Consider the following 113,019-nt stretch of genomic DNA (forward strand, 5'->3'; position numbering starts at 1 on the left):
TGCGCATGGACAACCAGGGCGCTTCGCACCTGGTGGCGCAGCGCACCGGTGCGCCCGAGGTGTCCCCGGATGGCAGCCGCGTGGCGTACGCGAAGCTGCCGGATGGATACCGCGAGGGCGGCGTGGTGGGGAGCTCGGAGCTGTACGTGCTCAACGCGAACTCGGGCAAGTCGGTCCGGGTGACGCAGGGCTTCGATGACAGCGAGCCCGTGTGGACGCCGGATGGGCGCAACGTGCTGTTCCAGTCCACGCGGCGCTCGGGCGTGCCCGCGCTGTGGCGCGTGAAGGAGAACGGCAAGGACCTGAAGCAGCTGACGAACGTGGGCACCTCGCAGCTCAGCTCGGCCTACATCCCCAACCCCGCGCTGGGCGGCACCGTGGAGTGGGATGCGGACCGGCGCATCATCGTCTACACGACGACCAGCCTGCGGCCGGGCGAGGACGGCGAGGTGCGCGTCATCACCTTCGACAAGAACTACGACGTCGCCACGGCCTACAGCCTGGGCACGGGCTTCGGGCCGGTCTGGACGGAGCGCGGCACCGTCATCTTCTCGCGCAACGAGGGTGGCCGGGTCGTCAGCGTCGAAGTGCGCGTGAAGTAAGTCGCCACCCGCAGTCGGGCCCGCGCGGATGCACCGGAGCGCGGGCCTTTGTCTTTCTTCAGCCCTCTTCCTCGACGCCGCGACGCAGGCCCAGCATGCGCCGCAGCTCGCGCGCGGACTGACGGCTCACCTCCACCGCGTGGCCTCGCAGCGTGCGCGCCAGGTAGCCACCTGTGTCCAGCGGCTCCAGTCGCGCCACGTGCGTGAGGTTGAGCAGCGCGCGGCGGTGGACGCGGTGGAAGTGCTCGGACGGCAGCTTCTCCACCAGCTCGTTGAGGGTGAAGTCGGTGAGGAAGTCTCCCTGCGTGGTGAACACGGTCACCAGCTCGTCCTCCAGCGACGCGTGGGAGATGGCTTCTGGATCCACCAGGACGATGCCCTGCCGTGTGGGAATGGGCAGCCGGCCCAGGCCGCGGACGGGCGTGCCAGGGGGCTTCGGTGTGTTGCTGGCCGTGCCCGTGGATGAGGTGGCCGGACCGCGTGCGCGTGCGCGCTCCAGGGCCTTCTGAAGGCGCGCGGGCTCCACGGGCTTGAGCACGTAGTCCACCGCGCCATGTTCGAAGGCCTGCACGGCGTGCTCGGCGTGGGCGGTGCAGAGGATGACGCGTGGGCCGCCTTCCGGCAGCAGGGCCAGGGCATCCAGGCCGCTGAGGCCGGGCATGTGGATGTCCAGCAGCACCACGTCCACGCCGCCCGCGCGCACGGCGGAAAGGACGCCATCCGCGTCCGAGGCCTCGCCGCAGACCTCCGTGTCCGGGAGCGCCGCGAGCAGCCGCGTCAGGCGCTTTCGGGCGAGCAGTTCGTCATCGGCGATGAGGACGCGAAGCGGGGTGCTCAGGTGAGGACTCCAGGTTGGGGGCCCGCGCGGGGCAGGGTGACGGTGACACGGGTGCGCACTTCGCCGCTGTCGAGCACGAGGCGCGCGGCGCCGCCGTAGGCCAGGGCGAGGCGGCGCTCCACGGTGGGCAGGCCAGCGCTGCCCTCGCGAGGCCCTCGCGAGGGGCCCGGGTTCTCGATGGCGACCTCCACCTCGTGTCCCCTCGTGGTGACGTTCAGGGACAGCGGGCCGCGGTGGCCCGCGGCGGGGCCATGCTTCACCGCGTTCTCCGCCAGGGGGAGCAGCACGAGCGGCGGGACGGGAATCTCATCCATGCCGGCGGGGACGTTCAGCGTCAGCTGGAAGAGGTTCGGGTCGCGGAGCAGGTGCAGGTCGAAGAGCGTGCGGATGAGCTCCAGCTCCTGGGCCAGGGGCCAGGTGGCGCTGCGCACACCCGCGAGCACGGAGCGGAGCATGGTGGACAGCCGCAGCACGGCGGTCTCCGCGACGGCGCCGTCCTCACGGCACCACTCCGCGATGGCGTTGAGCGTGTTGAAGAGGAAGTGCGGGTCCAGGTGGCTGCGCAGCGCGAGGAGTTGGGCCTGCTCGGCCTCCAGCGCGAAGCGGGCGGCGCGGGCACGCTCGCGGGTGAGGCTCACCTCGAAGCCGATGTCGCGGCCCAGGCCCCAGCCTCCCACGAGGAAGAGCGCGCCACACACCGCGAGGTTGGTGGGCTGCGTGAGGAAGGTGGGCCCCATGCCCAGGAGCTTCGGCAGCACGAAGCCGGAGGTGAGCACCACGCCGCTGCCCACGGTGGCATAGAGCAGGAGCCGGATGCCGCCGTGGCTGAGGTCCAGTCCCTCCGGAAAGAGGACGCGGTAGGAGACGGGGGCCACCGCGATGAAGAGCAGGCACATCAGGAGGCTCAGCCCGAACGCGGCCCAGACGGGGGCGTGGCTGAAGCGCACCTGCGCGGTTATCAGCGCGGCGGAGATGACGAGGATGGGCAGCAGCCGTCGGGGCTCCACGAGGGCCCGCAGGGTGGCACGGACGATGGAGCCTTCCGATGTTTCCAGCATGCGCCAACGGGAGCCTACACCGCCGGCCGCGTCACCGCGCCGGGCGCTCCTCCAACTCCGTCTCGAAGGCGTCCAGCAGCATGCTGCCGGCGAGGACGACGGGGAAGAGGAGGATGGCGGCGACGACGAGGACGGGGGAGGGGAGGGCGAACATGGCGGGGGGCTCCTGACTCCGGGAAGCATGCACTGCCAGTCTGACGCGTCTTCCTGGTTTACGCTGACGCCTCCGGCCCGAGCGGTCGCTCCCTGACAACGAGCGGTCGCAGTCGCTATTTCCGAACGGTTCCCTCGTCCGCCAGGACAGCCGCGAGCCGCGCCGCGTTACGGATGCAGTCGTTGAGGCCAATGCCCTTGTAGGCGTTGCCCGCCAGGTGCAGCCCGGGCCAGCGCTGAAGCGCCGCGTCGATGCCCGCCATCCGCGCCAGATGCCCCACGTTGTACTGGGGGATGCCCCGCTGCCAGCGGAAGACCTCCGTGAAGGTGGGCCGGGCCGTCACGCCCGTCAGGGCCTGCAACTCCTCGAGCGCCAGCGCCGCGAGCTCCGCTTCATCCCGCTTCACCAGGTCCGGCTGCCGCGCGCCGCCCACCATGCAGGTGTAGAGCACGCGGCCGCCCTCGACTCGGAAGGGGAAGGTGGTGGACGCGTGGATGGCGCCCAGGAGCCGCCGCTTCTCCTCGAAGGGCACCAGGAAGCCGAAGCCATCCGGTGCCGGAAGCGCGCCCGCGTCGAAGCCCAGGTGCACCACCGCGATGGGCGCGTACTCGATTCGGGACACCTGCTCCGCCAGCGCGTCATCCAGGGGGCGCAGCAGCTGCGCGGCGACAAACGCGGGAACCGCCAGCACCACGTGGTTCGCGGTCAGCTCCGCGCGGCGTCCGTGCTCCTCGACGGCGAGCTTCCATCCGCCATCCACGCGTGTCAGGCCTTCCACCCTCGCGCTCACGTGCGCCGCGTCCCCTAGCGAGGTGGCCAGCGCGTCGATGAGCACCTGGAGGCCGCCGTCGAACGTGCTCAGCGCGCCCGTCAGCTTCGGCGCGTCCCGCGCGGGCAGCGCCTTGCGCTGGGCCTTCTGCGCGCGGATGGCGCCCAGGATGAGGCTGCGGTGCTCGCGCTCCAGCTTCACCAGCATCGGGAAGGTGGCCTCGACGCTGAGTTGCTCCACGTCACCGGCGTAGATGCCCGTCTGCACCGCGTCCAGCAGCACCCGCGTCGCCGCGCGGCCCAGGTGGCGGCGGCCGAACGCGGCCAGCGATTCGTCCGTGCCTTCCGGTGCTCGGCCGGAGAACAGCTCGCCGGCGACCCGCAGCCGCGCGGCCAGCGGAAGAATGTCCGAAGCCAGAAACGCCGGCGGCGAAGCCGGCACCGACCGGAGTCTGCCTCGCGTGTAGACATAGCGACGCTTCGCCGAAGGGTCGGCGACCCGGATTCGACCTTCCAGGTTCAGCGCCGCCGCGAGTTCTCGCGTCGCGGGCTCGCGGTCCAGGAAGCTGTTGGGGCCTTGCTCCACCAGGTAGCCAGCACGCGCATGCGTGCCCACCGCGCCTCCAAGACGTGCGGATGTCTCCAGGAGCACGGCAGCCGTACCGCGCGAACGCAAACCGTGCGCGATGGCCAGCCCGGAAATCCCACCTCCCACGACGGCGACATTCATCTGATGTGTCCTCTGCATGTGGTGCATGCGGTTACCAGCGTGCACTCCCAGGTTGTCAACGCACGTGTTTTGCCAGCGGAAGGCATTCAGCGCGTTAATGCCATGCATGCGCTACGTCATCACCGGAGCGAGCAGGGGGATTGGTTTCGAATTCGTCCAGCAGCTCCTGCTGCGGGGCGATACCGTCGAGGCCGGGGTCCGGTCGCCAGAGGGAGCACGGCGGCTGGAGCCGTTGAAACACAAGGCGGGCAACCGCCTGCGCATCCATGAGCTGGACGTGGGAGACGACGCCAGCGTGCGCGCGTTCGCCACCAACGTGTGCACCAGCCCCGTGGACGTGCTCATCAACAACGCCGGTGTCTCCGGCTTGTGGTGCGCGTTGGGTGACGTGGACTACGCGGACATGGCGCGCACGTTCACCATCAACGCCCTGGGGCCGCTGCGTGTCACCAACGCGATGCTGCCGGGCTTGCGGCAAGGCGCCTTGCGGCGAGTGGCGCACGTCACCTCGCGGATGGGCTCGCTGGCGTCGAACACCGACGGCGGCGCCTATGCGTACCGCATGTCGAAGGCCGCGCTGAACATGGCGGTGCGCTCCATGTCCACGGACCTGCGCCCGGAGGGCTTCGTCACCGTGCTGCTCCACCCCGGTTGGGTGCAGACGGACATGGGCGGCCCGGACGCCACGCTGCCGGCGCCAGATTCGGTGCGCGGCATGCTGCGGGTCATCGACGGGCTGAGCCCGGAGCACAGCGGCCGGTTCTTCGACTACCAGGGGACCGAAGTGCCCTGGTAGCCGTGCGCTCAGGGGTAGAGCATCTGCGTGCGCCAGCCGCCGTCCTCGCGCAGGTAGACGTGCCTGTCATGGAGCCGGCTCTCCTGGGCGTGCCAGAACTCGATACGGTCCGGCACCACGCGGAAGCCGGACCAGTGCGGCGGGCGTGGCACGGGCTGGCCGGCGTACTGCTGCTCCACCGCCGCCACGCGGGCCTCCAACTCCTCGCGAGTCGCCAGCGGCCGGCTCTGCAGGCTGGCCCACGCGCCCACCTGACTGCCACGGGCGCGGCTCTGGAAGTAGGCGTCCGCCTCCGCGTCCGTGACGCGCTCCACGCGGCCTTCCACGCGCACCTGTTCATTCAAGGGCTGCCAGTAGAAGCAGAGCGCCGCGTAGGGATGCGCGCGGGCCTCGCGGCCCTTCCGGCTTTCGTGGTTCGTGTAGAACACGAAGCCGCGCGCATCGAAGTCCTTGAGCAGGACGACGCGCGCGCTGGGGCGCCCGTCATCTCCCACGGTGGCGACCACCATGGCGTTGGGGTCCACCGCGATGGCCTGCTTCGCTCGCTCGAAGAGCTCCGCGAAGCGCTGGATGGGGTCTGGAGGAATCGTCACGCGGTGCAACATAAGGGGGGCGGGACAGGTGTGCACCTTCGCGGTTGACTCATCCGGCACACACGTCAATGTGCGCACATGAATGTCCTCTTCATCTCCTCGGAGGTGGCCCCGTTCTCCAAGACGGGGGGCCTGGGGGACGTGGCCGGGGCCCTCCCCGCCGCGCTTGCCTCGCTGGGCCATGACGTCAAGGTCATCACCCCGCGCTACCGCGACCTGCGAGGCGCGGAGCGGCTGGAGCCCACGGGCCAGTCCCTGCTGCTGCGCTTCCCCTTCGGCGAGCTGTCGGGCCCCATCCTCTCCGCCCGCGTGTCGGAGCGGCTGGAGGTGCTCTTCCTGGAGAACGAGTTCCTCTTCGGCAACCGCCACGGCCTCTACGGGGACGCGGGGGGCGCCTTCGCCGACAACCACCGGCGCTTCGCCTATCTCAGCGTGGGCGCGCTCCAGGCGGCGCAGCGGCTGCGCTTCATCCCGGACATCATCCACGCCAACGACTGGCAGGCGGGGCTGGTGCCGGTGGCGCTGCGGCGCGGCTTCCAGACGGGGCCGCTGGCGCACGCGAAGAGCGTCTTCACCATCCACAACCTGGCCTACCAGGGGCAGTTCCCCAAGGACGTGATGGGGGACCTGGCGCTGCCCTGGGACTTGTTCACCGCCCATGACGGGCTGGAGTTCCACGACACGGTGAACTTCATGAAGGCGGGGCTCGTCTTCTCCGACGCGCTCACCACCGTGTCCCCCACCTACGCGCGGGAAATCCAGACGCCGGAGCAGGGCCACGGGCTGGACGGCCTGCTGCGGCACCGCGCGCACCGGCTCCACGGCATCCTCAACGGCGTGGACACGCACGAGTGGAACCCGGAGGACGACGCCTTCCTCCCGGCCCGCTACGGACTGAAGGACCTGTCCGGCAAGGCCGTGTGCAAGCGCGAGCTGCTGGCCCGCTTCGGACTGGAGGACGGCCCCGCGCCGGTGTTCGGCTTCGTCAGCCGGCTGGCGTGGCAGAAGGGCATGGACTTGCTGCTGGAGGCCCTGCCGGCCGCGCTCCACGCGGACATCCGCGTCGTCGGCGTGGGCAGTGGCGAAGGCCCCCTGGAGGAGGGGCTGCTCGCGTTGCAGGCCCGTTACCCGAAGCAGGTGGGCGTGCACATCGGCTTCGACCCGGGGCTCTCCCACCTGGTGGAGGCGGGGGCGGACTTCTTCCTCATGCCCAGCCGCTACGAGCCGTGCGGCCTGAACCAGATGTATTCGCTGCGCTACGGCACGGTGCCCATCGTCCGGGCCACCGGCGGGTTGGTGGACACGGTGGAGGGGGGGCTGGACGGAAACGGCATCCTCTTCGAGGCCTTCCACAAGTCCGCCCTGCTGGCGGCCATCCGCCGCGCCCTGGCCCTCTATGCGGACCCGCCGCGCCTGGACGAGTTCCGGCGCCGGGGCATGGAGAAGGACTTCTCCTGGGGGGCGTCCGGCCGCCGATACGAGGCGCTCTTCCACGACCTGGTGGCGGAATAGTGGGTGCGGACGGAAATTCGCAGTAATGTTGTGCCGTGGCGGATGCTCCGGACCTGGGTGGTTACGAGGTGGTCGGCCGGTTGGCGGTGGGCGGCATGGCGGAGGTGTACCAGGCGCGAGCCCGGGTCACCACGCAGCGCTCACCGGGTGAACCGGACGAGATTGTCATCAAACGGCTGCACCCGTCGTTTCGCAGCGACACCGCCTACGTCAAAGCCTTCGTCGACGAGGCGAAGCTGACGGTCCGCCTGCGCCATCCGAACATCGTCCGCACCTACCGCCTGTTCAAGGCGGGGCCGGACTACCTGATGGTGCAGGAGCTCGTGAGTGGCCGGACGCTGGGCTACATGCAGGAGCTGCTGGTGAAGGCCGGCGCGGCCATGCCGCCCGAGTCCGCCTGCTACATCGCCTGGTGCTTGCTCAAGGCGCTGGATTACATCCACCGGGCGAAGGTGGGGGAGAACGGCGCCACCATCGTCCACCGCGACGTGAATCCGGCCAACCTGTTGCTGGGCATCAACGGCGACGTGAAGCTCACCGACTTCGGCGTGGCGGAGGTGGAGGGGATGATGCGGGGCGACTCCGGCGCGCTGCGCGGCACGCTGCCCTACATGAGCCCGGAGCAGGTGCTGGGCCTGCCGGTGGACGCGCGCACGGACCTGTACGCGGTGGGCATCATCCTCTGGGAGCTGTGGTCCGGCCGCCGCCTCTTCGCCGGGGAGCACGAGGCGGAGCTGATGCACAAGGTGCGCGACGCACGCGTGCCGCTGCTGACGTCCTCCCCGGAGCTGCCGGACTACGCGGTGCAGGTGGCGCGCAAGGCGCTGTTCGCGGACCGGGCGCGGCGCTTCCAGACGGCGGCGGAGTTCATCAAGGCGCTGGAGTCCCTGTCCCGGCGCGCGGGCTGGCCGCTGACGGTGGAGGCGCTCCAGCCGCTGCTGGGGGGCTGAGATGCGCTCGCGCCGCGCCGTCATCCTGGGACTGCTGGGAGGCGGGCTCGCCGTGTCCGGGTGTCTGGGCTCGGTGCCCTTCCGGCCGCGGGCCTATGAAGACGCTGTGCGCGTGGTGGGCTTCCAGGTGGACTTCCGGCAGGACGGCACCGGCGTCCTGGACCTGGACCTGGCGGTGACGAACCCCGCTTCGGACGCGGCCACGCTGGCCGCGGTGGACTTCACGCTGCGGGTGGACGGGCGCCGCGTGGCGGTGGGCACGCAGCAGGTGGCGGCGCCCCTGGCGGCGGATGGGAGCGCCCCGCTGCGCGTGCTCTTCCCGCTGGCCAGCGCGCGCGCCACGGGCGGGCCGGAGCCCGTGCCCCGGCGGGTGCAGGTGGAGGGCGGGGTGGTGCTGCGCTTCGGCGGCACCGAGCGGCGCGCGCCCTTCAGGTCCGAGCGCGTGCTGCCGCTGGCCTGGGTGCCGCCGCTGGACGGGGACTGAGGCCGCCGCCGCTCACGCGTGGGGTAGGCGCCACCCATGCGGTGTCATTGTAGTTGTGCGTTGCCGGCGGCCAGTGTGACGTGCCAGCGTGCTGGCCATGTCGCTTTTCCGACAATGTATGTTTCCCATCTCCTTGGCGTTGCTGGGTTCCACCAGCGTGCTGGCCGCGGAGAAGTCGCCCCCTCCTGAGCCGCCGGCTCCCTCGCGCAAGGTCGACCCAACGAAGGCGCAGACGGAGGCATGGCTGCGCGAGCACATCGAGGCGTGGAACGACTCGGAGGTGCACGTCACGGTGAAGGACTGCCGCATCATGGTGCTGGACAAGCCCCGTGAGCGGACGGAGATCGTCGACCTGCGCGGCTTGCTGCTGCCCATCGAGGTCATCCGGCTCAACGGCGGAAACGATGCGACGCTCCGGCTTCGAGTGAAGGAGAAGCACACCGGGACGTACTCCATGTTCCGCAAGTGCAGCGCGGAGAACCGCTACTGCGCGGAGCCCACCGGCAAGTTCCAGAGCCTGCCCTATGTCGACCTCTCCGTGACGTCGGTGCGGGACTTCGTCCCCGGACGGCAGACGGACGTCGACAAGAGCCTGCGGCTGGAGCGGGCGCTCGAACACTACTCGCGGCTTTGTGGGGCGATGGAAGATGCGCGCAACCGGCTCTTCTAGGTTCGGGGCAGCGGGGCTGGCGGCGTTGCTCTTCTCTCAGACGGGTTGCAGCACGACGTCCGAGTACGTGCGCGGCGAGCGCCTGCGAGAGGCGTCCCTGGGAGAGACTCACCGCGACACGCTGGAGAGCGTCGTGGATGCGTCCTACGTGGGCCGCGTCGCGGTGAAGCGCACCACCTGCACCGAGATTTCCACCGAGTTCAGCAAGAAGCGCATCGACACGACGACCAGCCCGCCCATGGGCTCGTTGCTCGGCGGGCTCGCGATGCTCGGAGGTGGCGGCGTCTTGATGGCGATGTCCGACGGCTCGTCCGATGACGACGTCGACATCACCATGACGCTCGGCGTGGTGCTGGCGCTTGCCTCCATCTACCCGTTGGTGACGGCGCTCACCGACGAGGACGTCAGCCAGGAGGAGGTCGTCACCGGCGAGGTCGAGCAGGAGCGCTCCCAACGCTGTGATGAGCGGACCTTCGCGCTCAAGGGCCCGTTGCATTGGAGCGTCTCCCTGGGCGCCGCGCGGCGCACCGGGCGCACCGGAGAGGACGGCGCCGTGTCGCTGGGGCAGCCGCTCAACGAGCTGGTGGAGCAGGCCATCACCGACGAGGCCAGCGTCCGTCGGCTCGTCGCCGGGCGGGGCATCGGCTTCAGGCTGGAGTTCGAGCGCGCCCCGGCGGCGGACTTCCGGCTCGATTCCAAGGCGCTTCCGGATTCCTACTTCCGGCGCTTCGCGGACCGCTATGGGCAGCAGCTCGGAGGCAGCGAGCGCGCCCGCTTCGAGAACTGCGAGCTGATTGGCAAGTCCGCGCGAGAGACGCTGGAGTGCTACTGGTCCCAGTAGCGCGCGGGCGCCGGCCCCGGAGTGGGGCCGGTGTCGCTCCTGGCCTCAGCTCTTCGCGGAGGCCTGCTCCTCGCGGCCGTGCTCGCGCGCCAGCCCGTCGCGGGACTCCGTGACCTTGCCGTCCTTGGTGAGGCCAGACTTCACGCGCGACATCCGCACGCGGTCGATGCGGGGGCCTTCCTTGGACGCCACGACGAACTGCCAGCCGCTGTAGGCGAAGCGCTCGCCCACGTCGGGCAGGTGGCCCGCCATGGAGGAGAGGAAGCCGCCCAGCGTGTCGAAGTCGCCTTCGGGCAGGGGGAAGCCGAACGTCTGCGTGAAGGCGTCCACCTCCAGCGCGGCGTCCACCAGGAAGCTGCCGTCAGCCAGCTTCTCCACCTGCTTCTCCTCCACCTCGAACTCGTCGCCGATGTCGCCGACGATTTCGCGGAGGATGTCCTCCAGCGTCACCACACCCATGAAGCCGCCGTACTCGTCGACGACGATGGCCATGTGGATCTTCTGCTTCTGCATGTCCCGGAGCAGGTCGCCAATGGGCTTCATCCACGGCACGAAGTGCGCCGGGCGGATGATGTCCTGCAGGACGATGAGCTCGGGGTGCTGGAGCAGGGGGATGATGTCGCGCGCGTGCAGCACGCCGATGACGTGGTCCACGTCGTCCCGGTACACGGGGATGCGGGAGTGGTTCTCCTCCGCCAGCAGGCGCAGCAACTCGTCTGGGGTGATGGTGATGTCCACCGTCACCACTTCCGTGCGCGGCACCATGACGTCGCGGCAGCGCTTGTCGGACAGCTCGAAGATGGAGCGGATGAGCTGCGGGGCGCTCTTGTCGACCTCGTTCTTCGCGGCCTGGGCGGCCAGCAGCTTCTCCAACTCCTCCAGCGGCGGGGGCGGCGGCTCGAAGCGCAGCGTGCGGCCGAAGGTGCGCGCCATCAGGTTGAGCACCACCATGGCCACGCGCATGGGCGGGTAGAGCACCGTCACCAGCAGCGAGGTGAAGCCCGACAGCCGCAGGGCCCAGCGCTCCGGGCTGCCGTTGGCCAGCCCCCGCATGGTGACTTCCATGAGCGTGGCCAGCACGCCCACCAGCAGCGCGCCCGCGGCGACGGTGGCCACCGGCAGCCACGCGGATTCGCCGTAGCGGCTGAAGTCCAGCATGCGCGGCGGGACGAAGGCGCCAATGGCCGCGGCCTGGAAGCCGCTGAGCACCATGCCCAGGCGCAGCGCCGTGGCCACGGGCTCGCGGTCCGTCTTGTGGCGGAGGACCCGGCGCGTCGCCCGGCCCGGCTGCGTGTTCGCCAGTTCCTGTGCTCGCAGGTCGGACACGCCGTAGAGCGCGGACTCCGAAGCGGCGACAAGGGCCCTGACGAAACTCAGCGCCAGGCAGGCGACCCAGAGGGTCCAGGTAGGCATAGAGCCCTGTTCTTATCCCGTGCTAAGGGTCCACACCACTGCGCTGGAGCCCTGATGTCCGCTCGCATGTACGCCGTTGGAGCACTCCTGGCCCTTCTCGTCCCGACGCTCGCGCGCGCGTGGCCGGTGGACCTGGTCGTCCCCCTGGAGCCCGGGAAGGAACGCTTCCACAAGCTCGACACCGTGGACTGGGTCCAGGTGGCGGACGCCTCCGTGGCGGACGCGGAGCTGCTGCCCGGGAGCAATGAACTGTTGCTCACCGGTCAGAAGGCGGGCCGGACGCTGCTCCTGCTGTACGCGGGGGGCCGCTTCGCCGTGTGGCGCCTCACGGTGGGCGCTCCGCCGCCGGAGGACCCCGCGCCCCGGCTGGCCGCGGCCCGCAAGGCCTGTCCGGACCTGAATGCGACGAGCGGCGCGGAGCGCTCCCTCAGTGCTTCGGTGAAGGACTCCGCGTGCAGGCTGGCGCTGCTGGAGCTGCTGAAGACGGACGCCTTCGTGGCCCGGGAGCTGGAGCTGACCTTCGAGTTACCCGTCCTCCAGGAGCAGCTCACTTCACTGGGGGAGGGGCTCAAGCCGCTGGGGCTGGAGGCCCGTTACAGCGGCGCGGGCGTGGTGGTGTCGGGCGCGGGCTCGCCGGAGGTGCACCGCAAGGCGCTGTGGGAGTTGTTCCACCGCTCCGTGGGCCGGGTGCCGCTGGACGACCAGATTCAGGAAGTGAAGCCGCCCGAGCCCACCGACGCCGGTGCGCCGGACGCAGCCACGCCCGCGGTGGAGGCGGAGCGTGAGATTCCGGTGGAGGTGCTGCCGCCGCCGAAGAAGTCACGCAAGCGCTGAGGGCTTCGGCTTGGCGTGTCGCGGGCTTGCGGTATGACGGGAGGCTCCCTCATTCGCCCGCGTGCCTCAGTCGGCCGCGGCCGCTTCTTCGTGGAGGAGCCCGATGCGTTTGGCAGTCCGGTTGACCGCGCAGGCGTGGGTGTCGAGCCTGGCGCTGCTGATGCCCCTGGTGGCGTCCGCGCAGTTCGATGACGTGGACACCTTTCCGGCCGCCGAGCCCGAGCGCGGCTGTCCGAAGCGCCCGGACGTGGTGCCCTTCACGGCGCGCAACCTGGTGGGACTGACGGGCTCGGGCTGGCTGGCGCACCAGGCCATCGTCCCGGAGTCGAAGGACCGCTTCTTCACGGAGACCGAGCGCGACCGCTCCGGCGTGAAGCTGGTGCCGGAGGACGTGGACGTCCGGAAGCTGGGCGCGCCGGACCCGTCCGTGCCCTTGTGGGTGTTCGGCAAGGCGGATTCGGCGGCCTGCCGCGCGGTGCCCGTGGTGTGGTGGGCGGTGCGGATGGGGACGGACGCGGACCGCAAGACGTACCTCATGTCCGAGCTGAAGGTGGACTGCGACGTGCTGCCCCCGGGCCGGCTGTCGGGCACGCCGGTGGCGCTGCGCCAGAAGGACGCGCCCACCGGCTGCAAGCTGCGCCGCGCCGACGACAACTCCACCAGCGAGGAGGGCCGGGGGCTGCCCCTGGAGCTGTCGGACGTGATTCCCGAGCGCGCGTCCTGCGAGGCCCCGGAGTGCCAGCGCAAGTGGGAGATTTTCAGCAGCCGGTGGGATGACGGCAGCGCCGTGTTCGACATCGCGGTGTCGTGGATGAAGCGCGATGGGAAGAAGGACCCCTGCGAGTGGGCCACGGAGGACCACACCGCGCTGCTGCTCCGGCCGGCCGGGGCGCTGGCGCCGCTTCCGATGCGCTCAGGCGGGGCCTTCTTCGGCGCGCTCTACGACAGCACCGGACTGCGCACAGTCCTCAGCCGCACCTTGGGCGTGCTCAACGTCCATGACGCCGCGAAGCCCAAGGTGGCGCCGAAGGCGGTGCGCTACGGCAGCCCCACGGAGGAGGAGCTGGCGCACGGGAAGCGTACGTTGTCGCCGTGCAAGAAGTAGGGCGTCGGGGTTGAGTCCCCGGAGCGAACTGCGAGATGATTCCCCTTGCTGTGCTCTGGGACAGGGGGGAGTCATGGCCAATACGGTCGGCGTCAACAAGATGTCCGTGGTGACCAAGGACTCCAACGGCGTCTCCGTGGCGTTTCCAGATGTCTGCAAGACGCCCAGCCCGGCGGGCCCCATCCCCCTGCCGTACCCGAACGTGGCGCGCTCCGCCGATACCGCGCAGGGCAGCAAGACGGTGGCGGTGGAGGGGAGCCCCTTGTGCGTGAAGGACTCCAACTTCAGCACCAGCACGGGGGATGAGGCCGGAACGGCGGGGGGTGGCGTCGTCTCTGGCAAAACCAAGGGCAAGGCCGAGTTCGTCAACTTCTCCTTCGACGTCCAGGTCGAGGGGAAGAACGTGGCGAGGGCCCTCGACTTGATGCTGCACAACGACAAGAACACGCCTCCGTTCCCGCTGATGCAGCCACCGGTGATGGCGGCCGGCCAGGGCTCGGGCAGGTGCAACTGCCTGGTCTGCGAAAAAGAGATGTAGCGCGAGGGGGCGGATTCCCATGGCCTCACACGAACAGGACGCCGGGCGCCCGCCTTCTGGGGAGGAGGAGCCCATCCTGGGAAACCTCATCGGCCGGCTCGTTGGACGGGGGCGAATGGGCACGGTGCAGGTGGACTTCGAGGGCAACCACCATGGGCCGCTGGAGGCCCGGCTCGCGGTCGCGGTGGATGAGGCCACGCTGCTTCGGGCGATAGAGGCGCGGCAGGAGGCGGTGCTCTGTTTCGAGCGGGGCACACCGACGTGCCCCATTGTGCTCGGTCTGCTCCAGCCGCGCAGTGAGACGCCCCTCCTGGATGCCATGCTCGAAGCGCCTGATGTCGAGCGCCAGGATGGAGAGGTCGCCATCGTCGCCAACGGCCAGCGAGTCCCCATCGAGGGGCTTCTGGACGGCGCCACCGAGGAGCTCGAGCTTCGCTGCGGCAGGTCCAGCCTGGTCCTGCGGCGCAATGGTCAGATTCTGCTTCGGGGTGAGCACGTGCTCGTCGACGCGGGCCAGGTGCTGCGCCTTCGTGGCGGCAAGACGCAGATCAACTAGGCAGGGGGCATGACGTGATGAACCCGTTGCCCCGGCACCTCGCGCTCCCCATCTCCTGGGAGATGCTGGCGTCACACCTCGACGAGGCGGGATTCCTGTGGCGGCAGTGGAAGCGTGCCCTCGTGGCGCCGGACCATGTCCTCGATGACGTAGCAGGGGTGGAGGCGCGACTCCTCGCCCATGTGGATGCGCTCGTGCTCGCTGGGCGCAAGGCCGCGACGAGGCTGCTCGTCCCCGCCCTGGCCGAAGCGGATGAGCCGGGGAGGGTGGAGTGCGCCGCGCTCGGGCTGCTGCTTCAGGAGGAAGCCCTGGAGGCGGCTGTGCGGAGTGTCTTCGAGGTGCTCCAGGCGGAGGAGGAGGGCCCGCGCGCGGGCATCCAGGCCGCGCTCCTCTGTGCCGGCGGACGGGGGCTGGAGTCATGGCTGCGGCCCATGGTCGACGCATCGCCTCCGCCTGGAGGACTCGCGACACTGCTGGAGATTTTGGGGGCGTGGCGAGTGGACCCTGGGCCGGCGCTGGAGGCGTCGCTCACGCATGAGGCCGCCCAGGTGCGGGCCGCCGCGTTTCGCTGCCTGCGCTCCTGGCCGGTCCGGTTGTCCGAATCCACGCTGGAGTTGGGACTGCGCTCATCCTCCGCCGAGGTTTCTGGCGCTGCTCTGGAGGCAGGGCTGTTGGCGGGAAGTCGACTGGCGTGGTGGGAATGCCGCCGTCAGGTCTTGGAGGGCGGGCCGCACCGCCAGATGGCCCTGCGAGCGCTGGCCGTGGCGGGCGGGCCGGACGCCCAGAAGTTGCTGCTGGCGGGGCTGGGAGACGCTGCCCGAGGGACGGAGACCTTGAGGGTGGTCGGCCTGGTGGGGACGGTCGAGGCTGCTCGGGCCTGCCTGGAGGCGATGCGCGAGCCGTCATGGGCGCCCCTGGCGGCGGAGTCGTTCTCGCTGGTGACAGGCATGGAGGTCCCCGCGGTGGCTCCGGGCGTGGAGTCGGGCGACGAGGAGGCGGCCGTGGAGTTCGCGCCGGAAGCAGACCTCCCGCTGCCGGATGTGCCCCGTGTGGAGGCGTGGTGGGCCGAGCACGCCCCCCGGTTCAAGCCGACGGTGCGCTACGTGCGGGGACTGCCTTTGGGACCGGTGTCGTTGCTCGACGCGTTACGAGAAGGGTCGATGTATCGCCGCCGGTCGCTCTGGTGGGCTGTGGCCCTGCGGACCCGGGGCGCACTGGGGTTGGGCGTGGGCGCTTGGACACGGACCCAGCGCGCGGAAGAGGACGCCGCGAGGCGCCTGCCGCCAGCGCGTTTTGCCCAGTCGCTGGAGGGGAGCTTGGGCGCGTGGGGTGGGGCATGAAGGTGTTCGTCGAGGCCCTGGGGATGGCCTCATGCCTGGGGCCGGTGATTCCCGCGTGCGCTGCGTTCCGGGCCAATCTGCTGCGCCCCTCGCCGTCTCCCGACGTGGACGTCGCCCACCCCGGTGATGAGGCACCTCGGCCCGTGACAATCTGTGCGCTCCCGGTGGCGACGTTCGGTTTCTCGGGCGTCGGCCGACTGGTGGTGCTGGCGTGCGAGGTGCTCAAGGATGTGGGCACTCGCGTGGACCTGCGGGGCCTCGGGCCGGAGACCGGCGTCTATCTGGCGCTGCCGGACCCGTGGGAGCGAGGCCTGGACCTGGGCGAGCCGGATGCCACGGAGGCGCTGCGAGTGGAGGCGCTGGGTCGCCGTGTGTTGGAGGCGAGCCTGCGGAACATGGGCCTGGAATGGCCCGGGCCCAGATGCTTCTTTGGCGGAGGGCACGTGGCCTTCGCGAGGGCGCTGCATGCGGCCCAGGCAGCGCTGCGGAACGGCGGGCTTCGCTCGTGCCTGGTGATGGGGGTGGACTGCCTGGTCGAAGAGCCGACGCTCCATGCGCTGGCGGATGGACGACGGTTGAAGACGCCGGAGCAGCCTGTGGGCTTGACGCCCGGTGAAGCGGGCGCGGCCTTGTTGCTGACCACCGAGAGGCCAGCGCAACGTTCGATGGGCGAGCCCCAGGTGGTGTTGCATGCGGTGCGGCTCGGAGAAGAGCCGCACCCAAGGGGCTCTGACAGACCATCGGATGGACGGGCGCTGGCGGCATGTGCCGAGGCGGTGCTCGCAGGCGCGGGGGCCCTTCGTGCCCGGCCGCTCCTGGTGAGCGACCACAACGGAGAAGAGGGCAGGGCGCGGGAGTGGGGGATGGTGTTGCTGCACCTGCGGGAGTTGGACGCCTCGCTGGGGGGACTTCAGGCCTGGTATCCCTCCATCGGCTTCGGGGACGTGGGGGCCGCGATGGGCGCGGTCAGCGCTTGTGTCGCGGTCAGAGGACTGCAACGCGGCAATACGCCTTCCTCCGTGAGCCTTGTCTTCGCCAGCGCGGACGATTCCGGCCGAGGCGCCGTCTTGATAGGAACCACTGCTGCGCATCCGTCCAGAGGAGCTCTGCCATGACAACCGGTGACACCCGGCACAATCCCAATACGGAAATGGCGCGCAGGCTCAATGGCATCTTCAAGCGCAGCCTGGATCGGAAGGACGCCGCCCGGTCCGCGGCCAAGGAGGAGGCGAAGAAGAGCAAGCCGAAGAAGAAGGCAGAGCCCGCTCCTGACGGACATCTGGACCCCAACGCGCCGCTGACTGGGGTGCTGGCCAAGGGCGATAACTATGCCCGCCGAGGCTACACCTACCTCAAGGCCCAGGACGGCCGGGGGGTGTACCGCAACTTTGACCATGCGCACCTGCGCGAAGTCCGGGACATGGTGAAGGAGCGGGCAGAGTTTCCAGGGGGGCCGAAGGAGAACTTCAACCCTACGTACACCCAGCAGTATCCGTACGCCTGGGAAGCTCACCACATGCTGCCGGGCTCGGCCTTCTATTACATGATGAAGGACGGCAAGCCGGCCTTCACGTACAAGCAGATTCGGCTGTTGCTGCTGTCCGAGTACAACATCAACCACGGGCACAACATCATCAATCTCCCCGCCGAGGACTGGGCTGTCCCGGTCCATGCTCTCATCTGCCATCCGAGCGACCACGAGTCCTACACGATGCGGGTCATGGATGAGATGCGGAAGGTGTCCAACGATTTGCAGAAGCTGATTGATAGTGGGAAGCCGCACGGCAACTTGCCAGAACTCATCTTTGAAGAGCTCAAAAAGCTGGAGAATCGGTTCTGGACATTTATCGTCAAACTCAGCGGAAAGCTCGTTGAAGCAAAAGTCGCTGGTGTCCGATATGTCGGCCCTGGTTCAGAGCACGTTAGGTACGCCAATAAAGATGGTGGAACGCGCTATGAGTGGGGCAGCCTTTGGTAGGAGCAAGCATGGCTAATTATTGGGTGTTACGGGCGGAGTCTGCAGATGGGGCCATCATTGATGCTTTGCCCAAGGACAGTCCGACCAATTGGAAGTTCAGTACGGGCGAGCCTCTAGCGCGGAGTTTCCCTGCTGGGGGAAAGGTGTCGTTCTCGGACCACTTCCCGGACCGGCGTAAACTCTATGATTTTGTGCGAAATACCATTGGTGTCATACTCGTGTCGTCGCGAGTGAGACATGTGTTGGAGAGCTTGAAGGTCGAAAATGCAGAGTTTCTTCCCGTTACTATGTGTGATCACCAGTGGGGTCCGGTGGCTGATGGTTATGGCATCCTGAATGTCCTGGGCTCCCAAGATGCGATCGATATGGAAAAATCGACCTACGACGTCAGTGCTCTCTCTCGGGAAATTAGTCATGTCAGTAACCTGGTGCTGACAGCAGGAAAAATTGATCCGCAGGCCGACATCTTCCGAGCCCGCAACATGATGGAGCTCATCCTCATCTCGGACCGGGCCAAGAATGCCTTCGAACAGGCTGGCTTGACGGGCTTCCGAGCTCATCCTGCCGAAGGCTTCGACGACATGTTCGCTTGAGTGTTCTCTGTGATAGACTATTGGGTTCTCAAAGCCGAGTCGGCGGATGGTGCAATCATTGATGCACTGCCCGAGGGTAGCCCTACCAACTGGAAGTTCAGTCGGGGGGAGCCGCTCGCGCGACAGTTTTCAACCGGAGGGAAGGTGTCGTTTTCGGACCACTTCCCGGACCGACGCAAGCTCTACGACTTCGTGCGAAACACCGTGGGTGTCTTGCTGGTGTCGTCACGCGTGAGGCTGGTGCTGGAGGAGTTGCAAGTCGATAACGCGGAGTTCCTTCCAGTTGCCATGTGTGATCACCGGTGGAGCCCGGTCGCCGAGGGATATGGAATCCTCAATGTTTTGGGCTCTCAGGACGTTATCGACTTGGAAAGGTCAGATTGTGACATTGACCCAATAACGAAGAAGGAAGTGACTCGGGTTGGTAATCTTGTTTTGACTCAAGGAAAGATAGACCCGAAAGCCGATATCTTCCGCGCCCGGAACATGATGGAGCTCATCCTGATTTCGGACCGGACCAAGCAGGCCTTCGAGCAGGCGGGGCTGACGGGCTTCAGGGCCCATCCCGCCGAAGGCTTCGACGACATGTTCGCCTGAACCTGGAGGAGGCTGCGTGGCAAAGCTTGCGGCTCTGCGGGAGGACTCCGGGCGGGCCATTCTCCAGTTGATGCGTCAGGTCGAACCCACAGCGAGCCGGGACGTCCTCGTGCGGACCGTGGATGAGCTCTGTGTCCACTTCCACGTCGTGGCCGTGGCCACCCTGCTCGTGGATGGCGACCCGCAGGGCTTCTTCCTGAACCTGTGCCGCGCCGCCGAGAACTGGAGGCGATTGCTCACGCATTGCCGCCTCAAGCAGTGGGCGCTCCCTGCTTCGCGACACATGGATCCTCTGTTCGGTGCCATCGCGGCGGGGCACTGGAGTCTGGCGCGACAGGTCGCGGAGCTCTCCGAGACGCGGTGGCTTCCGGACGAGGAGTACCGCTCCGAGCATGCACGCGCCCAGCTCTTCCATGCGATGGTCTCGCCCGGTACCAGGGACGTCGTCATCCCGAGGGTGGAGGCGATGGAGGGACTGGGGCTCGAGACAGAGACGGACCGAGCCGCCTGTGCCCGAGCCCTGCTCGATGGTGACGCAGAGGCCTTTTCCGAGGCGTTCAAGCACGCGGTGCTCGTGCATGGAGAGGACATCGAGAAGCGCGCGAAGCTCTTCACGACCCCCGTGACGCGCTTCGCGCCGAAGCGAGCCATTTGGCTGGAGGGGCTCGCCCTGCTCAGGCTCTCCGAGCGCGCGGACATCGCGCGCTACGACGAGCACTTCCGGTACTGCCCTCCGCTGGCCCGCACGCCCATGACGTCTCAGTACGCCGGGGACTGGGTCGTTTCGCTCGGTCCTTGAGCGCCGCGGTGCGTCCCCGCCCGCGGCGCCACCCGAGTGGAGCGGCTACAGTTCCCGCGACTGCTCCACCTTGCGCTGCTGGTCGCGGACGGCCAGCTCCTTGGACAGGTAGGGCTTCAGCCTGAGGCTCGTGTACGTGAGCGTCAGGCTGCGCGCCCCGGGCTCCTGGCTTCCGCTGAGCAGCAGCCCAGTCTCCTTGTCATCCCACGTCCCCTGCAACAGGTATTCGTGGGCCGCGAGCGCTGCATTCGTTCTCGCGTTGGCCTCCATCTGCCGGCCGAAGTTGTCCACGGCGGGGCCACTGGGCTGCACGCCCGAGCGCCACGCGTGGTAGTTCGCGGAGGCCTCGGAGAGGTTGTTGGCCATCTGCGCCAACGCCAGGCGGTCCTCCGCGTCGCGCGCCGAGTCCTCCAGGGATGCGGGCTTGCCGTACTTCATGGTGAGCAGCTCCGCCACCGAGTTGAAGTTGTCGCGGACGGCGCCCGGCGCGTGGAAGTGGAGGGTGACTTCGGCCAGCTGCCCCTGGGCGAACACGTAGTAGGCGTCCGCGCGGCGGCCCGCCACGACGTCGGCGACGTGCACGTCCCCCCATTCATTGATGACCCGGGCGTGGAAGGGGAGCGCGGACATGGCCTCGTCCTTCGTCATCCCCCAGCGGGTGTCTTGGAAGCCTGAGCTGCTGCGGTACTGCTCCCGTGCGCCCTGCTCGCGCTCGACGTCCGCCAGCCGGATGGCGTCGCGGCGTTCGAGCAGTGCCTGGTGCTTCGCGGACGTGCCGCAGGCGGTGGTGGCGAGACACAGCGGCAGCAACAGGGCGGAACTCCATCGCATGGGCGGCTCCTCTGGCGGTGGCGTGGGACCGTGACGGCCCGCCGCTTCCAATATTCAAAGGGGTCCGCGCCATTTCGAAAGCCCCAGCCGCTCAGGGCCCCGCCGCCGCGCCTTCCGTCCACGTCCCGCGCCGGGTGGGCTCCTTCATCGCTCGGGCGAGCGCCGAGAGGAAGCGCCTACGGGGCCAGTTCTCCGCGCCGAAGCGGGCCAGGTGTTCAGTCTCCACCTGGCAGTCGATGAGCTGGAAGCCCCAGCCCTGGAAGCGCTCCGCCGCGGTGACGAAGGCCACCTTCGAGGCGTCCGGGGCCAGCGCGAACATGCTCTCTCCAAAGAAGGCCGCGCCCAGGGACACCCCGTACAGGCCGCCCTTCAGCTCGCCCTCCGCCCACGCCTCCACCGAGTGCGCGAAGCCCGCCTCGTGGAGCGTGACGTAGGCCTCCATCATCTCCTCGGTAATCCAGGTGCCCGTCTGTCCGGGCCGAGGCACCCGGCTGCATTCGGTGATGACGCGCCGGAAGGCGGTGTCGTAGCGCACCTCGTAGACGCCGCGCGCCATCGTCTTGCGCAGCGAGCGGCCCACGTGGAGCTTGTCCGGCGACAGCACGAAGCGCGGGTCCGGCGAGTGCCAGAGGATGGGGTCTCCCTCGCTGTACCAGGGGAAGATGCCGCGGGCGTAGGCGGCCAGCAGTCGCTCCGGACGCAAGTCACCGCCGACGGCGACGACGCCGCTCTTGTCGGCGCGCTCTGGGGGCGGGAAGAGCTCCGGGTGCTCGTCACTCAACAGGTAGATGGGCACGGCATGCCACTCTACCGGGAGACGTTCAGCTTCACCTCGCCCGTGAGCGAATAGGGCACGCGCAGCAGCGGGCCCGTCACCTCCCCCGTCACCCCGTAGGGCAGCAGCCCCTTGGAGATGAGCGCCTTCACCTCCGGGCCCCAGGTGTCCTTCGTCACCGTCAGCTCCACCGGGTACACGCCCGTGGCGGACGCGTCCACGGTGTCCGCCTGCGCCAGCGTGCCGCTGTCCAGCGTCTTGCCGGCCACCGACGCCGTCCACGTCAGGCCCTCCAGCCGCAGCGGGAAGGGGTTGGGGTTGCGCACGCCCAGGCGGAGGTTGAGCTGGACCTCCTCGGCCGAATAGCGCGCCCCGTCCAACTCCTCCACCACCACCGTGGGCAGCCGGGGCATCCGCGCCGTGCGGCTGGCGGCGAAGGGAATCGTCTGCTCCTGGCCTCCCGAGCGCACGACGAGGGTGCCGCGCAGGGCGAGCAGCAGCGTGCCTTCCTGGGCGCTCAGCCGCGCCAGGTCGTCCGCGTTCTTCACGTAGGGCGCGCGCTCCTCGAAGGAGAGGTCCATGGGCTCGCCGGGCGTCAGCGCCACGTCCAGCTTCGCGGTGCCCGTCTTCACCACCTGGCCGTCGGCGACGAGCTCGTAGTCGGCGCGCTCCACCACCCCCTCCCCGGGGCTGGTCACCTGGGCCTCGAAGCGCAGGGTGGCGTCGGTGAGGCCCTGGGACGCGACGACGGTCCGCTGGGCGGTGAGGACGGCGGGACTGGAGGGCCGGGTGGGGGCGGAAGCACACCCCGCACAGAGGGAGAGCACCACGGCCAGTCGGAACATGGGCGATGGCAAGCGCATGACGCTAGACAATGTGGCCACCCCCAGGAGCCCTCTCAAGGGCTTTTCCGCTAGACTGTCCACCAGCCGTGGCCCGACGCCGCCCCAACTTCAACAAGACGCTCCGCTCCCTCATCCGGGACATCGCGGCGAAGATGCCGGAGTTCGGGCATGTGAAGGCGGGCCGCATCCTCGTGGTGGCCGGTGAGGCCCGCCGTGCCTCCCGGGGCACCGTGAAGCCCCTGTGCTTCCGGGGTGGGAAGAGCACGGACCGCACCGGACGCCGCAAGCCTATCATCCGCATCCGGGGCAAGCGGATGCTGTACTGCGTCACCCTCCGGCCGCTCTTCTTCCGGGGGTCCACCGCGCAGGCCCGCGTGGAGACGGTGATTCACGAGCTCTTCCACCTGTCGCGCCGCTTCGACGGGACGCTGCACTCCGGCCGGCGCCATGCCGTGCTGGGGCGCAACTTCTCCCGCAAGCTCAAGCCGCTGGTGCGCCGCTACCTCAAGCTGTGCCCCCCGGAGTTGCTGGCCGCCATGGCCCACTCCGGCGAGGTGAGCATCCTCCAGTGGCTGGAGCGGCCCGGTCCCGCCTACCACCCCGGCAGTCCGCGCCGGGTGCGGAAGGTCTACACCGAGGACCAGCTCTACTCCGGTGTCGCGCGCATGGTGACGCCCAAGGTGCGTTTGTCTCGCGACACCTCCGCGCGCTCGAAAGTTCACTGAGCGGCGCGCTCCCGCACACCCTGATTCGCACAGGGGCGGTTTTTCCGCCAATCGTTTGACTTTGAAAATCAGTATCAATATCGTCGCCACCGTTTCGAGCCAGGAGCGGTGATGCGCGACGGTTGCCACGGTGAAGGCGGGGCGGAGGAGCTGCGCTGCATGTGCGGCAGCCTGCTGGCGCGGTTGGTGCCGGAGGGCGTGGAGCTCAAGTGTCGCCGCTGCCACCGGACGCAGGTGGTGCCCCTGGAGCGAACGCCGCCGGGAGGCCGTGGTGGTGGTGCGCAGGTGAGCGGCTCAGGCCGCTGACGTGTGCGTCGTTCCCGGGCCACGCAGGCCCGGTGCAGTGAGGTCTTTTCCTGAGGCCCGAGGCCCTTGAGCCCAGCGCCCTACAGGGCCTTCCGCGAAAGGCCCCCGGCCTTGCGCCGGAGGACGCAGCATGGCGTGGCGTGGGTGTTTGCTCTTCGTGGCCTGTTCCATGCCGTGGACGGCGTGGGGCGGTGGCAGTGAAGCGCCTGCCACGGAGGTGGCTTCCAGCGAGGCTTCCACCGCGGAGGCTCCGCCCGATGCACAGGTGGCCCAGGCCGATGCGCGGCCGGAGCCCGCGTCCGACGGGGAGGAGCTGCCGGAAGCGCGCACGGTGGTGACGGCGTCGCGTTCGCCGGAGCGGCTCGAGGATTCGGCGGTGGCCACGGAGGTCATCACCCGCTCGGACATCCTGGCCAGCGGGGCGCGGGACGCGTCGGAGTTGCTCGCCGCGCACCCTGGGCTCCAGGTGGTCCAGACGTTCGCGGGCGCCACGGTGCAGCTGCAGGGCCTGTCGCCGGAGTACGTCCTGGTGCTGGTGGACGGTGAGCGCGTGGCCGGCCGGGTGGCCGGAAGCGTGGACCTGTCCCGCCTGTCCACCGAGGACATCGAACAGGTGGAAATCGTGAAGGGCCCCTCGTCGGTCCTCTACGGCAGCGACGCGGTGGCGGGCGTGGTGAACCTCATCACCCGCCGTGCCCGCCGTCCGCTGGGCGCCGAGCTGCGCGCCTCCTACGGCTCCATGCAGCGGCTGGAGCTGGATGCCACCGGCGAGGCGAAGGGGGAGAACTGGGGGCTGCGTCTGAGCGGCGGTCTGGCGCGGCGGGACGCGTACCTCCTGGACCCGACGAGCATCGGCACCACGGGCAGCAGCCTGGATGGCATCGACGCGTCCGCGGGCGGTGACTTGCGCGTCAGTGAGGGCACGGCGCTGCAGGCCAACGCCACCTATGCGCGGCGGGTGCAGCGCGGCGTGGACGTGGGCGTGACGGGCGCCATCTTCGACCGCGCCAGCCGGGATGACTCGCTCTCCGTGCGCCTGTCTCCCCGGTGGACGCTGTCCAACAACGCCTCGCTGCGCGTGGATGGCGCCTATGCGTGGTTCAACCGGCGCTACCTGAGGGACCAGCGCCGCTCCAACGCGCTGGACACCATCGAGGACACGCGCGAGCAGCAGGGCCGGCTGGGCGCGCAGCTCGACGCGAAGGTGGGAGACGCCCACGCCTTCGTGGCGGGCGCGGAGCTGCTCGGAGAATGGCTGCAAGCGGACCGGTTGGGCGAGGACGGCACCGGCCAGCGCGCCCGCGCGTCCATCTACGTGCAGGACAACTGGACCCTGGTGCCGCGCTTGAAGCTGACGCTGGTGCCGGGTGCGCGCGTGGACACGGACACGCAGTTCGGCACGGCGGTGACGCCCCGGCTGGCGGCGCGCATGGACCCGACGTCCTGGCTCACGCTGCGCGGCAGCTACGGCTGGGCGTTCCGGGCGCCGGGCTTCCAGGAGATGCTGCTCGACTTCGAAAACCCCAGCGTGGGCTACCGGGTGCACGGCAATCCGGACCTGCGTCCGGAGCGCTCGCGCAGCTTCAACCTGTCGGTGGAGGTGAAGCCCGCGGAGTCCTCGCTCCTGTGGGTGAGCGCCTTCCAGCACAACCTTCAGGACATGATTGGCGTCTCCACGGAGATGGTCGGTCCGCAGCAGATCTTCACCTACGTGAACATCGCACGGGCGCGCGTGCGCGGCGGCGAGCTGGGCGCGCGTCAGCAGCTGCCTGGCCGCATCTCCGCGGAGCTGGGCTACACGCTCACCGACGGCCGTTCGGAGGAGACGGGGCTGGCGCTGGAAGGGCAGGCGCGCCAGCGCCTCACCGCGCAGGCCACCTGGCGTCACCGGACGTCGGGCCTGGAGGCCTGGGTGCGCGGCGCGCTCGTGGGGCCGCGTCCCTTCTACCCGGACACGGACGGTGACGGCGTCGCCAACCCGTACGACGCGAAGACCTACGTCACCGTGGATGCCCGGCTGGGCTGGCGCATGCGCGAGGAGCTCCAGTTCTTCGTGCTGGGCACCAACCTCGCGAACGCGGGCAGCCCCACCGACCTCCCCATTCCCCCTCGCGCCATCCAGGCCGGCATCTCCGCCCGGCTCTGACGCCTCCTTCCACCTCTCATTCTCTCAAGGAGTCCTCATGTCCCGCTTCTCTCCCCGCTCATCCTTCCTGGGCCGCGCCGCCGCCGCCCTGCTGCTGGCCGGTTCCCTGTCCGCGTGTGGCGATGACCTCGAGCTGCCACCAGAGAACCCGCCGACGGATGGCTCCCACGTGAAGCACGTGGCCAACGATGACGGCTCGTACACCACCACCGTGAACGCGATGAGCAGCGCAGACTGGATTGGCCTGGACCTGGACAAGGGCGCGCAGGTGAGCGCCTCCGAGGACACTGTCTGGGACCTGGCCTTCAACCGCTTCAACGTCCGCACCCGGGGCGGCGTGAGTGGTACCGGCAACGTGGCGGTGGCGGTGCTCCTCGAGACGGACTTCGCGGCGGTGACGCAGGCGCCGGCGGACGGCTACGTCGCGGATTCCGAGGACGGCCCAGACCGGGGCGAGGACCCGGACAGCGCCTTCCAGCAGGGCGACGGGTGGTACGCCTATGACATGACGACGCACGCCCTCACGGCGCGTCGCAATGTGTACGTCGTCCGCTCCGACGCTGGTGACTACTTCAAGGTCGCCATGCAGTCCTATTACGACGATGCGGGCACGCCGGGGATGTTGTCGTTCCGCTGGGCGAAGGTGCCTGGCCCCGCCTCCAGCGGCAGCGCCGTGACGCAGCCGTCCTCCTACTGAGCATCCTTCCGCTTCCAGGTGTCCAACATGAATCAGACCGCGAACTCTGATGTCGTCTCCGAGCCCACCCGTTTGCGCCAGCGCTGGCAGACCCTCCGCGAGGAGCAGCCTCGCACCCGTATCCGTGACGCCGCCGAGCAATTGGGTGTGAGTGAAGCGCAGTTGCTCGCCACGGGACTTGGCGAGAGCGTCGTCCGGCTGGACCTCCGGCTGGATGCGCTCCTGCCTCGTTTCGAGTCGCTGGGGCGGGTGATGTCGCTCACGCGCAACGCGCATGCCGTGCACGAGAAGCGTGGCACCTGGCGCAACATCGAGCTGCACGGCAAGCAGGGGCTGGTGCTGGACGAGGAGATCGACCTGCGCCTGTTCTTCACGCGCTGGAGCTTCGGCTTCGCCATCCGCGAGCCGCACGGCGATGGCATCCGCCGCAGCCTCCAGTTCTTCGACGCGTCGGGGACGGCCGTCCACAAAATCTACGTGGAGGAGGCCGGGCGCGAGGAGACGTTCGACACCCTGGTGAAGGAATTCACCCACGCGGACCAGTCGCCGGTGCTCAGCATCGTCCCGGCCACGCCCGCGGCGGCGCCCAAGCCCGACAGTGAGATTGACGCGGAGGGGCTGCGCTCCGGCTGGCGCGCGCTCCAGGACACGCATGAGTTCTTCATGTTGCTCAACCGCTTCAGCGTGGCGCGTACCCAGGCGCTCCGCCTGGCCGAGCCGGAGCTGACCACCCCGGTGGCGACGTCCTCGCTGACGTGGGTGCTGGAGAAGGCGGCCGCGACGGAGCTGCCCATCATGATTTTCGTGGGCAACCCTGGCTGCATCCAGATTCACACCGGCCCGGTGAAGAACGTAAAGCCGATGGGCCCGTGGATGAACGTGTTGGACGCGGGCTTCAACCTCCACGTCCGCGCGGACCACGTCCACTCGGCGTGGGTCGTGCGCAAGCCCACGCGGGACGGCGTCGTCACGTCCGTGGAGCTGTTCAACGAGGCGGGGGACAACATCGCGCTCATCTTCGGCAAGCGGAAGCCGGGGCAGCCCGAGTCGCCCGAGTGGCGGGCGCTGGCCGAGGAACTGGCCAAGGCGCTGCCCGCGAGCGAGGTGGCGCGATGAGCCGCGCGTCCGGACTGTCACTGGTCTTCATGGCGGTGGCCTCGCTCGCGCACGCGGCGGCGCCGGTGCCCGCGAAGCCACAGGCGGCGGCGGCCGCGGCCAAGGCACCGGTCAACGCGGCGAAGCTGGTCACCGTCGGCCCCGCCATCACCGAAACCGTCTTCGCGCTGGGCGCGGGCGGGCAGGTGGTGGGCGTGGACGACACCAGCCTGGCGCTGGAGGTCGCCCGGAAGTCGCCGAAGGTGGGCTACCAGCGGGCGCTGTCGTCGGAGGCCATCGTCGCCCTGGGCACGTCGCAGCTGTTGGCGTCCGAGGAGGCGGGCCCCCCGGGCGTGCTCGAGCAACTGAAGACCGTGGGCGTGGACGTGGTGGTGCTGCCGAACAAGCACACCGTCGACGCCACGCGCGAGCGCATCCGGACGCTCGCGCAGCGCCTGGGCAAGGCGGAGCAGGGTGAGGCCCTGGTCAAGCAACTGGACGCGGACCTGCGCAAGGCGCAGGAGCGCACGGCGGCGCGCAAGGACGCGAAGCCGCCGCGGGTCCTCGCGCTGTACGCGCGCGGGGCCAACGTCCTCATGGTGGCGGGCGCCGGGACGGCGGCGGGCGAGCTCGTCACGCTGTCGGGCGGCGTGAATGCCATCGCCGGCTATGCGGGCCACAAGCCGCTGACGGCGGAGGCGGTGGTCGAAGCGGCGCCGGACTTCATCCTCATGCCGGCCAGCTCCCTGGAGCCGGTGGGCGGTGAGGAGGGCCTGTCGCGCACGCCCGGCCTGTCGCAGGTGCGCGGCTGGCGCCTCATCACCGTGGACGACGTCCACTTCATGGGGCTGGGGCCCCACCTGGGCAAGGCCGTGAGCCGCTTGCAGGATGGGTACGCGGCCCCGGCTCGGGGCCGCAAATGAGTGCGTCGGGGATTGCGCCCGTCTCCGCCACCTACCGCACCCAGGAGCCCATCCAGCCAGCCGCCCCGCGTCCGTGGCTGCTGCTGACGGCACTGCTGCTGGGCGTGGTGCTCCTGTCGCTCGCCGTGGGCGCGGTGCCGGTGCCTCTGCTGGCACTGGCGGGCAGTCTGTTGGACCTGGTGGGCCTGGATATCGGCCACAAGTTGGAGTCCGTGCAGCAGGCGGTGCTGCTGTCCATCCGCCTGCCGCGCGTGACGCTCGGCATCATGGTGGGCGCGGTGTTGGCCACCTGTGGTGCCGCGCTTCAGGCGTTGTTCCGCAATCCGTTGGTGGAGCCCGGCCTGCTGGGCACCTCCAGCGGCGCGGCGCTGGGGGCGGTGGCGGCCATCGTCATGGACGTGGCCCTCAGCGCCCACCTGGGCTCGCTGCGGATGCTCGCGGTGCCGGGCGCGGCCTTCCTGGGCGCGCTAGGCGCCACGTTGCTCGCGCATCGGCTGGGTGGGGGCGGCGGTCGCACGGAGACGGCGCGCATCCTCCTGGCGGGCGTTGCCGTCAGCGCGGGGGCGGGCGCGGGCATCGGTCTGCTCACGCAGATGGCCACCGACGCGCAGCTCCGCTCCATCACCTTCTGGACCTGGGGCAGCCTGGGCGGTGCGTCCTGGGACGTGGTGGGGGCAGCCACGCTGCCGTTGCTCATCGCCCTGGGCCTGCTGCTGCGTGAGGCGCGCACCCTCAACCTCCTGCTGCTGGGGGAGCGCGAGGCGTGGCACCTGGGCGTGGATGTCGAGCGCCTCAAGCGCCGGCTCATCCTCGCCGCGGCCCTGGGTGTGGGGGCGGCGGTGTCCGTCACCGGGGTCATCGCCTTCGTGGGCTTGCTGGTGCCCGCGCTGTTGCGGCTGGCGCTGGGGCCGGACCACCGGCGGCTGCTCAGCGCGTCCGCCTTGCTGGGGGCCTCGCTGCTGGTGGGCGCGGACCTGCTGGCTCGCACGGCGGCCATTCCCGCCGAGCTGCCCGTGGGCGCGCTCACGTCCGTGCTGGGCGTTCCTGTCTTCATCGGGCTGCTGTCACGCAAGGGGGCCGCATGAGTCTGGAGGTTCGTGGCATCGAGGTGTGGCGTGGCCGGGGACGGACGCTGGGGCCCATGGACCTGGCCCTGCAGCCCGGCGAGGTGCTGGCCGTCGTGGGGCCCAACGGCGCGGGCAAGTCCACGCTGCTGTCCGCCATGTCGGGCGAGCTGCGGTGCTCGACGGGCGAGGTGCTCCTGGACGGCATTCCCTTGTCGCGTTGGAAGCCGCGGGAGCGGGCCGTGCGGCTGGGCGTGCTTCCCCAGGAGTCGTCGCTGGGCTTCGGCTTCACTGCGCTGGAGGTGGCGCTGCTGGGGCGGAGTCCGCATGCGAGCCGCGCTGAAGGCAGCGCGGACCTGGCGGCGGCGGTGGCGGCGCTCGATGCCACCGACACGCGGCATCTGGCTTCGCGCTCGTATCTCACGCTGTCTGGGGGTGAGCGGCAGCGTGTGCAGTTGTCGCGGGTGCTGGCTCAGCTCTCCGAGCCGCTGGCCTCCGGACACCGCTACCTGCTGCTGGATGAGCCGACGGCGAGCCTGGACCTGGCCCACCAGCACCTCGTGCTGGAGGCGGCGGCACGCTTCGCCCAGGAGGGTGGCGCGGTGCTGGCGGTGCTGCATGACCTCAATCTGGCCGCGCGGTATGCGCACCGGATGGCCGTGCTCGCCGAGGGCCGGGTGGTTGAACTGGGCGCACCGGCGCAGGTGCTCTCCCAGGAACTGGTGGCCCGCGTCTTCGGCCTGCGCGTGCAGGTCGTCGAATGGCCGGGCTCGCCCGGTCCGCTGGTCATCCCGGAGGGCCGCGCGCCGCTGCCTCCCTGAGCACGGACGGAGCCGTGCCCGCTGGATTCAGCTCCTCGCGGGAAAGGCCCTTGGCGCCCGGTGCCCCTCCACACCGCGCGTGATGGCCCAGGGCCTTTCCCGTGGGGGCGCCGTTCCGCCACGCTGGCGGCAGACGGGCAGGGGAGCCGTGGCCTGCCCGGTGCTCCCACGCCGCACGATGGGCGTGCTGTCGTGCCTCTTCACCCCGTCTCCGTTCGGCGGGCGCGGAGGTGCCACGCATTGCGTTTCGAAGCGGCGGTGGTGTGCCTGGGCATCCTCGTGCTGGCGTGCGGGCCGGAGCAGGACGGGCCGCCGTGTGATGCCGCCTGCGCGCCGGAGGACACGGTGTGCCGCGCCCGCGCGTGTGCCTCCGCTTTTCCGGACGAAGCCCTGCGTGCCGCGGCGGATTGTGTCTCCATGCCGGAGGGTGGCCGGTGTCTGGGGACTCGCATCGTGGAGCGGTGCGTGGAGGGCGTGCGCATCCAGGAGGATTGCAGTGCCACCGAGGCCTGCGTGCTGGAGGGCGGAGCCCACTGCTCCGCGGGCGCGGCGTGCCTGGGCGGTGGCTCGCGGTGCTCGGCGGACGGTGTGTGGCAGGCCTGCGTCCAGGGACAGTGGCGGACGCGCGAGTGCGCGGCGGGCTGCGTGGAGACGGAGGGACGTGGCTTCGGGGGTGGAGCGCATCCGCGGCAAGACTCGCAAGCGCCTCGCGCCGCCCGCTCCTGGGCATGCGCATACCACCGGTCCGGGAGCTGGGCTCACGGCGAGGCTTCCCTCGCCCCTGCGCGTGGGCTGGACGGTGGTGGCGTCCTCGTCTGGGCATGTGCGGCTTGTTGCCGAAGTGGAGCGGCGCGCGGGCTTCGAGGTACCCGTTGAGGTGCGGCTCTCGCTTCCAGCCGGCGCCACGCTGACGGAGGGCGCCGTCACCTTCACCGTTCCCGCTGGAGTGGGGAGGGCGTGCTCTCCGTGACGTACGGCGTGGCCTTCGAGACGGGCACGCCGCCCATGGAAGACCTCGTGCTGGTGGCGCATGCGGTGGGCGCGTCCTTGGGCGTGCACGCGGAGGCGCGCCATCGATTCGGTCGGGCGCTCGTGATGGATCGCCAGCCTGTGCCCACGGGACCTGAATTGCCCGCCGTGTTCATGACGGGGGACGGCACGCCTTCTGGCACCACGGACGAGGAGCCCTGACCGCAAGGGGGGGCTGGTTCGAGGCTGGCAGGTCGCTGTTCGGAAATGTCGGGGGGGTGTCCGCTCAAAAGTCCCGACATTTCCGAACAGCGAGCTCGCGAACGGCCTCCAAGGGGGCGCTGCGCCCGCGCGGCGATTGGAGTAGTCACGGACGTGGGTCGTCGTCGAGGAGCCGCATTGGAGACTGCTGCGCTGGTGCTGGTGTTGTCGTCCGCGTTCCTGCACGCGGCTTGGAACGCGCTGCTCAAGCGTCATCCCAATCCGGAAGTGGGCGTGGTGAGCGTCATCTCCGTGGTCATCCTGGCCAGTGGCATCTGGGCGCTGGGGATGCGTGGCCCCGCGTTCTCCAGCACGGAGGGGCTCGTTTGGGCGCTGTGGGCGGGCGTGTGTGAGAGCGTTTACCTCGCGGGGCTCGCGCGGTCGCTGCGTCAGGCGCCACTCGGGCTCGCGTACACGGTGTCGCGTGGTGGCGCGATGCTGCTCGTCTGGCCCGTGTCCGTGGTGTGGCTGGGGGAGGCGGTGTCCCCGTGGACGGTGTCGGGCGTGGCGATGCTCTGCGTTGGGCTCGCGGTGATGAACCTGTCCCGTCCCTCGGGGTCCACGGGGACGGGCGTGACATGGGCGGCCCTGTCGGCGGTGGGAATCGCGGGCTACCACTTGAGCTACAAGATGGCGCTGGGGACGGGCGCGCAGCCTCCTGCGTTGTTCGCCACCGGCCTGCTCGTCGCGCTGCCCGTGCTCATCCTGGAGCGGGGTCGCCAGCAGGGGTGGGCTGCCTTCCGCCGGGAGGCTTTGCTCGCACCGGGGCTTGTCTTGACGGCGGGGCTCATCTCCGCGCTGTCGTTCGGCCTGTTGCTGACAGCGCTGGCGGGGGGCGGGGCAGGAGCGGTGCTGACGCTTCGAAACACCTCCATCGCCTTCGCGCTGGTGCTCGCGGCGCTCCAGGGGGAGCGCCTGGGCCGACGGCAACTGTCGGGCGCCGCGCTCGTCGCCGTGGGCGCGTTGTTGCTCGGCGTGCCAGCGTAGGCGGCGGGTTCACCATGGGACTGCACGGGCGCGATGCCCATACGCTCGCCCGCACGCTCCGCTGGAGCCCGCGCTCGGTCAGTTCATTTCGCGCGCGAGCATCGCGGTGAGACGTCTCGCGAGCGGACTACGGCGTGGGTGCGGACGCCGTCAGCCGCTTCAGTGCGTCCTTCGCATCCGAGTGGTCCGGCTGCAACTGCACGGCCATCTTGTAGGCGTCCCTTGCCTCATCGAGGCGCTTCGTCGCCTCCAGCAACTGCCCGAGTGCGTTGTGCGGCTCGGCGAAGTTCGGGTCCGCCTGCACGGCGTTGCGGAAGGACTTCTCCGCGCCCTTCGTGTTGCCCTGCTTGTACAGCGTGTGGCCCATGTACAGCAGGCCCAGCGAGTGGCGCGGGTCCACCGACAGCACGGACGTCAGAACCTTCTTCGCCTTCGCGCCGTCGCCGCCACGCAGGTAGATGAAGCCCAGCTCCGCGCGAGCCTCCAACTGCGCCGGGTCCTTCGCCACCACCGCCTCGAGCTCCGACACGGCCAGTTCCGGCCGCCCACGCCGCGAGTGGACGATGCCCAGCCGCGCCAGCGCCGCGGTGTCGGCCTCTTCGCCGTCCTTGGGCTTGAGCAGCCCCTCCGCCGCCACATAGTCGCCCATGGCCAGCAGCAGGTCCGCGAGCGCCAGCTTCGCGGCGCGATTGGCGGGGTCCTCGTCCAGGAGGGCCTTGTAGAGCGGCTGTGCCTTCGCGCCCACCCGCTTCTGCGCGTACACATCCGCGAGCGCCAGCCGGTTCTCCGGCGTGGGAGAGAGCTTCACACCCGCTTCGTACTCGGCGATGGCGCCATCCAAGTCACCCTTGGCGCGCAGGGCCTCGCCATAGGCGGCGCGGGCGCTCGCATCCTTCGGGAAGGCGTCCACGGCCGTCTTCAGGGTGGCCACCGCTTCGTCCGCCTTGCCCAGGCTGAGCCACGCGCGAGCAAGTCCCTGGTACGCCTCCGTCGTCTTCTTCCCGTCCTCGGCGCTCTTCTCGATGGCCTTCTTGAAGGCCTCCACGGCCTGCTTCTTCTTGCCCTGCGTCAGGTACAGGTGGCCCAGTTGCGTGTACGGCCCGCTGGACCGCTGCGGCTCCAGCACCACGGCCTTTTCGAAGGCCTTCAAGGCCCGGACGTTGTCACCGAGCTGGTAGTACGCCAGCCCCAGGTTGAAGTGCGCCTCGGCGAACTTCGGGTCCGCGGCGATGGCCTTGAGGAAGGCGTCGGTGGCCTTGCGCGGGTCGCCCTTCTCGTTGAACGCCACGCCCATGTTGTTGTGCGCGCTGGCGTGCTTGGGGTCGGCGGCGAGCGTGCGCTGGTACTCGGCGATGGCGCCGTCCAGGTCGTTCTCCCGCATGAGGAGCACGCCGAGGTTGTAGTGCGCCTCGGTGTCACCCAGCTTCTGCCGGGTGGCCTCGCGCAGCGTCTCCTTGGCCTCGCCGTTGAGGCCCTTCTCCGCCAGGGCCTTGCCCAGATTCACGCGGGCCACGTTGAGCTTCGCGTCCAGCTTCAGCGCCTCACGGTAGGCCTCGATGGCGTCGTCCGTGCGGCTGGCGCGCTGCAGGGCCTCGCCCAGGTTGAAGCGCAGCTCCGCGTCCTGGGGGGCCAGCTCCACCGCCACCGCGTACTGGCTGATGGCCACGTCGCGCTCGTCCAGTACGCGCGCCAGCAGGCCGCGCTCGGCCCGGAGGGTGGACTCCTCGGGGAAGGCGGCGATGGCCGTGTCCAGCACCGTGCGCGCCTGCTCCGGCTCACCGGACAGCCGCAGCGCGCGGGCCAGGGCCAGCTTCGGCGGAATGAGGTCCGGCTCCTGGGCCACCAGCTTCTTCAGGGGCGCCACGGCCTTCCTCGGCGTGTTGAGCGCGAGGAAGGCGGTGCCCAGGCGGTACAGGGCGTCCGCGTCGTCAGGGGACTCGGCCAACCGCGCGCTCTCCACGGCGGCGGTGCGCTCGAGCGTGGCCGTGTCGGGCTCGGCGGCCTGCGCGGTGAGGAGCTGGAGCACCAGGAAGCTGGCAGTCTTCATTATAGGTTCTCCACGTAGGGACTCGCGCGCGCGTCGAAGGTCTTCTTCGCGAGCGCCGCCTTCTTCGCCTCCCACGCCTCCCGCGCCGTCTTCTCTTCCTTCTCGTCTCCAGCGAGCTCGGCGCGTTCTTCCTTCACCTCCGCCTTGCACTCGGAGACCTGCTCCTCGAATTCCTTCTGGTCCAGCCGCTCGCTGCCCTCGACCTTCGCCTTTCGGGCGGCCTGCAGGCGGGCCAGCTCGAACTCGGCGAAGGCGCAGCGCAGCGCCAGCCGCTCCACGTCCCGCAGGCCCACGCTGAGCCGCTGCCGGGCGCGCAGGTACTCCACGCGGGCCTCGGCCTCGGCGATGGCCAGCTTCGCCACCTCGCGGGACACCTCGTCCGACGCGCGGTCCACTTCATCCTCCGCGGCTTCCTTGCGGGAGCGGGCGCGGCGGATGTTGTCGCGGGCGCGGCCAATCTCGTTGTCGGCCTCGTCCACCTTGTCGATGGCGAGCGCGAGGTTGTTCTCCGCCTCCAGCAGCTCGATGCGCGCCTCGTACGGGAGCTTCTTCTCCAGCGAGTCGGGCACGCGCATGTTGTAGCTGGCGCCGCACGCGGAGAGCAGGGGGAGGGTGAGCAGGACAAAGCGCTTCATGGAACCGTCGCCTCGAAGCTTCCGAAGATGGTGCGCCCGGAATAGGTGTGGGTGCCGTTGACGAACGTGACGTGGAACTCGCCGGAGATGCGCTGGCCCTGCTGACTGGGAAGGGCCTTCACCTTCAGCCCACCCACCCGCAGCTCCGGGAAGGTCCGCGCCGGCTCATCCAGCACGTTGCGGCCAATGGCGCCGCGCTGGGCACCGTTGGCCAGGACTTCCGCCAGGTTGACGTCCAGCGAGCCGGTGTAGCCCTCCGGGAGCATGTCCTGCACCCGGGCGCTGACCTTCAGCACCGTGTTGGTGCCCGTGCCCTGCTGGGTGACGAAGTTCACCGCCAGCTCACCTTCGGCCAGCTGCGCCTCCGCGCGGTCGTAGCGCAGGTCGAGCAGCGAGGTCACGCTGCCCTCCAGCCTCCCGCCCTCGTCGCCACAGGCGCAGAGGGCGGCGGTGAGCAGGACGCCGAGCCACGATGCACGCGCGGGCCTCACTTGCATGCCTTCCACCCGCCATCCACGTCGTTGCCGCCCAGCGAGGCCACGTCCTTGAGCACGGCCAGCTCGCGGCGGGCGCCGTCGACGTCACCGAAGCGGCAGCGCAGCGCGGCCAGGTTGAGGCGCGCCTTGCCGAAGGTGGGGTCGGAGTCCATGGCGCGGCCGTATGCCTCGCGCGCGCCCATGGCGTCACCCATGTGGAGCAGCGCCAGACCCAGCGCGGAGTGCGCCGAGGCCCGCGTGTCCTGCAGCTCCGTGACGCGGCCCAGGGTGAGCTGCGCCATGCCGTACTGGCGCGCGTCCAGGTAGGCCAGACCCAGCGCCTCCAGCGCCTCCGCGTTGAGCGTGCGCTCGGCCTTCTTGCGCAGCTCCTCCAGGGACGCCGGCTGCGTGGGCGTGCCCGGCTGCGGCACCGGCAGCGCCGCCGTCTCCGTGCGAGCGCGGCAGCCCACCACCGCGGCGCTGAAGACCTCCAGGGACTCGGCGCGGGACAAGCAGGCCTTGAACGCTTCGTCGGAGCGCGCCTTCAGCGGCGTCACCTGCTCCTTCACCGCGGCCCGGAACTGCTGCGCCTCCGCGGCGGACAGGCCGGCGGGAACGGCCGTGCCTTCCACCACGTCCGCGATGTGGCCGTACGCGAGCGCCAGCTTCCACAGCGAGGCCACCGCCCACTCGGCGTAGCCCAGCGACGCGGCCTGCGTGTAGATGCCCTCCATGCTCTGGAGCGCGGCGACCTTCTCCTCCACCTGGTCCGCGGGAAGGTCCCTGTAGCCGCGGTAGAGGATTTCGCCCAGGTACCACAGGCCCTTCGCCGCCTCCTCGGTGCCGCCGTTGGGGCCCTGCACCGCGGTGGTGAGGGTGGCGATGAGCGCGTCGGCGGGCGCGGTGGGCGCCGTGGTGGCCTGCACCTCGGCCAGCACCGCCGCGGCGGCGGCGCTGTGGCGGTCCATCTTCAGCGCGGTCTCGGCCGCCGTCTTCGCGCGGGCGTAGTCCTTCTGCTTCAGCCGCGTCTCCGCCAGCATCACCAGGACTTCCGCCTTGCGCGCGCCGGCGATGTCGGCGGCGGCCTCCAAGTCACGCGCCGCCTCCTTGTGCTCGCCCAGCGCCATGCGCAGCCGCGCGCCGGCCAGCCAGCCGTCCACGGCGGCGAAGTCGCCACCCAGCTTCTGTCCCACCTGTTCGAACCAGCCCGCCGCCTCGCCGAACGCCGCGGCCTCCGCCGCGTGCCGGCCCAGCGTCAGCAGTACGTCCGACAGGTACTGGCTCTTCGGGTAGTCCTGCACCAGCTTCGTGCCCAGCTCGCGCTGGGCCTGCATGTCACGCTTCTCGCGCGCCGCGGTGAACGCGCCGTAGAGCGCCTTCTCGCCGATGTCGGAGTTCTTGTTCTCGTCGGCGACCTTCACCAGACCCTGGATGACGTCGCCCGTCTCCTGGGCGCTCTGCAGGGCCAGCTCATCCAGCGCCTCGGCGCGGCTCTGGGTGAGAATCTTCTGCACGTCCGCGCGGAAGCTGGCCGGCAGCGGCGCGCCCAGCAGCTTCTTGCCCGTCTCATCCAGGCCCTTGAAGTCGTTGAGCTGCCGCAGGCTGTCCAGCGCCAGGTTGCCCGCGATGGGGGCTTCCTTGTGCTGCGGGTGGCTCAGCGCGAAGGCGGTGAACAGCTCCGCGGCCTTCGGGTACTCGCCGTCCTCGTAGTAGGCGCGGGCGATGTTGAACTTCACCACCAGGGCATTCTCACTGCGGGGGTAGCGCGACACGAAGTCGGCGCCCAGCAGCTTCATGGCCTGACGCGCGTCCGCCACCTCGAAGGCGTTGCGCGTCTGCGCCTCCTCCGGCTTGAGCGTGGAGAAGTGCGCCAGCAGCGCGGCGTTGAGGGCTTCCTCCTCACCCTTCGCGTCCTTGGCCTTCACATGGTAGCGGGCCAGCTCCTCGAACTGGCGCGCGGCCTCGGGGTACGCGTTGGCGGAGTACAGCGCGTCCGCGCGGTTCTTCATCATCGTGCGCACGTGCTGCTCGGGCCGGAAGAGGCCCAGGTAGGCCTGATAGGCCTCCGCCGCGCTCACGTAGAGCGCCTTGTCGTTCTTCTTCTGCGCCTCCACGTGGAGGAGGGTGGAGAGGTCGCGCGCCATCTCCTCCAACTCCACCAGGTGCTTCTTGCGCTCGGCCTCCGCCAGCTCGGGGTCCGTCTTGCTCTGCACCGCGGCGCGCACGAGGATTCTCAGGTCCTCGGCGTCCGGCAGCACCTTGCCCTTGGAGGCCTTGATGGCGTCGTAGAGCTTCTGGCCGCGCTCCAGGTCCAGCTCCGGGTCGTGCTGAATCTCCATCAGCTTGCGCAGCGCGGGGATGGCCCACTCGTACTGCTGCTTGATGAAGTAGCGGTTGCCCAGCTTGTCCAGCGCGAGCGCGTAGGTGGCGCGGCTGTCGCTGAGCTTCTCGAAGTAGTTGAGCGCGCCCTTGGGCGGCTTGGCCTCGGTGTAGCTGTAGACGAGGTCCAGCAGGGCCTCGCGCTTGACGTTGAGCGCCTTCTTCACGTCCACGCCGGGCAGCGGCGCGCTGGCGGCTGCGGCCTCGAAGAAGGTGACGGCCTCCGCGTGCTTGGCCTGATTCACGCGAATCCAGCCCATCTTGTAGCGGGCCAGGTCGTGCACCGGTGAGGGCGGGGCCTCCAGGATGGCCTGGTAGTGCTTCTCCGCCTCACCCAGGTCGGCCTTGTCGAAGAAGTGGTCGCCCAGAATCTGCTCCGCCTCCAGGCGCAGCGGACTGCCGGGGAACTTGCGCGTCAGGTCGCCGAGCGTCTTGAGCATCTCGTCGAACTGGCCCAGCTCGCGCTGTTCGTGCGCCAGGTAGAACGTCACCTGGTCGCCGTCCTTGAAGTCCGGGTACTCGCGCAGCAGCCGGTAGTACATCTGCACGGCCTTCTGCTTCAGCAGCCGCGTCTCCGGGGACACGATGGCGCCGCTGGCCCCCTCCGGCCGGGACTCGGCCTGGAGGTAGTACACGTAGCGGCTCTTCTCCACGTAGAGCTCGGCCAGCCGGAACTGGAGGTCCGGCAGGTAGGGCGCGTTTCGGCTCTTGGAGATGAGGCGCTCCGTCTCGCCGATGGCGCGGTCCACCTTGAAGATGTCGCGCTTGAGCTTGGCGATGAGCTCGTCGCGCTCCTTGGCCTTGGAGACAATCGGGTTGATGCCCGGGCCGGGACGTCCAGCGCCACCCGGGGCGGCCGCGAGCATCGCGGCGGCAATCAGGCCCGTCAGGTGGCCGGTCATGGCGTCTCCTCGATGCAGCGGCTGTCGATGCGGACCCGGTAGGAGCGCAGCTCGTCGTTCCAGTACTCGCCGTCGAAACGGTAGGCCGTTTGCGTGGGCGACAGAATCTGCTCGTCCTCCGGCGCGACTATCCGCGCGCCCTTCTTCACGCGCTCGTACAGCTTCAGGCCCACTTCGTACTCCATCAGGCGCACCTGCTCGGCGGCCCGCAGCAGCGTGTCCGCTTCCTGGCGGACGGCCTCGGCCAGCCGCGCGTCATGGACGCGGACCGCCTCGGCGCGGGACAAGTCATAGAGCTTCGTCAGGTGCGAGAAGAGCCGGTCGCCGAAGCTGCCGGCGTAGCGGCCCAGCCGCTCGCCCTCCAGCTCCAACGTCTCCAGGAAGCGCGCGGCGCGCTGGGTGCTTCCGTGGGCGTTGGCGGCGCGGCGCAGGCGCACGTCCTGGGTGAGGTCCTCGCGGCTGCGCACCGCCTCCAGCGAGTCCGCGAAGCGCCGCGTCAGCTCCTTGGCGGCGCGCTTGGCCGGCAGGTAGTGGCACAAGTCACGGTAGATGAGCGCGCGCAGCAGGTACTTGTCCGGCAGGAACTCGTCGCGGAAGGACGGCGCGTCCAGCGTGGTGAGGATGCCCAGCGACGCGCGCAGCTCGCCCAGCTTGTAGCGGGTCCACGCCTCCTCCAGGTAGAGGCTGGCGCGGCCCGGGTCCAGCTCGGGCAGCTTCACGCGGTCATACGCCTCCAACGCGCCCTGGAAGTCCTTGCGCTCGTAGCGCAGGCGCGCCACCGCCAGCGCCGCCTCGTTGCGCGCCTCGCGGGTGAGTTTCTCGTCCTCGGACAGCGCCAGGAAGTCGGAGATGATTTCGTCCGACGGCTCCTTCACCTGCTTCAGGCGGGTGACGAGCAGCGCGAACTTCGCGCGGCTGGCCTCGGCGCTCGTCTCCGACAGCTTGGCGAAGTGGGTGTTGGCCCAGCGCTCGTTGCCCACGCGCAGGTCCACCAGGCCCTGCTGGTAGTGCGCATAGGCGCCCGTGTCTTCCGGGAGGAAGCCCAGGTCCAGCGCGCCGAACACCTGCTCGTCAATCATCACCTCGTCGTGCGGCCGGTCCGTCAGCGCCTTGAGCGTGTCCAGGGCGCGGGGCAGCACGTTGGGGTTGGAGCGCTCGCGCGCGATGCGGGCCAGGTACGAGGCCCCCGCGTGCGTCAGCCCCAGGTCGATGAGGCTGCGCGCGAGGAAGTACTGGCCCCAGGCGTAGTTCTCGTCCGTCTTGGGCGCGGCCTGAAGCCAGGCGTGGAGCGGACCGGCGGCGTCGCGCGGCTTGCCGTCGAAGTAGTCCTTGAGCGCCTTGTCGAAGACGGCCGGGTCCACCTTCTGCGGCGCGGGCGGCGGGGCTTCCGCGGCCGCCGCGGGGGCGTTCGCGGCGGGCTTGGCGGCGTCGGGCGCATCGGCCTTGGCGTCGGCGGGGGCCGGAGCCTTTCCTCCCGCCGGAGGCGTGCCCTGCGCGGGAGCGGGGGACGTGGGCTGCGCGGCGGCCGGAGACTGCGCGGCGGCGGGCGCTGGAGACACGAGGAGCGCGGCGCTGGTGAGCGCGGCGATGAGCGAGCGGGAGGTCATTCCGTGGCGCCGAAGTTGAACGCGGTTCCGAACTGGATGAGGGGCACCTGGATGACGCGCGTGGCGCCCGTGAAGACGGTGTTGTTCGTCACGTCCAGGCGCAGCGACAGCGTCTTGCCGGTGAAGAGGCGCAGGCCGAGCCCCACGTTGACGGCGGGCCGGAAGCCGCCGTCGCGGTCGAGCTTCACCACCGTGCCGCCGCCCAGCAGGAAGGCCTCGATGTGCAGCACTGACTCATTGAGGAAGGCCATCTTCCCGTAGAGCGGGCTCCAGATGAGGTCCGAGCCCACCATCCACTGGACCTGGTCCTGGAAGGCCGCGGCGTTGGGGGACGTGTTGAAGTCGCGCTCGAGCTGGCGGCGCAGGCTCGTCTGGAGGTTGTAGCTGTACGTGCCGCGCCCGACCTGCCACGCGAAGGTGTCAGTGAAGTGGTACGTGTACCCGACGGTGCCCACCAGGCCCTTGTAGTAGGCGTTGGCCGGCAGCACGCCGACGCCGAGCAGCAGCTCGTGGTGCATCCGGAATCGCCGCTCCTGGATGGCGGACACTGCGCCGGGATTCTCCAGCGCCTCGGCCTGCGCGCGGACGAGTCCGGGCGTCAGCAGCAAGAGGATGAGCAGGGCGTATCGCACGGTGGGGGCTTCCTGGGGGAGGACGGGAACGGACGCGCGGACTGAGGCCACGTCAGTAGCCGACCGAGTTGAAGAGGAACGGGTAGGTGATGATGACGACGCCACCCTTGGGGGAGGGGAACGTCCACGACTTCAGCTTGGAGAGGATGCAGGACTCGACGGAGGCATTACGCAGCGTGGAGGACTTCGTCTTGGCGGCCACCACGCGGCCGTTCGTGCCGATGGTCCACTCCAGCACCACCTTGCCCGCAAGACCCGGGTCCTTGAGCAGCGCGCGCTCATAGCAACCGTGCACCTCGTGCAGGTTGCTGTTGATGACGCGCGCCACCGCCTCACGGTCCACCGTGCCCTGCGTGGAGGCGATGCTGCGGGCCGTGGCGCGGGTGACGGTGCCGCCCACCTTGCCCTTGCCCACGCCGCCCGCGCCCAGCGCGCCGATGCCGCCGCCGCCCTTGCCGCGCAAGAGCTCCGCGCCCAGCGTGGCGCCGCCGCCCTTGCCGCCGCCGCCCAACCCGAAGGTGCCCAGGCCGGCGTTGGCGATGGGCGCCTTCCCGATGAGGCCGGACAGCTTGTAGTTGGAGTTCTTCACGTTCTTGCTGCCGGGGCCACTGCCGAGCTTGTCCACGGCGGCGAGCAAATCGTTGGTGGCGGGCCCCGCGGCGGACAGCTTGGCCAGCGCCTTGAGCGCCTTGTTCTGCGGCGGCGCGGCGGCGGCCACCGCCTGCTCGGGCTGCTTCGGTGGCGGCGGCGTCTTTTCCACCGGCTTGGGCGGCGCCTTCTCCGCCACCTTCTCCTTGGTGGGCTTCTTCGCCTGCTCCTTGATGGCCTCCAGCTTCTTCTTGGCCTCTTCCTTCTTCTTCGGCTCGGGCGCGATGAGACGCAGCGCCACGGGCGGCAGGCTCTTCTGCTGGAAGTCCGCCACTTCTTGCCGGTGCGGCTTCATGACCAGGAACGCGGCCATGGCGGAGGCGAAGAGGCCCAGGCACGTCAGCGTCAGCCAGGGCAGGCCCTTGAGCGGGTTGACGAAGACGCGCGCGGGCTTGGGCGCGGCGTAGGCCACCAGGGACATCTGCCCCTGCGTCAGGCGCGCGGCGGTGCCCTCGCGCAGCGTGAGGAAGCGGCGGCTGCCGTCGGACTCCAGGGCCGCGCCGGTGACAGGGGTGAAGCGGCCGTCACCGCTGCTCTTCTCCACGTCGGTGCCCGGCGGCACGAAGAGGCGGAAGGCGTTGTTGAGCGGCTCGGCCAGCGTGAAGGGCGCGCCCTCCGGCAGCGTGAAGCCCCACAGGGGCATGGCCCCCTCGAGGTCCAGCGAGGCCTGCACCGGCTTCTTCTTGTCCGGCGCGAAGCGGCGCGCGTCGCGGCGGACGGCGCCCCAGTACAGCTCCAGGTAGAGCTGCGCGGTGCCCTTGCCGGGCGCGATGCGCGGCGCATGCGTGGGCCGCGTCAGCGTGCGCTGCTCCTCCAGCAGCGGCCCCGTGGGCTTCGGGAGCGGGTCGAGGGCGAGGTCCGCCATCAGCTCGTCCGCGAACTGCATGCCCGGGTTGGCCACGGGGGCCGGCTCTGGCGCGGCCCTGCGGCGGACCGAGGGCACCGTGCTCGCCGGTACGCCCGCGGGAGCCTGCTGCGCTCCAGGCACGGGGATGAGGGCGGGCTGTGCCTGCGGGAGGCCATGTGCGTGGTCGCCAGCGGCGCGGACGGCGGCCTGCTGCGCCACGGGGGGAACCACGGCCACCGCGGGCACGGGTTGCGCCGGCGTGGGGAAGGCCACCTGCGTCGCCACGTGGACGGGAGGAACCGCGGCCACCTGCTGTGGCACGCGCGCGGCGGGCATGGTGGCGGACAGCGGCGGGACGCCCGTGGCCGGACGGAGCTGCCGCGCGGGCGCGGCGGAGGGCGGAGGGGCCGCGGGCGCGGCGGCCTGCGGCGGCGCGGCGAACGGCGTGGGCGCCTGGGCCGCGCCGAGCAGCGCAGCGACCTCGGGCGGCGGCTGCGGCTTGGCCTCTTGCGGCTTCTGCGACAGCACGCGCGTCTTCAGGATGAAGGGGCCACAGAGGACCTCATCCACCGGCCGGATTTCACAAGCGGAGACGCGGTGGCCGTTGACGAAGAGCCCCGTGCTGGAGCCCGCGTCCTGCACCGCCGCGCGGCCGTTCTGGAAGTAGAGCAGGGCGTGCCGCGGCTCCACGGACGGGTCATCCAGGCGCAGGTCGGAGGATGGATCCGAGCCGAGCGCATAGGTGCCCGGGACGAACACCTCGGTGCCCACGAGGAGACCGTCGCGGAGGATGACGACTTGCAGGACGCTGGGCTGGCCGCTCAACGGTGACGCTCCATTCAAGGGCTGGGGGGCGGTGCTGCCCTAGGGGTCGTACACCGTGGAGAGCGTTTCGGAGCGGAAGCTCTCCCGCTCGCGGATCATCGACCGCGTCTTCAGTTCCTTGCGGTCATAGAGGTACACGGCTCCGGACTTGTTCGTCTGTCCCTGGATGAGCCGGTCATCGAAGTCGATGCGCGCCGGGCCTCGCTGCGGCAGCGCGCTGGAGGCGCCCGTGGCCGCATCGCCCGTCACGGGGTCCACTACGGCGGAGCCCTTGGTCTCGATTTTCGGCGGCGTCTTGGAGGCCGCCTTCTTGGCGGGCTTGGACTTCGCCTGGCGCGAGGTACGGCCACGGTTCTGGGCCCAGGCTTCGGCCGGAGCCGCCAGCGTACCGACGCCGAGGAGCTGGGCGACAGCCATGCAGAGGAGGAAGCGTCGCATCATCAACAGGTTAAGCGATGCGTGTACCGAGCTGTCAACGCACACTCCGGCGCGCGCATGTGACGCTGTGCGCGCCCAGGTGTAGAGGGCACTCCACCCCATGTGGGGCGCGTCCACCACGGTGAGGCGGGATGTTGCCGGGACGCTGGAAAGATGGCGTGCGGTGCTGCGTTTCGAGCTCGCCGGGCTGATGGGTAACCGAGACATGAATTCATCCCCGCACGGCGGGGGATGGGGGATGCTCCCGCGCGGATGCTACGGGCGCGGATGAGCAGGAACCGCAGGCGTGCGGTGCTGGCGGTGCTGAGCGTGACGATGGTCGCCACGGGCGTGGTGGTGCATCGGCTCCGTGAAACAGCCGCACCCGCTCCGGTATCCGCCGCCGCGCGTCCTGTCTTGTCGTCCGTGGGGCCTCGGCTCACGAGCAATGAGACATCTCAGCCGCTCTCCATCCAGGGGGAACGGCTGGTGCCGGGGCTGTCGCTGGCGCTGGGCCCTCCGCTGTCGCTGCGCCTGCCGTTGACGGTGGTGGATGACACGCACGCCTATGCGCGGCTGCCCGCGGGGCTCCGTCTGCCGGAGGATGCGCCGCAAGCGGTGGTGGAGGCGCGGCTCGTCGGGGCGGACGGCACCGAGTCGGAGGGCTCGGGGCGGCTCACGGTGGTGAATGACGCGGCCTTCACCGACCTGACGGTGATGGTGCCCGCGCCGGATGGACGGACGCTCTTCATCGCTTCGCCGCCCACCGACACGGTGTTCGCGCTGGAGGTCGACACCGGGCGCGTGTCGCGGCTGGCCACGGGAGACGGTCCCTCCGCGCTGGCGGCCTGGACGGATTCGGACGGCCGGCCCTGGCTGGGCGTAACGCACCGGTATCAGCCGGAGCTGTGGCTGTACGCGCTGGACGCGCTGGACGCCGCGCCTCGGGTGCTGCCCGCGCCGCTGGGGGCCGAAGGGCTGACCGTGGATGGCCGGGCCGGCGTGGCCTTCGTGGCCGAGCGTGTGCGGGACCAGGTGCAGGCGCTGTCACTGGCGGACGGGCGCGTGCGGTGGTCGGCGCCGGTGGACCCCAACCCCCGGGCGCTGGCGCGGTGGAAGGACCTGCTGGCGGTGGGCAGCCTCCAGACGGGGCAGTTGGAGTTGCTGCGGCAGGAGGATGGGGCGCTCGTCGCCGCGGTGGCGCCGGGCCCAGGGGTGTCCATTGTCGGGGGCAACACCGAGCGCTTCCGCGAGCAGGTGATGGGCGGCAAGGCGCCGCGCTTCCTGGTGGCGAGCGAGCGGCTGGGGCACGTCTTCATGTCGAGCCTGGGGCCGAACGTGGGGCCCAATCCCCAGCGCATGGAGGTGAGCGCGAACAGCGGTGTGTCGGTGGTGGAGCCCTCGCGGGGCACCTACGTGCGGCACCGGGGCTTCGGCGCGGGCGGCACGGAGGGGTTGGCGCTGGACGACGGCGCGGGACTTCTCTACGCGGCGGACGTGGGACTGGGGCTCGTGCGGGTGCTGGATGCGCGAGCGCTGGTGTCGGGGGACGCGCCCGCCCGGCGCGCGGTGCTCCAGGAGGTGACGGTGGCGCCGCCTGAAGGCACGCCGCGCATCCGTCCGCCGGAGGACTTCGGGGTCCGGGGCAGGGCGGGCGAGGCGCTCCATTCGGGCCCCAGCGCGCTGGCGCTGTCACCTGACGCGCGCACGCTGTATGTGCTGAACCGCTTCACCCGGACGGTGGCGGTGGTGGACGTGCGCGAGGCGAAGGCGGGCAAGGCGCGGGTGGTGCGTCAGCTTCCGGTGGAGACATCTCGCGCGCAGGCCAAGCGCCGGCTGGGGCAGGTCCTCTACTACGCGGACCTGGGGCGCACGGGCATCACCTGTGACGGCTGCCACATCGAGGGCCATACGGGAGGCATCTTCTACGAGAAGACGCAGCCCAACCGCATCTACCGCTCCACGACGCTGCGAGGCAGCCGCGACACGCCGCCGTACTTCACTCCCGCCAGCCACATCAGCCTCGTGGACACGGTGCGCTTCGTGGGCGCGCGCAACCGCTTCCGCAACCCGGACCCGTCGCCGTCGGAGGTGGAGGCGCTGGCCCTCTTCAACGCGCTCATCGTCACCCCGCCCAACCCCCATCGCGGCGAGGATGGTGCCCCGCTGGAGACGGTGGCGTTGCCGGACGGAAGGGTGGGGCGGCCGGCGCGAGGCCGCGCGCTGTTCGAGGGCAAGGGCGCCTGTGCGACGTGTCACCCGGCGCCGCTCTATACGTTGGATCAGGACCTGGCCACGCGGGGCCGGTACCTCGAGGTCGGCACGCCGGTGGCGCTGCCGCTGAGACTGGAGCAACAGGACCTGGTGCCCGGCGCGGCGACGCCTTCCCTGGTAGGGGCGTGGGACGTGTGGCCCCTGCTGACGAGCGCCACCGCCGGTTACGGGGTGAAGGACAACCGGCTCGTGGTGGAGACGCGCTTCGCGCTGCGCGCGCTGCTGGAGACGTCCGGGCCCCAGCATGGCGATGCCCGCGCGCTCACGCCGGAAGAGCGCGATGACCTGTTGGCGTTCCTGCTCACGCTGTAGGCCGTCACCTGGCTGCCCATACCCGGAGGACACCGGGATTCACGGCGCCTCTGGGTGTCTCCGCGCCGTTCCACGGGGGGCCGAATTGTCGGTCCGTGCTGTGCCACTTGAGCGGTGCTTACAGGCTTCGTGTCACCAGCGCTTGCGTTGTCACCGGGGCCTAAGGTGTAGAATCGGACTGATGCGCGCCCTCACGCGGTCCGTCTGGCTCATTCCCGTGCTGTTGCTGTCGTGTTCCGACGCGGGCCTCTACGCGCTCAATGGCCGGGCCCTGGCGGGAAGGACCGCGCCAGCTTCGCCGGTACCGTCTGCGTTCCGCTCGCGGGCGGCGAGGCCTTTCCCACGAAGGTGATTTTCGCGCTCCAGGGCGGCGAAGGCGTCGAGCGCGAGGTGGTGGGTTACGCCACCGAGGCGCTGTCCACGCTCTCCAGCCGCTTCTCCGGCCCCTTCGTCCAGTTTGGCCTCGTCGCGTACCACACGGTGGCGACGGGCCTGCTGGGCAGCTTCTCGGATGCGTCCGACTTCCAGGCCGCGTTGCCGCGCTACGCCACCTACCAGGAGTCCGGCCCGGTGAGCGTCCGCGCCGCCCTGCGGCTGGCCAAGACGCTGCTGTCGGGCGACATGCAGACATCCTGCCGCGGCGAGGTCGCCCGCACGCGCTACGTCATCGTCGTCGTGGTGCGCAGCCAGGACACCAGCTGCGCCAACCCGGCCTTCAACGTGGGGCTCGACTCGCGTTGCAGCGCGCTGGGCAACACGTCGGCGTGCAGTCAGTGTGAGCTCACCGCCGTCACCGGCGAAATCAAGGCGCTGGCCTCGCAGTTCAGCGCGGGCGAAGTGGTGGTGCAGCCCATCTACGTGCGCGGCGAGACGCCAGACCCCATCACCCGCCAGCACGTGGCCGCCATCGCCAACGCCGGCGGCACCGAGCCGCTGGAGACGGACGCGGCGGGCCTGTCGGGCACCCTCACCAACATCCAGTACGCCGCGCGGACCAACACCCTCAAGCTCAAGCGCTTCTTCGCCTACAACCGCAACGTGGTGGTGCGCGCCGGGCAGGTGCTCGTCGACAGCGACGGGGACGGCCTTCCCGACGAGGATGAGGTGCTGATGGGCACCGACCCCCTGCGCCAGGACACGGACCAGGACGGGTTGATGGACGGTGTCGAGGTTCGCATGGGCCTGGACCCGCTCCAGCCCGACGTCATCAACGGCTGCAGCGTGTCCCTGGACGAGGACGGCGACCGGCTCAACACCTGCGAGGAGCGCGTGCTGGGCACCAACGCCTGCATCGGCGACACGGATGGGGATGCGCTTCCAGACCTGGTGGAGGCGTTGGCGATGACGAACCCGCTCATCCCCGAGGACCTGCTCGACACGGACCGCGACGGCATCACCAACGTGGCGGAGGTGGAGGCGCACGGAGACCCGCTCAGCGCCGACCTCGACTTCCACCGCGAGCGCGGCTACGGCTACGAGCTGGTGGAGACCACGCCCACCGTGGATGGCCGCAGCTGCTACCAGGTCCGCGTGGAGAACGTCACCGTCGTCCCCACCCGCGAGCGGCCACACCCCTTCATTCCGGGCGAAGTCATCAAGGCGGGCACCAACGAGGTGTACCTCTACCTCCAGGCCGGCCGGGACAATGATCCACGGGGCGCGGGCATCGGCTCGCTCCTCATCCAGGAAATCCAATACAGCGAAGAGGGGGGCCGCCTGCCGGCGGGCATCATCCCCCTGGAGCCCGACACCTTCATCCCGGGGACCTGAAGCCCTCCCTTGGATGTGGGGTCTACCCCTCGCCTCCACTGGGGAGTCCCCCCCACATCTTCTGTTCGACGCGTCCCTGCTTGTGCCCAACCCGCTGACATTCCAGGGCTTCCTCCAAGTGTCTGGTACGGATCGTTCCTTGCTAGGCGTCCGGTGTTGAAAGGAGTCACCATGACACGCGCTCGTTTCGCTTCAGCCCTCACGCTGGGGGCCTTCCTCGTCCTAGGCCCCACGGGGGCGCTGGCACAGTCCAACAACAACCCCGACAACCCGGAGTGCCTGGGCGACCGGTGCGGCATGCCGCTGGAGGTCGGCGGTGGCTGTGGTTGCGGCGCGGGCGGCAGCATCTGGGTGAACTACACGGACGACGGCGACACGCTGTCGTACACGGACGACGCGGACGGCGACGGCCGCGCGGATGACCGCGACAATTGTCCCTTCGTCTCCAACCGCGACCAGGCGGACGACGACGGTGACGGCGTGGGCAACGCCTGCGACAACTGCCCACGCTCTCCAACTTCCAGCAGCGCGACGCGGACGGCGACGGCATCGGCGACGACTGCGACCCGGACCAGGACAACGACGGCCGTCCCAACGCGGAGGACAACTGCCCGCTGGTGCCCAACCCGAACCAAGAGGACCTGGACAAGGACGGCCAGGGTGACGTCTGCGATCTGGACGACGATAACGATAGCTGGCTCGACGGCGAAGACAACTGCCCCCGATTCGCCAATGTCGATCAGACGGTGATGCCCGAAGACATCACCGTGTGCCGCGTGGACGCGGACGGCGACAACATCTCCGACAGCAGCGACAACTGCCCCGGCGTGCCCAACCCCGACCAGCGTGACACGGACGGTGACGGTGTCGGCGACGCGTGCGACCCCGACATCGACGGCGACAGCGTGCTCAACACGCAGGACAACTGCCCCGCCGTCGAAAACCGCGACCAGCGCGACGACGACCGTGACGGCATTGGCGACGCGTGCGACACGCGCTACTGCCTGGTGACGAACCCCGAGCGCCCCGACGACTGCCTGGACCCGAAGTCGCCGTTCACCGTCAGCGCCGGTGGCCTGTTCCGCACGGACAAGGCCGGCATCACCATCCGCCCGCCGCTGTTCGCCAACCGCAACGGCGCGGCCATGGAGTACGAGTGGGTGGTGGTGAAGCGTCCCTCGGGTTCCACCGCCGTGGTGGAGCGTCCTCAGGGCGCGGTGACGCTCAGCCGCGACTGGCAGTACATGTACGTCGACGGCAGCGTGCCCACCTTCGTTCCGGACAAGAAGGGCGAGTACCAGCTCCAGCTGACCGCGCGCCTGGCCTTCTCCGACCGCGTGTTCCCCGACCAGCGCGTGTCCGCCTCCACCCTCACGGTGCTCGTGGGGGATGACTCGGAGGAGGGCAACAACTGCAGCTCGGTGCCCGCGGGCTTCAGCGCCACCGCCCTGGGCGCCGCGCTGCTCAGCGTGCTGATGCGCCGCCGCCGTCCCCAGCAGTAACCTCGCAGCCCCCCCCACCAGGAGGTCCCTTCCGCATGCGCCGCTTCGTTCGTACCTCGCTGCTCGCGGCGGGCCTCCTGGCTTCGGGCCTGTGGTCCTGTTCGGACGCCATGCTCGAATCGAGGGTGGATGCGCTCTCCAACCTCGATGACCGGCTGACGCTCCAGGGGCGGGTGTGCACGCGCCCGCCCAGCCCCTCCGGCTTCCCGGTGAAGGTGGTGGTGGTCATCGACGAGTCGGGCAGCATGTGCGTCTCCGACCCGCCGGGCTCGCAGCTCGACAACGGCTTCTGCCAGCGCCGGGAGATTCTGGACATCATCCCGGAGGGCGTCACCGAGCCCGCGCGCGTGCGCGCCCTCAAGCGGCTGGTGCAGCAGTTCCGGGAAGTGAATGCGCAGGGCGGCAACGTGCAGGTGTCCGTCGCCCCCTTTGAAACGAACGTGCGCAACGTCTGGCCGCCCACCACGACGGGGGACCGCTTCGCCCGGCCGGACAACAACATCGACAGCTACATCGAGGGCCTGCAGAGCCAGCTGGGCAAGGGCACCGACTACCAGGGCGCCCTGTCCTACGCCTACAGCCTCATCTCCAGCGACATCAACGCGGTGGCGCAGTCCAACCCGGAGCTGCTGCCGCGCACGCGCTACGTCGTCGTCTTCCTGACCGACGGCACGCCGTATCCGCGCTGCTCGGCCACCGACAACCTCAGCGTCTACGCCGACCCGGACAACCCGGACCTGACGTGGGCGGACTCGCTGAGAGACTTCTGCAACCTCACCAACACCACGGACCAGATTGATGGGTTCGAGGTGGGGACGGACCGCAACCAGAACTACCAGCTGTTCAGCTATGTGCGGCGGCTGATGGAGTTGAAGGACCAGTACAACGTGGGCGATTTGCGCATGCACACGGTGCTGCTCTTCAACCAGGAAGCGGTGCGGGCGTGTGGCCCCATCTGCCAGGACATCTACGGCGTGTACCCGGGCGTGGAGCCGGCGCGCTATCCGGAGGCCGCGAAGAAGATCGCCGCGTGGCTGCTGCGGCGCTTCGCGGACATCGGTAACGGCGTGTACCAGGAGTTCAACGACACGGGCGAAATCTCCAACCTGGGCCTGGGCGCGCTGGACTACTCGTCGTTCGCCTCGCGCAACGTGATGAAGACGCTGATGGTGGAGTCGCTCAGCTCCGCGCCGGGTGACACCGGCCGCGTGCTGGACAGCGATGGGGACGGGGTGCCGGACTCCATCGACAACAGCTTCACGCTGAAGACCAACACCTTCGTGGCGGACAGCGACGGCGACTGCCTGGATGACGGCTTCGAATACCGCCGCGAGGACCAGGGCTTCCGCGCCGCCAATGATTTGGACGCGCGCGGGTGCAACCCGGCCTCGCCGCTCACGCCCAATTGCGTCTGCCGCGACACGGACGGTGACGGCCTGTCCCAGTTCGCCGAGGACTACCTGCGCACGCGCACCGGCATCGTGGACAGCGACGGAGACGGCGTGCCGGACGGCCTGGAGGCGCGCTGGGGGCTCAACCCGCTGGAGAACAGCGTGTCGGGCCTGGACACGGACGGTGACGGCATCCCGGACGCCCAGGAGCTGCGCGCGGGAAGTAATCCCACGCGCCGCGACAAGGCCTTCCACGAGCGCTTCGGCTACCAGTACGAGACGCGCATCGCGGAGGTCCGTCCCGACGGCAGCCTCTGCTACGACTTCACCGTGTCCAACCTGCAGCTCGTCACGCCGCCGGACCGCGCGGGCGTGAAGCAGGGCTACAACCTCTTCAAGGTGTGGTTCGCCGAGGCACCGGAGAGTGGCGTGAGCACGGACTACGGCGTGTGGCGCACCGCCTGCGCCTGGGCGCAGTATGCGCCGCCCAGCGTGCGGGTCCCGGTGGGGCCCGAGCTGACCTTCGAGGATGCTGACTTCCGCCGGCCCGACACCTTGAGCAACCCGTGGAACAACCAGAACGACTGCGTCGGAATCCCGCCCTCGGGGAGCGCCAATCCGTGAGCCGCGTTGTCCGAGTCCTGGCGGGCGTCCTGGTGGCCGTGGCGATGGTGATGGCGTGTACGGATTCCTATCTGTACGACCCTCGCCGTGACACAGAAGTGCCGGTGGACCGGGCGGTGACGTTGGAAGGCCGCTTCTGCACCGTGGGCAGCAACGAGGTGGTGCGGCCCATCAAGCTGGTGGTCGCCATGGACGCCTCGCAGTCCATGCGGGTGAGCGACCCGGACGGCGCGCGCGCCACCGCCCTGGTGGAGCTCATCCAGAACCTGCCCAGGGACCCGGAGGTGCACCTGGCGGTGATGCTCTTCGCGGGCAGCACCACGGCCTTCCTCACGCAGCAGCCGGGCAACCCGCCTCAGGACGGCTTCGTCCAGGTGTCCTCCATGGATGACGCCACGTTGCGGCGCCTGTCCGAGCAGCTGCTCACCTTCCGCAACCCCGACACCTCGCCGAACCGGGACTCGACGGACTTCGTCAAGCCGCTGTCGGACATCTACTCGCTCATCAACACGGACATCGCGCGCAGCCGGCTGGACCCGGGCGGTGCGCAGGCGCTGGCGCAGGCGCGCTACTCCGTCATCTTCCTGTCGGACGGCAAGCCCACCAACGACCAGGACGACGAGCTGCTCCGGGGTGACGCGGTGGTGCGCATTCGCCAGCTGCGGGATTTGGTGGAGGACGTGCGCGTCAACACCGTGCACGTCTTCAACCCCACGCAGCCGGTGTCCTCGGTGTGTGACCTGTCTGGTGACGGGGGCTGCCCGCTGCTCATCATCAACCAGAACGCGGACCGGTTGGAGCAGATGGCCTCGCTGGGCGGCGGCAACTTCCGCGACTTCCGCAACAACGAGCCCATCAACTTCCTGGACTTCACCTTCGGCCAGGTGCGCCGCGCCTTCATCGTGAAGGAGATGGTGGCCTTCAACTTCTCCGCGCCGCCAGGGAGCCCGGTGGGTGAGGCGGACTCGGACGGTGATGGCCTGACGGACGCGCGCGAGCTGGAGCTGGGCACGGACCCGCACAAGGTGGACACGGACGGGGACGGCTTCAGCGACGGCGTGGAGGTGTACTTCCGCGACCGCGGCGTGGACTTCAACCCCACGCAGGAGGCCCTGCCCGACGGCGGCGGGCTGGACCGCGGCTGCCCGCCGGCGCTGCGCGGCGTGGACTCGGATTGCGACGGCCTGCTGGACTGCGACGAGCAGTTCGTGGGCACCAACGCGACGCTGGCGGACAGTGACCGGGACGGCGTGCCGGACGGCATGGAGTGGCTGGGCGGCACGCAGGGCGCCAGCAACGACTTGGACGAGGACCCGGACAACGACGGGCTGACGAACCGGATGGAGCTGCGGATGCACACCCGGCCGCTGGCGGTGGACACCGCGGACCTGTCGGTGAATGGCTACCGCTACGCCTTCGAGGCGGACGGCCCGCCGGACAACCTGGGCCGCCAGTGCTACCGCTTCCGCGTGGAGAACGTCCTGCTGGCCCCCACGATGGCGTCCGCGGACGACGCGGGCGTGGTGCAGCGCGGGGCGGGCTTCAACGACATCGCGATGTCCGTGGCCATGGTGCCCGGAGACGACCCCACCGCCCGGACGCTTGTCCGCACCTTCCGCGTGAATGACGTGCGCTACCCGGTGGGCGGCATCAAGTCGCCCGCCGACGGCGTCATCCGCGTGGAACCCGAGCAGTTCGTCGACGGCTGCCCCGGCCGCCCCGACGACGTGCCCCCGACGCCTTGAGAACCGACGCCATGCCCACCTCTGTCCGTCTGTTGCCGCTCGTGTTGCTCGTCCTCGTCGCCTGTTCGTCTGGAGGAGGCGAGACACCAGACGCGGGGACTCCCGTGGTGGAGGACCTGTGCAATTCGCGCGAGGAGGCGCTGACGCGGCCCGAGTGCGAACTCAAGCCGGGCGAGCCGCTGGAGCGCTTCCTGGCGCTGGACAGCGAGCCGCGCGCCGGTGACCAGGACTGGTACCGCATCGTCCTGCCGCCCGGCACCAACGCCCGCACGCTGCTGAACGTCAACGGGACGTACCTGGCGTCCAGCACCGCGGTGAATCTGTCCGTCACCATCCTGGGGCCGCTGCCGGACGGGAAGGAGGGCTCGCTGGCGAAGAAGGAGGACAAGCACGCCCAGGGCGCGCCCCGTCCGGTGGACATCGTGTTGCCGCTGCGTGACGGGATGGAGAACCAGACGCTGCTGGTGCTGGTGCAGGACGCGCCAGACGTGCCGTCCCGGCCCAACTTCGACGCGCGCAACAAGTACCGGTTGACGGTGCGCATCGACCAGAACCCGGACGAGCAGGAGCCCAACGACACGCACGAGACGGCCACGCCGCTGGTGCTGACGCAGTCCGGGGAGATGCTGATGGGCGCCTCCACCGGCTATCTGGCCACCGACAACGACGTGGACCACTACGCCTTCGACCTGGCGGCGGGGAAGGTCGCCTACGTGCACATCAGCGCGCCCGACCTGGACTTCGTGCCCAACTGGCGCTGTCCTACGAGCTGTGGCGCCCGGACTTCACGGAGAAGGAAGACGAAGGCGTGGTGCTGCCCCAGGTGCGCGGCGGCGAGCTGGCCACCGCGCGCAAAATCAAAGTGGAGCACGCGGGGCGGTGGACGCTGGTGGTGAAGGGCTACCGCGGCACCAATGACCGGGACACGGCCCAGGGAGACCTCGCGCAGCCCTACGAGGTGGAGGTTCGCGTGCTGGAGGAGGAGGACGCGCAGGACCGCACAACTACGGGCAATGACCGCGCGCAGGAGGCCACCGCGCGCAACCTCGTCAGCGCCACGCCCGGCGGCGCCGGCTCGTCTGTCTCCTTCACCGGCCGCCTGGGCTACATCCCCGACCGGGATTGGTACTCGGTGCGGCTGCCGGCCTTCAGCACCCCCACGTTGTTGCGCTACCGGCTGGTGCCGCTGGATACGGGTGGCCGCTTCCCCGCGCTGCCGGTGACTGCCTCGCGCGTGGTGCACGTGTTCACCCTGGTCGAGGGCCCGCTGGGCGAGTCGCGGGAGAACTGCGCCACCAACGCCGCCGTCTGCCCGCGCGACTTCTCGGAGAATCCCGACGCCCGGGGCCTGGTGGATCGCTTCTGCCGGCGCACGGATTTGCCCGCGCCCATGTGTCTGCACTCGTCTCGCGAGGAGGCCGTGGGCAACTCGCGCTTCACCGCCCTGAGCAACTTCCGGGGTGTCATCCCGGTTCCGGCGCATGACGCCGCGCTGATGTACTACTTCCTGGTGCAGGACAACGGCTCGTGGGTCGACGACAAGGACTACCGCCTGGAGGTGAGCTGGGACGCGGAGGACGCGGACGAGCTGTCTCGCTACGTCAATGGCGCGGAGGCGCCGGTGGCGCGGACGCTCGCGTCCACCACGGCCTTCCCGTCGCCGCCCGACACGGCGGAGTTCTCCGTCACGGGCCAGTTGTCGCACGGCCACGGCCGGCTGCGCGGCGGAATGGACCGCGTCAACGGGCTCGGGGTGCGTGGCCCGCTGGACTACGACGCCGTGCCTTCCGACGTGGACTCGTACGTGTTCGACCTGCCGTCGGTGCCTCCGCCGGAGGACCGGACGTGGCTGCTCCAGTGGGAGGTGGCGAAGCTGGCCGACGGTGGCACGCCGCACGGCCTGGCGCTGGACCTCACCTTCTGTGACGGCGATGCGACGGACGCCGGTGTTGGCACGTGCACGCCGGTGCGCACGGGCAACCGGGGGCCGCTGACGCTGGGCTACCGCTCGGACGCGCTGCGCGCCTGGCACACGCCGTCCAATGCGGGCACCAGCAGCCTGCAGCCGCTCTACCAGTTGGAGGACCGTCCCAACTCCACCGTCGTCACCCTGGCGCCCTATGCCTGCGGCTGCCTGGAGCGGCGCTTCATCCGCGGCGGCACCCTGCGCGTGGACGTGACGGCGTCGGAGCGGCTGGACTACGAGCGGGTGAACTACACGCTGCGCACCGGCCACGGGGACTATCCGCAGAGCTACCCGGTGGACGGTGGGACGACGGTGTCGTGCCCGGTCGTCACCGACGGTGGGACGACGCCGGACGGAGATGGCGGCGTCATCCAGAACTACGCCGGGGGCTGCAACTTCACCTACCAGCCATGATGCGGGTGGCGTCAGGGCGGGAGCGCTGGCTCCCGCCCGTCACGCGGTGGTCCGCGAGGACTTCAGGGCGCGACACCCAGCCCATTGAGGGTGATGACCTGCTTGGCGGCGTTGGCGGCGTTGGATTCGATGGTAATCGTGCCGTTGTATTCCGTGTCATCGGTGGGCCGGAAGGCCACCGTCAGGAAGGCGCGGTCATACGTCTCCAGCCGCAGCGGCGTGCCCGGGGTGAAGCCTTCGGGAAGCTGGAGCGTGAAGACACCCGGCGCGGACAGGGTGATGGCGGAGATGTCCAGCGGGTCCAGGCCGCGGTTCTGGATGGCGAGCGAGTTGAAGGTCGTCTGCCCGACGTAGGTGCCGTGTTCGAATTCGCGGTTGAACGTCAGCGCCGCGCGGTCGATGAAGAGTGTGGGCGCCTGGGGAAGCTCCGTCTCGTTCCCACAGCCAGCCAGGGCGAAGAAGATGATGGGGAGCCAACGGGTACGCAGTCGCATGGACATACACGCCTCGCATGAGGGTCTGAAGATGACGCCGGTTGTAACAGTGTTTGGCCGCAAGGCCCAGGCAGCAGCGGTGCTGCTTTTTGCGTCGCTTTGGGGCGCTTGCGACGGCACGCGTGAGGACTTCATTGGCGCGCGTGTGAAGGACACCTGCGGTGCGGCCTGGCCTGTGTGCGACCGCGTGGCGGGCTGTATTCTCGGCTCGGAAAGTTATTCAGAAGGCCGCTTCCCTGGCCGGCAGCAGCTCATCGTTCAATTGAAGGAAGCCTCCACCGTGAAGGTGAGCCTCTTCCTGGAGGACGTCACCGCGGCGGGAAGTGAAACCGTGATGCTCTTCCATGAAGAGGGCTGCCGTGCGCGCATCCGACGGGCCACGGAAGGCCGCGCGGTGCTGGACGTGATGGAGAGGCAGGGCGCCTTCACCGAGGAGGCGGAGCTCACCGGCGTGGGCGACCACCTCATCGAGTTCGAGTCCGACATGCAGGCGCGCTACATCGTCAAGGTGGACGTGACGCCGCTGCGCAATCGCTAGCGTCAGCCCTTGAGCTTGCGCACCAGGTGGTCCGCCACGCGGAAGCTGTTGGCGCTGATGGTGAGCGTGGACGGCACGCTGCCGCCAGTGGGCATGAAGCTGCCGTCCACCACGTAGAGGTTGGGCACTTCGTGGGCGCGGCAGTCGCGGTCCAGCACGGACGTCGCCGCGTCGTCGCCGAAGCGGCAGGTGCCGTGCTGGAGGATGGACGTCTCCCCGCTGGTGGTGCCGCGCCGGACGTCATCCGGGTCCAGGCGCAGGAGGACCTCCTCGCCGCGCTCTACCAGGAAGCGCGTGGCCGCCAGGTCCATGGGGTGCCGGTCCACGGTGATGGCCGCCACGGGGATGCCGTAGCGGTCCTTCACGCCGTCCTCCACGCTGACATAGGTGCCAGCGGTGGGGAGGAACTCGGCGTAGACCTCGAACTGGAGGATGCGTGAGTCGCGGTACTCCCGCATCTTGTCCTTCAACGCCTTGCCGAAGAGGGCCTTCTCGCCCTTGCCCGCCAGCCCCACTGCGGCGTGGATGGGATTGGGGTGGGCCCACATGAAGCCCAGCGTGCCGCCCTTGCGGAAGCCGAACTGGGCGTCGGGCATCAGGTAGAAGTCCTGGAGGCTGCGGTTCACGAAGGGAGATGGGTCCTTCAGCCACGGCCGCGCGGCGGACTGCTTCGACAGGCGGAAGGTGGCGTGGGACTCACCGAACGAGCTGAAGGTGAGGTTGCGCCCCACCAGCCCGTTGCCGTTGGCCAGGCCTTTGGGGAATCGGCTGGAGGTGGAGTTGAGCAGCAGGCGCGCGCTCTCCACGGCGGTGCAGGACACGACGATGACCTTCGCGGGCTGCTCGCGCGTCACGCCGTCCGCGTCGATGTAGACGACGCTCCTCGCGCGGCCCTGCTTGTCCACCTCCACCGTGCGCGCCATGCAACCGGGGCGCAGGTCCACGTTGCCGGTGGCCACGGCGGCGGGGATGAGGCTGGCGTTGGTGCCACTCTTCGCGCCTGTCTCACAGCCGTAGCTGCCGCACAGCGCGCAGTACGAGCACGGCGCCCGGCCCCGGTAGGGTTTGCTGAGGATGCCGCGCGCGGTGGGCAGCGAGTGCCAGCCCATGGCGCCGCACGCCTTGTCGATTTCCTTCGCCACCGGATGCACGTCCAGCGGCGGTAGCGGGTAGGGGCCACTGCGCGGCTCGGCGAAGGGGTGGGGGACGGACTCGCCGGACACGCCCAGCTCCGCCTCGGCCTTGTCGTAGAAGGGCGCCAGCTCCTCATAGGAGATGGGCCAGTCCGCCACGGTGCTGCCGGGCACGGCGCCCAGCGTGGAGCGCAGCCGGAAGTCCACCGGCTTGAGCCGGTAGAAGAAGCCGCTCATGTGGACGGTGCCACCACCCACGCAGTTGGCCGTCCACGCCGCGCTCGTCTTCTCGTAGCGGCCCTTCGCGCCCTGGCGCACCAGGTGCGGCTCCTCCCACGGCACCGGCATGAAGAAGTTCCGGCGGCTGTTCAGGATTTCGTCGTGGATGAAGTCCTTGGGCTGGTAGTGCGGGCCCTTCTCCAGCAGCACGACCTTGATGCCCGCGCGGCCCAGCTCCAGCGCCATGGGCGCGCCGCCCGCGCCGCTGCCGATGATGCAGACGTCCACTTCGGGCAGGCTCACCGGTGGACCCCACATTCACGCAGGCACTTGGGCCCGTCGTAGCCTTCGGGGGGCGCGGAGGCGACGGTGCCCACGGTGTCGAAGCCCATCAGCCGCCAGCCCACCTTGCCCTGGTTGCCGCCGTAGGACGGGTCCCCGAGGAAGCCCTCCAGCGTCATCACCGTCAGCAGCTCGAAGAAGTGCGCCTCGCCGCTGCGAGGCGGGCTGTCCTTGAAGAGGGTGAGCAGTTCGTCCTGCTGCTCGGCCGTCAGGGCGGCGAAGCCCTTCTGGTGCATGCGCTGGGCGCGGCGCTCCAGGGCCGCCACGCCGGAGAGGAAGTCCTCGCGCACGGGCTCCAGCTCAGGTGTCTGGAGGATGCGGTCGATGTAGACGGGGACGTTCGCATCGAGGGCGCCCGGGTCTTCATCCCGGGGGAGGATGCGCTCGGTGGCCGCGGCCACCACCGCGTATTCGAAGGAGGAGAAGGTGCGCGGGGCCTGGCCGTTCTGCTTCGCCGCCAGCGGACCGGTGTCGGAGGGCGGCGCCTTCTCTTGCGATTCGGAGGAGCGCTTGCAGGCGGGGCCGAGCAGCACCACACCTCCGCCCAGGAAGGTCAGCCGCTGGATGAGGGAGCGCCGGGACAGGCGCCCCCGGTTGGAATGCGCACGTGTCATACGGCGCGCGAGCCTAGCGCACGCAGGCTCTTCGCGCTGTCTTCATGAAACATGCTCGGTTGCTCCCCGCCGCGCGGCGCTGGCGTAGGATGCCGCCACGACGTGCAGGGCCGACAACACACGAGGAGTGGCACATGAAACGGCATGCCTGGGCTCTGGGCCTGGTGCTCGCGCTGGGGTGTGGCAAGGACAGCAACCCGACGCCCCCTGACGCGGGCGGTAACCCCGACGGCGGTCCGATCGACACCTCGGCCTTCGCGAAGTTCGTGGTGGATTCGAGCGAGGGACAGTTCGACCCCATCTCCTCCATCGCCATGGCCGTGGGTCCGCAGGACCGCATCGGCATGGCGTACTTCGTCCGCAACGGGACGATGCGGGAGAACGTGGAGAACATGGACCTGATGTACCGCGAGTTCAACGGCGGGCAGCTCGGCGCGGCGGAGCGCATCGCCACCGTGCAGCGCGTGTACGGTGTGTCCGTGGCCTTCGGGTCGGACGGTCAGCCGGTGGTGACGTACCTGGGCGGCGACCGGGAAGATCCCTCGTCGTTCTGGTTCCAGAGCGACCTGGCGGTGTCCTATCGCAGCGCCTCCGGCGCGTGGACGGAGCGCATCGTCGTGCGGCAATCGAATGAGGCGCAGCCCGTCAACCCCACGACGGACGTGGGTTTCCTGGTGGGGCTCAACCCCGCCATCGTCTTCAACGGGAGCGAGGCGATCGTCGCTTACCGGGATGGGCACAGCGGGCAGTTCGAGCGACAGGACTTCCAGGCCAGTGACCTGGAGATTGCCAGCGGTGGTCCCACGAACTGGCAGCGCCGAGTCGCGGTGTCCTCCGGTGATACCAAGCTGGGTTACGGTGGGCACATCTCCCTGGTGATGGCGGGGGCCCAGCCGGCCCTGGTGCACGACAAGGCGCCAGAGGCAGCGCAGGCCACTGGCACGGACGTGCACTTCCAGCGGCGCAACGCGGACGGTCTCACCTGGACGCCGCTGGTGCGCGTGCAGGCGGTTCCCAACACGCAACTGGGGGCCTCGTTGGCGCATGACCCGGTTGAGGGGTTCGGCATCGCCGTACTGAACAGGAACTCGAACACGCTGACGTACACGGAATGCGCTGACGCCTCCGCGACGTCCTGCACGTCCGAGCGGGACTGGTCCATGCCGGACCCCGTGTTCAACAGCGGCACGGGCGGCTGGTATCCGTCACTGGCCTTCGACCCGGTCCACCATGAGCCGTCCATCGCCTTCTACATCTGCGCCGCCGAGTCCAGCCGCAATGACACCAGCTGCAACCCGAACGACGACGCGCTGGTCATCTCCACGCGCATCCAGGGCATCTGGCGGGAGATGCTGGTGGACGCCGGCGGTGGCTGGTCGCCGAAGCTGGCGTACCTGTCCAATGGCAAGCGCGTCGTCCTGTACCGGGCGCCGGTGGTGGCGCAGGACAAGGGCGTGCTGAAGCTCGCGGTGGAGCGATGACGCGCGCGGTCCGCACGCTGGCGGCCGTGGGCCTCTCGGTCCTGATGGCCGGAGCGGGGCTGGCCGCGTGCGGCCTCGCGGACAACTCGCTGGCCGGCAGCGTGTCCGAGCTCTTCCCGCTGGAGGTGTCCCGCGTGGAGGTGCTGCGCAACGCGGAGGCGTTCCAGGTCAGCTACTACCGGAACAACGACCTGGACGTGGACCTGGTCGTCCGCCTCACGGTGTCCACCGAGGGGCTGGACCTGCGTCCTGGGACGAAGGTGAACCTCGCGGGCACCACGCCGTCGGGACAGGCGCGGGCCACGGTGGTGCACCTCAACGCGGGCGAGCCCGCGCGCGTCTTCGGGCCGGTGAACAAGGGTGACTTGCAGCTGGAGTCTGGAGGCAACCCGGGCGAACCCACGCGCGGAGACTTCTCCATGTCCTTCAGCCGGGGTGACGGCTTTGGCGCCGGCCGCAACCTGGAGGGCACCTTCTCCGTGGTGGCGCAGGACGCGAGCTTCGGCCCGGATCCAGGCGAGCTGCTCGACGGCGGCGTTCCTCCCGACGCGGGCACGCCTCCCGAATAGCGGGAGGGGCTGGAGCGCGTCGAGCGGGCTGCTGTTCGGAAATGTCGGGGGTTTTGGTGCCGCGAATGTCCCGACATTTCCGAACAGTGAGCCGTGGACGTGCTGGCTACTGGGCCACGCAGGTGTTGCTGGCCAGGCCCTGGGACACGGAGGCCTGGGCCACGGCGTGCTGCGCGAGCGCCTGCGCGCCACCCTCTTCGTACACGCGGCGGGCCACGGCCAGCGCGTCACGGGCGTGGACCGTCAGCGTGGTGCCGGCGGCATCCGTCACCGCCACCGCGCCGTCCGTCGCCTCCTGGGCCTGGATGAGCATGGCGCCGGCGTCGTCGCGGACCACCATGCCGTCCTCGAGCGGCTCGAAGTAGCGGACCATCGTCTCCTGGCCCTCGCGCGCCAGCTCCATGCGCATGACGCCCGTCTCCACGTCACGCGACAGGCGCAGCGTGTCGGTGGGGCTCAGCTTGACGATGCGGGTGGTCTCCGGCGCGCCATCGACGCTGGCGACGGGGTTGCTGCCCGTCCAGAACTCGATGCTGTTGATGACGATGGCGTCGATGAACGCGCCCAGCCCGTAGACGGGGATGATGGTGAGCACGAGGAACATCAGCCACTGCACGAACTTGTTGCCGGAGATGTTCTTGTTGAAGTTCCAGATCTTCTGCGTGAGCTGGAACTGGCCGAAGCAGCCGGTGGCGTGCATGGACATGAAACCGGCGAACAGCATGGCGAGCCAGGGGGACGGACGCTTCATTCTTTGACGTCTCCTAGAGGGGGGAGGCTTGACTCCCAGTGCGCCGCGAACATGCCACGGCTCGCACGGGTGTCACGAGCCCCTTCCACGCTCCGTCCGCTGTTTGCCAGTCCGACGCGCCAGACGCCTGCGGGTGCCTCAGTCCGTCTCGCTCTGAACGAGTCCGTACTTGTGGAGCAGCGAGTACAGGTGCTTCCGGTCCAGCTCGGCCTCGCGGGCGGCGCGGGCGATGTTGCCTTTAGCGCGGCCCAACAGCCGGGTGAGGTACTCGCGCTCGAAGGCGCGGATGAGCTCGTCCTTGCAGACCTTGAAGGGGCCGGTGAACTCCACCGGCAGGGAGTCCCCGGCGGCGGCGGGGGCCTCGCGGGTGAACTCGCGCAGCAGGGTGTCCCCGGCCAGCTCGGGAATGTCCACCATGTGCCGGGCGCGCTCCAGGGCGTTGCGCAATTCGCGCACGTTGCCCGGCCAGGTGTGCCCGGTGAACTGCTCGCGAATCTTCTCCGGCAGCCGGGGCCACAGGCCTTCGCCCGCGAAGGCATCCACCAGGAGGGGGATGTCCTCCTTGCGGTCCCGGAGCGAGGGCAGGCTGACGGTGAAGACGGAGAGGCGGAAGTAGAGGTCCTCGCGGAAGCGGCCCGCCTGCGTCTCCGCCCACAAGTCCTTCTTGCTGGCGACGATGATGCGCGCGTCGAAGGAGATGGGGGAGGAGGCGCCGAGCCGGCGGAACTCCCGGTCCTCGATGGCGCGCAGCAGCTTGGGCTGCAGGTCCAGGGCGAGGTCGTCGATTTCGTCCAGGAAGAGGGTGCCGCCGTTGGCGCGCTCCAGGCAGCCGATGCGCTGGCTCACCGCGCCGGTGAAGGCGCCCTTCTCATGGCCGAACAGCTCGCTCTCGATGAGGGAGTCGGACACGCTGGCGCAGTCGAAGACGACGAGCGGCCCGCCCGCGCGGGGACTGAGCTTGTGGGTGGCCTTGGCGGCGGCGCCCTTGCCGGAGCCCGTCTCACCGACCAGCAGCACGGTGGAGTCGGTGGGCGCGATGCGCTGGAGCAGCGCGAAAATCTGCCGCATGGGCAGGCTGCGGCCCACCAGGTCGCCCAGCCGGTCCTCCAGGATGGGCTCGACCTGGACCGGGGAGACCTGGGGACTGAAGCGCAGGCGCACGTCGCCGACTTCCAGCAGGGCGCCAGGGCGGAGGAAGGCCTCACGTACCTGGGCACCGTCGAGGAAGGTGCCGTTGGTGGAGCCCAGGTCCTGCACGAGGAAGCGGTCCCCCTGGCGGCGCACCACCAGGTGGTTGCGGCTCACGGTGGGGTGGTCGATGACGACGTCATTGTCCGGGGCCTTGCCCACGCGGAGGGCTTCATTGGCCAGGGGGAAGACGGTGCCGGCGCGCTCGGTGTCCAGCAGGACGAGGTGGAAGAGCTGGGCGGAGAGCCGTTCCCCTTGAGTCCGTGCGCCAATGACGGTGTGAGAGGGGATGGGTGCGGGGGGCAGGGCGGGCATGGCCGGCGGGGATTCTAGACGGCTTCGCGCCTCGTGGTGACTTCCTGTCCCTCAGGATGATGCCCGCCCAGCAGCCGGCCATCCGTGGGCCGGCCGGGGCAGGGTGGGCATCCGGTGCAGGGCGGAAGCGGGCTGCCCACGGCCCGCTGTCACCGCACGGAGACACATGAAGGAGGTCAGCCCGCATCGGTTCGACCCGGGGCGTCCTGGCCGGCGGCGGACGTCGGCGCTCGATTTGGACGCTATCGGCGGGCGGCGTGGCGGCTTAGGACGCGGGGCAGCGAACCTGGAGGACTCTGTGATGACGGATGTGCGCCCCGAGGCGAAGCCCGTACAGAGGAATCGTGACGAATTGATTGATGCGCTGCGACAGCACCTCGCGGGCACCTTTCGCTGGGCTGGCGCGAGCGTGGTGCTGGGGGCCCTGGCGGTGCTCTATGGGTGGTCGTCGTTCCAGCAGGAACTGGATGCCGGAAGACACAGATGGCCGTTCAGTGCCCAGCTCCCGGTGTGGGGGAGCCTGCTCGTGGTCATCGGCCTGCTCGCCTTCTGGCTGGCGCCTCGCTACACGCGGAGGCTGGTGCGAAGCGTGGAAGCCGATGTGCGGGTTTCGCTGCTGATGACGGTCGAGCGGAAGGAGTTGCCCGGAGACGACAACGATGTCTTGTTCGTCGCCACCCTGTACACCCCGAAGCAACAGCGCGTGGTGCTTCAAAACGTGCATTTTCGTCAGGGGTACAAGCCGCTGGCCTATCCCTTCGAGGAAGGCGTTTCCCTGGCGCCGGTGCAGGTGTACGGCAGGCCCGGCCGGGGCCCCATCGTCATCGACGCGGGCTGGGCGTTCCTGCTGCCCGCCAACCTGACGTACCCCTGGTACAAATAGGAGCGGCCGCTCCCTTGGAACGAAGCGGCCGCCACGGCCCTGCCGCGAGGTGTGGCTAGTCCCCGGAGTAGACGCCGATGGTGCCCGGCATCACGGTGCCATCGCTCAGCGTGGTGCCCTGGAAGGCCACCAGCATGCGGCGCCGCGGGCCGGAGCGGTCCACCTGGATGTCCGGCACGCGCATGCTGGACAGCTCACGCCCGAGCACGGAGAGGCCGTAGTGGGAGACGGAGCCGCCCCGGACACGGGAGAGGCCGCCGCCCCAGCTGTGACCGGCCCAGACGCTGCCGTTGGCCGGGTCCGCCGCCACGCTGGCCACGTGCGGCGCGGCCAGCTCGTTCTTCAGCGTGCGCACCACCTGGCCGCTGTCGTTCAGCTCCGCGAGGCCGTGGCCGAAGGAGCCCACCCAGGCGGAGGTGCCCACGACGGCGATGCCGGAGACCAGGTCATCCGTGCGCTGCTCCGGACGGGAGTAGCGCTCCTCGCCCACCGCGTCCTTCCAGATGTCGATGCGGTTCCATGCGGAGGCTCGGGACTCCGTACGCGTCTGGCCCTCCCAGAAATCGTTCGCGACCGTGCCGTAGAAGTAGCGCGTCGTCCGGTTGGCGCCGCCGACCCAGACGTCGCCGTCCGGACGCACGCCCAGGCCCCAGTACGCATCCGTGAGCAGCGCGGGCTGAACCCTCCACCGGCTCCGGTCCTCTCCGTACTGGGCCCGGTCCGCCGTGGGGTTCGTGTAGATGTACGCGTTGATGCCCGGGTGCGAGTGCTCCTCCACGCCCCAGCAGTGGAACTGCCCGTTGCACGTCGGGTCGCCCCGGTAGTCCGCATCACCGCGGGCGAGGCCGTGGTTGGCGCCAAACCAGACGCTGTTGGTTTTCGCGTCATATGCGATGCGCCAGATGTTGCAGAGCTTCTCGCGGCCTCGCAGCTCGGCCTCGACGACGTTCGGTCCCGAGAAGATGTCGTAGTGCACGACGTCGAGCGTGCCGTCCGCGCGCAGTGCGACACGGTCGGCGTCACCGCTCTTGTATCGCGCGGGGTCCGGCGCGTTGCTGTCCCAGTTGTTCTCGCAGTGGAGCGCGCCGTCGCCCGGCATGCCCTCGTAGCCGACGAAGACGGTGTCGTTCCAAGCGCCCGCGACAGAGATGACCTTGAGGTACTTCGGTCCCGGCGGCGCGCTGCCGTCCGGCATGTAGCCGTACGGGCGCAGGCCTTCCGCCATCGTGTAACGCCGGAAGGTGCGCTCACCCTTCTTCATGAGGAAGAGCCCTTCTTCGCCGCCCGCCACCCAGATGTTGCCGGATGCGTCCGCGCTCACGCCGTGGATGAAGCGGGGGCCGCCCGCCTCGCGGCCGAAGAACTCCCAGTTCGCCGCGGAAGGCGTGGGCAGGGGCACTTCCACAGGGCCCCCGTCCGGCGTGCCACCGTCGTCATCCGGCGTACCCGAATCCGGCGTGCCACCGTCGTCGTCCGGCGTGCCCGAATCCGGTTCTCCCGCGTCGGGCTCGTCCGCTGTCCCTGAATCCGGCGTGCCCGAGTCCGGCGTGCCTGCATCGCCTTCCGGGGCTTGGGGGGATTCCGAGGGCGGGACGTCCAAGTCCTGTCCGTCCGTCGTGCCACTCCCCGAGCCACAGCCCGTCCACACCCAGCCCGCCATGAAGAGCGCGCCCGCCCATCCCCATCCGCGCTTCATCTCGTCACCGTCCCCTGCTGAAAAGCCGATCGGCCCGAAGTGGGTCGTCGTGTTCAATCCCCGTTCGTTGGCAAGGACGGTGCCAGCACGAGCAGCCTTGAAGCGCGGCGTGTCCGTTGGGCGCCAGACACGATGTGGGTAATCCGCTTCCCAGCGTGCGTACGGGCCTGTCCCGGGCGAGGCCGGATTCGTGCTACTTCCTTCCTCGAATGGGTGGTCATGACGCGCGGGGCCGGATGCCACTTTCTCTTGTCGGTCAGGAGCCGGACCTCCTGTTCTACACACGTCAGGCGGCCGAGCATGGCGGGCCCGTGCTGGTGTTGGGAGCCGCCAATGGCCGGGTGGTGTGGGCGCTGGCGGGACATGGCCATGACGCCGTGGGCGTGGACCCTTCGGAGGTGATGATTCGCTCCGCCGAGGAACAGCGGAGCTCGGAGCCCGAGGACGTCTCACGCAGGGCGCGCTTCCAGGTGGCGGACCTCCGCTCGCTGCGCCTGTCCGAGCGCTTCCCACTGGTGCTCGCGCCCCAGCACGCGTTGGGGCTGATGCCGGGAAAGGATGACTTGGAGGCGTTGCTGGCCACGGTGCGCCACCACCTCACGCCGGACGGCTCCTTCGTCTACGACGTGCTCAACACGCCCCGCGAGCCGGTGCTCCCCCGGGACGACGAGGCGCCCAGCGCCGGCCTGGAGCCCCGCCGCCCGCTCTTCACCCTCCACCTGCGCGAGCGGCGTGCGCCCGGTGGGCCCAGCCCCATCCGCCGCCTCAAGCTGCGGCACTTCACGCCGGAGGAGCTGGACGCGGCGCTCACCGCGGCGGGGTTGGTGCCGCGCGAGCGCTACGGCCGCTTCGACGGCAAGCCCTTCGACCTGGAGGACTCGCGCCACATCGGCATCGCCGGACCGTGAGCGCCCGTCAGCGCTCGAAGCGGTAGCCCAGTCCGCGCACGGTGAGGAAGTGGCGGGGGGCTTCCGGGTCGGGCTCGAACTTCAGGCGCAGCTGGCGCATGAAGTTGTCCACGGTGCGGGCGCTGCCTTCGTAGTGGTAGCCCCAGGCGCCGGACAGCAGCTCCTCGCGGGTGAAGGTGCGCCCCGGGTGCGCGAGGAAGTGCGCCAGCAGCTTGAACTCCTGCGCGGTGAGCTCCACCGGCGTCCCTGCGCGCGCCACCGTGCGGGCGGCCATGTCCACGCTCACGTCGCCGAATGTCACCGGAGGCGGCGAGCCCGCCCCCGCGGACGGGTAGCGCCGGCGCAGCACGGCTTTGATTCGGGCCAGCAGCTCCTGGAGGCCGAACGGCTTCACCACGTAGTCGTCCGCGCCCAGGTTGAGGCCGACAATCTTGTCCGTCTCCATGCCCTTGGCGGAGAGCACGACGACGGGCGTGTCCCGGCCGCGCTGGCGCAGCTCCTTGAGGACCTCGAAGCCGTTGAGCTCCGGCAGCATGACGTCCAGCACCACCAGGTCCGGCGACTCGTCCAGCGCGCGCGCCAGTCCGGTGCGGCCATCCTGGGCCTGGAGCACCTCGTAGCCCTCGAAGCGCAGGTTCATGGACAGGCCCGTGAGGATGGACAGGTCGTCCTCCACGACCAGGATGCTCCGTGTCTTGTCGCTCATGCCTTCCCCGCCGGCAGGTGGATGGTGAACCGGCTTCCCTTGCCTGGCTCGCTCTGCACGGAGATGCGGCCTCCGTGGGTTTCGATGATGCGCCGGGTAATGGCCAGCCCCAGCCCGCTGCCTTCCGTCCTGCGCGTCAGCAGGTTGTCCACGCGATAGAAGCGCTCGAAGATGCGCTTGCGCTCCTTGGGAGCAATGCCCAAGCCGTTGTCCTCCACCGACAGGTCCACCCACTTGTCGTTGCCTCGGACCTGGAGGGTGATGCGGCGGTTTTCCGGCCCGCTGTACTTGTAGGCATTCTGCAGCAGGTTGAGCAACGCGCCGGCCACCGCGGCCCGGTCCACGTCCAGCGCGGGCAAGCCGTCAGACACATCCACCGTCAGGTCTACGCCGTCCTCCATGCGCTGGGTGCGGAAGGCCTCCACCGCCGCGTTCACGAGCTCCGGCACCGGCACGATTTCGCGCTGGTACACCTTGCGCCCGCCTTCGATGCGCGCCCAGTCCAGCACGCGCTCGACGAAGATGGACAGGCGTTCCGTCTCGCGCATCAGCAGGGTGAGCACCTCCTGCATCTGCGCCGGGTCCTTCAGCCGCCCCAGGGCCAGGGTTTCGATGAACATGCGGATGGACGTGAGCGGCGTGCGCAGCTCGTGGCTCACCAGCGACACGAAGTCCGTCTTCATCCGCGACAGCTGCGCCTCGCGGTAGAGCGCGCGGCCGGTGTAGACGACGCCGAAGGTGAGCGTCAGGTAGAACAGGCCCAGCAGCACGCCGTACAGCACGCGGTTGCGCGTGGACGCGCGCGCCACCGGGTCCTCGCCGGTGGGCAGCACCACCAGCCGGAAGTCCTGGAGGGGCGAGGGCAGCACGCGCTCCGCCAGGCCCGTGGGCCCCATGGCGCTGGCGCGCGCCTGCGCCACCTCGGACACCAGCCGCCCCATCAGTCCGCCATCGGAGGGCTCCCGGGGCACGGGCAGCAGGGCGAAGCGCACCGGTTCACTGGACACGGCCCGGGGGTCCACGCGCTCGGCCAGCAGGGCCTCCAGCCTCTGCACCGACAGCCGCACGCCGTGCACCACGCTGCCGCGTCGCTCGGCGGCCACCAGCACCGCGCGCCCGCCCGCGGTGAGCGAGAAGACGGTGGGCTCGGTGGGCAGTCCGCCCGCCTCGGGCACCACGGTGGAGAGCGCCTCCGCCAGTTGGGTGTCCCGGGTGCGGACCTGCCCGTCCTCCAACTGGAAGGCGCCGTCCGGCTCCGACACGGGCTGCCCGTCGGGGAGGATGAACTGGAGTTGGTCATTCACCGGCTCCAGGCTCGCCGAGGCGAGGATGCCCGGCAGCTCCTCCGACAGCGACTCCAGCGTGCCGCGCCAGGCGGCCTCCAGCCGTTTCTCCACGGCCGCGCGCTCGTTGATGATGGCCACCACCCCGAAGCCGGACAGGCCGGCGGATGGCACCACCACCAGGACGATGAGCAGCGCGAACGTGCGCCGGAAGTTGAGGAAGCGGGGCGGAGTGCGGGACACGGCCCCTCTCCTTTACTCCCACCCGGCGCTACACGCTCGTGGCGTTTCACCCACGCCCCCGACAGGGGAGTGTCCACCACCACCTGGAGTGTGTGCGGACGTCATCGACTTCGGGGGTGTTCTGGTGCAAGCATGGGCGGCTGCGGGGCAGGCGTGCGACGTGGGCCGGCCGCCTTCTTCCCCGCTCAGGACGCGGCCGCCCGGTGTCTGGTGGGTGGGACGGGCCGCCGCGAGGAAGGGAACCCCTCCATGAGACGGACGGTCCTGGCCACGGTGCTGGCCTCGATGCTCGCGCTTCCGGCGTGTGAAGACCGCGATGCCCAGGCGACCTGGACCCAGGCGTCGGGCTCGGTGGCGCTCAGCCGGGATGACGCCTTTCTCTACGTGGTGGACTCGGACAACGGCGTCCTCGCCGTGGTGGACACGGCGCGTCGTGAAAAGGTGGGCGAGGTGAAGGTGGGCCTCCTTCCCGAGCGCGTGGCGGTGGGGCCGGACGACACCGTCTACGTCTCCAATCGCGGCTCGCGCAGCGTGTCCGTCATCCGCCGGGGCGACTGGAACGAGGCGGCCCGCATCGCGGTGGGTGTGGAGCCCGTGGGCCTGTCGGTGTCGCCCGCCGGGGACACGCTGTACGTGGTGAACAGCACCGCGCTGGCGACGTCGAGCCACGGCTCGTTGATGGCGGTGGATACGCGCTCGCTGTCGGTGCGCTGGGAATTGCCGGTGGGGGATGAGCCCCGAGGCATCGCGCTGGCGCAGGGTGGCAAGCGCGCGCTCATCACCCGCTTCCGTCAGGGCGACCTGGTCTCCGTGGACCTGACGGACGCGGACCGGCCCCGCGTGGCGCGTGAGCAGACGGACTTGTACGCGCGCGCCAACGTCCGGGACAACGTGGCCGCGGCCCCGGACGGGCTGACGCCGCTGCCTCCGGCCGCGGACATCCGCTTCCAGCCGCGCAGCATGTCGAGCGTGGCGGTGACGCCGGATGGAGAGCGCGCGTTGGCGACCGTGATGTGGGCGCGGGAGGACCCGCTGTCTCCAGACGGGACGCCGACCCCGCCGACCGGGGGCTCGCTCTACGGCGGCGGAGGGCCCTGCAACACGGGCGGCGTGGTAGCGCCGGGGCTGGTCACCTTCGACACGGACACGGGCACGCCCCGGGTGGATGACCTGGACCGGTGCCGTCCGCCGCCGGACCTGTCACCGGACTTTCCGCCCTCCACCATCATCAGCCCGGAGCTGACGCACCCCATCCAGGGGCCGGTGGCGGCGGTGGTGGACCCGACGGGCCTCTGGGCCTTCGTGGTGAACCGGGAGACGGACAACGTCGCCATCATCCCCACGGGGCGCCGTTCGGGCTCGGACCTGATGGCCGGCCTGGGCAGCACGGTGCGTCAGCTGGTGCGCGTGGGCTCCGGTCCCACCGGCATCGCGATGACGCGGGATGGGCGCAAGGCCTATGTCTACAACGCGTTCGACCACACGGTGACGACGCTGGTGAGCGACGGCGCGGGTGGCACCGCCAACATCCGCACGGACGGCGCGCCGCTGCCCATCGCAGGCGACGTGCTGGCGCCCAACGAGGTGGCGGGCCGCAAGCTGTTCTTCAGCGCGCTGGACTCGCGCATGGCCAGTACGTCGGTGGGCGCGTCGTGTGCGAGCTGTCATCCCGATGGCCGCGAGGACGGCCACGTCTGGGGTTTCCCGGACGGGCCTCGTCAGACGCCCAGCCTCGCGGGCCGGAGCATGACGAAGACGGGGCCGTTCCACTGGAGCGGCGAGTTCTCCACCATGCGGGACTTCCTCGACGCGACGGTGCGCCACCGCATGGGCGGGACGGTGCTGGACGGCGTCATGGTGGCGCAGCTGTCCGACTTCATCGACGTGCTGCCCGCGCCGGACAACCCGCACAGGGCTGACGTCCTCACCGACGCGCAGACACGCGGCGAGGCCGTGTTCCGCAAGGCCGCGTGTGACACCTGCCACGGAGGGGAGCACTTCACCCTCAACACGCAGGCCGACGTGGGCACATTCGTCACCTCGGGGCCGCTCCAGGATGACCCGGTGGTGCGCAAGCAGGGGCTCAACACGCCGTCGCTGTTGGGGCTGGCCCGCACCGCGCCGTACCTGCATGACGGCAGCGCCGTGTCGCTGAAGGACCGGCTGATGCAGGGCCGCGAGTCGAACCAGCACGGCGTGACGGCGCAGCTCACCGACGCCGAGGTCGACGACCTGGTGGCGTACCTGCTCACGCTGTAGGGGACGGGGGCTGTCCGGTGGGCCTCAGGGCTCGCCGGAGTCCCCCGCGTCCTCTTCCCGGGCGCCGGGTGTCCCCGCGTCGAGCACGGCGGGCGTGGTGGCGATGAGCGCCGAGCGCGCCACCTCCACGGCCCGCTCCGTCTCACCGCCCAGCCAGGTGACGACGACCGCGCAGTCCGTGTCGTCATCCCAGGCCAGCACCTGGGACATGCCCTGGGCGGGCGCGCGCCGCACCGCGGCACGGCCCAGCGCGGGCACCGCCACGCCGCCGGCCTGGAGGGTCGGGGCCATCAACGATTGGATGTCCGATTGGGCGTAGCGGGCGTTGCAGTCCCAGGTGATGGAGACGGCGAGGCCGGGCTCCGCGTCCGAGCGGAAGCTGCACAGCGGGCCACACGTCGGGCAGGCGCGCTCCTGCTTCATGGTGAAGCCGGGGAGCATCAGCTCGCGGTCGTCCGCTGGCAGCAGCACCTCGCAGTCGGGGAGCGCCGCGCGCTCGACAGGGGGCGCCGTGGTGCCCGCGTCCACCGCGGGTGAGTCCGAGGGTCGGCTCCGGCACGCCGCCAGCGCCAGTGCCATGAACAATGCCGCGCGCCCTCCAGCCCTCATCCCGTGTGACTCCCGTGTGCGCCTGCCGAAGCGGCGCGGATGGTAGACCGGAGGATGCCTCGCGCGGCGACGTTTCCCGCATGCCGCTGACCGCTTCCGGACGCAGGCCCGGTTTGGCCTCCAAGCGGGCGGGCTTGCCTCGTGCCTTATATGCCCGTCGGACTAAGCTGAGGCTTCCCACCATGCGCTCCGCCCCCTCCTTGCCCCTGCTTGTGCTTGCCCTGGTGGGAGACGTCCAAGCTCGTCCGGCGGAGGGCGCGTCCACGGCTGTCGTGCCGTCGCAGGCGAGGGTGGCGGGGGCCGAGGCTTCGAAGGCGCGTGTCCCCTCGGAGGGCTCGTCGAAAGCATCCGTGCCGTCCCAGCCAGGACCGCCTGCGTCTGGAGGCGGGGCACCGGCACGTGTGTCCTCGGGAAGCGCGCCCGCGGCGGCTTCTGCGCCAGCGGAGCCTCCTGGGGCGCCTCGGCGCAACCCGGCGCCGGACACCTCCTGGGCGCAACCCGGCCAGGTCGCCGCGCCCGCTCGCAACGAAGCTCCGGACGACGCGGCCTGGGAGTCCTTCCCGGGCGCCACCGCTGTCCCCGATGCGGAGGCGGCGGCCACGCTGCCCCAGCTGCCCGAAGTTCCGCCGCTGGTGCCCGTCGACGAGGCCGCCATCCCCGCGCCCCGGACGCCGCCGGCTCCCGTCAGGCCGCCGCCCGTCCCCAACCGCGTGAGCCTGCTCGGCGCCCGGACGATGGGGGCGGGGGGCATGGCCGTGGGCCTGGCCCTGGGCTTTCCCATCGTGTCCGCGCGAGTCGCCGTGGGCGTCCATCGCCGCGTGGACGTGCTGGCCGGCGTGGACAGCGCCTACGGGTTGATGAACGAGCTGCGCGTGGGCGCGCGGTGGATGGTGCTCGACGGCGGGCCCCGGTGGAGCGTGGGCGTGGCGGTGGAGGGAAGCCACGCCTTCTTCCTGCGGCCCGCGAGCGTGGAGGACCGGGGCGCGCGCTACTACAGCGGCCGCCGCAATTGGAACGTGCTGCCCGGCGTCGTCGGCAATCTCCAAATCGCGGGCGCCCGCTCGCCGCGACTGTTCCTGGACGTCCGCTACCTGATGGCGCTGGACACCGAGCCCATTCAAGGGGTGCCGCTGGGCGGCCTGCCCCCTGACGTAGCGCTGTCCGGCGCCTTTCCGGTGCGGTTGGGCGCGGAAATCCCCGTGAGTGAGAAAACGTCCTACGCTCTGACGATTGGCGGGGACATCCGGACCCGGCCTGACGAGACGGACTTCATGCCCGTCATCACCTTTGGCGTCGTGACTGGTTTCTAGCGAGGTCTTCCATGCGTGGCAGTGTCATCGGCTCCGGCTCCTTCGGTACCGCCCTGGCGAACGTGCTCGCGGTCAATTGCGAGGAGGTTCGTCTGTGGGGTCGTGAGTCCTCCGTCGTGGAGGCCATCAACACGCAGCACGAGAACCCCACCTACCTGAAGGGCATCCCCATCTCGGAGCGCGTGCGCGCCACGAATGACCTCCAGGAGGCGCTCGTGGGCTCGGAGCTGGTGGTGCTGGCCACGCCCAGCCACGCCACGCGCGAGGTGGTGGCGAAGGCCCAGGCGTACCTGCCGCGCCATGTCCCCATCGTCACGGTGTCGAAGGGCATCGAGAACGGGACGCTGCTGACGATGACGGAGCTCCTGGAGGACTGCCTGCCGGAGGAGTTCCACCCGTACCTCGCGGTGCTGTCCGGCCCCAGCTTCGCCAAGGAGCTGGCGCGGCGCATGCCCACGGTGGTGACCATCGCCTCCCACTGGGACAAGGTGGCGCTGCGCTGCCAGAAGGCGCTGCAGACGGAGACGTTCCGCAGCTACACCTCCACGGACGTGGTGGGCGTGCAGTACGGCGGCGCGCTGAAGAACGTCATCGCGATTGCCGCCGGCATGGCGGACGGCCTGGGCATGGGCCACAACGCGCGCGCGGCCATCATCACCCGCGGCCTGGCGGAGATTACGCGCCTGGCGGTGCGCAAGGGCGCCAACCCGCTGACGCTCTCCGGCCTGTCCGGCATGGGCGACCTGGTGCTGACGTGCACGGGCGAGCTGAGCCGCAACCGGCACGTGGGGATGGAGCTGGGCAAGGGCCGCAAGCTGCCGGACATCCTCGCGGACATGAAGGAGGTGGCCGAAGGCGTGAAGACGGCCCGCAGCGCGCACGAACTGGAGGTCAAGACGGGCGTGGAGCTGCCCATCTGCCACCAGGTGTACCTGATTGCCCACGAGGGCAAGAGCGCGCGCACGGCGGTGGTGGACCTGATGACGCGCCAGCCGAAGTCGGAGCTGGCGGGCGTCTGAGCGGCCTTCAGTAGCGGCGCGGCGCGGCGTCCGGCGTGGCGCCACGGACGCGCCACACGGTGAGCCGCTGGGAGTTGGTGTGGCTCACCACCATACCCTCCTGCTGCATCTGCTCCAGCAGGCGGTTCGTCTTGAGCCGGTCCAGCCCCACGGACTTCGCCAACTGGTCACCGGGCATGCCGCTGATGTTGCGGCGCAGCTCGTTGACGATGGCGCGCTTGAACTCGTTCTTCTGGAGTCCGTCCAGGTCCTGCGTGCGCCAGGCCTGGAGGACGCCCGCGGCGATGATGACCAGCGTCAGCACCGCCAGCACGGGATAGATGATGTGGCTGTTCTGCTCCAGCAGCTCGATGTACTTCGGAGACATGGAGGACACAGGCTTCGCGTAGTCAGCCTGGGCCAGCAGCAGGGGTGTGAGCGAGGGAATCGACACGGCCCCCCGACTCTACGGGGAGCCGTGCCTGCCCGGCAACCGCGGGCTCAGACGGCGCCGATGGCCTCGGTGGCGCCCTCGGCGAACAGCGTGGTGTCCGCCTTGGCCAGCAGCGTCGCCAGGCCCTCGCGCGTCGCGGCGCTGATGGCCACGCCGCCCCGGGTGCGCAGCAGCGCCTCCACTTCGTCCGGCGGCAGCAGGTCCGCCTTGTTCCACACCATGAGGCGCGGCTTCTCCATCAAGTCGAGCGACTCGAGGATGTTCTCCACCGCCTCCACCTGCTCGTCGCGGGCGAGGTCCGCCGCGTCCACGACGTGGAGCAGCAGGCTGGCGTCGTACAACTCCTCCAGCGTGGCGCGGAAGGCGGCGACCAGGTCCTTGGGCAGGTCCCGGATGAAGCCCACCGTGTCGGTGATGATGACCTCCCGCTCCTGCGGGAAGCGCAGCCGTCGGCTGGTGGGGTCCAGCGTGGCGAACAGCTTGTTCTCCGCCAGCACCTCGGCGTTCGTAATCGCGTTGAGGAGCGTGGACTTGCCGGCGTTGGTGTAGCCGACAATGGAGATGACGGGCAGCTCGCGTCGGTTGCGCTGGGCCCGGCGCACGCTGCGCTCCCGGCCAATCGCGTCGATGCGCTTCTCCAGGTGGGTGATGCGTTCGCGCACGCGGCGGCGGTCGATTTCCAGCTTCGTCTCACCAGGACCCCGTCCGCCAATGCCGCCCATGAGCCGGCTGAGCGAATCGTCGCTCTGCACCAGCCGCGGCAGCCGGTACTTCAGCTGCGCCAGCTCCACCTGGAGCTTGCCCTCGGCGCTCTGCGCGCGCTGCGCGAAGATGTCGAGGATGAGCTGCGAGCGGTCCAGCACCTTGAGGCTGGTGGCCTCGCCGATGTGGCGCCCCTGCGACGGAGTGAGGTCCTTGTCGAAGATGAGCAGGTCCACCATGGACTGCATGGAGCGCAGGTTGAGATCCTCCAGCTTGCCGCGGCCGATGAGGTAGCGTGGGTCCGCCTCGCGCTTCACCTGGAGCATGGAGTCGATGACCTCCACGCCCGCGGTGCGCGCCAGCTCCTTCAGCTCCGCCAGGCTGGACTCGGCCAGGGCGCGGTTGCCGTCCAGGCACACCGCCACGAGGATGGCCTTCTCCCGGCCGCCCACCTTGCGCGACGCCGCCTTGCGGTTGAACTCCTCCTCCAACGCGCCCAGCGTATCCACGAGGTCCGGCTGCTCCACGTGGACGGAGGGCAGCGTCTCGACATGCCAGAAGTCGCCGGAGCCGTTCTCCGGGATGAGGTAGGCGTAGTGCAGGACGCCGGGCAGTCCTTCGGGGCCCACGCCAATGGCCGCCACGCAGTCCAGGCGCAGCAGCGCGAGGTCCGTGAGGTCGTCCTTGGTGAGCGGCTCGCTCTTCAAGTGGGTGTGGACCAGGCGGAGGCCACGCAGACGCACCTGGCCCGCGCGAGCGCGGCCGATGTCCGGCAGCTCGAGCTTGTGGGCGCTGCCCACGATGACGTGCTCGATTTCGCCCTTCCGGTTGACGAGCACACCCACCTGCCGGTTCAGCTCACGCGACAGCTCGGTGAGGTGCCGGGCAAGCTCGGGCGACACGATTTCGTGCGGCGGGACGCGCCGGCGGAAGGTGTTGCGCAACCGGTGCTGCTCGCTCGACTTGAGGCCCAGGGTGTTGCCGTAGATTTCCTTCAAACCGTGCTCTCCTGGCGGAGGCATTGGGGCCCCCACCTTTTCCGTACGGACTTTATGACTGCCGCTGTGGGGAAAACACGCCGGACGCGCGCGCCTTCCATTTCTGACCTACGCTGACGCCCCGTGAGTTCGATTGCCACGGGACGCACCGCCCTACGCTCGGCCCGGCGGGTGGTGGTGAAAATCGGCACCAACGCGCTGACGAACGCCACCGGACGTTTCAACCGTCAGCACTTCGATGCGCTGGGCCAGGATTTGTTGTGGGCCGCGCAGGGCCGCGAACTGGTGGTGGTGTCCAGCGGGGCCATTGCCCTGGGGGTCGAGCGGCTGGGCCTGCCCTCGCGCCCTCGCGACATTCCAGGCAAGCAGGCGTGCGCGGCGGTGGGGCAGAGCCGGCTGATGCAGGCCTACGAAGAGGCCTTCGCCGCGCGTGGGAAGGCGGTGGCCCAGGTGCTGCTCACCCACGAGGACGTGCAGGAGCGCCGCCGCTACCTCAACGTGAAGCACACCCTGGAGCGGTTGCTGACGGCGGGTGTCGTCCCCGTCATCAACGAGAACGACACCGTCTCCGTGGACGAGCTGAAGTTCGGTGACAACGACACGCTGGCGGGGCTGGTGGCCGGCGTGGTGGAGGCCGACGCGCTCGTCCTGCTGTCGGATGTGGAGGGCCTCTACACCGGAGACCCCCGGCGCGACGCGGGCGCGGAGCTGCTGGCCACGGTGATGCAGGTGACGCCCGAGGTGCTGGCGCTCGCCACCGGCACGAGCAGCGGGGTGGGAACGGGTGGCATGAGCACCAAGGTGCGGGCGGCCGCGCGCGCGTCCGATTCTGGCATCCACTGCGTGATTACGTCCGGCGCCGTGCCCGGCCGTCTGCGCGCCGTCCTGGAAGGCGCGGACGTGGGCACCCTCTTCGAGCCCACTGGCAGCCGCCGCAGCGCCCGCGCCGCGTGGATTGCCCATGCCCTGCGCGCACGCGGGACGCTCACGGTGGATGCCGGCGCGCGCGAGGCCATTGTCACCGGCAAGCGCAGCCTGCTGCCCAGCGGCGTGCGCGGCGTGGAGGGCGACTTCGGGCGCGGAGACCCGGTGGACCTGGTGGACGCGGAGGGCGCCGTGTTCGCGCGGGGGCTGGCGGCCTACGACGCCAACGAGCTGCGACGCATCGCCGGCCACCACACGGCGGACATCGAAGCGGTGCTGGGCTACCGCTACCTGGACGAGGCCGTGCACCGCAACGACCTGGCGGTGCTGTAGCAGGTCAGATGGACGAGGTGGACAGCGACTTGCCGCAGCTTTCGCCCAGCTGCATGAGCGCGCGGAACTCCGGCGAGTCCACCTTCATCAGCAGCAGGGAGACCTCGAGCTCTCCGGGCACACGGCCGAGCTGGAGCTTGCGCTCCTGGCCGTGGAGCAGCGCCAGCTCGGAGTGACCCTTCGCCTCGGGCAGGAGCAGGTCGAGCTGGAGGAGGAAGGACTGGCCTTCGGCCTTGGGCGTGAGGACCAGCCGGTAGTCGGGCAGGGGCGCTCCGGGACGGCGGCGCTCGGCGCGAAGGGTGCGGCCCGTCTCACCCAGCAGCTTGGGCTGGGCCACCAGGCGCCCGTCGCGACGGACCTCGACGGCGAAGTAGAGGGGCTCCGCGCGCACGGGCGCAGGCGCGGCCATGCTCGTGAAGCCCACGAACATCGCCAACCCGGCCACCATATTACGGACGAGGGTGATGCCGCTCATCGTGAGTCCCTTCGGAGGCTCCGCTCGCCGCTTCGGCCATGCGGCATCCGGACAGGCGAGCCCGTCCACGTCGTCTCCACTTCCACGGAATGGTGCAGCAATAACCCAGATCATGCCCGCAGTGCGAGCCCCCCTCCCAAGTCCTTGCCCGCTGGAATGAGGACAACCGTACGTACAGATGATTACCTGCTTGTCTGTTCAGGTCCGTCCGGCTATCTCGCCGGACGCGGACGGACCGCTCAACTGTTTCCCACCCACACGTCCACTTCTTGACCCTCCCGGGTCCGCCCGGCATCGTCGCCGACCTTTCCAATGGACCGCACCGAACGCATCCTCGACCTCGTGGCCCTTCTGCTCGACGCGCGCGAGCCCATCTCCTGGGCCGAGCTGCGCGAGCACTTCCCCGGTGACTACGGTGGCTCCGATGATGCCGCCGAGCGCAAGTTCGAGCGCGACAAGGCGGAGCTCGTGGAGCTGGGCTTTCCGCTGACGTACGTGCAGGGCGATGACGAGCGGCGGGACGGCTACATCGTCGACCGGGACGCCTACTACCTTCCGGAGGCGGACCTCTCCAAGGAAGAGCTGGCCGTGCTCTACGCCGCCGGCTCCGCGGCGCTGGCGTCGGGCGCCTTTCCGGGCCGGGACGACCTGGCGCACGCGCTGCGGAAGATCGGTTTCTTCGCCGGTCAATCCCTGCCCACCCCCCGGGTGCGCATGGAGCTGGGCTCCGTGCACGAGGGCCAGGAGAAGGAGGTCTCCGCGCGCCTGGAGCAGCTCTGGGATGCGTGCGCGGCCCGCAAGTGGGTGGACCTGACGTATGCCAGCCCCAAGCAGGCCGGCACCACGCAGCGGCGCGTGGACCCGTATGGCCTGGCGCTGCGCCGCGGCGCCTGGACGCTGGTGGGCTACTGCCACCTGCGCAAGGACTTGCGGACCTTCCACGTCCACCGGATTCGCGAGCTGAAGGTGAACACGGCGCGCCCTCGCACGCCGGACTTCCAGGTGCCGGCGGACTTCTCGCTGGAGGCCCACGTGGCGTACTTCCCGTGGCAGCACCGCTTCCATGAGCAGGTGGAGGTGGTGCTCCACCTGTCGGGCACGCTCGCCTCGCGGGCCGCGAGCCTGTTGCCCGGCGCCACGCTGGAACCGGCGGAGGAGGGGGCGGTGCGGGCGCGGCTGCCGGTGACGTTCGTGGACGGCCTGATGCGCTTCTGCCTGGCGCTGGGGCCGGACTGCCGCGTGGAGGGCCCGGAGCGGGCGCAGGCGCGTCTGCGGGAGATGGCCTCGCGCATCGTGTCGTGCCACGACGATTCGCTGGACAAGGTGAGCGCATGAGCAACGTCCACGAGCGGCTCCGCCGCCTGCTGTTCCTGGTTCCCTACGTCTCCAAGCACCCCGGCGTCACGGTGGACGCGCTCGCGCGCGCCCTCAACGTCAGCCGCGAGGACCTGCTGGAGGAGCTGGACCTGCTCACCTGCGTGGGCCGGCCGCCCTTCAACCCGGACGACTACATCGACATCTACGTGGACAACGACCGCGTCTACGTGGACCTGGACCAGCGCCTGTTCGCGCCGCCCCGGTTGACGCCGGGCGAGGCCGCGGCGCTGGCCGCGTCGGCGGAGCTGCTGCGGCCGGCCACGGGGGACGCGTTGCAGAGCGCCCTTCAGAAGCTGGAGCGCGTGCTGCCGCCCGCCACCCGCGAGCGCTACCGGGAGATGTACCGGAAGATTGATGCGTCCACGGAGGCGCCCCTGGCCCTGGGGCCGCTCACCCGGGCCATCATCGAGCGCCTGGAGGTGACGTTCGGCTATGCCAGCCCCGGCCGGTCGCCGGAGCCGCGCACCGTGCGCCCCTACGAACTGCTCAGCCACCGGGGGCAGTGGTATCTGCAGGGCTACTGCCACACCCGGCAGGACGCGCGCCTGTTCCGCCTGGACCGGATGGAGGACATCCTCGTCACGGACGTGCCCTTCCAGCCGCCCGCGGACGCCCGGGCGGACGTGCCCAACCCGGCGCGGGGCCTGACGGACTCTTCGGTGCGCGTGCGCTTCTCCTCCGTGGCCGCCCCCTATGTGAAGGAGCGCTTCGGCCAGGACGCCCGCCCGCTTGCCGATGGGGGCGTGGAGGTGCTGGTGGCGGGGGACAGCGAACGCTGGCTCACCCAGTGGGTCCTGTCCTTTGGGGGCGAGGCGCAGGTCATGGAACCGGCCTCCGCGCGTGCGGCCGTTGCCCGAGCGGCGCGGGCCTCTGTAGGATTGTAACCCCCCATGCCTTTCCAGCTGACGATCTCCGAGGGTAGAGAAGCCGGTAAGGAGTTCGTCTTCGACCAGGACTCCGTTCTCATCGGCCGTTCGACGGATTGCGACGTCGCGCTGTTCGACCCGGGTGTGTCCCGGCGCCACTGCCGCATCTTCCTCGACGGTGATGCCTACGCCGTCGAGGACCAGGGCAGCGCCAACGGTTCGCTCGTCAACGGCAGTCCGGTGAAGACGCAGGTGCTCGAGGACGGCGACAAGCTGACCCTGGGCCCGGTGACGTTCATCTTCGCCATGCTGACGGACGAGCCGGCCACGGGTGAAGAGGAGCTCCCCGCCGGCGCCCAGGAAGGCGATGGCAGCACGCGCATCGTCTCCCTGGATTCCCTGAAGCGGCAGCGCAACAAGGGCGTCGCGCTGGCCCCGGAGGGGGCCGACCAGGAGGAGCTGAACGAAATCCGCGAGGGCGCCACCCGCTCCAACCTGCAGGCCCTGCGCCCTGTGTCCCAGGGGCAGAGCGGCTCACGGGCGGCCATCGAGCGCTCGGCGCCAGCGGCACCGCCCGCGAAGCGGCCGTCCAGCTCGCCCCCGCCGGTCCGGGCTCGTCCGGCGCCAGCAGCCGGGGGCAGTGGTGGCCTGTCCGCGGCGGAGCGCGCGCGCATCCGGCGTGAGTCCCCTGGCGTGGTGTCCAGCGCGAAGCTCTTCTGGGCGGACGCCAGCCAGGGCGTGCGCACCGGCATCATCGGTGGCGGCGTGGCCATGGTGCTCGCGCTGTTCGGTGTCCTCTACTGGCTGGTGCTGAGCGGCGAGGACGGCCAGCCGGTGGGCGAGGAGCCCTCGATGCTCAGCGGGCAGCCCATCCGCGACTCGTTCGGCCTGGGGCCGAGCGTGACGTGGGAGCGCGCGGACATGAAGGTCTTCGAGTGGGAGTACACCGCCGCCACGCGCGCGGTGGTCATCCTCCACTACCAGGCCCGGAGCATCTCCAAGGACGAGGTCGTGGTGAGCGTCAACGGCGTGGACGTGGGCAAGGTGCCGCCCGACACGCTGGCCAGCCAGGACCGCTCCATCGAACTGATGATTCCGGCCCAGCACCTGAAGAAGGGCGAGCCCAACCGCATCATCTTCGACAACGTGAAGAATCCGCCGGGCGAAGACCCGTGGGTCATCTGGAACATCTGGGTGGAGCGCGCGCTGCTGCCGGACCTGCTGCCCGAGGAGCTGGTGCGCGAGGCCACCGAGTACCACAAGCGGGGCTTGAAGCACTTCCAGACGCCGGACATCGGCGCTCGCAACCGCTACGAGGCCTGGAAGTCCTTCCGCGTGTCGTGGCTGATGCTGGAGGCCCACCCGGAGCCGAAGCCGGACCTCTATTACGACGCCCAGGAGCGCATGAAGGCGGCGCAGCAGGAGCTGGACCGCACCTGCTCCAAGCTGCTCCTGGAGGTGGAGGGCTACTACAACCAAGGCAACTACAAGAGCGCCTCCGCCACCCTGGACCACGTGAAGGAGTACTTCCCGGAGTTCGACCAGCCGTGCGCCACCCGCGCGGACGCCAAGCGCGCGGAGTACGGCCTCTAGGACGCGCCACGGCTTTCCGGTGTCCGTGAAGTCGCGGGATTGTCCCGTCGGTTTCCGGACACCGGTTGGCACGGGAAGACAGGCTGCGAAGCGGCTCGGGTTGCCGGGTCGCGCGGGCATCCGCACCGTTGGGAGGCCATGCGTGACCAGGAGGCGTTGACCGAGCAGTCGGGTGAAGCGGACACGGGCGCGCCGCGGCGTGCGCCCACGCCCCCGGGGCCCGTGCCGGAGCATGGGCCGGTGTGGAGTCCCAACGTCTCCGGGCTGCTCCTGTCGCGCTACTACCTGCCGCGCCGCCACGCGGTGGTGCAGGGCAACGCCTGCCAGTTGCTGCGCGACGGCGTGGAGGCCTACCCGGCGATGCTGGAGGCCATCCGCGGGGCGCGCCGTTATGTCCGCCTGGAGACGTACATGTTCGTCTCCGACGCCGTCGGCGAACTGTTCGGCGAGGCGCTGGCGGAGGCGGCCGAGCGCGGCGTGCACGTGAAGGTGCTGTACGACGCGGTGGGCTCCTGGACGAGCCGCCGGAGCTTCTTCGCCGGGCTGCGCGCGCGGGGCGTGGACATCCGCGCCTTCAAGCCCTTCAGCCTGTCACGCGGGCTGCGGCACCTGCTGCGGAGGGACCACCGCAAAATCCTGGTGGTGGACGGTGAGGTGGCCTTCACCGGCGGGGTGAACATCTCCGCCCACTGGGCACCCGCGGAGATTGGCGCGGCGTGGCGGGACGACGTGCTGCGCATCGAAGGGCCGGCCGTCCACGAACTGGAGCGGTGTTTCTCCGCCACGTGGCGGATGATGTTCCAGGGCCGCTTCCACCGGTTGACCCGGCGGCTGGAGCGCCTGCGCAACCCGCCACCCCGGCGCGGCGCGGTGGGGCTGGCGGTGTTGTCCAGTCGGCGAAGCATCCACCGGTCCTATCTGCACGCCATCCGCCGGGCCCGGCGCAGCGTGTTGGTGGCCGCCGCCTACTTCATCCCGGACCGGCGCATGGTGATGGCGCTGCGCGAGGCGGCCCGGCGCGGGGTGGAGGTCCATCTGCTGCTCAACGCTCGCAGTGACCACCCCATCCTGGAGTTCATGGCCCGGGCCTTCTACGAGCGGCTGCTGGGCGCGGGCGTCCGCATCTTCGAGTGGCAGCGCGGCGTGCTGCACGCCAAGACGGCCGTGGTGGACGGGGTGTGGGGCACCATCGGTTCGTTCAACCTGGAGCGCCTCAGCCTGGCCTTCAATCACGAGGTGAACGCGGTCTTCGCCGACCCTCGCTTGGGACAGCAACTGGAGGACTCCTTCCGCACCGACTGCGGGGACTGCCGCGAGGTGACGCTGGCGGAGTTCCGCCGCCGGCCCCTGTGGCAGAAGCTGCTGGAGCGGGCGCTGTCTCTGCTTCGCAAAATCATCTGAGCCAGGCCTGCCCCCCCCTCAGCGGGGCGCATGGTTCCGATGAGCGGGGCTGCACACCCGCGGCTCGAAGCGTCCGGCCCTCAATGCCCTCGCAGGAACCCTTTGCAACGCGTCAAAGGGGGGCCTAGAAGTTCCCGCATCCCGCGCAAGGAAGGACGGCAACATACATGACCGACAGTTTCGGCACGAAGTCCCAGCTCAAGGTGGGCTCCGCCACCTATGACCTCTTCAGCCTGGGCAAGCTGGCCAAATCCCACCCGGCGGTGAACCGCCTGCCGTTCTCGCTGAAGGTCCTGCTGGAGAACCTGCTGCGGCACGAGGATGGCCGCGTGGTGAAGCGCGAGCACGTGGAGAAGATGCTGGCGTGGGACCCCAAGGCCACCCCGGACGTGGAGATCTCCTTCCACCCCGCCCGCGTGCTGCTCCAGGACTTCACGGGCGTGCCCGCGGTGGTGGACCTGGCGGCCATGCGTGAGGCGCTGGCCTCCATGGGCGGCAACCCGGACAAGATCAACCCGCGCAACCCGGCCGACCTGGTCATCGACCACTCGGTGCAGATTGACTCCTTCGCGACGTCCGCCGCGTTCAAGGAGAACGCCGAGCTGGAGTTCGAGCGCAACCGTGAGCGGTACGCGTTCCTCCGCTGGGGCCAGAGCGCGTTCAAGGGCTTTGGCGTGGTTCCGCCGGACATCGGCATCTGCCACCAGGTCAACCTGGAGTTCCTGGCGCACGTGACGTTCCGCCAGGGCAGCACCGTGTACCCGGACACGCTGGTGGGCACCGACAGCCACACCACGATGATCAACGGCCTGGGCGTGGTGGGCTGGGGCGTGGGCGGCATCGAGGCCGAGGCCGCGCTGCTGGGCCAGCCGATTACGATGCTGATTCCGCAGGTGGTGGGCTTCAAGCTCTCCGGTAAGCTGCCCGCGGGCGCCACCGCCACGGACCTGGTGCTCACCGTCACGCAGATGCTTCGCAAGAAGGGCGTGGTGGGCAAGTTCGTGGAGTTCTACGGCAGCGGCCTGAAGAACCTGTCCCTGCCGGACCGCGCCACCATCGCGAACATGGCGCCCGAGTACGGAGCCACCATCGGCTTCTTCCCGGTGGACGAGGAGAGCCTCAACTACCTGCGCTTCACCGGCCGTCCGGACGACCTGGTGGCCCTCACCGAGGCCTACGCCAAGGAGCAGGGCCTGTGGCGGCGTGACGACGCCGAGGACCCCCTCTTCAGCGACACGCTGGAACTGGACCTGTCCACCGTGGTGCCCAGCCTCGCCGGCCCCAAGCGCCCGCAGGACCGCGTGCCCCTCAAGGACATGAAGTCCGGCTACGAGAAGTCGCTGGTGGAGATGCTGTCGGCCGGCAAGAGCAAGGGCGAGGACGAGGAGGGTGGCAAGGGCAAGGCCGCCGCCGCCGCGGTGCCTCCCGAGCGTCTGGCGCAGACCGTCACGGTGAAGAACGGCCGCCAGAGCTACCAGCTGGGCCACGGCGCGGTGGTGATTGCGTCGATTACGTCCTGCACCAACACCTCCAACCCGGCGGTGCTGGTGGGCGCGGGCATCCTGGCCAAGAAGGCCGTGGAGCGCGGCCTCAACCCGAAGCCGTGGGTGAAGACGTCCCTGGCCCCGGGCAGCCGCGTCGTCAGCGAGTACCTGCGCGACGCCGGCCTGCTGCCCTACCTGGAGGCGGTGGGCTTCCACATCGTGGGCTACGGCTGCACGACGTGCATCGGCAACTCCGGTCCGCTGACGGAGCCCGTGGCCAACGCCGTCACCGAGGGTGACCTGGTCGTCGCCGCGGTGCTGTCCGGCAACCGCAACTTCGAAGGCCGCATCAACCCGCACGTGCGCATGAACTACCTGGCCAGCCCGCCGCTGGTGGTCGCCTACGCGCTGGCTGGCGAAGTGGGCATGGACCTGGACAACGAGCCGCTGGGCACCGACCCCAACGGACGTCCCGTGTTCCTCAAGGACATCTGGCCCACCAACGAGGAGATTCAGGAGGTCATCCGCACCTCCGTGAAGCCGGAGCAGTTCCGCAGCCAGTACGCCAACGCCATGGAGGGCGACGCGCTCTGGCAGCAGCTGCCGGTGGGCAAGGGCTCCACGTTCCAGTGGGACGACACGTCCACCTACGTGCGCAAGCCGCCCTTCTTCGAGAACCTGCCGAAGGAGCCCAAGGCGACGCAGGACATCCATGGCGCGCACGTGATGGCGCTGCTGGGTGACTCCGTCACCACGGACCACATCTCCCCCGCGGGCAACATCGCCAAGACGAGCCCGGCGGCCAAGTACCTCATGGCCAACGGCGTGGAGCCCAAGGACTTCAACTCCTACGGCGCGCGCCGCGGCAACCACGAGGTGATGGTGCGCGGCACCTTCGCCAACATCCGCCTGAAGAACCTGCTGGTTCCGGGCGTGGAGGGCGGCGTCACCGTCCACATCCCCACGCGCGAGCGGATGAGCATCTACGACGCGTCCATGAAGTACCAGGCGGAGGGCACGCCGCTGGTGGTGCTGGCGGGCGCGGAGTACGGCACCGGCTCCAGCCGTGACTGGGCGGCCAAGGGAACCATGCTGCTGGGCGTGAAGGCCGTCATCGCCAAGAGCTTCGAGCGCATCCACCGCTCCAACCTGGTGGGCATGGGCGTGCTGCCGCTCCAGTTCGAGGCGGGCCAGGACGCGCAGTCGCTGGGCCTCACCGGTCACGAGAAGTTCGACATCACCGGCGTGGCGCAGGACCTGGCGCCGCAGAAGAAGCTCACCGTGAAGGCCACGGGTGAGAGTGGTACCAAGGAGTTCACGGTGGTGTGCCGCATCGACACGCCGAACGAGCTCGACTACTACCGCCACGGCGGCATCCTGCAGTACGTGCTCCGCCAACTGGCCAAGGCCTAGCGCGGAGTTGAAGGAACCGGCGCCCTGCTTTCCTCGGCGGGCGCTGGTAGCACTACGGCCCGGAGTCGCCCCCGTGGCACTCCGGGCCGTCGTGTCTTCTAGGGCTCGCGCAGGCGGGCCCAGGCGGCGCGGTAGCGGGCCAGGCGCTCGGCGTCCTTGGGCGTCACCGCGGCCAGCCGCCGCACGTCCATGTTGTCCTCCAGGTCCGCCAGCTTCACGCGGCGGGCGAGCGCCAGCGGGCGCAGCCGTTCGATGAAGGCCTCGTACGTCTCGTCCTGGCGGCGGGTGAGGGCGTCCAGCGCGCCCAGGACGTTTTCCGGGTAGCCCAGCTCGCGCAGGCGCTCGAGCGTGTAGGGCGTGTCCTCCACCACGTCGTGGAGGATGGCCACGGTGCGCTCTTCGTCCGTGTCCAGCCGCATCATCACCCGCAGCGGGTGGAGGATGTACGTCTGGCCAGCCTTGTCTCGCTGGCCGTGATGCGCGGCCACCGCGAGCGCGATGGCGTCTTCGAGTGCGGGCATGCCCGTCTTCTAACGCCAGACGCCCTCCCCAGGCGAGCGGGGAGGGCGGGCCTTCACGTCATCATGGCAGGCAGCTGGCCGCGTTCTCGTGGCGGCAGGCGTGCTGCTCCTGGGTGAGGGGCAGCTCGTACACGTTCTGGAGCACCTCGCTGTTCTCCGACACGTCCACCGAGGTGGCCTGGCGCTGTCCGGGCTCCTGCATGATGGCGCTGTATTTCACGCTGCCCGTGGGCGAAATCATCACCGCGGTGGCGGGCTCGGGCGGCGGCGACAGCACCGCGCGCTCCTGGTAGCGCGCGTTCTCGAAGGACGCGGCGCAGTTGGGCAGGCCGCTGAGGAAGTCCGCCTGGTAGAAGCGGGCCCGGGCGGCGGTGCTGCTGCACACCTCGCCGTCCTGCGACGGGTAGATGACGTTCCACAGCGTGCAGCTGGCCACCGTGGCCGCGCCGCCCGCCGTCTTGTGGGTGTGGTTGTCCGTGTACTCCAGCATCCATCCGTCGCCTTCGGGCAGGGCGCCCGTCGCGGAGCAGGCACCGGACGCGTCGCAGGTGATGTTCGTCACGTCCACCAGGTCGCCGCTGGTGTCGTTGTCGCTGGTGCGGTCGCTCAGGCGTTCCGCGTCGAACTGGCTCGCCGTCATGGGGCCCTCCGCGGAAACAGCGGTGGCATCCTCGGCGAACGTCTTTCCGGCCACGCCGTACACGCGCACGCCGTAGAAGCGATTCTTCCCAATGGCGTTGACGGTGCGGGTCAGCTCCAGGTCCGCGAAGTTGGGCGCCACGTTGCTCACGTCGAGGCAGCGGAAGTTGCCCGCGGCGTCCTTGCCGCACTCCACGCGCGCGGGGCTCATGGAGGTGTAGTCCTGGGGCGCTCCCGGGCAGGAGCGGGCCTCGTGCCGGGTGAACCGGGCCGACACCACCGTCTGGCCCGGGTTGCCACAGGCGGGCTGCGAGGCCGTCCCACGCGTCAGCGTGGACTGTGCCAGTCCCCGCTGCGTCCACTGGTGCCGCGACTGGGTGATGTTCTCGCCGATGCGGTCCACGCGGTAGTCCACCTCCACGTTGCCGCACCCGTAGCGCGCGCAGGCCTGCGGGTTGTCGAAGCGGCAGATGCCGGCCTGGTCATCCAGCAGCGCGTAGCGGTCACCCGTGCCGACGAGCGCGCGCATGGCGCCCGTGCCCGGCTGGATGCCAATGGAGGGCACGTAATAGAAGGGCCACGTGCGCGTGAGGCTGTCGCCCTGGCCGCCCGACGGCCCCACGGCGTCCCGGTCCATCTGGAAGGCGCGCGCGGCGCTCCAGTTGCGGATGAGTCGGGTGCTCGGGTCCAGCGCACCGGGCACGGACATGCGCGCCACCCACAGCTGGCCGCGCATGTCACCGAAGACGGCCGTGTCGAAGAAGCCGTCCTGCTGCACGTTGCCGGCTACGCCGTAGTCCACCAGCGCCACGGGCGCCGCCACGCTGTGCGTGAGGTGCCGCGCGGGCCCGTGCTGCTCACCGGTGGCGTTCGGGTCGTATTCGAACTTCCACCACAGGTTGTCGGTGCGGCCATTCACCTCGGGGGACCACGCGTCCACCATGTAGATGCCGCGGCCCTTCTCCTGGCCGGGGGACCAGCCGCCTGACAGGGCCACCATCCACCGCTCCTGGGTCTCCACGTTGTAGCGGGACACGGGACCCGCCGCGGTGCCTGCCTCCACCAGCACGGGGCCAATGGGCGGCGGCTTGGGGCTGAGCGAGAAGAGCGTCTTGCCGAAGAGGGCGGCCTCCGGGGAGTCCGGCTGCGGGTACATCCACTGCATCCGGGGCGCGCCGAAGCGGCCGGTGCCCGAGTCCGCACGCAGCTCCAGCGCCAGGTAGTGCACGCCGCCGCGTCCCTCCGAAATCACCGCCATCGTGTGGTACTCGGTGGACTGCTTGATGCCGTCCGGCTGCGAGCCGTCCGAGCCGTCCGCCCACACGTCGCGCACCATGATGTCGCCGTCCACGTAGTACTGGTGGCCGCCCGCCATCTCGTGCAGGCGCGACAGCAGGTCGGGCGGGATGAAGGCCCACTCCTCCTCGCCGCTGCTGGGCGAGTACTCAATCATGGGCAGGCCGCCCTCGCAGTTGTCGTTGCTCGCGGTGCTGTCGCGGAAGGCGTGCAGCATGCCGTCGTTGGCGCCCACCAGCACCAGCTTGTCGCGGCGGCGGTAGCGGTGCAGGTACGCGTCATACGCGTCCACCTCCACGGTGTTGCCGCAGCGGCTGATGTTCTCCGTGGCGAGCGGCGTGGGCGACACGCCCAGTTGCTGGCTGTAGAGCGTGCGCGTGCACTGGTTGCTCATGCCCAGGTTGCACAGGAACTTGTCCATGGGCGGGTCCACCAGCACCGGCGCGGAGTGGAAGATGTCGCCCAACACGGAGCGGCGCACCTCGGTGCGGTTGCCGTTGCCGTCCTCGTCCGCCAGGTCCTGGCCGCGCACGTACTGGATGAGCGTGCGCACACAGACGTCGTCCAACCAGGTCTGCGCCTGCGTCACGCTGCCGAAGCCGGGCACCGCGACGCTCATGGCCGCGGCGGCCTGCTGGGGCGTCAGCCGGAGGCCCGTCATCAGCGTGCCCGGGTCGATGTCCAGGGGGCTGAGCGACTGCACCTTCGGGCAGACGGGGGTGCCGAGGATGCCGAAGTAGCTCTTCAGCGCTTCGCGGTTCTCCACGGTGAACTCGATGGGTGTCGCCGCGTTGTCCGCGGCGGTGAGGCGCCCGTCCTGGTTGCTGTCCGTCACCGTGTAGATCTTCCGGCTGTTCAGCGCGCGGGCCATCAGCGCGCGGCGCGCCTCCCAGAACTGGTTGGCCGGGGTGCTGCCGCCGTCCTTGACGAAGTTGCCGGATGTGTCCTCGACGACGATGTCCCCGTCCCGGTCCACGACGAAGATGTCGTCCATGTCGCCGTCGCCGTTCTTGTCGACACCTTCCACGAACTCGTTGAACTGGTTGAAGCGCCACAAGTCTCCGCGCCAGGCGCTGTCACCGGAGGCGGGCGACATGCGCGGCATCAGCGCGCTGAGCGTGGAACTGCCCGTCTGGAACGAGGAGATGGCCGCTGCGGCGAACGCGATGTTCCGGTTCTGCACGTCGTCGACGATGGACTGGAGCGCCGACTTCAGTTGGCTGGAGTTGGTGGCCGCGTAGAAGCGCCCGCCGCCCGCGTCCGCGGTGACACGCAGCAGGTTGATGGCCTGCGTGTTCGTCAGCGCGAAGCCCACGGTGTACGTGGCCACTTGCTGCGCCCCATCCAGTTCCGGCCGCAGGTCGTTCGTCCACATCCACTTCGCGATGCGGTGGATGTGGCTGCTGGAGCCGCCGCTGTTGCTGCCCTGGCCGGCCGCGGCGCAGTTGGCGCAGGGGACGTCCAGGTTGCGCACCTGGGCCGGGACCTGGGCGGAGTTGCCGCTGGGCTCGTTGGGCTCACCGTCCGTGAGCAGAATCATGGCGTTGAAGCCGCAGGTGAAGCAGGCGGCGGCTCGTCCGGGCGCGGCCTCGTCGTTGAAGCCCGAGTCGAACAGGTATCCGCTGCCGAACCATCCGGGGAATGGGTCGCTGCCGGCGGAGCGGAAGTAGGTGCTGGCGCCCCACAAGGCCTGTGTCAGGGGCGTGCCCGTGTTGAAGCGCAGCCCGTTCCGCATCTTGCTGAGCAGGTTGTTGCGGTGCTCTTCACGCTTCGCGCCGCTGAGCGACTCGCCGCAGCTGGGACCGAAGCGCTCGAAGCGCACCACGTCCTGGCCGCTCCACTTCACCGTGTCGGTGGCTTCACTGCTCGCGGAGAACGTCACCACGCCGAAGCGCGTGCGCTCCGAGTCCTTGAGCACCTGGCTGATGACGTTGACGGCGGAGTGGCCGCGCGGCGAGTAGAAGTTGAGGAAGTTGCCCGACGCGACGCGCTGGCTGGAGGTGTACTGGAAGTAGCCCTTCGTCGCGAGGCACTGCGCGCACGCGGCTCGCGCGGCGGGCCGGTTGCCGTTGTTGTTGGTACCCACCAGATTGGCGCATGCCGCCGCCGCGTTGTCGCTGATGACGGTGTTGGGCGGTGGCTGGTCGAAGCGCACGGGATTGCTGTTCATCCCGAAGCTGGTGTGCGTGCCGCTGCCGTTTCCGGCGAAGCTGTAGTACTTGGCCGGCACGAACCAGGGCGAGTCCTGGTTGGTCAGCGACAGCCACATCCGCGGGTACTCGACGTTGGCGTCGTAGTTCAGCTCGTCGATGTTGGCCTGCCGGCAGCCTGGAGAGGCGCCGCCGCTGGAGCTGTCAAAGCTGTGGTTGCTGTCGTTGCTCCAGGCGATGGGCCAGTACGCCATGGAGCCCGACGTATCCAGGATGAGCAGGATGTTGGGCGGGCCGCTGGGGCTGGTGAAGAAGCGCTCGTCACTGCCGCGCGCGGGGTTGAGCAGCGCGTCCAGGCGGGAGGTGGACTGCAGGCTGCAAGACGCCGGGTCCTGCGCGAGCGCGTCAGGGGCGGCCAGCAGCACGGACAGGGCCGTCAGGGTGGGGAAGAGTGCCTTCATGGGGGGCTCGGGGAATGGCGGAGTCGGAAGGGGTCAGATGCCGAAGCGGAAGACGAACTCGGTCTCGGCCTGCCGGCCTCCGGGTTCGTCACACATGACGACCACGCGGTAGTAGCTGCCGCCGGCCGTGCCTTCTCGAAGGGTGTTGGCCGCGTCACTCACCTGGTCCTTTCCGCTGCTGAACGAGGACGAGGCGAGCACCGCCGCCGTGGGCGCCGACGCGGTGTCACCCAGGTGGGCAGTACGCATGATGCTGCTGTCGGCGACGACCTGGTCGTCTTGCAGCACCTGCTCCAGGCTGATGTTGGTGACGGGCACCGCGCCGGTGCCGAACACCTTCAGCCGCGACAGGAGGTAGCGCCGCGCCGTCTCCGCGCAGGCCTCCACGCGGTCGCTGCGCGTCTTGGCCACGGCGGCGGACTGGTTGCGGCCGGTGAAGGTGATGGCGCCCACCACGAGCAGCAGCAGCACCGTCAGGGCAATCAGGGTGATGGCCAGGGCGCTGCCCCGGCGTGCGGCGAAGTGAGTCATGGTGGCTAGCCTCCCCAGACGTTCTTGATGTCACCGGCGACGCCTTCGGAGCGCAGCTCGGGGATGAAGAAGGCGCGGGACGTCATGTTGGGAATGCGGAGAGACGTCTCCACGGTGGTGCGGAAGAACATGTCCTCGGGATTCACGGGGTCCGCGTTGAAGAGCTTGCGGCCCTGGTTCTTCTTGCCGGAAGGCAGCGGGCGCACCGAGCGCACCGTGAGGCCCACGCCCACCGAGCGGATGTTGGCCGGGTTCATGTTGTAGCGGAGGGGCGCGTCGTACGGCGTGCTGTACGTGGGCGGCGGAACGTCGGCGTCGTACTTGGGCAGCACGACGGAGTCCTCGTCACCCAGCACCCAGGCCATGCCACTGCCCACGGCGCCGTCGGGCGCGGGCAGGCCGGCGCAGCACGCGGAGTTCGCGGGCGGCCGGTTCATCTGGTAGCTGACCTGGAAGGACTCCACGTCCACGGCGATGGGGTCGAAGTCGGCGTTCTGCGCCCAGCCGTGCCTCACCACCAGGTACGGGCGGCCACCGTACGCCTCCACGCGCAGCCGCTTCTCATGCACCAGCATGACGAAGGGCATGCGGCCGGTGTCCGTCATGCAGGCCCTGGGCACATCGCCCGGGAGGCCCGCGGCGAGCGCGGTGTTCAGCGTGGCGCTGGTTCCATCCGCGGCAACGTCCGCCGTCAGCCGCCCGAGGAAGTAGTCCTGACCGCCCGGACAGGCGATGAGCACGGCCTGCCCCTGGCGCAGCGGCTGGCCGAAGGTCGCGGCGGGCTCCAGCTCCAATTGGAAGGGCTCCGTCCCGGTGCCGTCGAGCTGGCCACGGCGCAGGAACATGGGGTCGCGGTAGCGGAAGGCCAGGTCGTCGGTGACGAAGTTGCCCCAGCCCTCCACTTCCTCCGTGTAGTTGTCCTTGCGGTCCCCGGGCAGTCCCACCGTGTCGAAGTTGAAGGCGATGGCCGGGTCCAGACCGTAGCCCGCGTAGCGCAGGGTGCGGTTGAGGTAGTCGGAGCCCACGCGGCTGCCTTCGACTGCCGTCTTGGAGATGGTGTTGTTCTGGAAGATGTTGTTGACGGCGATGATGGTCCCCGCCACCGCCAGCAGCACCACCGAGGAGACGGTGATGCCTACCAGCAACTCGATGAGCGTGAAGCCGCGTCGCGCGTGCGTCCTGGACGTGCTCACAGTTCAACCCCCGCGCCGTTCTCCGCCGGGTTGTAGAGCGCGACGAACTGCTTGACGTAGCGACGCTGGCCGGCGCTGCGGAAGGACACCACCACCGCGACCGAGTCGATGGCCTGCGCCGGCGTCCACACGAGGACGCGGCGGTAGTGTTCGCTCTCCTCCGGCGAGTAACCCGGCACCACGCGGAGCAGCGGGTCGCCGGTCGCGGTCTCGAAGGCGTCCAGGTCCACGACGCACGCGTCGGGCAGGGTGGAGAGGCCGCCGGCCAGCTCGAGCGTCTCCGCGGCGCCGGCGCAGCGCGCGCTGGACAGCGGCCCGGCGCCGGCGAAGAGGCGGGAGCGGCCCTGGAGTTGGAGGCCGGAGCGCACCTGCGAGGCGATGGCGCTGGCCTGCGACAGGCGGTTGGCGGCGGCGTTCTGCTGGCTGGCGAAGATGAGCCCGCCGAAGACGCCGCTGATGCCCATGGCGAGGATGGCGGCGGCCGCCATGCCTTCAATGAGCGTGGCACCGCGCATGTGGGCGCGGCGGGATGCGGGATTCAGGCGCCTCATCGGTTGACCCTCATGTCGACGAAGCCGACGGGCGCGGAGACGGCGAAGAGGTATTCGCGCTGCCCGTCGGTGGAGAGAAGCGCCAGCGACGCGGCCCGGTTCACGGCGCCGTTGCCGGCGGGGATGACTGGCTGGCCCGCGCCGTCCACGAAGCGCGCGGAGCCGTCACCGCGGAAGACGATGGCGCCCCGCCGCGGCGCGCCGCTGCAGAAGCTGCAGTCCGTGGCGGCCAGTCCCTCGAAGATGCCGGTCCACGCCAGGTTGCCGCTGGCGCCGAAGCGCACGGTGCGCTGCGAGTAGCGGTCCAGGTACATGGCGTCCATCAACCGGCCCTGGTCCGCGGAGGGCTGGATGTCCAGCGGGGGCGAGAAGGTGCCGAAGCTCAGCTGTCCGCTGGCGCCCGCGGCGTCTCCGAAGTTGCGCAGGCGGTCCTCCAGCAGGAACCAGGCGCCATGGCCCGCGCCGGCCTGACCCTCCGGATTGATGTCCGGGTAGATGATGAGCCACACGTCGGCCTGACGGTCCACGGCGCGGGCCCGGGCCTCGGCGAGCGCGCCGGACAGGTCGGCGGCCGCGTTCTGCGGACCCGCCCGCGCGCTGAGCTGCGCGTAGCCCGCGTAGGCCAGCGCGGCCAGCACCGCGATGATGGCGAGGACGATGCTGACCTCCAGCAGCGTCATTCCGCGTGCGTCGCGCCGGCTCACTTGGCGACCTCCACGCGCACGCTCAGGGGCTGCCTGGTGCCCTGGCGCCACACGAGCACCTCGGACACGCCCAGGCTCAGCCCCTGGACCATGATTTGATTCGGCTCACCGAGAGACGCCTCGACCACCGCGGAGGCCTGGACCCTCACGCGCTCGGCGTTCTCCACGATGAACTGCGTCTGATGAAGGGGCGCCACCCGCACCACCAGGCCGGACGGCTGAGCGTTCTTCGCCTCGACGGCGTAGTCCGGCGCGGGCGCGGCGGCGGGGGGGTCGGTGGCGGCGTCCTGGGCCCACGCGGCGGAGGCGGCCAGCGTCAGCGCCAGGGGTGCCCACAGCTTCCAGCGGGGCTCGCGGGAACGGTACTTCAGGGAAGGTGTCGGAAAAACCGTGAGCAAGGGCATGGGGGAATGTCCTGCGGGCACAATGACCCCTGGGGGCTGGGGCAATGGAGACACGCGGGGTGTTTCTGCACACCTCGTGCCTCCCCGCCTGGTGAGCCAAGCCCCCGACACTCCACGGCAAAGTTCCAGGAGGAGGTCCCGACGAGCAGCAGGCGACCTTGCAATGTCTGCGAGCCCGCAAACTTTAGGCGCACCCTGACTGTCCGGCGACAGGGTGACTGGAGTCCGAATGGACCCTGGGTTACCAGCCAGATTTGCTGTTTCTCAGGGCCTTCTTTTCGGAGGTGCGCTTCTTGCCTTCCAGGCGCCGCCGCTTGGAGCCGGCGGTGGGCTTGGTGGCCCGCCGCACCTTGGGCACGAATGTGAGGACCTTGAGTCCCTCGCGCAGACGCTCCAGCGCCACTCCCTTGTTCTGCACCTGGCTGCGGCGCTCGGTGGCGCTGACGGACAGCTCGGTGGGGGCATGCGTGAGGCGCACGCCGCTGGCGGTGGTGTTGCGGTGCTGTCCCCCCGGGCCCGAGGCGATGAAGTAGTCCACCTCACACGCCTTCAGGAGGGACTCGTCGTCCAGCTTGAGGGCGTCCAGCGCGGCCTGCCGGCGGGTGGGTGAAATGCTCATGGCTGTCTTCAAGGTATCCCTCCCAGGCCCCTTCGTGCACCGCTGTCGTGCGTGCAGGCCCCGGCGCTGGACGGGGCCCCGTCGTCCGTCTGACGAGGGATTTCAGGTTGGCCGGGGTGGGCTCTCAAATTGATTCGGGCATGACGCGGCTCCGGGACGAAGCTCCCTGATTCCAGCGGGTGGGCTCATGCTCCGCAGGCTGCTCTGGAGGCCGCGGCGTGCGCCTCGCGTGGCGGTGCTAGCGCACGTTGATGGTGGTGCCCGTGCTGGCCTGCCGTCCGTCCTCGCTGGTGGCGATGATGGAGGCGGCGACGGGCACGCGGGTCATGCCTCGGTCGGTGTCGATGTAGGGCTCCACGAACGTCTGGTCCGCGGGGATGGTGACCGTGGGCATGCTGATGCGGCGGGTGGGCGATTCCAGGGCGACGGTGACGGGGCCGGTGAAGCCCTCCGCCCGCGTCACGGTGATGCGCACCTTCTCGTTCTGACCGGCGAACAGGTCCAACTGGCGCGGCTCGATGGTGACGGAGAAGTCCGGCTGGGCCACGGGCGGCGGAAGGATGACGAGGAAGATGTTGGCGCTGGCCGCGAACGTCTCCGCGGCGTTGGTGGCCATCAGCAGGGCGCGCATCATGCCCCGGGCCTGCGTGTCCTGCGCCACCGAATAGGTGGCGGTCGCGGTGACGCTGGGCTCGCCTTCGGGCAGGGCGATTTCCGGCGCGAGCGTCACGCCCTCGGGCGCATTCTGGAGGTTGATGCGGAACGCGCTCTGGTCGTCGCCCTCGCGCCGCACGGTGATGTCCACCGGAAGGCTCTCACCCGGAATAGCGGTGAGGGTGTCGGGGAGGTCAAAGGCGATGCGGAAGAAGGGCCCGTCGCTGCCGCAGGACAAAGCGAGCGCGCTGCCGACGAGGAACAGGCTCCCGATGAGGGACCGGCGGAGGGATGGGGTCATGTTCTTGAATCTCCTGGTGAGTGCCAGCATCCGTCCACCGTGGCACCTGGGCAAGCCGCTCCAGAGCAGGCGGGCTCAGCGGAACAACGCACGAGCCACCTCGTAGGTGCCCACGTGCGCATCAATCGTGGCGGACAGAGGTTTCGCGTAGCCGCCGCCCAGGGTGAGCACCGCGGGGATGCCCCGCTGGCGTGCGGCCTCCAGCACCAGCCTGTCTCGCGCTCTCAGTCCGGCGTGAGTGAGGGACAGCCGTCCCAGCGCGTCTTCCGCGAGCGGGTCCACGCCCGCCTGGAAGAAGAGGATGCAGGCGCCCGCGCTGTCGAGCACCTCGGGCAGGTGCAGGGCGAGCGCGTCCAGATACGCCGCGTCTCCGGTGCCGTCCGGCAGGCCCACGTCGAGGTGGGAGGGCTGCTTGCGGAAGGGGAAGTTGTTCTCTCCGTGCATGGAGAAGGTGAAGACGGAGTCGTCGCCGGTGAAGACGGCGGCGGTGCCGTTGCCCTGGTGGACGTCCAGGTCCACCACCACGGCCCGGCGGATGTCGCGCGAGGCCTGGAGCACGCGGATGGCCACCGCGATGTCATTGAAGACGCAGAAGCCCTCGCCGTGGTCCGGAAAGCCGTGGTGCGTGCCGCCGGAGAGGTTGCCTCCGATGCCGTCCTGGAGCGCCGCGCGAGCCGCGTCGACGGTGCCGGCCACCGCGGCGGAGAAGCGCCGCACCAACTCGGGCGACCAGGGGAAGCCGAGGCGCCGTTGCTCGGCGTCGGTGAGGGTGCCCTGGGACAGCGCGTCGAGGTAGCGGGGCGTGTGGACTCGCGCGAGGTCCTGGCGTGGGCAGGGCATGGATTCGGTGAGGGATTCCGGGGAGAGCACGCCCCGCTCCAGGAGCGCCTCGCGCAGCAGTCGGTACTTCTCCATGGGGAAGCGGTGGCCGGGAGGCAACGGGACTTCGTAGCTGTCCGAATGGAAGACGCGCACGCGGAGGGAGCCCTAACGCCAGGGCAGGGCGGGTGCAACCGGCGGCGCGTGTGAGAAATCGACCGGGGGCGTAGACCCGGGGGCGAAGTCGTTCGTTTCGAACCTCGCTGTCGTCCTTCCCCTTGGAGAACGCCATGGACCGCAAGTCCCTGTCGCGCGCCGCGCTGTCGGCCGCGCTCGTCACCGCTCTGTCCGCTGCCCTGTCCCTGGCCGAGGAGAGCCCGATTTTCAAGCCCGTGGAGAAGCCCGCGCCCGCCAAGGCGGCGACGCCGGCCGCTCAGGCGAAGCCCGCTCCGAACCAGAAGCCCGCGCAGCCGGCGCCGTCCCAGCAGCAGGTCCCCGCCGCCGCCCGGCCGGAGATTGAAGTGGTGTTCGTGCTGGATACGACGGGCTCGATGAGCGGGCTGCTGGAGGGAGCGAAGCGGAAGATCTACTCCATCGCCTCGCGCATCGCGCAGGGCCGTCCGACGCCGCACCTGAAGGTGGGGCTGGTGGCCTACCGCGACGTGGGCGACGACTACGTCACGAAGCGCTTCGACCTGAGCGACGACCTGGACACGGTGTTCGCCAACCTGCGCAAGTTCGAGGCGGGTGGCGGCGGGGATACGCCCGAGCACGTGGGGCGCGGGCTGGGCGAGGCCGTGTCCAAGCTGTCCTGGAGCAAGAACCGGGAGGTGATGAAGGCCATCTTCCTGGTGGGGGACGCGCCCCCGGCGCAGCGCAACGACGACTGGGACTTCAAGCACTGGGCGAAGAAGGCCCGGGAGAAGCACATCGTCGTGAACACCGTGCGGTGCGGCGGGGATGCCGAGACGGAGGCGTCGTGGCGGTTCGTGGCGAAGCTGACGGACGGCACCTTCGACACCATTGACCAGGGCGGTGGCATGGTCGCCGTCGCCACGCCGTATGACGCGGAGCTGGCGAAGGTGAACGCGGAGCTGGCCACCAAGACGCTCTACACGGGCCGCAGGGAGGTCCAGGCGGAGAACATGGCGCGCGCCGCCTCCATGGGGGCGCTGGCGCCCGAGGCGGCGGCCGAGCGCATCAGCTACATGAAGAAGACGCGCGGCGGTGGGGCCGCGGGAGCCCCCGCGAGCAGTGCGCCCAAGGCGGTGGGCGGCGCGGTGGACCTGGTGGAGGCGCCGTCCGCGCTGGATGGCGTGAAAGCGGACGAGCTCCCCTCCGAACTCAAGGGCCTGTCCAAGGAGGCGCAGGCCGCGAAGGTGAAGGCGCTCTCCGAGGAGAAGAAGGCGCTGGAGAAGAAGGCGGAGACGCTGGCCGCGGAGCGCGAGGCGTGGCTGACGAAGAACGCTCCCGAGAAGGAGGACGCCTTCGACGCCAACGTGATGAAGGGCGTGAAGGCGCAGGCCGCCCGCTACAACATCGCCTACTGAGCGCCAGTGAAGCGGGGGACAGGAAGCCGCGGGCGCGCTTGGAGGCGTCCGCGGCTTTCGCGTGTCAGGCGTGGGCGCGCAGGAACTCCAGCAGCGCCGGATTGACGTCTTCCGGGTGCGTCATGTTCGCCGCGTGCGCGGCGCCGGGAACCGGGACGAAGCGCACGCTGCCGGGCAGCGTCTGGTGCAGGTGCTCGCCGTGGACCGGAGGCATGCCGTGGTCCTCCAGCCCGTGGAAGACGATGGCGGGGCAGCGAATCTCCGTCAGCCGCCCGGAGATGTCGTCCCGGTCGATGAGCGAGCGGAGCCCAGGTGGTCCAGCAGGCCCACGCAGTCCGCGGCCGAGTCCCACGGCGTGAAGGGCTTTCCGTCCCAACGCGTCTGCCCGAAGCCGCGGGCATCCCAGCGGATGACGCGGAACTCGGGGGCCAGCGCCGCCACCTGCGCGTCGAACATCCGGTGGTCCATCAGGAAGCCATGACCCAGGATGATGGGCCGGCCGTTTCCACCGGAGTCCTCGAAGTAGATTCCCTGTCCGTTCAGCTCGGCGATGGGCATGGCCCCTCCGTCTATCACCCCGGGAAGGCCGCGCGCGCTACTCCCGCGTCACCGCCTGGAGCACCACTTCACGCCGCCGCTCCAGCAGCCGCAGCGCCAGGGGAAGCACCCCGCGATACAGCGCCACGTTCAACGCGGCGGCCAGGAGAATCATCGCCGCCGTGTGCCACGTGGGGCCTTCCTTGCCCGCCAGCTTGAGCGCCCAGCCGAAGGGCATGCAGCCCGCGCTGGCCGCGAGGATGCCCAGCATGGAGGCCGTCAGCGGAACCTTGTCCCGCCGCTTGAGGCTCGCGTGGAACTTCACCGGGAAGTACAGCGACAGGAAGTTGCCCGCGGCCAGCAGCATGGGCACCACGGCTCCCACGGCCGCCATGGCGCACAGCATGTCCAGCCCGGTGCCGAAGCCGAAGTACACCCGGTAGAAGAGCGCCACCATCGCCGCCATCCCGAGCGCCGCCGCGCCCTGCACTTGATTCTTCGCGCGCAGCACGTCCGCCAGGTCCAGGGGCGCCGCCAGGAAGGCCGCGAAGCCCTGTCCGTCATACGCGAAGGTGTTCTGGGAGAACGTGGACGCAATCACCACCGCGCCGTAGATGCACAGGCCCCCCATCAGCCACGCATCCGCCGAGCCGCCCAGGAGGAACACGAACAAGTCCCTTCCGGACAGCAGCTTCAGCAGGATGGCCAGGATGAATGGCACCGATGCCAGCAGCCGCGCGCGCGGGTTTCGCCACAGGTCCAGGGCCTCGCGCGTCACCAGCGTGGTGTAGCGCGTCCGCGTGGTGGCGAACGGGTTGCTGTCCCCCGAGTCCTTGCGCGAGCCCCCCGCGCGGCCCGCCTGCCGGTGGAAGCGCATCAGCAGCGCGTAGGCCACCGCCATGCCCACGCCCGCGAAGAAGAGCAGCGCCGCCGCCTCCAGCATGGCCACCCGGGGCCGGTGCCAGGCGAGCTGCGCCAGCGCGTCTCCGAAGAGCCCCGGGGGCACGCGGCCCAGCGCCACCGCCGCGTTGATGATGAGGGACATGTCCAGCGCGTCCACGCCCGCCTCGCCCACCGCCGTCAGCCAGGAGGTGTCGATGGGCGGGATGAACGACGCGGCCAGGAGGAAGAGCGCCAGCCCGCCGCCCATGATTTCCGCGCTGTGCTTCGCCCGCAGCACGTTGATGACGGCGTACAGCGCCACCCGGCTCCAGGCCGCGCACAGGAGCGCGAAGAGGACGTAGAGGACCACCGCCATCCACGGCATGTACAGCACGTAGACGGAGGCGAAGCCCAGCGCGGCCCCGGTGAGCGGCGCGTAGAAGACGAGCGCGCGCGGCTCGAAGAGGCTGGCCACCGTCGATGCGATGAGTAGCCGGAAGGGCGAGATGGGGAAGGCGGCGTAGCGGCTCAGCTCGGAGTGGTCATCCACGCCCGCGGACAACAGCGGCCACGTCACCCACACCGAGAAGGTGACGAAGCACAGCAGGTTGAGGATGAAGTAGGGCCACACGTCGCTCTGCGCGATGGGCCGCAGCCGCATCAGCGCGAAGAACGTCAGGCCCAGGAAGAGGCCCGGCGCGCTCGACGCAGCGAAGGCGGCCACCGCGAGCATCCGGCTGCGTCCGGGGCCCTGATTCAACCCGATGTCGAAGCGCAGCCCCCACAGCAGCCACAGGTGCCGGAAGAAGCCGGGCACGGCGGGGCGGCTCATGCGGTCTCCTGGCGCAGCGGCGTCACGGACGCGGGCGCCTCACCGTAGAAGGACAGGCGCGCGTTGCGCGAGGCCGGCACGGAGATGAGCTTCTCGAACACCGCCTCCAACGACGGGCACTCGTAACGCGACAGCAGCGAGCCCACCGGACCCTGGTCCAGCATGCGGCCGCCGCGGATGATGCCCGCGTGCGTGGCCAGCCGCTCGGCGATCTCCAGCACGTGCGTGGTGAGCAGCAGCGTCACCCCGCGCCGGCTCAGCTCGCGCAGGAGCTCGCGGATGACACCGGCGGCCAGCACGTCGATGCCTTCGAAGGGCTCGTCCAGCAGCACCAGCTCCGGCGCGTGGATCAGCGCCGCGGCGATGGCGAGCCTCCGGCGCATGCCCTTGGAGTACTCCGCCACCAGCGCGCCCGCCTTGTAGGTGAGCTCCGTCAGCTCCAGCAGCTCGGTGGCGCGCGCGGCGGCCTCGTCGCCGTCCAGCCCGTACATGCGCGCGCAGAAGGTGAGGTACTGCCGGCCGGTGAGCCGCTCGAAGAGGCTCAGCTCCTCCGGCACCACGCCGACGCGGCGCTTCACTTCCATGGGCCTGGCCACCGCGTCCACCCCGAGCATCCGGATGGAGCCCGCGTCGGGGCCGTACACCCCCGTCAGCAAGGCGATGCTGGTGGACTTCCCGGCCCCGTTGGGGCCCAGGTACGCGTAGAAGGCGCCGCGGGGAATCTGCAAGTCCAGGCCGTTGAGCGCGCTGAAGCCGCCAAAGCGCTTCTGCAGTCCGCGGGCGTCGACCGCCAGGTCATCAGTGGGAGAGGGCGTCATGGAATGCCCTCCATCTCACCCGAGCCCGGCACCAGGGGACAATCCCCACCCGTCAACAGGGGGATGCCCGCCGGCTCCTACGGTGCCGTCTCAGTGGACGAACGACATCTCCGGCGGACCGGCAATCTGCTGCACCGTCATCCGCACCTTGTCCAGGTCCACGGGCTTGGAGATGTAGCCCGCGGCGCCCACGAGCTCGGCCTCCCATTCGAAGCCGTAGCCGGAGATGATGATGATGGGCAGACCCCGCGCACGGGGCATCTTCTTGAGTGCGTCGAGCAATCCCCAACCGCTCATGACTGGCATCCTCAAGTCGAGCAGCACGGCGGAGGGCATGTCTCCCTCCAGCAGGTCCAGCGCCTCACGACCGTTGGCCGCTTGAACCGTGGGATAGCCCATTTCCTCGAGGGCATCGCAGATGAGCGTGCGGTGGCTCGCGTCGTCATCGACGACCAGGATGTGGGACATGGCAGGGCCTCGGAAGCTGCGGCTGGGTGTGTCGCCGCGAAATTCTATGGGCAGGATGATGGGAACTCCTCTTCCATTCCGGAAGGGGCCCCGATGCTTTTCAACAGCGAACGGCCCGTGAGGACGAGGCATGCATCCGGGGCCGGATGCCCACGGGGCTCACGCTCCGTAAAGCTGGAGCGCATTCTGCCCCAGGATGCCCGCGAGTACCGCGTCATCCAACTTCATCCCCAGCATCGTCCGCAGCTCACGGTCCCACGCATAGGGGATGTTGGGAAAGTCCGTGCCGTAGAGGATGCGCTCGGGCCGGACCTCCAGCGCGCGGCGGGGGATGGGAACGGGGAAGTAGCCGGCCAGGGCCATGGTGGTGTCCAGCCAGAGGTTGTCGTGCCGCTCGAGCAGCCGCGCATAGGCGTCGAACTCGTCCGCGCCCAGGTGGGGCACGCACAGCTTCAGCGTGGGATGGTCCTTCAGCACACGCTCCACCCGCTCCGCGGCGCAGAGCGCGTAGGTGTCGCAGTTGTAGTGGGGACTGGAGGGCTCCCGTCCCGCGTGCATGACGAGCGGACGGCCCGCCTTCGCGCACGCGGCATACACCTCGTGAAGGTGCGGCGCGTCAGGGGAGAAACATTGGACGTGGCAATGAATCTTCACCCCACGCAGGCCCGCGTCGAACGCCTCTTCCAACACGGCCGTGGCATCGGGTTCGCCCGGGAGCACGGTGGCGAGCCCCAGCACACGAGGCTCTTCCCGGGCCACCTCCGCCACGTAGGCGTTGAGCGCGCGGGCCATGCCTGGCCGGTGGGCGTAATGCAGCGCCACCACCCGGTGGACCCCCCGCGACAGGAGGAAGGACACGACCTGCCGCGTGTGCAGCTTGTAGCGGATGGGCCAGCCGTACTGGTCGAACCAGCGCCACACCGCCTCGAACACCCGGTCCGGGAAGAGGTGGACGTGCGCGTCCACCACGGGAGGCAGTCCTTTGGGCAGGCGAGGGCCCTCCGTGTCCTGGAGGGCGGGCATGGGCATGCGGATGCCGGAATCCCGCCACGTGGGCGCGGAGGCCAGACAAGGGACGGGCACGTCAGCGTCGGAGTCGGTGGCCATGGCGAGCCACCCGTCTACGCCTTCTTGACGGTGTCGTCCTCGTCCCCGTCGGTCCGTCGCAGGTAGGTGTTGTGCGGGTACCCCTGGCGGGACAGCCGCTGCGCCTCGATGGCGTCGGCGACCTTGGCGCAGACCTGACCCAGCATGCGCAGCGACTCGGCGAGGAGCCGCTCGGCATGGTCCTGCGCGTCGGCGGCCTGGATGGTGGTGCGCTCTTTGCGAAACAGCCCGGGCAGCTTCATCTCCCCCAAAGCATAGGTGACGCACTGCTCCCGTGCCACCGCCCCGCGAGGCCGGCCTTAACCACGTTGACGGCCCGCTCAATTTACATTTTTGAGCAGTTGCCCCTGGCTCCTCGCCTGGATGCCTGCCATTTGTGCTTGTAACCCCTTGGACTTCTAGGGTTTTGACGAATTTTCAAGTGGGGGGATGACACGGAGTTAATCCGGCCCTACATTGGATTCCGTTGGATTTACGGCAGAGGAGCTGCGCATGGCTTACGACGGCGAGCTGGTGAAGATGGAGAACGGTCGCTGGGCGCGGTTCCAGCGGTGCCAGGTGTACCGCCCGGGCGTCGAGGACGCGGGCGAGACGATGCTGCTGATCGCCGTGGAGCTCGAGGAGCGCTATCAGCGCCAGCTCGACGAGGCGGCTGACTCCCTGGCCCAGTACCGCTATCAGGGCGTCCCCGTGCAGGTCCGTTTCGATGCGGGCTCCCAGGGCATCACCCTGCAGCCCGAGCAGACGGTGGCCGCACCCTCGGTGCACTGAGCGCTGCCTCCGCGTGAGCGGAGTGTCAACGGGTTGACGGATTCACAACACAAGGGGCCTCGCGATTCACATCGCGGGGCCCTTGGTTTTTACAGGCCCTGACGAGCAGCGTCAGGCGTCGTCCAGCCAACGGGTATACGCCTCGAAGCCGTAGTCCCTGCCCAGGAATGACCGGACCAGGTCCGCCGCGTCGCGAGAGCCGCCCGGACCCAGCACGGTGTCCCGGTAGCGCTGGGCGGTGGAGGCGTCCATCAGCCTGTGCTCCAGGAAGGGTGTGAGCAGGTCCCGGGCGATGACGAGCGACCAGAGGTAGGCGTAGTACGCGGAGGAGTAGTATCCGTCGAGCTGGACGAAGGAGAGATGGGGGTAAGTGTCGTCCAGTGGGGGGAAGGGCATGTAGCGCTCCTGGAGCGCCTTCACCCGCGCGGTGGTGTCCACGCCGGCGGGGTCGCTCGCGTGGAGCTGGAGGCTGACGGCCGCGTAGAAGAGCTGTTGGCGCAGCCACAGTCCCTTGCCGAAGGCGTCCGCGCGCCGCATCCGGAGGATGGTCTCCGTGGGCAGCGGCTCGCCGGTGACGACGTGCCGGGCGAACGTCTGGAGTGACTCCGGGCGCCAGGCCCACTCCTCCAGCACCTGGGCGGGGGCCTCCACGAAGTCGCGCTCCGTGCGCGAGCCGGACAGGCCGGCCCAGCGCGCCCGGCCGCCGAGGACGTGGTGCAGCAGGTGGCCGAACTCGTGGAAGAACGTCTGCACCTGGGAGTGCTGGAGCAGCGCGGGGTGGGCGCCGGGACGCGGGAAGTTGCCCGTCAGCACGCCCTCGGGAAGCGTCCTCCCCGCGCGGCCGGTGGCCAGGTCCCACTGCGCCGGATGGGCGTACTTGTTCGGGCGCGGGTGCATGTCCAGGTAGAAGCGCCCCAGGCGCGTGGGGCCCTCGTAGATGTCCCAGGCCTCGATGTCTGGGTGCCACACCTGCGCATCCCGGACGCGGCGGTAGGTGAGCCCGAAGAGCCGCGAGGTGATGTCCAGCACGCCCTGCTTCACCCGCGTGTATTCGAAGTAGGGCCGCAGCTCGCGCGAGTCGAAGTGGTAGCGCTCCGCGCGCACCTGTTCCTTGAGGTATGTCTGCTCCCACGGCTCCACGCGGGACGCGCCGGGCACGTCGCGCCGCTTGCGCTCCAGCAGCGCGGCGTAGTCGTCCTGCACGCGCGTGGTGGTGGCGGTGGCGAGCTGTTCGATGAAGTCCTCGGCCACGTGCTGGTGCCGGACCATCTTGTCCTCGGACGCGTAGGCGGCCCAGCTCGGATAGCCCAGGAGCGTGGCCAGGTCGTGACGCGTCTGGAGCAGGCGTGACAGCGTCTCCAGGTTGCGGGGATGGCCGCGCTGCTGGCTCGCGCGCCAGAGCGCCTCGCGGGCGCTGCTGTCGCGCGCGTACGTCAGGACGGGCAGGGCGTCGGAGGCGTCGGTGGTGATGCGCACCCGGCCGTCGGGTCCCGGCGGATGGTCCCGGAGGTAGTCGTCGGGGAGGCCCTCCAGCGCTTCGGGGGCCACGTCCACGTGCCGGACGTCTTCGCGGATGTGCTGGCTGAACGTCTGGCCCAGCCGCGTGAGCGCATCGTTCAGCTCGCGCAGCCGCGCGCGGGTGGCCGCGTCCCGATTCACCCCCGCGCGCCGGAAGTTTCGCAGCACCAGGTCCACCCAGCGCTGGGTGGCGGTGTCCTGTCCGCGCAGGTCCAACGCGGCGAGGGCCGCGTAGACGTGGGGGTTGAGCGACACGTCCGTGCGCATGCCATCCGCGGCCTGGCCGCAGCGCGCCGCCGCCGCGCGGAACGCGGCGTCCGGGTGGGTGTTGGCACCGATGCCCGCGCGGCCGTTGGCATCATCCAGCAACGCGATGGCGTCGTCGTAGGCGGTGAGGGCCGCCTCCACGTTCCGGGGCTCGGGCAGTGACAGCAAGGCGTCGATGCGCGCCGAGGCCCGTTGCACGTCGCACAGGCAGGTCGCCAGGAAGCGCCCGGATGTGGCGGTCAGTTGGCGGCCCGCGTCAGGCTCCAGGGCGCGCGGCGCGCAATGCACCGGCGTTTCGGTGGATGACGCAGGGCGCTGAGCGGAGGACAGGCCAGCGCAGCCCGCGAGCGCGAGGCTGACGACGAAGACGACCAAGCGATGCAAGTGCCACTCCCAGCGCGGGTGATGGGGCAACGTGCGGGGGACCGGCCTATTTCCGCTGCGTGCTCCCGATGGGAATGACGAAGAGCGCGCCGTTTCATCGAAAGATTCCGCCACGGAGGATGGCGGACCCGGGTCAACGGGCGCTGGCCACGGTGGCGGTGCTGCGTCGCGCGAGCGTCAGTTGCCCACCTGGAAGAAGCGGGCGGCGTTCTCGTGGGTGATGCGGCGGACGATGCGCTGGGACAGGCTGGCCTTGGCCAGCAGGTTGGCGGCGCGCGCCAGGCCGAGGATGTCCCCGGCGCCGTCGCCCGCGTCGGAGTTGAGCATCAGCCGCTTACTGCCCAGCCGCCGCACCAGCACCACCGCGCGCTCGGCCTTGAGCGCCTCGGGGTGCAGCGTCAGCCCGGCCCAGTGGCCCACCTCCAGGATGGTGCGCACCGTCCGGGCGTTGGCGTGGTCCACCAGCGCGCGCGAGGGCAGCAGGCCCGACTGCCGCAGGAGCGTGAGGATGCGCCGCGTGTGACGCTCCTTGTCCGTGGTGGGGGTGTGCACCACCACGCGCAGCTTGAGGCTGCGGGCCAGCGCGAGCTGCTCCAGGAAGGCTTCTTCTTCCTCCTCGCCGCCCGTGTGCAGGCCCGTCTCGCCCAGTGCCACCACGCGCCCGCCCTGGAAGTAGTCGGGCAGCGCGGACAGCACCTCGCTCAAGCCGCGCCGGGGGATGCAGCGCGGGTGGACGCCCAGGGCCGCGTAGGCGCGGATGCCCAGGCGCTCCAGCCGGGGAAGCTGGCGCTCCACCAGGTCATCGAAGTGCCGCAGCAGCGCCTTGGACGTGGGCTCCGGGAAGTGGTGCGCCACCACCAGCGCCCGCTCCACGCCGAAGAAGCGCATGGACTCCAGATCCTGGTCGCTCAGGCTCTCCGGGTGGAGGTGGGCGTCGAAGATGGGCGGTGGGGTGGGCACTGCTCAGTCCTGTCCCAGGGCGGCGCCCTCGTTGCGCGGGTCGCTCGCGGAGAAGCGCAGCCCCGTCTTCGGGTCGCTGTAGACGGCCTCCGCGTCGCCCCACTGCTCCACGCGGCGCACCTTGTGGCCCTTGGCCTCCAGCACGGACAGCGTCGCCGGCTCCAGGCCCCACTTGTCCACCCACAGCTCGTCGGGCAGGTACTGGTGATGCACGCGGCCTTCGTTCACCGCGCGCGCCACGTCCATGCCGTGGTCCACCACGTTGCTGATGACCTGGATGACGGTGGTGGGGATGGTGGAGCCGCCAGGGCTGCCCACCGCGAGCATGACGCGGCGGGGGTCTTCCTTGGAGAACACCAGCGTGGGGGACATGGAGGACAGCGGCACCTTGCCCGGCGCAATCGCGTTGGGCTCGCCCGTCACCAGTCCGTACGCGTTGGGCACGCCCGGCTGCGCGGCGAAGTCATCCATCTCATCGTTGAGCAGCACGCCAGTGCCCGTGGCCACCACGCACGAGCCGAAGCCGTAGTTCACCGTGGTCGTCATCGCCACCGCGTTGCCGTCCTTGTCGATGACGGAGATGTGCGTGGTGTTCTTCTTCTCCGGCTCGGGCGTCAGGGTGGTGGGCTCGTCCGTCAGCGTGGAGCCCCGCACGCCTTCCTTCGGCGCCAGCAGCGACGCGCTGGGCGTGGCCTTCTTCGGGTCGATGGAGCCCGCCAGGTCCGCGACGTGGCCGGGCGACACCAGCCGCGCCAGGGGCACGTCCACGAAGGCCGGGTCCCCCAGGTACTTCGCGCGGTCCACATAGGCCCGCCGCACGGCTTCCGCGTAGAGGTGCAGCGCCTCCGCGTCGCGGAACGTCACCCCCTGGGGACGCAGTTGCTCCATCGCGGTCAGCACCTGGATGACGGCCACGCCCCCCGCGCTCGGCGGCGGCATGGTGAGGATGCGGTGGCCGCGGTACGTGCCCTCCAGGGGCATGGCGCTCCGCGTCTTATAGGCCGCGAGGTCCTCCTGGGTGAGGATGCCGCCGCCAGCCTGGACCGACGTGGCGATGGCCTTCGCCACCGGCCCCGCATAGAAGGCCTTGGCGCCTCCCTTCGCGACGGAGGACAGCGTGCGCGCCAGGTCGGGCTGGCGGATGACGTGCCCCACGGGCGGGGCTTCCCACTGCCCCTGCGCGTTCTTCACCAGGAACACGCGTGAGGCCTCCGCGTCCCGGCTCAGACAGGCCAGCCGGCCCTCCGCCATGGTGCGGTAGCGCGGCGTCACCCACATGCCCTTGCGCGCCGCCGCGATGGCCGGCGCTAGCACCACCGCCGGCTTCAGCTTCCCGTGCGCCTTGAGCAACTCCAGGTAGCCCGCGACGGCGCCCGGCACCGCCACGCTCAGCGCGCCGTCCGTGGACAGGCCCGGCACCACCTTGCCGTCCTTCACGTACATGTCGCGCGTGGCCGCCTTGGGAGCCACCTCGCGGAAATCCAGCACCTTCGTGTCGCCGCTCTTGGCGTCGTGCACCAGCGCGAAGCCGCCGCCGCCAATGCCGGAGTGGTAGGGACCCACCACCGCCGCCACGAAGGCCGCCGCCACCGCCGCGTCCGTGGCGTTGCCGCCCTTCTCCAGCATCTCCAACGCCGCCGCGCTCGCCTGCGGGTAGGCCGTGGCCACCGCGCCACCCCGGTAGGGCCGCGCCGCCTGCGCCACACACGCCACCATCATCACCGCGGCCAGCAGCCCTCGCTTCAGCACCGCACCGCGGAAGCTCGTGTCCTTCACGGGTTCAGCCCTCCTCGCGCTGTCTGAACAGTCCATCGCTGGCTTTCGTCCTGGGTGGTGTGTTACCCGGGCGACAAAAGCCTACCCTCCAGTCCGGCGACGCCAGGGGACCAGACGGACTACATGTGTCCCGGTATGCACGAACCGTGTGGTCAGGACCAGGATTTCAGCCTGACAACATTTTTCCTCTTGGATTGTTCTCCGGTGGCGTGCATCCTGGTCCCATCATGAATCGCGTCCGGGGGAGCGTATGAGCACGCCAGCCATACCCGAGAAAAAGGCCCTACCTGGCGCCGCGCCTACCGCGGCCGAGGTGACGGTCTTCTTGAAGCCCAGCTTCGGCATCACGATTCAGCGCAACACCCTGTGCGTCTCGGTCAGTGCGAAGGCACGGCCGGTGGACACCGTCCCGCCTTCTGATCCGCGCGCGGTTGACGACTCGATTGGCTGTCCCTAATTCTCCGCCGCATGAGCGTTCTGGCGGCGGTGGTGCTGTGCGCGGGCAAGGGCACGCGGATGAAGTCGGAGAAGGCGAAGGTCCTTCACCCCATCCTCGGTCGGCCCATTTGCGCCTATCCCCTCAAGCGGGCCCTTGAACTGGGCGCCACGTCGGTGGTCCCCGTGGTGGGCCACCAGGCGGAAGCGGTGGAGAAGACCGTCCGAGGCCTCTTCCCGGATGCCCCCCTACGCTTCGCGCTCCAGCGCGAGCAGCGCGGGACGGCGGACGCGGTGCGCTCCGCCGAGGAGGCCCTGAAGGGGTACTCCGGACGGGTCCTCATTCTTTACGGCGATGTGCCGCTGCTGCGCCGCGAGACGCTGGAGGCGCTGTTGGCCGCCCATGACCAGGCGGGCGGCAAGCTGGCCATGGTGTCCACCACCCTGGAGGACCCCACGGGCTACGGCCGGGTCATCCGCGAGGGTGGCAAGGTGACGCGCATCGTGGAGCACAAGGACTGCACCCCGGAGCAGCGAGCGGTGCGCGAGTGCAACGCCGGCATCTACTCCGTGGACGCGGACTTCCTCTGGAAGGCGCTGGCTGAAATCAAGCCGCAGAACGCCCAGGGCGAGTACTACCTCACCGACCTGGTGGAGATGGCCGCGAAGCGGGGCCCGGTGGGCTCGGTGGAGGCGGACGCCACGGAGACGGCTGGCGTGAATGACCGGGTGGAGCTGGCCGCCCGCGCGCGCGTGCTGCAGCAGCGCATCAACGAAGCGCACATGCGCGCCGGCGTCTCGCTGCAGGACCCCACCACCGCCTACATCGAGGAAGGCGTCACCGTGGGGCCCGACACCGAAATCGGTCCCTCCGTCACGCTGGCCGCCGGCACCGTGGTGGGCAAGGGCTGCACCATTGGCCAGGGCAGCGTGCTGCATGCCTCCACCGTGGCGGACGGCACCATCATCAAGCCTTACTCCGTGCTGGAAGAGGCCCGGGTGGGGGAGCGCAACGTCATTGGCCCCTTCTCGCGGCTGCGCCCCGGGACGGAGCTGGCCGAGGACGTGCATCTTGGCAACTTCGTGGAGACGAAGAAGGCCCGCATCGGAAAAGGTTCGAAGGCCAACCACCTCACGTACCTGGGGGACGCTGTCATTGGTTCCGGGTGCAACGTGGGGGCGGGCACCATCACCTGTAACTATGACGGGGTGAACAAGCACCTCACTGAGCTGGGTGATGGGGTGTTCATCGGCTCCGACACGCAGCTCGTCGCGCCCGTGAAGGTTGGCGACGGCTCGTATGTCGGCGCGGGCACCACGGTGACGAAAAATGTGCCTCCTGGGAGCCTCGCTGTGTCCCGGACGCCACAGGTGACCAAGGAGGGCTGGGTGGCCACCAAGAAGGCGCGGCAGGCGAAAGCGCGGGCGGGATAGGCGGCGCGGCTCTTGCTTGGGTACCAGGCAGAGCGCTGCCCGGCAGGGATGTAGGGGAATCCCGCGGATTGCTCCGGCGGGCGTGGGCGTGAGAGAGAGGTGCAACTATGTGCGGGATTGTTGGTTACGTCGGTGACAAGGAATCAGCCCCCATCCTGGTGTCGGGCCTGAAGCGGCTCGAATACCGTGGCTATGACTCGGCGGGCGTTGCGGTGCTGAATCAGCGCAAGCTCAACGTCGTGCGGGCCACGGGCAAGCTCCGCAACCTGGAGAACCGGGTGGTGGCGGACCAGCCGCCGGGCAACATCGGCATCGGGCACACCCGCTGGGCGACCCACGGGCGGCCCTCCGATGAGAACGCGCACCCGCACACGTACAAGGACGTGGCGGTGGTGCACAACGGCATCATCGAGAACCACCTGGCGCTCAAGGTGCAGCTGCGCTCGCGTGGGCACGTCTTCTCCTCGGAGACGGACTCGGAGGTGTTCGCGCACCTCATCTCCGAAGAGCTGGAGCGCGGCCTGGAGCTGCCGGACGCGGTGCGTGCGGCCATTGCCCAGGTGAAGGGCACCTACGCGTTGGCCGTGCTGACGGCCAGCGACCCCAGCCGCATCGTCTGCACCAAGGACGCCTCGCCCATGGTGCTGGGCCTGGGCCAGGGTCAGAACTTCCTGGCCAGCGACGTGCCGGCGCTGCTCGAGCACACGCGCGACTTCGTCTACATGGAAGAGGGTGACCTGGCCGTCATCACCGCGGCGGCCGTGGACATCTTCAACCGCCAGGGCCAGAAGGTGAACCGGCCCACCCGCCGCATCGACTGGACGCCGATGATGGCGGAGAAGGGCGGCCACAAGCACTTCATGCACAAGGAAATCTGGGAGCAGCCCCGCGCCGTCGCGGACACGCTGCGCGGCCGGATGCTCCTGTCGGAAGGCGATGTCCACTTCGAGGGCTGGAACCTGTCGGCGGAGAAGGTCCGCTCGCTGACCAAGATCACCATCCTCGCGTGCGGCACGTCGTGGCACTCCGGTGTCGCGGGCAAGCACATGATTGAGTCGCTGGCGCGCCTGCCCGTCGAGGTGGAGTTGGCGAGCGAGTTCCGCTACCGCGACCCCATCGTCGACGGCACGCATCTGGCCATCGCCATCAGCCAGTCGGGCGAGACGGCGGACACGCTGGCGGCCTTCAAGGAGGCCAAGGCCCGCGGCGCCACGGCCATGGCCATCTGCAACGTCATTGGCAGCGCGATGACGCGCGAGGCCGACTTCTCCGTGCTCACCAACGCGGGCCCGGAGATTGGCGTGGCGTCCACCAAGGCGTTCACCACGCAGTTGGTGGCCCTGTACCTGCTGGCCGTCAAGCTGGGCCGCATGCGTGGCACCCTGTCCGTGCCGGCGGCACAGGAGCACCTGACGCAGCTGACGAAGGTGCCGAAGATGATTGAGGACGTCCTCAAGTGCGAGCCGGCCGTGACGCGCGTGTCGCGTGAGTACATGGACTCGCAGGACTTCCTCTTCCTCGGCCGCGGCCCCATGCACCCGGTGGCGCTGGAGGGCGCGCTCAAGCTGAAGGAAATCTCGTACATCCACGCGGAGGGCTACGCGGGCGGTGAGATGAAGCACGGCCCCATCGCGCTCATCGACGAGAAGATGCCGGTGGTGGTCATCGCGCCGAAGCAGCCGCACGTCGCGTACGAGAAGATCATCGGCAACATCGAGGAAGTCCGCGCGCGCGGTGGCAAGGTGATTGCCATCATCGACGAGGACGACGAGCACGTGGCCTCGCTGGCCGACCAGGTCATCCGGATTCCGGCGGCCTGCGCGCTGCTGGCGCCGGTGGTGGCCACCATCCCCCTGCAGCTGCTCGCCTACCACGTGGCGGACCTGCGCGGGAACGACGTGGACCAGCCGCGCAACCTGGCCAAGAGCGTGACGGTGGAGTAGCCGCCGCGCATCTTCGGACCTGAAGCGCCAGAAGCCCGGGCTCCCGCGAAGGGGGCTCGGGCTTCGTCGTTTCCGCGTGAGGCAAAGGCCCGCCGGTCTCCCGCCGCCACCCTCCGCATTGCCTGTGCGTCCGAATCCGCGTCGTCCACTCCGACATCAACCCCGTTGCCCGGTGAAAGTTGCGGGGGCACTTCGCTTTGAACCTCCTCGGGGGCCGTGGCTACAGTTTCCTCCGTGCCCGACGCGCCTCGCATACATCCGCCCACGCAGCGGTCCATGGAGGACGAGGACGAGGCGCCGCCCGAGCCCATGCTGACGGAAGCCACTC

102 protein-coding genes and 2 pseudogenes (2 of these 104 only partly in view) are annotated in these 113,019 nt (G+C 69.8%); 55 read left to right on the forward strand and 49 right to left on the reverse strand.

All coding sequences use genetic code 11. The annotated features are described in order from the left end of the window. A protein-coding gene (locus OZ403_RS06340; RefSeq protein ID WP_237078085.1) for a hypothetical protein crosses the window boundary here: on the forward strand, positions 1-602 show its 3' portion. The gene continues 160 nt to the left of window position 1, outside the view; the window shows 602 of its 762 coding nt (coding positions 161-762); the start codon falls outside the window, past its left edge; the stop codon is at positions 600-602. A 58-nt stretch (positions 603-660) separates the two neighbouring features. Here the strand turns inward: OZ403_RS06340 and OZ403_RS06345 are convergent, their stop codons facing one another. The 4 genes from OZ403_RS06345 to hemG form a co-directional block, all read right to left on the reverse strand. Further along, positions 661-1,440: a LytR/AlgR family response regulator transcription factor gene (locus tag OZ403_RS06345; protein ID WP_140797464.1), complete on the reverse strand. Its 780-nt coding sequence runs from the start codon at positions 1,438-1,440 to the stop codon at positions 661-663. After that, positions 1,437-2,498, reverse strand: coding sequence for a sensor histidine kinase (locus OZ403_RS06350; RefSeq protein WP_140797465.1), 1,062 nt, complete (start codon positions 2,496-2,498; stop codon positions 1,437-1,439). Before OZ403_RS06350 ends, OZ403_RS06345 begins: the two co-directional genes overlap by 4 nt. Before the next feature lie 31 nt (positions 2,499-2,529). After that, entirely contained in the window at positions 2,530-2,652 is a 123-nt protein-coding gene (locus OZ403_RS06355; RefSeq protein ID WP_002635343.1) for a hypothetical protein, read from the reverse strand. Positions 2,653-2,767: 115 nt separating this feature from the next. After that, a complete protein-coding gene (gene hemG, locus OZ403_RS06360) occupies positions 2,768-4,177 on the reverse strand; it encodes a protoporphyrinogen oxidase (RefSeq protein ID WP_268783702.1) in 1,410 nt (469 codons plus the stop codon). 79 nt (positions 4,178-4,256) lie between these two features. On the opposite strand from hemG, the gene OZ403_RS06365 reads away from it, so the two are divergent. Continuing rightward, the gene (locus tag OZ403_RS06365) at positions 4,257-4,946 is read left to right on the forward strand and encodes an SDR family oxidoreductase (protein WP_140788227.1); all 690 of its coding nucleotides are present in this window, start codon (positions 4,257-4,259) and stop codon (positions 4,944-4,946) included. A gap of 8 nt (positions 4,947-4,954) precedes the next feature. On the opposite strand, the gene pdxH is transcribed toward OZ403_RS06365, so the two are convergent. Beyond that, complete coding sequence (gene pdxH, locus OZ403_RS06370; protein ID WP_140788229.1) at positions 4,955-5,617, reverse strand: pyridoxamine 5'-phosphate oxidase; 663 nt, start codon at positions 5,615-5,617, stop codon at positions 4,955-4,957. Here pdxH and glgA point away from each other — a divergent pair, their 5' ends adjacent. The 5 genes from glgA (at position 5,618) to OZ403_RS06395 (ending at position 9,996) form a co-directional block, all read left to right on the forward strand. Next, a complete protein-coding gene (gene glgA / locus OZ403_RS06375; RefSeq protein ID WP_268783703.1) occupies positions 5,618-7,051 on the forward strand; it encodes a glycogen synthase GlgA in 1,434 nt (477 codons plus the stop codon). It begins immediately after the preceding gene. Positions 7,052-7,086: 35 nt separating this feature from the next. Beyond that, on the forward strand, positions 7,087-8,001 hold the full coding sequence (locus OZ403_RS06380) for a serine/threonine protein kinase (protein WP_140788233.1): 915 nt from the start codon (positions 7,087-7,089) through the stop codon (positions 7,999-8,001). Between the two features lies 1 nt (position 8,002). Then, on the forward strand, positions 8,003-8,485 hold the full coding sequence (locus OZ403_RS06385) for an LEA type 2 family protein (protein ID WP_011551415.1): 483 nt from the start codon (positions 8,003-8,005) through the stop codon (positions 8,483-8,485). A 118-nt stretch (positions 8,486-8,603) separates the two neighbouring features. After that, entirely contained in the window at positions 8,604-9,155 is a 552-nt protein-coding gene (locus tag OZ403_RS06390) for a hypothetical protein (protein WP_237078086.1), read from the forward strand. Then, positions 9,133-9,996 (forward strand): hypothetical protein, encoded by an 864-nt coding sequence (locus tag OZ403_RS06395; protein ID WP_268783704.1) that lies wholly within the window; start codon positions 9,133-9,135, stop codon positions 9,994-9,996. Before OZ403_RS06390 ends, OZ403_RS06395 begins: the two co-directional genes overlap by 23 nt. A gap of 45 nt (positions 9,997-10,041) precedes the next feature. Here the strand turns inward: OZ403_RS06395 and OZ403_RS06400 are convergent, their stop codons facing one another. Then, on the reverse strand, positions 10,042-11,409 hold the full coding sequence (locus tag OZ403_RS06400) for a hemolysin family protein (RefSeq protein ID WP_140788240.1): 1,368 nt from the start codon (positions 11,407-11,409) through the stop codon (positions 10,042-10,044). A 54-nt stretch (positions 11,410-11,463) separates the two neighbouring features. On the opposite strand from OZ403_RS06400, the gene OZ403_RS06405 reads away from it, so the two are divergent. The 10 genes from OZ403_RS06405 to OZ403_RS06450 all read left to right on the forward strand — a co-directional run bounded on the left by OZ403_RS06405 (position 11,464) and on the right by OZ403_RS06450 (position 19,749). Continuing rightward, on the forward strand, positions 11,464-12,243 hold the full coding sequence (locus OZ403_RS06405) for a pilus assembly protein N-terminal domain-containing protein (RefSeq protein ID WP_140873526.1): 780 nt from the start codon (positions 11,464-11,466) through the stop codon (positions 12,241-12,243). Positions 12,244-12,346: 103 nt separating this feature from the next. Continuing rightward, complete coding sequence (locus OZ403_RS06410; protein WP_140853241.1) at positions 12,347-13,348, forward strand: hypothetical protein; 1,002 nt, start codon at positions 12,347-12,349, stop codon at positions 13,346-13,348. A gap of 73 nt (positions 13,349-13,421) precedes the next feature. Then, positions 13,422-13,886 (forward strand): DUF4150 domain-containing protein, encoded by a 465-nt coding sequence (locus tag OZ403_RS06415; protein WP_268783705.1) that lies wholly within the window; start codon positions 13,422-13,424, stop codon positions 13,884-13,886. 19 nt (positions 13,887-13,905) lie between these two features. After that, positions 13,906-14,442 carry a DUF6484 domain-containing protein gene (locus tag OZ403_RS06420; protein WP_268783706.1) on the forward strand — a complete coding sequence of 179 codons (537 nt, stop codon included), beginning with the start codon at positions 13,906-13,908 and terminating at the stop codon, positions 14,440-14,442. A 17-nt stretch (positions 14,443-14,459) separates the two neighbouring features. Then, positions 14,460-15,782: a TIGR02270 family protein gene (locus OZ403_RS06425; protein WP_268783707.1), complete on the forward strand. Its 1,323-nt coding sequence runs from the start codon at positions 14,460-14,462 to the stop codon at positions 15,780-15,782. Then, positions 15,779-16,897, forward strand: a complete 1,119-nt coding sequence (locus OZ403_RS06430) for a hypothetical protein (RefSeq protein ID WP_268783708.1) — start codon at positions 15,779-15,781, stop codon at positions 16,895-16,897. Before OZ403_RS06425 ends, OZ403_RS06430 begins: the two co-directional genes overlap by 4 nt. Next, complete coding sequence (locus OZ403_RS06435) at positions 16,894-17,760, forward strand: AHH domain-containing protein (RefSeq protein ID WP_268783709.1); 867 nt, start codon at positions 16,894-16,896, stop codon at positions 17,758-17,760. Before OZ403_RS06430 ends, OZ403_RS06435 begins: the two co-directional genes overlap by 4 nt. An 8-nt stretch (positions 17,761-17,768) precedes the next feature. Further along, on the forward strand, positions 17,769-18,353 hold the full coding sequence (locus tag OZ403_RS06440; RefSeq protein ID WP_140788256.1) for an imm11 family protein: 585 nt from the start codon (positions 17,769-17,771) through the stop codon (positions 18,351-18,353). Next, positions 18,354-18,950: an imm11 family protein gene (locus tag OZ403_RS06445; RefSeq protein WP_268783710.1), complete on the forward strand. Its 597-nt coding sequence runs from the start codon at positions 18,354-18,356 to the stop codon at positions 18,948-18,950. A 16-nt stretch (positions 18,951-18,966) separates the two neighbouring features. Next, positions 18,967-19,749: a hypothetical protein gene (locus tag OZ403_RS06450; RefSeq protein ID WP_140873532.1), complete on the forward strand. Its 783-nt coding sequence runs from the start codon at positions 18,967-18,969 to the stop codon at positions 19,747-19,749. A 45-nt stretch (positions 19,750-19,794) separates the two neighbouring features. Here OZ403_RS06450 and OZ403_RS06455 read toward each other — a convergent pair whose 3' ends face one another. The 3 genes from OZ403_RS06455 to OZ403_RS06465 form a co-directional block, all read right to left on the reverse strand. Then, entirely contained in the window at positions 19,795-20,580 is a 786-nt protein-coding gene (locus OZ403_RS06455) for a hypothetical protein (RefSeq protein ID WP_268783711.1), read from the reverse strand. A 91-nt stretch (positions 20,581-20,671) separates the two neighbouring features. After that, the gene (gene aat, locus OZ403_RS06460; RefSeq protein ID WP_140853248.1) at positions 20,672-21,376 is read right to left on the reverse strand and encodes a leucyl/phenylalanyl-tRNA--protein transferase; all 705 of its coding nucleotides are present in this window, start codon (positions 21,374-21,376) and stop codon (positions 20,672-20,674) included. A gap of 11 nt (positions 21,377-21,387) precedes the next feature. Further along, positions 21,388-22,218 carry an LEA type 2 family protein gene (locus tag OZ403_RS06465; RefSeq protein ID WP_418763988.1) on the reverse strand — a complete coding sequence of 277 codons (831 nt, stop codon included), beginning with the start codon at positions 22,216-22,218 and terminating at the stop codon, positions 21,388-21,390. 68 nt (positions 22,219-22,286) lie between these two features. On the opposite strand from OZ403_RS06465, the gene OZ403_RS06470 reads away from it, so the two are divergent. The 11 genes from OZ403_RS06470 to OZ403_RS06520 all read left to right on the forward strand — a co-directional run bounded on the left by OZ403_RS06470 (position 22,287) and on the right by OZ403_RS06520 (position 32,194). Next, positions 22,287-22,925, forward strand: a complete 639-nt coding sequence (locus tag OZ403_RS06470; RefSeq protein ID WP_140788268.1) for a hypothetical protein — start codon at positions 22,287-22,289, stop codon at positions 22,923-22,925. A 111-nt stretch (positions 22,926-23,036) separates the two neighbouring features. Next, positions 23,037-23,231 (forward strand): hypothetical protein, encoded by a 195-nt coding sequence (locus OZ403_RS06475; RefSeq protein WP_174258666.1) that lies wholly within the window; start codon positions 23,037-23,039, stop codon positions 23,229-23,231. A 130-nt stretch (positions 23,232-23,361) separates the two neighbouring features. Next, positions 23,362-25,377 carry a TonB-dependent receptor plug domain-containing protein gene (locus OZ403_RS06480; protein ID WP_268783712.1) on the forward strand — a complete coding sequence of 672 codons (2,016 nt, stop codon included), beginning with the start codon at positions 23,362-23,364 and terminating at the stop codon, positions 25,375-25,377. Positions 25,378-25,414: 37 nt separating this feature from the next. Beyond that, the gene (locus tag OZ403_RS06485) at positions 25,415-26,074 is read left to right on the forward strand and encodes an HmuY family protein (protein ID WP_268783713.1); all 660 of its coding nucleotides are present in this window, start codon (positions 25,415-25,417) and stop codon (positions 26,072-26,074) included. 27 nt (positions 26,075-26,101) lie between these two features. Then, positions 26,102-27,190, forward strand: a complete 1,089-nt coding sequence (locus OZ403_RS06490; RefSeq protein WP_140873536.1) for a hemin-degrading factor — start codon at positions 26,102-26,104, stop codon at positions 27,188-27,190. Next, entirely contained in the window at positions 27,187-28,092 is a 906-nt protein-coding gene (locus OZ403_RS06495) for a heme/hemin ABC transporter substrate-binding protein (RefSeq protein ID WP_268783714.1), read from the forward strand. The genes OZ403_RS06490 and OZ403_RS06495 overlap by 4 nt, the downstream gene beginning before the upstream one ends. Further along, a complete protein-coding gene (locus OZ403_RS06500) occupies positions 28,089-29,177 on the forward strand; it encodes a FecCD family ABC transporter permease (protein WP_140788280.1) in 1,089 nt (362 codons plus the stop codon). Before OZ403_RS06495 ends, OZ403_RS06500 begins: the two co-directional genes overlap by 4 nt. Next, positions 29,174-29,977 carry a heme ABC transporter ATP-binding protein gene (locus OZ403_RS06505; protein ID WP_140788282.1) on the forward strand — a complete coding sequence of 268 codons (804 nt, stop codon included), beginning with the start codon at positions 29,174-29,176 and terminating at the stop codon, positions 29,975-29,977. The genes OZ403_RS06500 and OZ403_RS06505 overlap by 4 nt, the downstream gene beginning before the upstream one ends. A 661-nt stretch (positions 29,978-30,638) precedes the next feature. Further along, positions 30,639-30,947, forward strand: coding sequence for a hypothetical protein (locus OZ403_RS06510; protein ID WP_268783715.1), 309 nt, complete (start codon positions 30,639-30,641; stop codon positions 30,945-30,947). Beyond that, on the forward strand, positions 30,935-31,168 hold the full coding sequence (locus tag OZ403_RS06515) for a hypothetical protein (RefSeq protein WP_268783716.1): 234 nt from the start codon (positions 30,935-30,937) through the stop codon (positions 31,166-31,168). The genes OZ403_RS06510 and OZ403_RS06515 overlap by 13 nt, the downstream gene beginning before the upstream one ends. 153 nt (positions 31,169-31,321) lie before the next feature. After that, a complete protein-coding gene (locus tag OZ403_RS06520) occupies positions 31,322-32,194 on the forward strand; it encodes an EamA family transporter (RefSeq protein ID WP_328285505.1) in 873 nt (290 codons plus the stop codon). Positions 32,195-32,321: 127 nt separating this feature from the next. On the opposite strand, the gene OZ403_RS06525 is transcribed toward OZ403_RS06520, so the two are convergent. Genes OZ403_RS06525 through OZ403_RS06560 form a run of 8 tightly spaced genes read right to left on the reverse strand, consistent with a single transcriptional unit; the run spans position 32,322 to position 43,633 of the window. Then, entirely contained in the window at positions 32,322-34,241 is a 1,920-nt protein-coding gene (locus OZ403_RS06525; RefSeq protein ID WP_268783718.1) for a tetratricopeptide repeat protein, read from the reverse strand. Beyond that, positions 34,241-34,876 (reverse strand): hypothetical protein, encoded by a 636-nt coding sequence (locus OZ403_RS06530; RefSeq protein WP_140788290.1) that lies wholly within the window; start codon positions 34,874-34,876, stop codon positions 34,241-34,243. The genes OZ403_RS06525 and OZ403_RS06530 overlap by 1 nt, the downstream gene beginning before the upstream one ends. After that, on the reverse strand, positions 34,873-35,382 hold the full coding sequence (locus OZ403_RS06535; RefSeq protein WP_140788292.1) for a hypothetical protein: 510 nt from the start codon (positions 35,380-35,382) through the stop codon (positions 34,873-34,875). The genes OZ403_RS06530 and OZ403_RS06535 overlap by 4 nt, the downstream gene beginning before the upstream one ends. After that, entirely contained in the window at positions 35,364-38,633 is a 3,270-nt protein-coding gene (locus OZ403_RS06540; RefSeq protein ID WP_140788294.1) for a tetratricopeptide repeat protein, read from the reverse strand. The genes OZ403_RS06535 and OZ403_RS06540 overlap by 19 nt, the downstream gene beginning before the upstream one ends. After that, complete coding sequence (locus tag OZ403_RS06545; protein WP_140788296.1) at positions 38,630-40,240, reverse strand: hypothetical protein; 1,611 nt, start codon at positions 40,238-40,240, stop codon at positions 38,630-38,632. The genes OZ403_RS06540 and OZ403_RS06545 overlap by 4 nt, the downstream gene beginning before the upstream one ends. Next, positions 40,237-40,872, reverse strand: coding sequence for an outer membrane beta-barrel domain-containing protein (locus tag OZ403_RS06550; RefSeq protein ID WP_140788298.1), 636 nt, complete (start codon positions 40,870-40,872; stop codon positions 40,237-40,239). The genes OZ403_RS06545 and OZ403_RS06550 overlap by 4 nt, the downstream gene beginning before the upstream one ends. Before the next feature lie 52 nt (positions 40,873-40,924). Continuing rightward, a complete protein-coding gene (locus tag OZ403_RS06555) occupies positions 40,925-43,192 on the reverse strand; it encodes an AgmX/PglI C-terminal domain-containing protein (RefSeq protein ID WP_268783719.1) in 2,268 nt (755 codons plus the stop codon). Between the two features lie 39 nt (positions 43,193-43,231). Beyond that, positions 43,232-43,633, reverse strand: coding sequence for a hypothetical protein (locus OZ403_RS06560; protein WP_237078090.1), 402 nt, complete (start codon positions 43,631-43,633; stop codon positions 43,232-43,234). Positions 43,634-43,897: 264 nt separating this feature from the next. On the opposite strand from OZ403_RS06560, the gene OZ403_RS06565 reads away from it, so the two are divergent. From OZ403_RS06565 to OZ403_RS06600, 8 genes and pseudogenes are all read left to right on the forward strand, one after another. Further along, entirely contained in the window at positions 43,898-46,195 is a 2,298-nt protein-coding gene (locus OZ403_RS06565; protein ID WP_268783720.1) for an MtsA protein, read from the forward strand. 181 nt (positions 46,196-46,376) lie between these two features. Continuing rightward, positions 46,377-47,965: pseudogene (locus OZ403_RS06570) on the forward strand (calcium-binding protein). Between the two features lie 297 nt (positions 47,966-48,262). Further along, a pseudogene (locus OZ403_RS39635) lies at positions 48,263-48,454 on the forward strand (thrombospondin type 3 repeat-containing protein); the annotation flags it as partial. Positions 48,455-48,513: 59 nt separating this feature from the next. Beyond that, positions 48,514-49,467, forward strand: a complete 954-nt coding sequence (gene mtsC / locus OZ403_RS06580) for a cell-cell cohesion MYXO-CTERM protein MtsC (protein ID WP_442929805.1) — start codon at positions 48,514-48,516, stop codon at positions 49,465-49,467. Positions 49,468-49,502: 35 nt separating this feature from the next. After that, positions 49,503-51,482 (forward strand): cell-cell cohesion protein MtsD, encoded by a 1,980-nt coding sequence (mtsD, locus tag OZ403_RS06585; RefSeq protein ID WP_140788306.1) that lies wholly within the window; start codon positions 49,503-49,505, stop codon positions 51,480-51,482. After that, positions 51,479-53,227, forward strand: coding sequence for a vWA domain-containing protein (locus OZ403_RS06590; protein WP_140788308.1), 1,749 nt, complete (start codon positions 51,479-51,481; stop codon positions 53,225-53,227). Before mtsD ends, OZ403_RS06590 begins: the two co-directional genes overlap by 4 nt. Before the next feature lie 11 nt (positions 53,228-53,238). Continuing rightward, on the forward strand, positions 53,239-54,123 hold the full coding sequence (locus OZ403_RS06595) for a hypothetical protein (protein ID WP_268783723.1): 885 nt from the start codon (positions 53,239-53,241) through the stop codon (positions 54,121-54,123). Next, entirely contained in the window at positions 54,036-55,607 is a 1,572-nt protein-coding gene (locus OZ403_RS06600; protein WP_268783724.1) for a hypothetical protein, read from the forward strand. Before OZ403_RS06595 ends, OZ403_RS06600 begins: the two co-directional genes overlap by 88 nt. A 62-nt stretch (positions 55,608-55,669) precedes the next feature. Here the strand turns inward: OZ403_RS06600 and OZ403_RS06605 are convergent, their stop codons facing one another. Further along, entirely contained in the window at positions 55,670-56,101 is a 432-nt protein-coding gene (locus tag OZ403_RS06605) for a hypothetical protein (RefSeq protein ID WP_237078092.1), read from the reverse strand. A gap of 31 nt (positions 56,102-56,132) precedes the next feature. On the opposite strand from OZ403_RS06605, the gene OZ403_RS06610 reads away from it, so the two are divergent. Further along, positions 56,133-56,639, forward strand: coding sequence for a hypothetical protein (locus OZ403_RS06610; RefSeq protein WP_237080217.1), 507 nt, complete (start codon positions 56,133-56,135; stop codon positions 56,637-56,639). A 2-nt stretch (positions 56,640-56,641) separates the two neighbouring features. Here the strand turns inward: OZ403_RS06610 and OZ403_RS06615 are convergent, their stop codons facing one another. Beyond that, positions 56,642-58,294 carry a GMC family oxidoreductase gene (locus OZ403_RS06615; RefSeq protein ID WP_268783725.1) on the reverse strand — a complete coding sequence of 551 codons (1,653 nt, stop codon included), beginning with the start codon at positions 58,292-58,294 and terminating at the stop codon, positions 56,642-56,644. Continuing rightward, complete coding sequence (locus tag OZ403_RS06620; protein ID WP_268783726.1) at positions 58,291-58,947, reverse strand: gluconate 2-dehydrogenase subunit 3 family protein; 657 nt, start codon at positions 58,945-58,947, stop codon at positions 58,291-58,293. The genes OZ403_RS06615 and OZ403_RS06620 overlap by 4 nt, the downstream gene beginning before the upstream one ends. 134 nt (positions 58,948-59,081) lie before the next feature. On the opposite strand from OZ403_RS06620, the gene OZ403_RS06625 reads away from it, so the two are divergent. Then, positions 59,082-60,428 carry a hypothetical protein gene (locus OZ403_RS06625; protein WP_268783727.1) on the forward strand — a complete coding sequence of 449 codons (1,347 nt, stop codon included), beginning with the start codon at positions 59,082-59,084 and terminating at the stop codon, positions 60,426-60,428. Then, positions 60,425-60,997 carry a hypothetical protein gene (locus OZ403_RS06630; RefSeq protein WP_140853260.1) on the forward strand — a complete coding sequence of 191 codons (573 nt, stop codon included), beginning with the start codon at positions 60,425-60,427 and terminating at the stop codon, positions 60,995-60,997. Before OZ403_RS06625 ends, OZ403_RS06630 begins: the two co-directional genes overlap by 4 nt. 106 nt (positions 60,998-61,103) lie before the next feature. Here the strand turns inward: OZ403_RS06630 and OZ403_RS06635 are convergent, their stop codons facing one another. After that, a complete protein-coding gene (locus tag OZ403_RS06635) occupies positions 61,104-61,748 on the reverse strand; it encodes a DUF3332 domain-containing protein (RefSeq protein ID WP_140788322.1) in 645 nt (214 codons plus the stop codon). A 138-nt stretch (positions 61,749-61,886) separates the two neighbouring features. Beyond that, positions 61,887-63,251 carry a sigma 54-interacting transcriptional regulator gene (locus OZ403_RS06640; RefSeq protein WP_011551462.1) on the reverse strand — a complete coding sequence of 455 codons (1,365 nt, stop codon included), beginning with the start codon at positions 63,249-63,251 and terminating at the stop codon, positions 61,887-61,889. A 301-nt stretch (positions 63,252-63,552) separates the two neighbouring features. Here OZ403_RS06640 and OZ403_RS06645 point away from each other — a divergent pair, with 301 nt between their 5' ends. Further along, on the forward strand, positions 63,553-64,134 hold the full coding sequence (locus tag OZ403_RS06645; RefSeq protein ID WP_140788325.1) for a hypothetical protein: 582 nt from the start codon (positions 63,553-63,555) through the stop codon (positions 64,132-64,134). Positions 64,135-64,189: 55 nt separating this feature from the next. Here the strand turns inward: OZ403_RS06645 and OZ403_RS06650 are convergent, their stop codons facing one another. Next, the gene (locus tag OZ403_RS06650) at positions 64,190-65,887 is read right to left on the reverse strand and encodes a hypothetical protein (RefSeq protein ID WP_268783728.1); all 1,698 of its coding nucleotides are present in this window, start codon (positions 65,885-65,887) and stop codon (positions 64,190-64,192) included. Positions 65,888-66,039: 152 nt separating this feature from the next. Between OZ403_RS06650 and OZ403_RS06655 the strand changes: the two genes are divergently transcribed. After that, positions 66,040-66,738: a class I SAM-dependent methyltransferase gene (locus tag OZ403_RS06655; protein WP_174259411.1), complete on the forward strand. Its 699-nt coding sequence runs from the start codon at positions 66,040-66,042 to the stop codon at positions 66,736-66,738. A 7-nt stretch (positions 66,739-66,745) separates the two neighbouring features. On the opposite strand, the gene OZ403_RS06660 is transcribed toward OZ403_RS06655, so the two are convergent. Next, on the reverse strand, positions 66,746-67,444 hold the full coding sequence (locus tag OZ403_RS06660) for a response regulator transcription factor (RefSeq protein ID WP_140788331.1): 699 nt from the start codon (positions 67,442-67,444) through the stop codon (positions 66,746-66,748). Beyond that, positions 67,441-68,970: a sensor histidine kinase gene (locus OZ403_RS06665; RefSeq protein WP_140788333.1), complete on the reverse strand. Its 1,530-nt coding sequence runs from the start codon at positions 68,968-68,970 to the stop codon at positions 67,441-67,443. The genes OZ403_RS06660 and OZ403_RS06665 overlap by 4 nt, the downstream gene beginning before the upstream one ends. A 249-nt stretch (positions 68,971-69,219) precedes the next feature. Here OZ403_RS06665 and OZ403_RS06670 point away from each other — a divergent pair, with 249 nt between their 5' ends. Beyond that, on the forward strand, positions 69,220-71,229 hold the full coding sequence (locus OZ403_RS06670; protein ID WP_140853263.1) for a c-type cytochrome: 2,010 nt from the start codon (positions 69,220-69,222) through the stop codon (positions 71,227-71,229). A gap of 24 nt (positions 71,230-71,253) precedes the next feature. Here the strand turns inward: OZ403_RS06670 and OZ403_RS06675 are convergent, their stop codons facing one another. Continuing rightward, the gene (locus OZ403_RS06675) at positions 71,254-71,838 is read right to left on the reverse strand and encodes a hypothetical protein (RefSeq protein ID WP_140788337.1); all 585 of its coding nucleotides are present in this window, start codon (positions 71,836-71,838) and stop codon (positions 71,254-71,256) included. A 401-nt stretch (positions 71,839-72,239) separates the two neighbouring features. Here OZ403_RS06675 and OZ403_RS06680 point away from each other — a divergent pair, with 401 nt between their 5' ends. Next, positions 72,240-73,148 (forward strand): hypothetical protein, encoded by a 909-nt coding sequence (locus OZ403_RS06680; protein ID WP_140797487.1) that lies wholly within the window; start codon positions 72,240-72,242, stop codon positions 73,146-73,148. Between the two features lie 11 nt (positions 73,149-73,159). Then, complete coding sequence (locus OZ403_RS06685) at positions 73,160-74,167, forward strand: NAD(P)H-dependent glycerol-3-phosphate dehydrogenase (protein ID WP_140788340.1); 1,008 nt, start codon at positions 73,160-73,162, stop codon at positions 74,165-74,167. 7 nt (positions 74,168-74,174) lie between these two features. On the opposite strand, the gene OZ403_RS06690 is transcribed toward OZ403_RS06685, so the two are convergent. Next, entirely contained in the window at positions 74,175-74,600 is a 426-nt protein-coding gene (locus tag OZ403_RS06690) for a hypothetical protein (protein WP_140788342.1), read from the reverse strand. A 47-nt stretch (positions 74,601-74,647) separates the two neighbouring features. Then, the gene (hflX, locus tag OZ403_RS06695) at positions 74,648-76,300 is read right to left on the reverse strand and encodes a GTPase HflX (protein WP_268784853.1); all 1,653 of its coding nucleotides are present in this window, start codon (positions 76,298-76,300) and stop codon (positions 74,648-74,650) included. A gap of 123 nt (positions 76,301-76,423) precedes the next feature. On the opposite strand from hflX, the gene proB reads away from it, so the two are divergent. After that, positions 76,424-77,557, forward strand: coding sequence for a glutamate 5-kinase (gene proB, locus OZ403_RS06700; protein ID WP_140788344.1), 1,134 nt, complete (start codon positions 76,424-76,426; stop codon positions 77,555-77,557). Positions 77,558-77,561: 4 nt separating this feature from the next. Here the strand turns inward: proB and OZ403_RS06705 are convergent, their stop codons facing one another. Continuing rightward, entirely contained in the window at positions 77,562-78,146 is a 585-nt protein-coding gene (locus OZ403_RS06705; protein WP_442929761.1) for a hypothetical protein, read from the reverse strand. Positions 78,147-78,344: 198 nt separating this feature from the next. On the opposite strand from OZ403_RS06705, the gene OZ403_RS06710 reads away from it, so the two are divergent. The 5 genes from OZ403_RS06710 to acnA all read left to right on the forward strand — a co-directional run bounded on the left by OZ403_RS06710 (position 78,345) and on the right by acnA (position 86,166). Beyond that, complete coding sequence (locus tag OZ403_RS06710; protein ID WP_140788347.1) at positions 78,345-79,367, forward strand: helix-turn-helix transcriptional regulator; 1,023 nt, start codon at positions 78,345-78,347, stop codon at positions 79,365-79,367. Further along, on the forward strand, positions 79,364-80,293 hold the full coding sequence (locus OZ403_RS06715) for a helix-turn-helix transcriptional regulator (RefSeq protein ID WP_140788348.1): 930 nt from the start codon (positions 79,364-79,366) through the stop codon (positions 80,291-80,293). The genes OZ403_RS06710 and OZ403_RS06715 overlap by 4 nt, the downstream gene beginning before the upstream one ends. Before the next feature lie 6 nt (positions 80,294-80,299). Continuing rightward, on the forward strand, positions 80,300-81,868 hold the full coding sequence (locus OZ403_RS06720; RefSeq protein ID WP_268783730.1) for an FHA domain-containing protein: 1,569 nt from the start codon (positions 80,300-80,302) through the stop codon (positions 81,866-81,868). A gap of 138 nt (positions 81,869-82,006) precedes the next feature. Next, complete coding sequence (locus OZ403_RS06725; protein ID WP_237081036.1) at positions 82,007-83,269, forward strand: phospholipase D-like domain-containing protein; 1,263 nt, start codon at positions 82,007-82,009, stop codon at positions 83,267-83,269. 167 nt (positions 83,270-83,436) lie between these two features. Continuing rightward, positions 83,437-86,166: an aconitate hydratase AcnA gene (gene acnA, locus OZ403_RS06730; protein ID WP_268783731.1), complete on the forward strand. Its 2,730-nt coding sequence runs from the start codon at positions 83,437-83,439 to the stop codon at positions 86,164-86,166. A 98-nt stretch (positions 86,167-86,264) separates the two neighbouring features. Here the strand turns inward: acnA and OZ403_RS06735 are convergent, their stop codons facing one another. The 10 genes from OZ403_RS06735 to OZ403_RS06780 all read right to left on the reverse strand — a co-directional run bounded on the left by OZ403_RS06735 (position 86,265) and on the right by OZ403_RS06780 (position 97,165). Continuing rightward, the gene (locus OZ403_RS06735) at positions 86,265-86,687 is read right to left on the reverse strand and encodes an HD domain-containing protein (RefSeq protein ID WP_140788353.1); all 423 of its coding nucleotides are present in this window, start codon (positions 86,685-86,687) and stop codon (positions 86,265-86,267) included. Between the two features lie 61 nt (positions 86,688-86,748). After that, positions 86,749-91,233, reverse strand: a complete 4,485-nt coding sequence (locus OZ403_RS06740; RefSeq protein WP_268783732.1) for a PilC/PilY family type IV pilus protein — start codon at positions 91,231-91,233, stop codon at positions 86,749-86,751. Between the two features lie 33 nt (positions 91,234-91,266). Further along, positions 91,267-91,764 (reverse strand): hypothetical protein, encoded by a 498-nt coding sequence (locus OZ403_RS06745; RefSeq protein WP_140788356.1) that lies wholly within the window; start codon positions 91,762-91,764, stop codon positions 91,267-91,269. Positions 91,765-91,769: 5 nt separating this feature from the next. Continuing rightward, complete coding sequence (locus tag OZ403_RS06750) at positions 91,770-92,957, reverse strand: PilW family protein (RefSeq protein ID WP_268783733.1); 1,188 nt, start codon at positions 92,955-92,957, stop codon at positions 91,770-91,772. Beyond that, complete coding sequence (locus tag OZ403_RS06755; protein WP_268783734.1) at positions 92,954-93,508, reverse strand: type IV pilus modification PilV family protein; 555 nt, start codon at positions 93,506-93,508, stop codon at positions 92,954-92,956. The genes OZ403_RS06750 and OZ403_RS06755 overlap by 4 nt, the downstream gene beginning before the upstream one ends. Continuing rightward, positions 93,505-94,212 carry a prepilin-type N-terminal cleavage/methylation domain-containing protein gene (locus OZ403_RS06760; RefSeq protein WP_268783735.1) on the reverse strand — a complete coding sequence of 236 codons (708 nt, stop codon included), beginning with the start codon at positions 94,210-94,212 and terminating at the stop codon, positions 93,505-93,507. The genes OZ403_RS06755 and OZ403_RS06760 overlap by 4 nt, the downstream gene beginning before the upstream one ends. Continuing rightward, positions 94,209-94,616, reverse strand: a complete 408-nt coding sequence (locus OZ403_RS06765) for a pilus assembly protein N-terminal domain-containing protein (protein ID WP_268783736.1) — start codon at positions 94,614-94,616, stop codon at positions 94,209-94,211. The genes OZ403_RS06760 and OZ403_RS06765 overlap by 4 nt, the downstream gene beginning before the upstream one ends. Positions 94,617-94,857: 241 nt before the next feature. Then, on the reverse strand, positions 94,858-95,235 hold the full coding sequence (locus tag OZ403_RS06770; protein WP_026113834.1) for a peptide chain release factor family protein: 378 nt from the start codon (positions 95,233-95,235) through the stop codon (positions 94,858-94,860). 238 nt (positions 95,236-95,473) lie between these two features. Continuing rightward, complete coding sequence (locus tag OZ403_RS06775; RefSeq protein ID WP_237078098.1) at positions 95,474-96,190, reverse strand: COG1470 family protein; 717 nt, start codon at positions 96,188-96,190, stop codon at positions 95,474-95,476. A 75-nt stretch (positions 96,191-96,265) separates the two neighbouring features. Then, complete coding sequence (locus tag OZ403_RS06780) at positions 96,266-97,165, reverse strand: histone deacetylase family protein (RefSeq protein ID WP_268783737.1); 900 nt, start codon at positions 97,163-97,165, stop codon at positions 96,266-96,268. A gap of 134 nt (positions 97,166-97,299) precedes the next feature. On the opposite strand from OZ403_RS06780, the gene OZ403_RS06785 reads away from it, so the two are divergent. After that, positions 97,300-98,559: a vWA domain-containing protein gene (locus OZ403_RS06785; RefSeq protein WP_268783738.1), complete on the forward strand. Its 1,260-nt coding sequence runs from the start codon at positions 97,300-97,302 to the stop codon at positions 98,557-98,559. Positions 98,560-98,623: 64 nt separating this feature from the next. On the opposite strand, the gene OZ403_RS06790 is transcribed toward OZ403_RS06785, so the two are convergent. From OZ403_RS06790 to OZ403_RS06820, 7 genes are all read right to left on the reverse strand, one after another. Further along, positions 98,624-98,773: an alpha/beta fold hydrolase gene (locus OZ403_RS06790; RefSeq protein WP_268783739.1), complete on the reverse strand. Its 150-nt coding sequence runs from the start codon at positions 98,771-98,773 to the stop codon at positions 98,624-98,626. A gap of 50 nt (positions 98,774-98,823) precedes the next feature. Further along, positions 98,824-99,117 (reverse strand): alpha/beta fold hydrolase, encoded by a 294-nt coding sequence (locus OZ403_RS06795; RefSeq protein WP_268783740.1) that lies wholly within the window; start codon positions 99,115-99,117, stop codon positions 98,824-98,826. A gap of 37 nt (positions 99,118-99,154) precedes the next feature. Continuing rightward, on the reverse strand, positions 99,155-100,810 hold the full coding sequence (locus tag OZ403_RS06800; RefSeq protein ID WP_140788373.1) for a hypothetical protein: 1,656 nt from the start codon (positions 100,808-100,810) through the stop codon (positions 99,155-99,157). After that, on the reverse strand, positions 100,807-101,628 hold the full coding sequence (locus OZ403_RS06805) for an ABC transporter ATP-binding protein (protein WP_140788375.1): 822 nt from the start codon (positions 101,626-101,628) through the stop codon (positions 100,807-100,809). Before OZ403_RS06805 ends, OZ403_RS06800 begins: the two co-directional genes overlap by 4 nt. Positions 101,629-101,718: 90 nt before the next feature. Next, on the reverse strand, positions 101,719-102,096 hold the full coding sequence (locus OZ403_RS06810) for a response regulator (protein WP_140788377.1): 378 nt from the start codon (positions 102,094-102,096) through the stop codon (positions 101,719-101,721). Between the two features lie 159 nt (positions 102,097-102,255). Next, on the reverse strand, positions 102,256-103,203 hold the full coding sequence (locus OZ403_RS06815) for an amidohydrolase family protein (protein WP_140788379.1): 948 nt from the start codon (positions 103,201-103,203) through the stop codon (positions 102,256-102,258). A 14-nt stretch (positions 103,204-103,217) separates the two neighbouring features. Then, positions 103,218-103,445 (reverse strand): hypothetical protein, encoded by a 228-nt coding sequence (locus tag OZ403_RS06820; protein ID WP_140796366.1) that lies wholly within the window; start codon positions 103,443-103,445, stop codon positions 103,218-103,220. Between the two features lie 250 nt (positions 103,446-103,695). Here OZ403_RS06820 and OZ403_RS06825 point away from each other — a divergent pair, with 250 nt between their 5' ends. Further along, complete coding sequence (locus OZ403_RS06825) at positions 103,696-103,974, forward strand: hypothetical protein (RefSeq protein WP_140788381.1); 279 nt, start codon at positions 103,696-103,698, stop codon at positions 103,972-103,974. A gap of 111 nt (positions 103,975-104,085) precedes the next feature. Here the strand turns inward: OZ403_RS06825 and OZ403_RS06830 are convergent, their stop codons facing one another. The 3 genes from OZ403_RS06830 to ggt form a co-directional block, all read right to left on the reverse strand. Then, positions 104,086-106,143, reverse strand: a complete 2,058-nt coding sequence (locus tag OZ403_RS06830; protein ID WP_268783741.1) for a M3 family metallopeptidase — start codon at positions 106,141-106,143, stop codon at positions 104,086-104,088. A 177-nt stretch (positions 106,144-106,320) separates the two neighbouring features. Beyond that, entirely contained in the window at positions 106,321-107,103 is a 783-nt protein-coding gene (locus tag OZ403_RS06835) for a TatD family hydrolase (protein ID WP_268783742.1), read from the reverse strand. A gap of 3 nt (positions 107,104-107,106) precedes the next feature. Continuing rightward, entirely contained in the window at positions 107,107-108,915 is a 1,809-nt protein-coding gene (gene ggt / locus OZ403_RS06840; protein ID WP_268783743.1) for a gamma-glutamyltransferase, read from the reverse strand. A 420-nt stretch (positions 108,916-109,335) separates the two neighbouring features. On the opposite strand from ggt, the gene glmU reads away from it, so the two are divergent. The 3 genes from glmU to OZ403_RS06855 all read left to right on the forward strand — a co-directional run. Next, complete coding sequence (gene glmU, locus OZ403_RS06845) at positions 109,336-110,748, forward strand: bifunctional UDP-N-acetylglucosamine diphosphorylase/glucosamine-1-phosphate N-acetyltransferase GlmU (RefSeq protein WP_442929806.1); 1,413 nt, start codon at positions 109,336-109,338, stop codon at positions 110,746-110,748. A gap of 107 nt (positions 110,749-110,855) precedes the next feature. Beyond that, the gene (gene glmS, locus OZ403_RS06850; protein ID WP_140788393.1) at positions 110,856-112,691 is read left to right on the forward strand and encodes a glutamine--fructose-6-phosphate transaminase (isomerizing); all 1,836 of its coding nucleotides are present in this window, start codon (positions 110,856-110,858) and stop codon (positions 112,689-112,691) included. Positions 112,692-112,967: 276 nt separating this feature from the next. Beyond that, positions 112,968-113,019 carry the 5' end (the start) of a hypothetical protein gene (locus tag OZ403_RS06855; protein ID WP_237081038.1) on the forward strand. It continues 662 nt past the right edge of the window, so only the first 52 of its 714 coding nucleotides appear in the window; it begins with the start codon at positions 112,968-112,970; its stop codon lies beyond the right edge, outside the window.

This window comes from Myxococcus sp. NMCA1 (genome assembly GCF_026810205.1).
Lineage (GTDB): Bacteria > Myxococcota > Myxococcia > Myxococcales > Myxococcaceae > Myxococcus > Myxococcus xanthus_A.

What these genes read in the sequence shown, in the direction of transcription:
- OZ403_RS06495 (WP_268783714.1), top strand. Translation starts at nt 27,187, where the DNA reads ATGAGCCGCGCGTCCGGACTGTCACTGGTCTTCATGGCGGTGGCCTCG.
- OZ403_RS06355 (WP_002635343.1), bottom strand. Translation starts at nt 2,652, where the DNA reads ATGTTCGCCCTCCCCTCCCCCGTCCTCGTCGTCGCCGCCATCCTCCTC.
- glmS (WP_140788393.1), top strand. Translation starts at nt 110,856, where the DNA reads ATGTGCGGGATTGTTGGTTACGTCGGTGACAAGGAATCAGCCCCCATC.
- OZ403_RS06385 (WP_011551415.1), top strand. Translation starts at nt 8,003, where the DNA reads ATGCGCTCGCGCCGCGCCGTCATCCTGGGACTGCTGGGAGGCGGGCTC.
- OZ403_RS06405 (WP_140873526.1), top strand. Translation starts at nt 11,464, where the DNA reads ATGTCCGCTCGCATGTACGCCGTTGGAGCACTCCTGGCCCTTCTCGTC.
- acnA (WP_268783731.1), top strand. Translation starts at nt 83,437, where the DNA reads ATGACCGACAGTTTCGGCACGAAGTCCCAGCTCAAGGTGGGCTCCGCC.
- OZ403_RS06790 (WP_268783739.1), bottom strand. Translation starts at nt 98,773, where the DNA reads ATGCCTCCGGTCCACGGCGAGCACCTGCACCAGACGCTGCCCGGCAGC.
- OZ403_RS06395 (WP_268783704.1), top strand. Translation starts at nt 9,133, where the DNA reads ATGCGCGCAACCGGCTCTTCTAGGTTCGGGGCAGCGGGGCTGGCGGCG.
- OZ403_RS06765 (WP_268783736.1), bottom strand. Translation starts at nt 94,616, where the DNA reads ATGCCCTTGCTCACGGTTTTTCCGACACCTTCCCTGAAGTACCGTTCC.
- OZ403_RS06815 (WP_140788379.1), bottom strand. Translation starts at nt 103,203, where the DNA reads ATGGCCACCGACTCCGACGCTGACGTGCCCGTCCCTTGTCTGGCCTCC.
- OZ403_RS06560 (WP_237078090.1), bottom strand. Translation starts at nt 43,633, where the DNA reads ATGATGCGACGCTTCCTCCTCTGCATGGCTGTCGCCCAGCTCCTCGGC.
- OZ403_RS06715 (WP_140788348.1), top strand. Translation starts at nt 79,364, where the DNA reads ATGAGCAACGTCCACGAGCGGCTCCGCCGCCTGCTGTTCCTGGTTCCC.
- OZ403_RS06410 (WP_140853241.1), top strand. Translation starts at nt 12,347, where the DNA reads ATGCGTTTGGCAGTCCGGTTGACCGCGCAGGCGTGGGTGTCGAGCCTG.
- OZ403_RS06350 (WP_140797465.1), bottom strand. Translation starts at nt 2,498, where the DNA reads ATGCTGGAAACATCGGAAGGCTCCATCGTCCGTGCCACCCTGCGGGCC.
- OZ403_RS06480 (WP_268783712.1), top strand. Translation starts at nt 23,362, where the DNA reads ATGGCGTGGCGTGGGTGTTTGCTCTTCGTGGCCTGTTCCATGCCGTGG.
- OZ403_RS06640 (WP_011551462.1), bottom strand. Translation starts at nt 63,251, where the DNA reads ATGCCCGCCCTGCCCCCCGCACCCATCCCCTCTCACACCGTCATTGGC.
- OZ403_RS06475 (WP_174258666.1), top strand. Translation starts at nt 23,037, where the DNA reads ATGCGCGACGGTTGCCACGGTGAAGGCGGGGCGGAGGAGCTGCGCTGC.
- OZ403_RS06785 (WP_268783738.1), top strand. Translation starts at nt 97,300, where the DNA reads ATGGACCGCAAGTCCCTGTCGCGCGCCGCGCTGTCGGCCGCGCTCGTC.
- OZ403_RS06795 (WP_268783740.1), bottom strand. Translation starts at nt 99,117, where the DNA reads ATGCCCATCGCCGAGCTGAACGGACAGGGAATCTACTTCGAGGACTCC.
- OZ403_RS06610 (WP_237080217.1), top strand. Translation starts at nt 56,133, where the DNA reads ATGACGCCGGTTGTAACAGTGTTTGGCCGCAAGGCCCAGGCAGCAGCG.
- OZ403_RS06825 (WP_140788381.1), top strand. Translation starts at nt 103,696, where the DNA reads ATGGCTTACGACGGCGAGCTGGTGAAGATGGAGAACGGTCGCTGGGCG.
- OZ403_RS06740 (WP_268783732.1), bottom strand. Translation starts at nt 91,233, where the DNA reads ATGAAGGCACTCTTCCCCACCCTGACGGCCCTGTCCGTGCTGCTGGCC.
- hemG (WP_268783702.1), bottom strand. Translation starts at nt 4,177, where the DNA reads ATGCACCACATGCAGAGGACACATCAGATGAATGTCGCCGTCGTGGGA.
- OZ403_RS06820 (WP_140796366.1), bottom strand. Translation starts at nt 103,445, where the DNA reads ATGAAGCTGCCCGGGCTGTTTCGCAAAGAGCGCACCACCATCCAGGCC.
- OZ403_RS06655 (WP_174259411.1), top strand. Translation starts at nt 66,040, where the DNA reads ATGGGTGGTCATGACGCGCGGGGCCGGATGCCACTTTCTCTTGTCGGT.
- OZ403_RS06420 (WP_268783706.1), top strand. Translation starts at nt 13,906, where the DNA reads ATGGCCTCACACGAACAGGACGCCGGGCGCCCGCCTTCTGGGGAGGAG.
- OZ403_RS06500 (WP_140788280.1), top strand. Translation starts at nt 28,089, where the DNA reads ATGAGTGCGTCGGGGATTGCGCCCGTCTCCGCCACCTACCGCACCCAG.
- OZ403_RS06725 (WP_237081036.1), top strand. Translation starts at nt 82,007, where the DNA reads ATGCGTGACCAGGAGGCGTTGACCGAGCAGTCGGGTGAAGCGGACACG.
- OZ403_RS06805 (WP_140788375.1), bottom strand. Translation starts at nt 101,628, where the DNA reads ATGACGCCCTCTCCCACTGATGACCTGGCGGTCGACGCCCGCGGACTG.
- OZ403_RS06810 (WP_140788377.1), bottom strand. Translation starts at nt 102,096, where the DNA reads ATGTCCCACATCCTGGTCGTCGATGACGACGCGAGCCACCGCACGCTC.
- OZ403_RS06525 (WP_268783718.1), bottom strand. Translation starts at nt 34,241, where the DNA reads ATGAAGACTGCCAGCTTCCTGGTGCTCCAGCTCCTCACCGCGCAGGCC.
- OZ403_RS06635 (WP_140788322.1), bottom strand. Translation starts at nt 61,748, where the DNA reads ATGAAGCGTCCGTCCCCCTGGCTCGCCATGCTGTTCGCCGGTTTCATG.
- OZ403_RS06625 (WP_268783727.1), top strand. Translation starts at nt 59,082, where the DNA reads ATGAAACGGCATGCCTGGGCTCTGGGCCTGGTGCTCGCGCTGGGGTGT.
- OZ403_RS06670 (WP_140853263.1), top strand. Translation starts at nt 69,220, where the DNA reads ATGAGACGGACGGTCCTGGCCACGGTGCTGGCCTCGATGCTCGCGCTT.
- OZ403_RS06565 (WP_268783720.1), top strand. Translation starts at nt 43,898, where the DNA reads ATGAGCAGGAACCGCAGGCGTGCGGTGCTGGCGGTGCTGAGCGTGACG.
- OZ403_RS06800 (WP_140788373.1), bottom strand. Translation starts at nt 100,810, where the DNA reads ATGAGCCGCCCCGCCGTGCCCGGCTTCTTCCGGCACCTGTGGCTGCTG.
- mtsD (WP_140788306.1), top strand. Translation starts at nt 49,503, where the DNA reads ATGCGCCGCTTCGTTCGTACCTCGCTGCTCGCGGCGGGCCTCCTGGCT.
- OZ403_RS06365 (WP_140788227.1), top strand. Translation starts at nt 4,257, where the DNA reads ATGCGCTACGTCATCACCGGAGCGAGCAGGGGGATTGGTTTCGAATTC.
- OZ403_RS06425 (WP_268783707.1), top strand. Translation starts at nt 14,460, where the DNA reads ATGAACCCGTTGCCCCGGCACCTCGCGCTCCCCATCTCCTGGGAGATG.
- OZ403_RS06705 (WP_442929761.1), bottom strand. Translation starts at nt 78,146, where the DNA reads ATGATCTGGGTTATTGCTGCACCATTCCGTGGAAGTGGAGACGACGTG.
- OZ403_RS06505 (WP_140788282.1), top strand. Translation starts at nt 29,174, where the DNA reads ATGAGTCTGGAGGTTCGTGGCATCGAGGTGTGGCGTGGCCGGGGACGG.
- OZ403_RS06645 (WP_140788325.1), top strand. Translation starts at nt 63,553, where the DNA reads ATGACGGATGTGCGCCCCGAGGCGAAGCCCGTACAGAGGAATCGTGAC.
- OZ403_RS06485 (WP_268783713.1), top strand. Translation starts at nt 25,415, where the DNA reads ATGTCCCGCTTCTCTCCCCGCTCATCCTTCCTGGGCCGCGCCGCCGCC.
- OZ403_RS06545 (WP_140788296.1), bottom strand. Translation starts at nt 40,240, where the DNA reads ATGACCTCCCGCTCGCTCATCGCCGCGCTCACCAGCGCCGCGCTCCTC.
- OZ403_RS06630 (WP_140853260.1), top strand. Translation starts at nt 60,425, where the DNA reads ATGACGCGCGCGGTCCGCACGCTGGCGGCCGTGGGCCTCTCGGTCCTG.
- OZ403_RS06620 (WP_268783726.1), bottom strand. Translation starts at nt 58,947, where the DNA reads ATGACACGTGCGCATTCCAACCGGGGGCGCCTGTCCCGGCGCTCCCTC.
- OZ403_RS06595 (WP_268783723.1), top strand. Translation starts at nt 53,239, where the DNA reads ATGCCCACCTCTGTCCGTCTGTTGCCGCTCGTGTTGCTCGTCCTCGTC.
- OZ403_RS06660 (WP_140788331.1), bottom strand. Translation starts at nt 67,444, where the DNA reads ATGAGCGACAAGACACGGAGCATCCTGGTCGTGGAGGACGACCTGTCC.
- OZ403_RS06720 (WP_268783730.1), top strand. Translation starts at nt 80,300, where the DNA reads ATGCCTTTCCAGCTGACGATCTCCGAGGGTAGAGAAGCCGGTAAGGAG.
- OZ403_RS06435 (WP_268783709.1), top strand. Translation starts at nt 16,894, where the DNA reads ATGACAACCGGTGACACCCGGCACAATCCCAATACGGAAATGGCGCGC.
- glgA (WP_268783703.1), top strand. Translation starts at nt 5,618, where the DNA reads ATGAATGTCCTCTTCATCTCCTCGGAGGTGGCCCCGTTCTCCAAGACG.
- OZ403_RS06675 (WP_140788337.1), bottom strand. Translation starts at nt 71,838, where the DNA reads ATGAGGGCTGGAGGGCGCGCGGCATTGTTCATGGCACTGGCGCTGGCG.
- OZ403_RS06755 (WP_268783734.1), bottom strand. Translation starts at nt 93,508, where the DNA reads ATGAGGCGCCTGAATCCCGCATCCCGCCGCGCCCACATGCGCGGTGCC.
- OZ403_RS06735 (WP_140788353.1), bottom strand. Translation starts at nt 86,687, where the DNA reads ATGCCCGCACTCGAAGACGCCATCGCGCTCGCGGTGGCCGCGCATCAC.
- OZ403_RS06770 (WP_026113834.1), bottom strand. Translation starts at nt 95,235, where the DNA reads ATGAGCATTTCACCCACCCGCCGGCAGGCCGCGCTGGACGCCCTCAAG.
- OZ403_RS06390 (WP_237078086.1), top strand. Translation starts at nt 8,604, where the DNA reads ATGTTTCCCATCTCCTTGGCGTTGCTGGGTTCCACCAGCGTGCTGGCC.
- OZ403_RS06455 (WP_268783711.1), bottom strand. Translation starts at nt 20,580, where the DNA reads ATGCGATGGAGTTCCGCCCTGTTGCTGCCGCTGTGTCTCGCCACCACC.
- OZ403_RS06415 (WP_268783705.1), top strand. Translation starts at nt 13,422, where the DNA reads ATGGCCAATACGGTCGGCGTCAACAAGATGTCCGTGGTGACCAAGGAC.
- OZ403_RS06710 (WP_140788347.1), top strand. Translation starts at nt 78,345, where the DNA reads ATGGACCGCACCGAACGCATCCTCGACCTCGTGGCCCTTCTGCTCGAC.
- OZ403_RS06440 (WP_140788256.1), top strand. Translation starts at nt 17,769, where the DNA reads ATGGCTAATTATTGGGTGTTACGGGCGGAGTCTGCAGATGGGGCCATC.
- OZ403_RS06775 (WP_237078098.1), bottom strand. Translation starts at nt 96,190, where the DNA reads ATGACCCCATCCCTCCGCCGGTCCCTCATCGGGAGCCTGTTCCTCGTC.
- OZ403_RS06540 (WP_140788294.1), bottom strand. Translation starts at nt 38,633, where the DNA reads ATGACCGGCCACCTGACGGGCCTGATTGCCGCCGCGATGCTCGCGGCC.
- OZ403_RS06400 (WP_140788240.1), bottom strand. Translation starts at nt 11,409, where the DNA reads ATGCCTACCTGGACCCTCTGGGTCGCCTGCCTGGCGCTGAGTTTCGTC.
- OZ403_RS06465 (WP_418763988.1), bottom strand. Translation starts at nt 22,218, where the DNA reads ATGCGCTTGCCATCGCCCATGTTCCGACTGGCCGTGGTGCTCTCCCTC.
- OZ403_RS06530 (WP_140788290.1), bottom strand. Translation starts at nt 34,876, where the DNA reads ATGAAGCGCTTTGTCCTGCTCACCCTCCCCCTGCTCTCCGCGTGCGGC.
- ggt (WP_268783743.1), bottom strand. Translation starts at nt 108,915, where the DNA reads ATGGACTGTTCAGACAGCGCGAGGAGGGCTGAACCCGTGAAGGACACG.
- OZ403_RS06685 (WP_140788340.1), top strand. Translation starts at nt 73,160, where the DNA reads ATGCGTGGCAGTGTCATCGGCTCCGGCTCCTTCGGTACCGCCCTGGCG.
- OZ403_RS06430 (WP_268783708.1), top strand. Translation starts at nt 15,779, where the DNA reads ATGAAGGTGTTCGTCGAGGCCCTGGGGATGGCCTCATGCCTGGGGCCG.
- OZ403_RS06605 (WP_237078092.1), bottom strand. Translation starts at nt 56,101, where the DNA reads ATGCGACTGCGTACCCGTTGGCTCCCCATCATCTTCTTCGCCCTGGCT.
- OZ403_RS06490 (WP_140873536.1), top strand. Translation starts at nt 26,102, where the DNA reads ATGAATCAGACCGCGAACTCTGATGTCGTCTCCGAGCCCACCCGTTTG.
- OZ403_RS06745 (WP_140788356.1), bottom strand. Translation starts at nt 91,764, where the DNA reads ATGACTCACTTCGCCGCACGCCGGGGCAGCGCCCTGGCCATCACCCTG.